We start from the raw sequence: 115343 nt of genomic DNA on the forward strand, positions 1-115343 counted from the left end.
CACTTGGAAAACGCTGGCTCCACCAGCTGTAGCGGTGAGGCTCAGGATGAAATTCACGGAAAGTATCGATCCACCCACTGCCGAGGAACTTCGTCATCCATTCTCTTTCTTCGGGTAAAAATCCACTTGATTTTTTATTCCCTTTCGGATCATGTATATCAATTTCATTATGGGCAATATTATAATCGCCGCAAAGAATCAGCTTTGGATGTTTCTTTTTTTAACTGGTTCAGCCATTTAAAATATTCATCCAGCCATTTGTATTTAAAAGTCTGGCGCTCATCACCACTGGTGCCGCTTGGGAAATAAGTATTGATTAAACGGAGATCTCCAAAGTCCAGTTGAATAACCCTTCCTTCATCATCGCTTGGGCCATGACCATTGCCGTATTCAACATTGTCGGGTTTTATTTTGGTAAACACCGCCACGCCACTGTATCCTTTCTTTTGTGCACTGAACCAGTAGTTGTAATAACCAAGCGCATGAAACGCTTCATGATCAACATCTTCTTTGGTTGCTTTTGTTTCCTGTACACAGATGATATCAGCAGGATCAGTTTTCAACCAATCGATAAAACCTTTTTTATTGCAGCACGGATACCGTTGACATTATAAGAGATGATACGCATAGTTGGTATTTGAGGGCTTAAAAATACAGAAGAATAGAGTTTCAATTGCAGAAGAAGTAAAAAAGCGCTGATAAAAAAATCAGCGCTTTTCAGCATTATTTTTTCTTTTCGTAAAACGTCTGTTCAATTTTTTTATGAACAGGTTTTACTGTTTGCAGAAATTTATAGATAGCGGCTATTTCCAGGTCACTCATTCTGCTGAAGGGTCCCCAGGCCATTGCACTGTGTTTGATGAGTTTTCCCTGGCGGATGCGGTTACGGAACATTTCCTGGGTCCAGCCAAAAATGCGGCCTGTTTCTTTATCGGGGGTAAGGTTGGGGCTTTCGCACATATAATTTTCCGGATCGATAATAGATTCCATTTTAAAACCACCGGCAAATGGTTCGCCGATGAATGCGCCTGTCATCAGATCCCGATCGGTATGGCAACCGTTGCAATTGGCTACACTCATTGCAAGGTAGCGTCCGTATTCAACGGTTGAATCAGGTTTAACTGATTTAGCAGGTGTACCTGTTGGACCAACAGGTTTCAACATAAATGCTTTGATAACTTTGCCCAGCATATTCATTTTATTATCGGGCACTTTGTTACTGACAGGTTTTAAAGTGCGGATGTAAGAAACAACTGCAGTAAGATCTTCATCGCTCATATCATGAAACGGCATAAAGTCGAATAAGGCTCTCCCATCATGTCCTACACCATAACGCAGCGACCGGGCAATGGTTTCATCCGGAATATTGCCGATCCCGGTTTCTTTATCAGGTGTAATATTTCTTGAATATACATGACCGATTGGTAATACAAAATCCCTTCCTCCGGGCAGATTAACTTCTGCACCGCTGTTTACAATTTCTTCTGTTCCCTGTTTGGCATGGCAATCGGCGCAATGTGCAGGACCGTATACCAGGTATTTGCCACGTGCAATTACATTACTGTCGGTTGATGCTTTAATTGCAGGATAGGGAGCGTCGTACTTTTTGTTTTGGCGTAATAGTGTGATGATAGAAACACCAATGATCAGAAACAGGAGAATAAGCCCAGTCCATTTTAGAATTTTTTTAAACATGATGGTTGGTTTTGGTTGATTAATAGCACGGGGAACGAACCAAATATGGCAGTGAATTTTACAGGCTTTCTATCTGTGGAGGAGAATAAGCAAACAGAAAAATAAAACTAATTTCAGAAAAACGCAAACTGTTTTTGGTTTGCTGATAAGCTGAATTTCTTTCACTGTTGAACTTAAAAAAAAGGCCGGTAATTACCGGCCTTTCGTCTTTAAAATCAAAACAGCGTTCTTACTTAGGTAATACAACGGCATCAACAACATGAATAACCCCATTGCTTTGATATACATCTTTGATGGTTACAGTGCTCATGCCACCTTTTTCGTCTTTGATCATCAGTTTATTTCCTTTCATCCAGAGCCATAATTTTCCACCCTGCACAGTTGCCACTTCTGCCTTTCCGTTTCCTTCTTTAATCAGGCGTGCAATTTCTTTTGAATCCCATTTCCCTGCTACTACATGATAAGTAAGTATAGCAGTAAGTGTGTTTTTGTTTTCAGGTTTCAGTAATGTTTCAACGGTGCCGGCAGGTAATTTTTCAAATGCTGCATTGGTAGGAGCAAATACAGTAAACGGACCAGCGCTCATTAATGTTTCAACAAGACCTGCCGCTTTTACAGCAGCAACCAATGTGGTATGATCTTTTGAGTTCACGGCATTTTCAACAATGTTTTTAGAAGGATACATTGCTGCACCGCCCACTTCCACTGTTTTTTCGTTCATCTTTTTAGGAGCCATTGTTTGTGCGCTGATTGTGTTGGCACATACGATTGCTGCGATGGCCAGTGCCATCATTTTTACTTTTTTCATTTTGTTTAATTTTATTGAGTGATGATTGATGTACGAAGCGGAATAAACTTCGGTTTCCGGTCAGCAAATATTTTTTTTGAACGGGAACAGATACACTTACGGAAGCAGAAGAAGACTGGATTTAAGAGAGGGAAATATTTCTGGAAATATAAAGGCCCGTGTTTACAGAGCCTGGATTCTTTTCGGGAGCTATGTTTGTTACCGGGGCATTGCTACGGTTATACTGTTGTCTTTATGAAGCCGTATAAAAATTTTGGTATAAGATTTCACCGGCCGGCCACCCTGTTCGGACGGCGTCCATGAACAGGCAGTTTTTAATTCATCCATTATAAATTGAGCAAAGGGAGAATAGCTGCCACGCTTCAGTTCAATTCGCTTAAGACAACTGTCTTTGTTATCAACTATTATGTCAAAAAGGAGTGCAGTTTCAACAGGTCTGTTTTGTTTAAACAGGCTGTTGTTTCTGTAAGAGTTTTCAATTTTCTTTTGCAGCTCTTTAATGCCGTTTTTATATCCCCATAAGACCTCTACTTTAGTAAAAATCATTTCATCTTCATCTGTCTCTTCTTTCGTTACCGGGCAGTTAAACTCAAGCCTGCATTTAATGGAGTCAGTATCAGCAGTACATTTAATAAAATATACCTGACCGCATCTATTTAATGATGCAGCCGCAAGTTCTTTATCAGGTAAAGTGAATTTGCCATATTGTTTTTCAAAAAAGTAGCTGTCGCCTATAAAGCTGAGGTTGTAAGATTCATAGTTTTTAAAGCTTGATGCTTTTCTGAACGTCGTGTCTTCCCAAACAGTTCTTGAGTATACACTTACATACTTCGTGCTTTCAGAATAAATAGCAAACTGAACCTTTTCAATAATCGGGTTCCTGGTAAAAAAATCTTTTGAAGAGTTATTGACAAAACTTGTATCAACTATCTGCGTTTTCTGGGCTGAAGATGTCAGGGAAACAACAAATAATAAAAGAAAGTAAATGCGTTTCATGAGTTGAAGTTACTCCAAAATCGGTCTTAACCATCTTGTTGCATCTTCCATACTCATGCCTTTACGTTCAGCATAATCAGTAAGCTGGTCTTTTTCAATTTTACCAACACCGAAATATTTACTTTCAGGATGTGCAAAGTACCAGCCGCATACAGATGACGCTGGATACATGGCCAGAGATTCAGTTAAATGAATACCGGTTCCTTCTTCGCCGCCCAATAAATCAAACAGTTTGTATTTTTCTGTATGATCAGGACAGGCAGGGTAACCCGGTGCAGGACGGATGCCCATGTATTGTTCTTTGATGAGGTCTTCATTGCTGAGTGTTTCATCTTTTGCATAACCCCAGAATTCTTTTCTTGTACGCTGATGCAGTACTTCTGCAAATGCTTCGGCCAAACGATCGGCTAATGCCTGCAGCATAATTTTATTATAATCATCATGTGCTGCTTCAAAAGCTTTGATGTGTTCTTCAATTCCCCGGATGGTTACTGAAAAGGCGCCGATATAATCCTGAGTCGTGAGTTGTGAGTCGTCAGTGGCTGCAGGTTGAATAAAGTCGGCTAACGAGATGTTTGGTTGTCCTTCTGCTTTTTTTATCTGCTGACGAAGGAATTGTAAATGCACAACTTCATCTGGCCCTTCCTGCTGATTGAATACTGCAACAGCATCTTTACCGTCACTGTTAGCTGGCCAGAAACCAATGGTTCCTTTTGCGGCTAACCATTTTTCATTTACAATCTGATCAAGTAATGCATTGGCGTCGTTGTACAGTTTGGTTGCTTCAATACCGATCACTGCATCTGTTAAGATAGCAGGGAATTTTCCGTGCAGCTCCCATGCAATAAAAAATGGTTGCCAGTCAATATATGTTCTGATCTCAGAAAGATCATAGTTATCAAACTGTTTTACGCCGGTAAATGTCGGTGTAACCGGAGTGAAGTTCGTCCAGTTGATTTTTGTTTTGTTCTTCTGTGCATCAACCAGCGTCAAATACTGTTTAACTGTTTTCTTATTATTGAAATCGTCTCTTAATTTTTCATACTCGGCTTGTATGCCCCGCAGGAAAGCAGGTTTCTGTTCCTGGCTCAGTAAACTTCCTGCAACAGTTACACTACGGCTTGCATCCAGTACATGAATAACTCCTTCGTTATACTGCGGATTAATTTTCACTGCTGTGTGCATGCGTGAAGTGGTGGCACCACCAATCAGCAAAGGCTGCTTCATTCCACGACGTTTCATTTCATGTGCCACATGCACCATTTCATCGAGAGAAGGAGTGATGAGACCGCTCAGGCCAATGATGTCAACATTTTCTTTTACAGCTGTATCAAGAATTTTATCGGTTGAAACCATTACACCAAGATCAATTACATCGTAACCATTACAACCGAGTACAACGCCAACAATATTTTTACCGATATCATGCACGTCACCTTTTACTGTTGCCAGTAAAATTTTGGCAGCACCTGCACTTTCTTCATTTACTGTTCCTGCTGCCAAATGTGCATTCTTGCGATCTTCTTTTTCCTGTTCAATGTAAGGAGTAAGGATTGCCACACTTTTCTTCATCACCCTTGCACTCTTTACTACCTGCGGTAAAAACATTTTACCTGCGCCAAACAAATCACCCACTACATCCATTCCTGCCATGAGTGGCCCTTCAATTACATCAAGCGGTCTTGCATATTTTAATCTTGCTTCTTCTGTATCTGCATCAATATAATCGGTAATTCCATTTACCAATGCATGTTTTAATCTTTCTTCAACTGAATTGTTTCTCCAAGCTTCATCTTTTACTTCAACCTTACCTTTTGCTTTTACTGTTTCTGCAAAAGCAATGAGTTTTTCTGTTGCTTCGTTATTATCATTGTTACGATTGAGAATTACATCTTCACATAACTCTCTCAGTTTCGGTTCTATTTCATCATACACTACCAGTTGACCTGCATTTACAATGCCCATATCCATACCCGCTTTAATGGCGTAGTACAGGAAGATGCTGTGCATCGCTTCACGTACATGTTCATTGCCACGGAAAGAGAAAGATAAATTACTTACACCGCCGCTGATCTTTGCCAACGGCATTAATTGTTTGATTTCCTTGGTTGCTTCAATAAAATCAACACCATAATTATTATGTTCTTCCATGCCGGTGGCAATGGCGAAAATATTCGGATCGAAAATAATATCCTGCGGATCGAAGCCAACCTGTTCAGTGAGAATTTTATAAGCTCTGTGACAAATTTCTACTTTACGTTGTTTAGTATCCGCCTGTCCTTTTTCATCAAAGGCCATTACCACAACGGATGCGCCAAACATGCGGCAGATCTCAGCCTGTTCAATAAACTTGGCTTCTCCTTCTTTCATGGAGATGGAGTTCACAATACTTTTTCCCTGCACACATTTCAAGCCTGCTACAATGATGTCGAATTTCGATGAATCAATCATCACCGGAATCTTTGCAATGTCCGGTTCACTTTGCACAAGGTTGATGAACGTAGTCATGGCCTGTACACCTTCCAGTAATGCATCGTCCATGTTTACATCAATGATCTGTGCACCGCTTTCTACCTGTTGACGGGCAACACTCAAAGCCTCTTCATATTTATTATCCCTGATGAGACGTGCAAATTTCTTTGAACCGGTAACATTGGTGCGTTCGCCAACATTAATGAAGTTGGTTTCAGGACGAACGATCAGGGGCTCTAATCCGCTGAATCTTGAATATGGTTTAATGACACTCATTTGTTATTCTTTATTCTGCAGTTAATTCTAATTCTACTGTTGGTAATGCTCTTGGCTTAATTGTTTTCACATGATCTGCAATATGTTTGATATGTTCCGGTGTAGTACCGCAACACCCGCCAACGATATTTACAAAACCTTCTTTGGCCCACTCTTCTAAATAATGACCGGTATCTTCCGGATGTTCATCATACTCACCCATTGCATTGGGTAAACCTGCGTTTGGATAAGCAGATACATAACAGGAAGAAATTTGTGAAAGCTCTTCAATATGCGGACGCATTTCATGTGCACCCAACGCACAGTTCAAGCCAATACTTAATGGCTTGGCATGCATCATGGAAATATAAAAAGCTTCCAGTGTTTGTCCGCTTAATGTTCTGCCGCTTGCATCAGTAATGGTTCCGCTGATCATAATAGGAAGCTCAGCCAGTTTTGTATCATGATAAAATTTCTTAATAGCGAAGATGGCTGCTTTGGCATTGAGTGTATCGAAGATAGTTTCAATGAGCAGCAGATCAACACCACCGTCAACCAAACCTTTTACCTGTTCGTAATAAGCATTGGCTACTTCATCAAAAGTAACTGCACGGTAACCGGGATTATTTACATCGGGTGAAAGAGATAATGTTTTACTCATGGGCCCGATTGCTCCTGCAACCCATGCACCTTTCCGGTCTTTTCCTTCGGGTGAAGCAAGAAATTCAGCCACTGCTTCCTTCGCCACTTTTGCTGAAGCAACATTTAATTCATAAGCAAGGCTCTGCATTTCATAATCGGCTAATGAAACTGCCTGGCTGTTGAATGTATTGGTTTCAATAATATCAGCACCTGCTGTTAAATATTGTTTGTGTATGTCTTTGATAATGTCGGGACGTGTAATTGATAAGAGATCATTATTCCCCTTTACATCGGTAGGCCAGTCTTTAAACCGTTCGCCACGGTAATCAGCTTCAGTAAGTTTATGACGCTGAATCATGGTGCCCATTGCCCCATCAATAATGAGGACTCTTTTTTGAAGTTCCTGTTTGATATCCATAGTTGTATAATTTTAACCGCAGCTGCGAAATGACGAAGAGTAATTGATGAACAGAATTACTTTACGTACAAGTGTGCGAAGCAACGGATGTACCATTGAATTGCTATTGCCGGGACCATTAAAATAATTTGAACTATAAACGTTGTAAAAAACTGGGAGAGTTTCGTTGACGTTTATTAGTTCTGTAATGGCCGAACAATAAACAAATCCGCCTGATGTAATGCAAATGTAACTGAAAAAGCCGCACCAACAAAGAGATGCGGCCCTAATGGCTTGATTGGAAGGATATGGTTTTAAGACGGGTTAGTTTTTCACAAAAAATAATTGATCGTCCTGGGCAGGGTTATCATCTTTTAACTTAATACTTGTGGCGGTTTTTTCGGTTTTGAGCCAGTTTCCATTGATTTTGGATAATATTGGGTCTGATGCAAAATTAATTGTAAGCCTTGTGCTGGTTTCACTCCAGGTACCCGTTATCATGTTGCTGCTTGTATGCCCCATAAAAGAGCCGTCGGTATTAAACATGAAAATGTATGCGTTGTAATTGCTGGTCTGGTCTGTTTTGTCCCAGTAATAACTGATGCGCCAGGTTCCTGTTGTAATTGCAGGATCAGCCGGATTATTGTCTGTTTTCTTTGTGCAGGAAAACAAACTCACTGTTAAGAAAAGCACCGCCGCAATACTCGATTTCATAACTTATCTGTTTAATGAAGTAAAGTTGCCTGAATCATTCCTGATGGGCAAGCATACCTGTATGAGCCGGATGTTCTGTTGTTTGAACAGGGAAATTATTCACCTGCCAGCCACTTTTTAAAATCGGCAGAACGTTCTGTACTCACAATTGTTTCAAGCTTTGTAGCCGGTTTCAGTTTTATCATTACCCTCCCTTTGGTCCATGTTGCCATTTCATCAATTGAATTAATAGAAATGATAAACTGCCTGTTGATGCGGTAGAACTGTGCCGGGTTCAGCATCTGTTCCAACTGATCAAGATTAAAATCAACTACATACCGTTTTGCATCCTGCGTTACTAAAAAATTAGCCCTTGCTTCCGTATAAAAATAAGCTGCATCTTTTGTTTCAATGGTTTTAATGTGTTCACCATAACGGATCACAAAACGCTGGCGGTATTTATCAGCAGGATTTTGCGTCATCGCTACCAGCAGCTGATCAATATTCATCTGCTGTTTTGTGCTGAGGTTGGCATATTTTTTTAATGCCTGCTGCAGCTCATCTTTTTTGATGGGCTTGAGCAGGTAATCAATACTGTTAAGTTTGAATGCCTGCAAAGCATATTCATCGTAAGCTGTTGTAAAAATGATAGGGCAGCTGATGTCTGCCTGTTTAAACAGTTCAAAACTGATACCATCGGCGAGGTGAATATCTACCAGCATCAGTTGCGGATGTTTGTTGGTTGCCAGCCATTCTTTGGCAGCGCTGATACTGTCGAGTACCGCTAATACTTCCACTTCTTCCGTTGTTTCGGTTAATAGTTTCCGGAGACGTTTTGCTGCCGGTTCTTCATCTTCGAGAATCAGTACATGGATCATGATCGTTTAATTAAAGGGAGTTTAACAATAAAGCGGGAGGTTGTTGTTTCGATCTTTACTTCTTTATCTGCAATTAATAAAAACCTGTTTTTAATATTCTGCAATCCCAATCCTTCACTTTTTTCTTTTGTTGCTTTTTCATTGATATTATTCTGTACAATCAGCATTTCGTCTTCAACAAACAATTCCAAAGTCAGAGGTTTGTCTTTTGAAACGATATTGTGCTTCACCGCATTTTCTGCAAGCAGCTGTAAGGCCAGTGGCGGAATACTGTAGATCGTTTTTTGTTCTTCTGTTATTCTGTTATCAAACATCAATGCATTACCGAAACGTTTTTTTTGAATAAAGAAGTAATCGTCAATAATGCTCAGTTCATCGCCCAGTGAAATCAAATCTTTTTCACGCATGTTCACAATCCTTCGGTAAAAATCACTGAGATGTTCTACATAAGCTTCTGCTTTTTTTGGATCTTCTTCAATGATACTGAGCAGTGTATTAAAACTGTTGAACAGGAAATGCGGATTTACCTGGTTTTTCAGTGTTTCATATTGCGATTTTAATTTTTCTGTTTGCAGTTGCTGCCAGCGTTTAACGTTTTTCTCCCGCTCTTTTATGATGTAAACAAGAAAACCTGTAAAGCCCAGAATTGAAAGAATGATAAACCACCATTGTTTCCAGAATGGTTTGCTGATGGTAAATGTATAAACAGCTTCACTTGCATGATCAAAGTTTCCTGTTACAGAAGAGCGAACACGGAATGTGTAACTGGCGGGTTGCAGTTTGGGAAAATTCACTTCATCGTTCCTGCTTGCCTGCCATTCATTATTATAGCCTTCCAGTTTATACTGGTATTGTACCAGTGCCGGATCAGAAAAATAAATGCCTGAAAAAGAAAAAGAAAGATTGTTTTCGTCATGCTTAAACTGATGTTCAAGTTCCTTGTTGATTTCTTTCAGGAAAAGGGAGACAGATGTAATAGCTGTTTGCGGCTGATTCATTTGCTGATAAGAAGGAGATACATAACGGAAGATGCCGTTGCTTGTATGAAACACCACTCCAACTTTTGTATGATCTGTACTGTTGAGATCAGTATTGAATATGCCCAGCTGTTTTTCGTTGCCCGGTATAATGACAACCTGTGTTTCAGCATCAATTAAAAAATAACCTGAACGGCTGATGCAAAACAGGTTGCCTTTATTGTCTGTGTCGAGCGATGAAATATCAAGATCAGGAATACCTTTATCTGTTCCGAAGTTGGTAAATGCTTTTCCGTTAAACTGAAACAATCCTTTTTGTAATGCTGCACACCAGATAACACCTTTCTTATCTTCTGAAACAGAATAAATAACCTTGCCAGTTAACCCTTCTTTTTCACTAAAGTGTGTAAATCGGTTGTTTTGCATCATGGCTAAACCTTTGCCATCTGTTGCAAACCAAACCCTTCCTTTACTGTCTTCATAAATATGATAAATATAGTTGATGCCAATGCCTGACAGCTCTGTAAGGTTTTGAAATGCCCGTGAAGTATTGGTGGTAGTATGAAAAATTCCCTGCAGCGACGATATCCAGATATTACTGTTTCTGCCTGTAATGGATAAGATGCTCATGCTTTCGTTACCGGGTAAATTGTTGAGGTGAGTAACAGCATTTGTTTTTGTATTCAGCAGGTAAATACCATTGCCCATAGTGCCGATCCATAAATTTTGATCAGCATCCTGGTAAAGACAGGTAATGTCTGTTTTATTGTCAAGGCCCGGCAAACGGATAATTGTTTTAATGGCAGAGTTGGCTTCCTGCTTAATAATACCGCCGCTTGTTGTGTACCAGGCATTATCCTCCTCATCCTGCCACATATCATGTATTTCGTTCAGTGCCTGGTCAGAAGTTTTTACAATCAGCTGTAATTTTTCACCGGCATTTTTATATAAGCCCGTTTTGCTGATCAGCCAGCCATTTGCTTCTTCATCAACCGATAACTGTGTTGGGTTGTTAAATACCTGTGTGCTGATGAGTTTACTGTTTCTGTGCAGTTGTACAAAACTATTTTCTGTTGTTACCCATACCTGCTTATCAAGTACAAGAATATCGTTTACCTGCTTGTCTTTAATTTCAGGTGCAGGGAAAACAGTTACTTGTTTTGTAGTGAATGAAAAACGGCAAATGCCTCCCTGTTGAAATCCCAGCCAGATGATATTTTTATCGGTTCTGTCGAGGCTTACACAACGGATGATATTATCAGGTAAACCATTGTCTGTGCTGAAATTTTCAATTGTTTTCTTTGTTCCGTTAAACCTGCAAAGACTGAGACCTTTATCGGTTGATGCTGCAATGGAATTGTTGGGCAACAACTCAAGATCGTAGATATAATTATCGCCCAGCCCATCATCAGTATTAATGTTGTACAATTTTTTATTGTGCAGCACATAAATTCCTTCGCCCTGTGTGGCAAACCAGAGCCGGCCTTCTGCATCTGTCAGTATTTTACTGATGGCAGTTTTGGGTAATCCTTCTTCCGGTTGAAAAAGTGTAAGCTGTTTGTTTTGTAACTGTGCAATATTTCCATTCTGAAAACCAATCCAGAGTGTTTGCTGTTTATCTTCATACAAAGCGGTAATGTTTGCCTGCAGGATTGTATCAAAAGAAACACGTGTTGTTTTAATTCCGTTATAAAGAAAAAGACCTGATGATGTACCGATGTACATAAAATGATCTTTTGCAAACAGGATACACTGCAACCTGCCCTGGATCTTTTGCTCTGCAATTTGTGTTTGCCAAAAGTCAAAGGTCTGTTCATTTTTCACCTGTGCAGTAAGGGAAGTGTAAATTGCGAAAACAAATATGAACAGGTAAATCTTCATGCAGTGATCTTATTTTGCAAAGAGTTCAGTATTGATACTGACATGAATTTCATTGGCCAGTTTTTCTTTTACAACTCTTGGAATAGGTATGTTATGATCCGACAGCAGAACACTGAACTCACTGCTGATGCGGATGCTGTTACCGGTTACTTCAATTTCACTTTTAATGATTCTTTCCTGTTCAACACCATGCACCATCAGTTCCTTTAGCCCTGATGGTATATTTTCCCTTCACACTGTAATCAATTGTTTCAATGATTTTGCCGCTGAAGCTTGCTTCGGGAAACTGTTCGCTCTGCATATAGTTTTCATTAAAATGTTCTTTCTGCAAAGGGCTGTTAAATCCTTCAAAGGAGCGGATGCGGATGCGGAAGGCAAAATTATTTTTAGACAGATCGATGGCTCCTTTCATTTCTTTGCTGGAAGCATTGATCAGTTCAAAAGGAGCATCTGAACGGAAATTGACAACACCATTATTGGAAGTATAAATAACCGGTTGTACAAATGATGCACACAGAATCCATGCTGTTATGGCAAGCCAACTGATTTTCATCGGAATAAATTAGGACTGGTAAATTAACCAAGATGCTGTTGTTGAGCAACTCTTATTTTTTCTTTTGTTTCTTTAAGGTAAACACTCTTGAGATATTAAAGCCAAACATAATGTCGCCCTTGCTCCATTTGCCGGCTGTTTCACTGATAAAAGTGCGTTCAGTCATACCTCTTGAATTGGTAATGTGCAGCTGAAACACATGACCGCCTGTTTCAATATCAAAACCAAAAGAAAGGGAATTTTCAGTATCAGGCATTTTATAACCTGGTAACTGGTAATAGTATTCAACATTAATTGAAACACGGGGCGAAATTTTTTGTCTGCCTCCAATTCCTATGGCAATGATATCGTTTGGATCAGCGATAAATTTTACAATATTGTAATGAACCAGTGTGGGCATTATTTGAATAGAAGTGCTTTCCGAAAACTTACGGGCTACAATTATCTGGTGTGCATATTGTAAACGGGATGAAAAATAATTGGGACGGTCAGGATCGGTCCACTTCATTGTAGTTACCATTGCTGAAGTCATTACCGCAAGGCTTACCGGCATATTCCGTTTGCCTGTACTTTGCCGCAGAAGTTTATATTTTGCAAAAGCATCATATTGTTTCTGGTAAGTGCTTCTTCCAAAACCCAGCATTAAACGGGGCGTAATTCCAAAATCAAAACCCATCCGCATACTTGCATTGTCGAGCCCAAACATTTCATATGCTCCGCCATTAATTGTTCCAAAACGGTGTGAAATTTTGAAATCCATAATACCTTTCTGTGTATTTTCTATGGAATGACCATTGATAAGCCTTGTTGTTTTAAATGTGGCTTCGGTGTACTTCACCTTATCTTTTTCCTCTTTTTTCTGTTCATCTTCCAGCATCTGGTTCAAATCAACATCCTGCGCCTTGATCAACAGGACTGAACAGGTAAGAAAAACAAGAAAGAATAATTTTCTCTGCAGCATGATTTTGGGTTTAGGAATCAGGACTTTGGCTGATAAGGATCGTAACTGCAAGTAACGGTTACTTCTACTGCATCAGCAACCTTCGATGCTACAATTGCAGGAACAGAAATTTTATAGTCAGCCAGTTTGATTTTGAATTTGGAAGAAGAACTGATCCTGCCTTCTTTTAATGAAATAACTCCTGATGTTTTTAATTTATTGGTTACTCCATGCATCGTCAAATTTCCTTCAACGGTTACAGGGTAGTTTCCATCTTTCTTAAAATCAACTTTACTCAAATCAATAATTGTTCCTTTGAATTCTGATTTGGGATAATTATCCGAATCCATATAGTCTTTCCGGTTGAAGTGTTCCTGCATGGCTGTTTTCTTAAACTGAAAACTTTTGATAAGGACAACGAATTGCATAGCACCGGTTTTTGTATTGATTACACTGGATCCTTCATTATTGACGGCCCTGATATCTTCAACAGGTGTAGTGGAAAAAAAAGTAACTTGCCCGTTGCGGGTGATATACATATCCTGAGCCATGCTAACATGAAATGAAAGCAGGGTGACAAAGGTGATCAGTATGAATTGTTTCTTCATCATTTGTTTATTGTAAGATCAATTAATTAGCCAAGGCTCCGTTTCTGATCCATGTTCTGATTTCTGCAATTCGGCACTCAGATAATTGCGGAGCATCTTTAGGCATGGGTGAAAAGCCGGCAGAGTGTGTTAATGCACCAACAAGCTTTCCGTTCAACGCAAGACCTTTTACGATGTTATAATCGCTGAGCTGAATACCGCCGCCCGATGTTGCTGTTCCACCATGACAACGCAGGCAGTTGGTTGAAATGGTACTGACGATCTGCACACTGTATTTGATATTGGATGTATCGCAGGGGGCGATGCCGTAAATTTTTTCTTCTTTATCATAATAACAGGAAGAGAAAAAAGCAGTTGCAGAAAGAATGAGTAAGCAATTTTTCAGTTTCATATTTACAATATCAATTATTGGGTGCACCAACCTGTATCCATTTCCTGATCTGTGTAATCTTGCAGTCGGGTAATTTGTTTCCGCCGTTCGGCATTGGTATAAAGCCGGCCGAATGAGAAACAGCACCAAGCAGTTTTCCACTCATGGCAAGGGTATATACATTTGAATAAGTTGTAAGATCAATATTGCCTGCCGGCACGCCACCACTATGGCAACCGATACAGCTTGATTGAAGCAGAGGCAGAATAGTTAAAGAATAAGTAAAGAAAGTAGTATCGCAACCGGTATTGCAATTGGTTGTATTTAAGGCTCCCTGTACAATCCATTTATAAATAGAATCTTTTTTTGATTTATCGATTGCAGCTGCAGGAGGTGGCGGCATTCTTTTGTCGAGCTTGTCTTCCATGATCGTTTTCCATGCTTCACTGCTGGCAGGTTCATTTACCTTAATCGTTTTCATGATTTCCGCATAGCTATCATAGCGTAATCCCTTGGCATGTGTTATAACATCATGGCACCCGATCTTTGCACAGTTGCTTACAAAAACGGGAAGTACATCTGTTTCAAAACAAATGGTTGAAGCACCAACGGCAGGAGGTGTAATGCCGGGAGGAGGCGTGCCGCCGGGAATGAGTGATTCATGCTCACAGGCAGCAATAAAAACAATTAACAGGAAACCTGTGAAACGGATTTTCTTCATTACTAAATTTTATAACACCTGATCAATACAACATCGGTTAAATAGCCGGTACAAATACCTTTAATTGAAACCTGGTCGCCGGTGTTGATGTTTGCGTCTTCTTCCATTGTACAATTTACACCAAACATTAAGTCATCTGTTTTCAGCAGCACCACCGTTTTCCCTTCGCTGTTTTTTGAAACACTGCTTACCTGCCCGGTTACTTCTACAATCTTATCAATATATTTTGAGTTGGCTGTTTTTTCATTGGTATTGTATTCGGTAAAAATTGCAGTTGCCTGTACCGGAATAGCTTTCGCATCTTTTACATCCTGTTTTGGCTTGTTCCAGATGAAAAGCCAGGCATACGCACTTCCAACAATGGAAAAAATAATAATGAGAATGATAATAAGCCGGATCTTCTTCATAACATGGGAAGTATAATTACTCCAAGGTAAGTTTCAAATTGCTTGATGGGCACTGTAAGCAGCCGAACAGGTAAAATCAATGATTGAACCGGAAAAATGAAAGAGTAAACAAAAACAGGTGCAGGAGCTGTTTTACTTCATTGAAACATAGTTTGCAACCGGCTGGCGGTTTTGCAGACTTCTTGCCAGGGTGAGTTCATCGGCATATTCCAGTTCACCACCAAAGGCAATGCCTCTTGAAATGGTGGTGATTTTAACAGGCAGGTCCTTTATTTTTTTGCTGATATAAAAGAGTGTGGTGTCGCCCTGAATGTTGGGGCTCAGTGCAAAGATGAGCTCTTCCACTTCATCCGTTTTTAAACGGCTTATTAAAGGTTCAATGGTCAGTTGATCAGGACCAACTCCATCTAATGGGGAAATAATGCCACCGAGTACATGATACAATCCGTTGAATTGCTGCGTGCTTTCAATGGCTATCACATCCCTGATGTTTTCAACCACGCAAATGATTTGTTTTTTACGGGAGAAATTGCTGCAGATATTACAGATCTCCGTATCAGATACATTGCAGCACTTACTGCAGAACTTGATTTCTTTCCGCATCCGTGAAATGGTATCAGAAAAGAATTGAACATCTTCTTCCGGCTGCTTAATGAGATGCAGTACCAGCCGCAAAGCTGTTTTTTTACCAATACCTGGGAGTTTGGAAAATTCATTAACAGCATGCTCAAGTAAGGAAGAAGAAAAAGACATACGGCGAAAGTACGAAGGATGAAGGATTAAAAATTTCTGCCGGGAGGCCCTGCAGGTTTTTGATTTTTATCAACCGGCGGCTGCTGATTATTTAAATCAATCACCAGTTCATTGTCCCAGTTGTCTTTTACTGTTATGGTGTTTACAAGTTGCTGAACAATTTCCGGCTGCCGTTTGGGTTTTGCAAAAAAATCGCCTGCATCCCATACGCCATTTTGATTGGCATCATACAAAATACCTAACTGGTAGTTCCCCGGTTTAAACAACTTACGGTACCATTTAAGATCAGTTACCGGGTAGCTTGCAAAAATCTGGTCGCTTGTATAAAAGATCAGTACAGGGTGTAAAGAGGTATCGAGGTTTTTAAAAGTGATTCTCACGGAGCCGTATTCTTTTTCTGTTTTAACCCTGAATGAAATGGTGTCATTCTTTGTTGCAGATAAACCGGATGTATCGGTTGCATAATCCTTATTCAGAAAAAGTCTGTATGTTCCGCCTTCTTTCCATGCAGTGTACAGTACCAGTTGTTTATTCAGCGAATCATTTTTGATCAGCAGATCGGTTACCTGTTTGGTTGAATCAACAAAGAGAATGATTTTGCTGCTGTCGAAATGCCTGATTGGTTTCTGGTAACTGAGTTTGAAACTGTCTAAAAAATCCTGTGCTCCTGCTTCGAGGTTATTCGATGAAAGAAGCGTTTTTGCTTTATCAACTTTTGCTCCTGTTCCTGATGAGCCAGCTCTTTTCTTTTCTTTCTCCGCTGCAAATGCATAGAGTTTAATAGGCTTCGCGTTTGAATTAATCAGTATGGGAGAATCAAGAAATGCAAACTGTTCTATTGGCTGACTGTATTTTTTATCTCCATCTTCATCCTTCAGTGCATAGATATAAAATGTTCCTTCGGGCAAATTGGTAAAACGGAAATTACCTTTGCCATCAACTCTTGCAACATATTTTGGTTTTTCTTTTGCAACCGTTGAGTCCTGTTGCTTTGTATACAAAACGGCAAACATGGTGCTGTCTGTTTTACCGGTTTCTGCAAGAACTATACGGCCGGTTAATTCGCTGCTGTCAATGGTTGAACCGGTTGAAAAAGTATAGCGGAAGTTTTTCAGCGGATTGCCTTCATTCAGGTCAACAATGGCATCACCAAAATCAATACTGTAGGTTGTATTGGGCAGTAAGGAATCTTTCAATCGTATAGTTAGTGTGCGGAGTTTTGAATCAAAACCAGGATCCTTTGTAGGGTAGGGTGAGATCAATACTTTCTCATAGGCATTTTTCAGTTCAATATATTCATCAAACGTGATGGTGATTTTTTGCTCATTTGCATTCAGTGCAGAATCTTTGGGAGTTGCACGGACAGGTACAGGAGGAAGACTATCTCTCAAGCCGCCACTGGGAGGAACAATATTGGCACAGCCCGGTCCGCTGAGTATGCTGAAAAAAAGTATTCCGCTGATAAGAAGAAAAGAAATGAATTTGCCGATTGTCATAGAAGCTGCAAACTTAATCTAATTGTGTGAACCATGATTTTTAGGATAGATGGGATTAACAGGATTTGAATTGATACAAAGCTGTTAATGTCTGTATTGATAGAGCTTGCCAGAGTGGACTTGAGTTAAAATTGTATTTAGTCTTCGTTTTGTAGTTTCACATCCAACTGTTACAATGAAGTCAGATAACGTGACCTTTTCGCCTACAGCCAGAGCTGTGAATACATCTATAACAGGCTTCTGATATTCAGGGCCAATATTTTCCAAGCTAACCAAAGTGCCATCGTTTTTTAAGATTGTAATTGTAAATTTATCAACTCTACAGCTAAGGCCGTAAATTTCAGGGCTATCAACTTCTGCCCTAACCCACCATGCTTTGATTCCTTTAAATAGAATCTCGCCATCCTGAGTGGTTGTTAGAATTTTGGGATCAGGTATCTGGACTAATTTAAATCGAATACTTTTTATTAATGCTGACTTATTATACACCCTCAATTCTCCAAAAAGTGAATTTTTTTCACAGACTTTCCATATATACTTTCCTGACGCAACTTTCTTTATTTCTCCCATACTTACAGATAAAATCAAGTTCTGTTCAGGAATATTTTTTACAGAAATCGATATTGGGTTCTCAACACCAACATACAAGTTTCTGAAAAGATCATTTGAAACTACAATTTGTGCATAACTATAAGCATGTACAAAAAATAAGCAAAGCAAAAAGACAATGTTTTTCATATTGCGATTTTTTACAAATGTTTTTTTATCCTTCAAATCTCTCAAATTAAGGTTCAGGCTCTTCGTCTTCTAACTCATGCAAAGCAACCGCCATTTCATTGCTCTTAACAAAATTGCACCAGTGACAATCTTCTTTGCCGCAGCCGATGTAGAATTCACGATTCTGAATTTTATTCCATACAGATGATATCTGCTGACTCACTGTTTCAATATCAGCAGGAGTAATTACAATCTTCTCTTTATGGTATTCTTTCTTTTTATCAGGTTCTACGAAATCGAATTCAGTGCTGGTTACTTTCCAGTCTTTCTGTTCGTAATTGTCAACAAGAATTTTATAAAGACTGCCTGCCGCCAGTAATCACCACCATCGGGTTGTTTATCGCCGGGACCTTTTAATTTGTCTTTAGCTTTGTCAATATCACCTGTTTTATAATCTACCACATTCACTGACTTACCATCAAATTCCAGCTTGTCTAACTTTCCTTTAATGGGAACTCCTTTAACCATCACGTTACGGATATTGCGTTCAATGGCAACGATCTTATTAAAGCTGTTGATGTATTTATCATAATAATTGCTCAGCACTTCCTGCCCGTATTCCAGCCTGCGTTCAAATTGTTCTTTGGTAAAACTTTCACGGTGGCGGTGCATGTACCATTCAAAGTCGGCAATGAACTGATCTTTGGAATGAAAGGTATCTGCTTTGCCATCCTGCATCTTGCGGAACAACTGTTCCAGTGCATAGTGAACAGAAGAACCAAATTCGGTTGCTTCATTTTTAGGAGATGGGATGCGGATAAGATTCTTAAAATAAAATTCCAATGGACATTTGAGATAGTTGTTCAACGCCGTTACATTCATAACAAACTTTTCAAGAATAGGCTGAATGAATGCTTCTTCAATTTTATCAATCTCTGGTGCCTGTGCTTCACCAAATAAAAGTGCAGCAAATTCACTCATCACTTCAGTTGAAACGATTACGGTTTGTGTTTTGATGTCCTGCTCATCCTGGATTTCTGCAAGGAACATGGAAGGCTCCAGTTCTTTACCATCGTTCTTGAATTTGCTGTAGGAAATACTGAGATGTGTTTCTGCTCTTGTGAGGGCAACATAAAATAACCTGCGCAGCTCTTCAACATTTGTATCTTTTGAATCGGTGGAAGTTGCAAAAAGATTATCAGGTAATTTATACCCGCCTGCAGGCTTGCGTTTCTTTTCCCAGAAACTGGAATTACAGCCGGGGAAAAACACCTGTTCAAACTCCAAACCTTTTGATCCATGAACAGTGAGCAGGTTTACTCCTTTATCACTTCCGCTTACCTGTACTAATGGTAAAGTAATTTCTTCTCTCTCCATTAGTTCAATAATACTAACTAACTCTTTTAATGAAAGAAACGGATTGCGTCTGGTTTCTTCTTTTACAAAATCAAACAATCCCGTTAATACTTTCAGCAGCCAGTGTTTGTTTTCACTTTGCATGATGTATTTTAAAATACCAGCTTCACGGATAATATTTTCAAACAAATGCTGCAGCGTAATATTTGGTACATCAGCAATCAGTTTTTCAAAAACAAGCGTTGCATTTTTTAATCCATGATGAATGCCCTGTGAAAACAGATCTTTTGCAGGAGCATGTGCTTTTTCGTGCAATAACCTGCGCATGGAAGTTTTGTTTTCGCTGAACATGGCAGAAGCCACTTCAATACTCAGCTTGGCAATTTCAAGAGGAGGGATATGGAACCAGTTGAAATGCAGAATTTCAAAAAACATTTCATCGCCGCCATAAGGCTTATCGTGTTCGGCAGCCAGGTATTTCAGTATAAGAATAATTTTCTGTGCCAGCGGTATTTCAAAAATGTTGAGGTTGCGTTTGCTGTAAAAAGGAATCCCGAGATGATTGAAATAATGTGTTAACTCTTCACCATATTTATTCTCTTTATAAATAACAGCAATCTTGCCGGGAGGAGTTCCTTCAGCAATTAATTTCTGCACTTGCAGGGTAATGTCAATCATTTCCTGCCGTTGCGTTTCATATTCTTTGATTACAGGAGTATGTGTAAGATGATTGATTTTTTTATTGGAGGCAAGCAAATCCTTACTGAGTCCGTCAATTTTTTTGATCAACCGTTCTTCATTACGACTGATGACTGATTTTGAAATATCAAGTATTGGTTGTGTAGAACGGTAGTTGTTGGTTAATACAACCGTAAACAGATCATCCTTATAACCTGATGCAAACTGGATCATGTTCTCCACGTTTGCACCCTGGAAACGGAAGATGCTCTGGTCATCATCACCAACCACAAATACATTTGGTTTATCCCAATAGCTGATCAATAACTCAACAATCCGGTTTTGTGTGCCGCTTGAATCCTGGAACTCATCTACCAGCACATATTGAAATTGTTCCTGGTAATTGGCGAGTAGATTTTTATTTTCTTCAAAAGCTTTGATGACCCAGGTAATCATGTCATCAAAATCATAACGGTTTCTTTTACGCATCAGTTGCTGAAAACAATCAAACTCATTTACTGCCGCACGGAGTTTTTCCATGCGTTCCGCTTCTTCTTCGAGCTTTTCCTTTTTCAAATCACCTGCATTGAACTGTTTGTATTTGCGCTTGTACACAAACTCATCCTTTGTCGGGAGTTCTTTTAAATATGCTTCAATTTTTTCAAGGATGAATGCAGGAGTCCATCCTTCTTTTTTCATGGTGCTGAAAAGCCGGTCAAGATTGTTGATCTCGAAATACACGTCGCCACGGTAGCGTTTCAGTGGATGATTTTTTGGAAAGGAATCAATCAGTTCTTTGAAGAGTTCAATCTTTTCCAGGTCAGAAACAGGATCAAGCGCTGTTTTTTCAAACTGTGAAAGATTCTCCTGGATTACATCATTACAAAACGCATGGTAAGTATAGATATTTACTTTGTATGCATCAGGACCAATGAAGCTCAACAATCTTTTGCGCATGGCCACCACACCAGCATCTGTATAGGTTAGACATAAAATATTCTGCGGAAGCGTATCAGTTTCCAATAAAATTTTTCCAATACGGCTGGCAAGGATCTGTGTTTTACCAGTGCCCGGTCCGGCAATGACCATCACGGGCCCTTCAATGGTATCTACTGACAGCTTTTGTTTTTCGTTGAGCCTGTTGTATTCCTCAATAAATTTCTGTTCCAGTTTTTCTTTGTTGAGCGACATAACTCAAAGATAATTCTCTCAAAGGGAGCAGATAATTTTTTAATAACAGTTATCTGAGAAGAATAATTGTAGAAAAAACAAATAATAATCAGGGGGAAAGCGGGGAGATATTAATTTTAATCTTATTTTCCAGTTGTAAAACTTACAACCCGTTTTTAAAATCCATCAACAACAGCCGTACTTAATTTGACCGTCTCCCCAAAGGAGGCGGTTTTTCTTGTAATTACCTGACCGTATACCCTGTTTGTGGTATTTTTTGTATAGGTGTATGCACTTAATTTTACGGAGTCAAAGGTTTTAGCCGTTGTTTTTCCTAACACCCGCTGATCTATCAGCTTTATGAAAATAACTCCTAAGGAGCAGAAAATTTTATAGCTAACCTATAAAAAACACCATTTCTGCTCCTTTTTTTATTTTACCCCGGAAGCCGGGAAATGTATTTTTCCATTTGTTTAATCTGATCGGCCAGCTGAGCAGTACTTGGTTTCAAAGCTTTGGCTTTTTTGAAAAAGTCTTTAGCCGCCCTGAATTCCCGTTTATTCATCATAATACTGCACATCTGCAGGTTGGCAGCTGCCTGGTTTTCTTTATCAGGTAAGCCTTTGCGGAGAGCCTGGCGGATATAACTTTCAGCCTGTTTAAAGTTGTTTTTCTGCATGGCCAGCATACCCATCTGTAATAAACTTGCTCCTTCTGATCCCTGCATCATAGAAGAACCTGCACCCAGATCAATTCCTTTCTTCATCATTTTTTCTGCACCATCGAAATCCTGTTTCATCATGGCAATATTGCCTTTGAGTGTGTAATACACCGAACGGATTGGTTTGAAAAGTAAGGCAGGAAACTTAACTGAATTAAGGATATTTTCTGCACCTTCCATATCACCTGCTTCCATATATTCCTGGATGAGGCGCAGAGGACCGAAAAAGAAATGTCCGAAAATGCTTATAACGGCCACTAAGTAGATAATAAATGAAGGCCAGAAACCTGTATAATAGTTAACAGCAATGGCTGCAATTAAGAAAACAATTCCAAGGATCAGCCTGTAGCGGATGTAGATGTTCAGAAACTTCATGTATACTTATTTTCAGCTCTTTTAAATAGAATTATTCGGGCAGCAAAGGTAGGGATATGGATGAAGTTGCATTTGAAGTTTTGAAATTTACGCCGCACAAACACCTGAAATAACTATTTTTGCCGCCCTGCCGGCAAAAGGATTCCGGAATGGCAGTCTTGGTCCCGTAGTTCAATGGATAGAATAGAAGTTTCCTAAACTTTAGATACAGGTTCGATTCCTGTCGGGACTACACTCGTTTTCAACCAATCTTTCCTCACAGATCCATTTTTTGCGGCTATAATCTTCTTTTCCTTTGCTCATGTTACTCGACCAAAGCTGTTATAGTTTCATATGATTCATCAGATGATACAGCGGTAGAAATGACCTTCTTATCGTCGGGCAAGGTAATTCTTTTAAGATTTTATCTTATTTTGTTGTTTAAACCAACCTTAAATGAAGTATTCCGGACCTGTCAGATTTTTTCTTTCCATATTCATATTGATCTGTTATTCATTTTCATCTATGGCCCAGCAAAAGGGCGAAGAGTTTCAGTTAATTAAGAAGTATGCAAAGCAGTTAGAACTCCCTGCTGATGAAACTAATTATATGATCAGTAATGCATATAAAGATCAGTCAAGCGGGTTGACATATATTTATATACAGCAACAATATAAAGGGATAAAGGTATTTAACCAGATCATCACTACTGCTTTTAAAGAGAGTAAGCTGCTATACAACTCAGGTTCATTTATCAAAAACATTGAAGCTAAAGCAGGACCTTCTTTCCCTGTAGTAGATGCTTTAACAGCTGTAAATAAAACAGCAGCTCATTTGCAGTTAGCCAATCCATCCGGGTTACAGGTAGTTGGTGACATGATGAACCTGGAGAAAAAGGTTATACTCAACAGCGGAAATATTGCCCGCCAAAATATTTTTGCCAATTTATACTGGGTTCCTGTAGATGATGGGGCAACTGTTCATCTTTCCTGGAACATTAATATTGAATTGAAAGACAAAGCCGACTGGTGGAATGTTCGTATTGATGCTCTTACAGGCAATATTCTCGGCCAGGATAACTGGACAGTAAATGAAAAACTGCCCGCATCAAAAAAGAACAGCAAAGCGATTGGATCAAATAACTGGTCAATAATAACAACTCCATCTGCAAACTTTGCAACTTCAATTACAGGCGGCAGCTACACAGTAGTGCCTTTTCCTGCAGAAAGCAGGAATGTAGCCGCAGCAGCAGTTGACAATAACCCATGGCTGAAATCAGGCACAGGTAATGATGCAATCACTCACGGATGGCATCATGATGGTACTACTGACTATAGTATTACACGGGGCAATAATGTATACGCCTATCTCGATGTTGATGCTACAAATACTCCCGGAGTTTCTAATACAGCGGCTGCATCTACTTCAGCAATTCCTTCCCTGTCGTTTAATTTTTTACCTGATTTCACCCAGCAGCCTTCTATTGCAGGCAATAAGAATTTTGCCATCACAAATTTGTTTTACTGGAACAACCTGATGCATGATGTTTTTTACCAGTATGGATTTGATGAAGCAGCAGGAAATTTTCAGGCCGATAATATAGGAAGAGGCGGAGCGGGAAATGATTATGTACAGGCTGAAGCACAGGATGGTGGAGGTACAAACAATGCTAATTTCTCTACTCCGGCTGATGGAGGCAAACCAAGAATGCAGATGTATCTGTTTGATGGTGTTATAAGTTTTAAAGTAAATACACCAGCTGCAATTGCAGGGAATTATAACAGTTTGGAAAGCAGTTTCAGTACAGCTAATTTACTGGCTGATGTTGGACCTAAAACCGGGCAGGTTATTTATTTTAATGATGACGCATCTGGCACAACTCATGAAGCATGTGGAGGAGCCCCTGTTAATATTGTAGCAGGAAAAATAGCAATGATCAACAGAGGTTCCTGCAATTTTACAGTTAAAGTAAAGAATGCCCAGGATGCAGGTGCAATTGCAGTGATTGTAGTTAATAATGTTGCCGGAACCCCCATTATAATGGGAGGAACCGATAATACAATTACAATCCCTGCTGTAATGATCTCCCAAAGTGATGGGTTGATTTTAGCAGCTCAGTTAGCTAATAATTTAAATGTTACACTGTCAGCAGGTGTTGATATTGATGGTGATCTGGATAATGGAATTGTTACACATGAGTATGGTCATGGTATTTCCAATCGCTTAACGGGTGGACCTGCAAACAGCAGTTGTTTAAATAACAGTGAACAGGCGGGTGAAGGCTGGAGTGATTATATCGCCCTGAGGATGACTACCAACTGGGCAACTTCTGCTCTTACTGATGGTGAAAACCCAAGGGCCGTGGGTACTTATGCTGTTGGCGAACCAATAACAGGTGGCGGTATACGCCGTTATCCATACAGTACAAATATGGCCATCGATCCGCTTACCTATGCCAGTATGGATGGAACTGCGACTGGTGGTGAGGTACATAACATTGGTGAAATATGGTGCTCAGCTCTGTGGGATATGACATGGAATATTATTAAAGAAACCGGAACCATTACACCGGCTATTCATTCAGGAAATGGAACAGGTGGAAATGTAATTGCATTACGTTTGGTTATACAGGGAATGAAACTCCAACCCTGCAGTCCCGGATTCATTGATTCAAGAAATGCAATTTTAGCAGCTGATTCTATTTTATATAACTATGCACACAAGTGTGCCATCTGGAAAGCTTTTGCAGCAAGAGGAATGGGATATAGTGCAAAACAGGGAAGCTCCAATCTTACATCCGACCATACACCTGCATATGATTTGCCAGGTGGTGTTACGTTACAAAAATGTAACTCCCGAAAAAATTGCAACATCTTCTTCTTCTACAATTAATCTGCAGGCTACATGCGGTTGTGATGTACCGTTGAGTAATTATAAAATTACAGATACAATACCTGCCGGTTTCACATACGTCAGCAGCAGCCCCGGTGGATCAGTTAGCGGAAATGCTGTTACATTTTCCTCAATTAATTTCATTTCACCGCAGCAAGTGAAAAATTATTCCATAACAATTACTGCTTCTGGTGCAGGTTGTACAATTGATTCGCTTATCAACGATAACCGGGAAACAAGTACAGTTGGCGGATTAACTTCATCAGCTTTATTTGCAGCAAATAACTGGATCGAGAGCAGCAGCTTTGCAAACAGCGGAACTAAGGCATGGTTCGGTGCTGATGCAACTGATTCATCAGATTTTGTTTTAACTTCCAATGCATTTACCGTGCAGAATCTTTCTCTGCTTTCATTCTGGCACAAGTATGATTTTGAAACCGGATATGATGGCGGACGTATTGAGATTTCAACAGATGGCGGCACAACATGGATCAATGCTGAACTCTATATCTTCCAGAATTCTTATACTTCAACAATGAGCTCAGGTCCCTGGGGTAACGGGGAAAAAGTATTCAGCGGTTCTACCGGAGGTCAGTTTGTAAATACATTGATTAACCTTGTACCATTTAATGGCCAATCCATAAAGATCAGATTCAGGGTAAGAACAGATACAGGTAATCCCGGAATTATAGCGGGTTGGTTTATTGATGATATTCTTGCATTACGTGGTTGCGGAGGATTTTCAAAAGCAATGATATTTGATAATGCCGGAAACAAAGTAGATAGTGTGATGAAACCATTATTTATAACCTCAGTTGTAACAGCAGTAAATGATCCTGTTATTAACAGCAACAGTGTCCGGATCTATCCAAACCCTGCATCTGATAACAGCAATGTTTCATTCCATATTTTCGGCAGAGGTCAAACAACTGTTTCAGTTGTCAATCTCAATGGGCAGAAGCTGTTCAGTTATAACAAAGGAACATTGTTGCCAGGCGATTATATCCAGAGTATTCCTGTAAACAAGTTAGCGGCGGGTACTTATTTTATTACCATTGAAACAGGAAATAAGAGAGTGTATAAAAAGTTTGTAGTGGTTCATTGATGAATAAATATAAACGAATTCGAAAGCTGCGATATAAAACATCGCAGCTTTTTTATTAACCAGGATCTGTCGTCTTGCCGATCAAAAGTTCAGGATATTGCTCTTAAGTACGTTAAAAAAATCAATGTCAGGATTTCCCCGATGGTTAACCCCTATATTAGCCTATAATTTTAATGGACAATGATTGAAGAAACAACGCTTCGAGCAGAGAACACTCTAAAAAGCAGACTTGAAAAAACAGATACCGAAGAAACTTTTACAGAAAAGTCAACAGGGAAATATTTCTATTATGCTGAAGGAACGGGAGAGCCGCTTGTGCTTTTGTATGGGTTATTTGGTTCAGTAAAAAACTACAGCAAAGTAATAGCACATTTTAAAAAGTCATATACAGTTATTGTACCGCAATTACCAATTTATGATCTTGGGTTGAATGTTTCAGTTGGGGCATTGTCTGATTATGTACACCAGCTGATGCAGGCTCTGCACCTGGAAAAGATACATCTGGTTGGGAATTCACTGGGTGGTCATATCGCTTTATTATACTGTTTGCATCATCCTGAAAATGTAAAGTCATTAATATTAGTTGGGAGCTCAGGTTTGTTTGAAAATGGAATGGGCGATACATTTCCAAGACGGGGCGATTATAATTACATCAAAAAGAAAGCAGAAATAACTTTTTTCAAACCTGAAACAGCTACAAAGGAATTGGTAGATGAAATTTTTGAAACAGTGAACAACAGGGTAAAAGCTTTGAAAATTCTTTGTCTTGCCAAATCAACGATTAAGTATAATTTAAGAAAAGAACTGGCAACCATCAAATGCGATTGCTGTATTGTGTGGGGCAGACAGGATGCGGTTACTCCACCGGAAACAGCAGAAGAATTCAATAAATTAATACCGCAATCCAGTTTGTTCTGGATTGATAACTGTGGTCATGTTCCTATGCTGGAAACTCCTGAAACATTCAATCGTATTCTTTCCGAATTTCTGGAGGGCAGAAAATAATATAACCGTAATCTTTTGGTTGCAGGATTTAAAATTAACTTTTGTAACATTCAGATATGGGATGTTTCCTTACTTTTATCAGCAACGATTGCATTATGAGTTTTTCACCAGCCTTAGGTGAAGGAGATATACGGTGTTGTTGATACAAGTCGTTTGCAAACAGGAATAAGTGAAATTGTCCTTTTATTTATGCACCTCCGAATGCTGGAATTACAGAATAGCTATTTTTTTTACAGAATCCCTGATAATCAACTTCGATTTAAGTACTACATCTTTAGGCTTTGCTTTTTTGCTTTTACCCATTTGTTGCAACAGCATTTGAATAGATAGATCGCCGAAATTATCGTTCATATGCGAAATCGTTGACAGAGGAGTAAATAATAAATCCGAATATAACTGCTCATCAAAAGACACAATAGATATGTCTTCGGGTATTCTTATACCTTCCTCTTTTAAAGCTTTTAAAATGCCTAATGTAATCTGGTTTCCCAATGAGAAGATGGCCGTAATTTTAGTTTTTGCCAGGTTCTTAGATATTTTTTTAGCACAATTATAGCCATTGTTAAAACTAAAAGCATCACCTACAACCAATGAAGGGTCAAAAGGGATTTTATTTTTTTTTAATGCCTGTTTGTAGCCATTTACACGTTTGTTATTTGGTGATGTGCCCACAATGCCCTGCACACAGACAATTTTTTTGTGTCCATTATCAATTAAATATTGGTTGGCCTCTAATGCGCCTTCAAAATCATTTGATGAAATATATGGCAAATCCATTCCTTCAAAAATCCTGTCAATTAAAACAAGGGGGGTTCCATTTCTTTTTGCGTCTATCAGATGTTCAGGCTCCAGACCTATTGGGGCTATAATTATACCATCAACCATCCAGCTTTGAAGTAAAGCAATTGATTTTTTTTCTATTTTAATGTCATCATCACTATTACATAAGAAAATATTGTAATGATGCTTCCGGGCTTCTTTTTCAATGCCCATTGCCAGTTGGGCAAACCAGGTGTTTGTTATATCAGGAACAATAAGCCCGATGGTTGACGACTTTTTTAAGCGCAGCCCTTTGGCAATATTGTTGGGTTTGTAGTTTAATTTATGGGCTGTAACGGTAACTAATTCTATCGTTTTTTTGCTGATGCGGAACTGCTCGCCCAGACCATTTAAAACTCTTGAGATAGTCGTTACAGAAACACCAAGGCTTTGAGCCATTGATTGTATCGTAACGTTGTTATTTTTCATCGGGGCGGGTTTATTTGTACAGAATATAGCATTTTTTCCTTTAAAATTAAAGATTAGTAAGCGTTTATTGTTTTTTAAAAAAGGGTAATTTTTATTTTTTAATGCAAATAATGATTTAATTTGCGCAAACGATTGTTCTAATTGCACAAACGGTTGCTCAAATGAATTGATTTTTTACCAAAACAAAAAATTGCATATGAAAAAAAGTCTCCGGGATTTTTCTTTACTGTCCTGTTACTGATCCTAACGCCCCGATTCGTGACTCACGAACTGGAAAGGCATATGTAGATTTGTTTCGTGTTGCACGAACCAAGGCGAAGGAGGTTGATTTGAACACCAACCACAAAAACACAAATTTCTTAAATGAGGTTGATAATGTCTGAATTCTTTTGTTTGCAGGGTTTCAAAAATGATTTTTATCACTTTTTTTATTTCGGTAACCCCATTTCCAATACTGATAATGTATGCAACCTGTAAAGGTGAATCATTCAATGAATATGACAGAAATCAGTTTTTTTAAACAGGGTTTTCTATTTCTTGTTTTGCTGAAATTATAAGATTTGATTACTTTTAATATCGATTGCCATCATGAAAGAGTATCAGTTATATAATAATCAGATGCTGTTAGATCTGCTTGCTGAGAGTGACGAGTTTGCTTTTACTGAGTTATATAACCGTTATTGGAAAAAAATATTCGCCATTGCTTATAACAGGTTAAGCGAAGCCCAGTCAGCTGAAGATATTGTACATGATGTGTTTGCCAGCCTCTGGGTAAACAGAAAAAAAAATCAAATAGAATCGCTTGAAAATTACTTAGCCACCGCAACGAAGTATATGGTGCTGGCAAAAATTAAAGTAAAAGTCAGAGAACGGAGTTACAGTAACACATTTCAGCAAACACCCATATTCGAACTTCCTGTTGAAGCCTCACTTCATTATAAGCGATTGCTGGAAATCGTAAAAATAGAAGTAGAAAAGCTGCCTGAGAAGTGCAGGCTGATTTTTAACTACAGTCGTAACGAAGGAATGCCCATACGGCAAATTGCAGAGACATTACATCTATCTCCCAAAACGGTTGAGAATCAGTTAAACAAGGCACTGAAGCAGTTAAAGCTGGTTACCAGAATGTTTCTTAATTCCCTTCTGATTATTCTCTCCATCTCTCTTTTCTAAACAGAAAAAATATTTTTTAACAGTGCATAGGTGCTCTGCCTGTGTTTATACACTTACTTAGTATATTATGCAAATTCCAGAAAACATATTGGCGCTGATAGAAAAGTATCAAAGCGGCAGAATCACTGCAGATGAACAGAGTCTGTTAAATGATTGGTATCATTCATTTAATGATGACGAAACAGAATTTGCCGGAAATGAAACAGAACAGCAACTGGCTGACCGGATTAAAAGCCGTTTGCTCAAAACAATCCATCATGAACATGAAGGAATAAGCCGCCATCGCAGATGGCAAATACCTGCAGCTGCAGCCATTGTGCTTCTTTTGTTCTCCATCGGAACATATATGATGATTTCTTCAAAATCTGTGAAGAAAGAAATTGCAAAAAACAATATACCTAAAGCCAGATATACAGGTGAGATAAAGCCGGGAAGCAATAAAGCACTGCTTGTACTTGCAGATGGCTCAACAATTATATTAGACAGTGCCGCTAATGGAACGCTCAGCCAACAGGGAAATATTAAAGTTCAGAAGTTAGACAATGGTTTGCTGGCATACTCAGTAAATGGAAAAATGATCACTGAAAAAGATGAAGCATTTTTTAATACAATTTCAACTCCCCGTGGCGGCCAGTACCAGGTTACATTATCTGATGGAACAAAGGTTTGGTTAAACGCAGCTTCTTCCATCAGGTTCCCTGTTGTATTCACAGGAAAGGAACGAAAAGTAGAAATAATAGGGGAAGCCTACTTTGAAGTGGCAAAAAATAAAACAATGCCATTTAAAGTAAAGGCAAGTTCATCAGAAATTGAAGTACTTGGCACTCATTTTAATGTTAATTCCTATGATGATGAAACAACCATCAAAACCACTCTGCTTGAAGGCTCAGTGAAAATATCTGTTCCTGCTCTGGGTAATAATCAAACGGCTAAAATTTTAAAACCCAGTCAGCAGGCAGGTATTAATAAAGCAGGCCGGATTAATATAACAAGCGATGCAGATACAGAAGAAGCAATTGCATGGAAAAACGGCCTCTTTATTTTCAATAGTACTGATGTTAAGTCAATCATGCGGCAAATTTCCAGGTGGTATGATGTGGATGTTGAATACAGGGGAAATGTAAACCTTCATTTTACCGGTCAGGTCACCAGGAATGAAGATGTAGCTAAAGTAATTGAAAAGATAGCCTTAACCGAAGAAGTGCATTTTAAAATTGACGGCAAAAAAATAATTGTTTCACCATAAAAAGTGTAATCATGAAAATGGTCAATCTCAGCTTTTTATTTCCATTTGGAAAGGATGGATAAAAAAGAATACAGGACCAAATAAAAACCGGATTCCGTTTGCAGCGAAACCCGGCGAAGATTTGAGTCTTGTAATAAACAAAATCTGTTTCAGGAACTGCTTATTATTCAACCCAATTAATACAAATTTATGTATTTAACTGCTCTTTTTAAATCCAACTTTAGGGAAGGGGGATTTTTAACCAAAACGATTCGGATTATGAAACTTGCCACAGTTTTAATAATCGCTGCCTGTCTCCAGGTTAGTGCCAGAAGCTACTCCCAGAAAGTGAGCTTAAAAGAAAACAACATTTCACTGCAAAGAGTATTTGAAGAAATCCGGAATCAGACCGGCTATAACTTTTTGTATGCAGATGAAGTTTTATACAAAACAAAAAATGTATCTGTTAATGTAAAAAAAGCAAGCATTGAAGAAGTACTTGATCTTTGTTTTAAAGATCAACTGTTAACCTATAATATTTCAGAAAAAACAATCATTGTTAAGAGAAAGATTGCAGCGCCTGAAGTAATTATACCTCCAATACCAATTGTAACAGCCTTTGATGTAAAAGGAAGAATTACTGATGATAAAGGTGTACCTGTTATGGGTGTAAGTGTCATTAACGAACGTACAAAAAGCGGTACAGTTACAGATGCAAACGGATACTTTACCATCTCGGCAGAAAAAAATGATGTGCTTCGTTTTTCATATGTTGGGAAAGCTTCTCAGTCAGTAAAAGTTATTGAGAATAAACTGGAGTACAATATTGTACTGGTAGATACTTACCGGGAAATACAGGATGTAGTCGTTACTGCACTCGGCATAAAAAGGGAGGAAAAGGCCCTTGGTTATGCTGTTCAAAAAGTTTCCGGGGAAAGCATACAAAGAGTTTCAGGCCTTGATGTTGCTACATCCCTTACCGGTAAAGTAGCCGGTGTATTAGTTAAAAACTCACCTGATTTTGCTGCTGTACCAGATCTTACTATTAGGGGTGCAAAACCTTTGTTAGTTATAGATGGAGTTGCTTATCAAAATAAAACATTGGCCGATATCTCTTCAGAAGATATTGAGTCAATCACTTTTTTGAAAGGACCAACTGCTTCGGCTTTGTATGGTTTTCGTGGTGCAAACGGCGCTATTATGCTTACTACAAAAAATGGCAGTACGAATAAAACAGGAACAACTATTGATTTTACAACCAATACGATGTTTACTGCAGGTTTCCTGGCTATTCCTGAGAAACAGTCAGTGTATGGTCGTGGAGGCAGTGGTATTTATGCCCTCAATTCTGATGCCTCATGGGGTGCAAAAATGGACGGATCCATGCAAAATCAATGGGATCCGATTACGAAGACTTTTACAGTAAGACCCTACCTGCCCGTAGGTAAAGACAATTTCAAAAACTTCCTGGAACAGGGTTATGTAACCAACAATAATTTAAATATTGGTTACCGTAAGGACAATCTTTCACTCAGGAATTCATTTAACTGGGTGGAAAATAAAGGCCGCTATCCGAATGCCAGGCTGCAAAAATATACCTACTCCTTTGGAGCTGATCTTAACCTGGAGAAGTTTAAAATGAGTACGAATTTATCGTATGCTAAAAAAGCCTCTAAGAATATCGGTTCCAACGGTTATACCTCTTATGATCCGATGTACAGTATTTTAATCTGGTCGCCTTCTGATTGGGATCTTCGTCTCTACAAGAATAATTACTGGATTAAGCCGGGCGAAATTCAAAACAATCATTTTGGATTGGTACCTGGCGGTACAATTGATAATTATGCCGGCAATTCTGAAAACAATCCTTATTTCGACCGGTACGAAAAAACAAATGAAATTTCCAGAGACATTTTTAATGCTGATTTAACCATGAGTTATCAGTTAACAAGCTGGTTAAAAGCCACTCTTCGTTCAGGGGTTGATTTTTACAAACAAACCGGCCAGTTAAGATCATCATGGGGTTCTTATCTTTCTTCCGGTAATACAGGTGTTCCTGGTGCTGATTACAGTGGATGGAATGGCGGAAGAAAAGGCCAGTATAATATAGGAGTAAGTAATGGATTTAGTAACAATACCGATTTGTTACTTACAGGCGATCGGAAATTCAATAATTTTAAAATTGAATACCTTGCCGGAGGATCAATTTTTTTCAGCCGGGATGATAATATGAATGCCAGTACACAGGGTGGTATTTCTGTTCCCGGGTTCTTCTCCATTAAGGCATCTATTAATCCGGCACAGGTATCGCAAAGTACTTATGCTCAACAGACAAATTCTGTCTTTGGCCGTGCAGCCGTTTCCTGGAAGAATATGGCGTTTGTTGAGGCGTCCGCCCGTAATGACTGGTTTTCAACTTTGTCAAAAGCAGATCGCTCTTATCTTTATCCTTCTGTATCAGCAAGCTTCGTAGCATCAGAGTTATTACCGCAGACAAAAGGTTGGTTAGATATGTTGAGACTTAGAGGTTCCTGGTCAAATAGTCCAACTCCCCCTGGTATATATGCAATCAATAGTAGTTATTCCATCAGTGCTGCTACCTGGGGTACATTAAATGGAGCAGGCGTTCCTTCAAGCTTATATATGCCAAACTATGTTCCCGAAAAATTCGAAAACTATGAAACAGGCTTGCAAGCACTGTTTCTTAAAAATCGGGTATCGTTTGATGTTACCTATTATTCAAGAAGGTATTATGACCGTTTAAAATATGTAGGGTTAACAGCGGCCTCAGGTTATACCAGTATCTATCAAAACTGGAAAGAGGAAACAACCCGCCGAGGTTGGGAACTAATATTGAATGGTACACCTATTAAAAACAAAGACTGGCAATTGGATTTAGGTCTTAACTGGACAACTTCTGCCAGTTACTATACCAAGCTAGATCCAACCTATTCAGAAAAAAAACCATGGGTGCAAGTTGGAAAACGTACTGATCATTTTATCAGCAGAGATTTTCAGCGTGTACCTGCCGGTAAGGGTGAGCTTTCAGGAAGCCTTATACTCAATAGCAGTGGAAGGCCGATCGTTCATGGATATGATGTATTATTTGGCTATTACGATCCCAAATTTATCTGGGGTACAAATGCCAACTTAAGGTATAAGAACTTCAGTTTGTTTATCTCTTTTGATGGCGTAAATGGCGGACTTGCCAACACAAGAACAGAAAGTTATATGTGGCAGGCAGGGGTTCATCCAAACTCAGTTTCACCTGAAAGAGCATTGGACGTTGCTACACCGGGGTCCAGCAACTATCTGGGCCAGGGTGCAAAAGTGACATCCGGATCAGTAACCTTTGATGCAAATGGTAATATTTTAACTGACACCCGTGTTTTTGCAACGAATGATGTAAAAACTACTTACAAGCAATATATGGTTGATTTGCACAACAGCAGTGCATGGGGTGGTAATGGAAGTAAAGCAGATACTTATTCCAGAACTTTTTTCAAACTGCGTGAAATTTCTTTATCATACAATGTGCCAACTAAACTGTTGCATAAAGTTGCAAAAGCAGCTTCAATCAGTCTAATCGGGCAAAATGTATTGCTGAAAGCAAAGCAGTTTAAATATTCAGATCCTGACGGTGGTAATGATGATTTTGCAGATCCATCAACAAGGTATCTCGGCTTCAAAATTAATTTCACTTTCTAAAAACTGCAGCAATGAAAAAAATAAATTATATACTGCTTGCAACAATTTCTTTTACTATTGCAAGTTCATGTAAAAAGTTTGACAAATTAAATACCAACCCGGATGTACCTACTTCTGTTTCACCCGATTTGCTTGCAACATCGGTATTGAAAAGTACTTACCGGTTCTGGAATCCCAATCCTACGGATTGGGGTACGGCACAGTTATGGAGTAAGCATTGTACAAATCTTCAAAACAACCCGAATCCTTACCAGTATTATTCTTCTTATTATCCCTACGGAGGATTTGGGGGGGCTCAGAATTTAACTATTCTTAAAAGAATGGTTGAATTTGCTAAAGGAAATCCGGCACTTCCTTCCTATGAGGGCTTGGCATTATTTCTGAAAGCTTCGTATGGTTTTTCTGCAACATTAGATATGGGAGATATTCCTTATTCAGAAGCAGGAATGGCGGAAGATGGAATAACACAGCCAAAGTATGATAAACAGGCAGATGTATTTGTAGCTGTATTGAATGACCTGAAAGCAGCTGAAGCAAAATTTGCCGCAGGTGTTAATTTCACAGGTGATATAATGCTTGGTGGAAATGCAGCAAAATGGCGGAAGCTTTGTAATGCTATGCAGTTAAGAGTTTTGCAAACGATCAGTAAAAAAATTACACCTGCACAAAAAACACGCTTTGCAGAAATAGTAGCCGCAGGTAATTTAATGACTGGCAATACTGATAACTATCAATTAGCCTATCTTGATAATACAAATGCAACCTATCCTTTTTACAATGGAGAAGGCATGAGGGTTAACTTAGCAATGTCGAAACTGATGGTTGATGCATTAAAAAATGTGAATGATCGCAGGTTGTTTTATTTTGGAGAACCGGCGGCTTACAAAATTACCGGTGGTTTATTAGAAAGTGATTTTGCTGCTTATGAAGGTGCACCATCAGAATTATCTCCTAACCTGCTTGATCTTAACAGGGCAGCCGGAAAGTATTCTTTGGTAAACAAGCGTTATGCATCATCAGCATCCAGAATTGGCGATCCTTATATTTACTTTACCTATGCTGAGCAATGTTTCATTATAGCAGAAGCTATTGAAGAAGGTTGGGTAACCGGCAGTGCGCAGACCTACTACGAAAATGGTGTAAAAGCTATGCTTGATTATTATAGAACCTTACCAACTGTAATTCAGGCAAATCTTCATGGAATGGCCATTACTCAAAACTACATTGATACTTATTTTACAGGAGAAGCTGCATACAAAACAGCTGGAACGAAAACAGAACGCTTACAGCAGGTATGGATGCAAAGGTATTTTATAGATTTTTTCCAGGGCGGTGGAATGTCGTTCAGAACTTTTCAACGTACAGGATATCCTGTCTTTCCGCTTGATCCGGCTACTTCTTTAAATTCCGGGGCACCAACACAGGTTCCTAAACGCAACATGTACCCCACTGATGAGGTAACCAAAAACCCTGTAAACTACAAAAAGGCAGTTGATGAACAGTTTGGCGGTGCTGATGACGTTAATAAAACCCCATGGTGGTTACAGTAAGAATATAATCACAATTGCATTATTCGAAAACTTCTTAGAAATGCAGTGTTGAATGAAAAGTATAAAAGGAGAAGTAATTACTTCTCCTTTTATTATAAAAAAAAGAATTCGAATGCAGATCTTTCATGAAAATCTATTCTTCGTCTACTGTCGAATAACATGAGCTGAAATAATAATTATGCTGACAGTACATTAATTTCTTTCATATAGCAGTCAGTTTATACGCAAGAAAAATAGTGGATCGTATATTCTTATTTAAGTTAATACCTCCACTTTTTTAAATCTTCAAAAGGCTGACATTTTTTGTCTCTCTAAAAATTGTTATTATGAGAAGTAATCGTAAAAAAATAATACAGATGTTTGGTTTTCTCTGCATTGTATTTACACAAGCAAATGTTTTATCTCAAGCAAAGTACACCAAACTAATTTGGGCTGATGAATTTAACTACCATGGATTACCCGATAGCAGTAAATGGAACTATGATGTTGGAGGACATGGCTGGGGTAACAATGAATTACAGTATTATACATTACTGGATACCTCAAATGTAAAAGTAGAAAACGGGCATTTGAAAATTATTGTCCGGAAACAGAAAAAGGAAAACAGGGAATATACTTCTGCAAGATTGCTTTCAAAAAATAAAGCAGAGTTTAAATATGGCAGAATTGAAGCAAGGGCAAAGATCCCGGCTTCGGTAGGTACATGGCCTGCAATTTGGATGTTGGGGAACAATATTGATAAGACTGGCTGGCCCGCCTGTGGTGAAATTGACATTATGGAGCATAGGGGAATGGAGTTAAATAAAGTTTTTGGAACCTTGCATTATCCCGGTCATTCAGGCGGTAATGCAAATGGAAAAACAATGATTATTCCAACTGCTACTACTGCCTTTCACAACTACGCAGTAGAATGGAGTGCAACGGAATTGAAATTTTATATTGATGATGTATTATATCATACAGTAGTCAACAACGATAGTGTGCCATTCAATCATCCTTTTTTTATCCTGTTAAACGTTGCTATCGGCGGTGATTTTGGCGGGAAAGTAGATCCGCTTTTTTCTATGGATGCAATGGAGATTGACTATATCAGAGTTTTTTAAAACTAAATAATCAAATACGATAATGTTTAAGAAATGCTGTTTATTGCTGGTTGTTTTTTTTAGTATTTATTTTTCCCTTCAGGCAAAAGTAATTTTGCCCCGAATTTTTTCTGATAATATGGTGTTGCAGCGTAATGTTTTAATTCCTGTTTGGGGTTGGGCAGATGCCGGTGAAAAAATTGAAGTACGGTTTAATAAGCAGGTTAAATCTGTAAAGGCTGATAAAAATGGGAAGTGGATGCTAAGGCTTGATATGGAAAATGCCGGAGGTCCTTATGATCTTATTATCAAAGGAAAAAATTTGGTACAGATAAAAAATGTACTGGTTGGCGAAGTATGGCTTTGCAGTGGTCAATCTAATATGGAATGGACAGTAGGCCAGTCGATGAATGCAAAGAATGAGATAGCAATGGCAAACAATGCTTTCATCAGCCATATTAAAATTGCAAAAGAAATCGGCTCTTTACCAAACAAAGACATTAGCTCCAGGCAGTTGGGAAGTTTGTGATTCAACAACAGTGGGAGCTTTTTTCGGGCATTGGATATTTTTTTGCAAAGAACATTTATAACGAACTCAAAATTCCTGTTGGGTTAATAAATTCTTCCTGGGGAGGAACCAATATTGAAACCTGGATAAGCCGTGAAGGATTTGAAAGCAGCGAAGAATTTAAAGAAATGATTGCAGGCATGCCAAGAATTAATCTGGATTCTCTTTCTAAATTAAAAGTGAAGGCAAGTGAATTAAGAATTGAAACATTACAGGGAACAAAGTTGAAAGATATGAATACAGGTTTGTTTAACCAGGTATCTTTTGATGATTCGCAATGGCCGGTATTAATACAGCCGCAATTATGGGAACAGCAAAGTATAGGCGAACTGGATGGTGTGGTTTGGTTAAGAAAAACAATTGTATTGTCAGCTGCTGATCTTAACAAAGCTGCAAGTATAGAATTAGCAAAAATTGATGACAATGATATTACGTATGTAAACGGAGTAAAAGTAGGGAGCACTAATCAATATGATGCAAAAAGAAAATACATCATTCCTGCAGATGTATTAAAGGAAGGAAAAAATGTAATTGCTGTAAGAGTGGTTGACAATGGCGGTGGCGGTGGAATTTATGGCGATGCTGCAGATGTAAAATTAAATTTGGGCAGTACTGTTATTTCTTTAAGCGGCGAATGGAAATTTCAGGTGGAATCTATCATAAAAACAACCAATCAAAATTCACTTCCCTCTCTTTGTTATAATGCAATGATAGATCCTTTAATCCCTTTTGCTTTTCAGGGAGTATTGTGGTACCAGGGAGAATCAAATGCAGGACGCTCATATCAATACAGAAAAGCTTTTCCCTTGCTGATAAACGACTGGAGGCAAAAATGGAATAATCAAACAATGCCATTTTATTTTGTGCAACTGGCAACATTTAATAACCCCGGTAACAGTAATGAAGGCTGTGGTTGGGCAGAGTTAAGAGAAGCTCAAACAATGGCTTTATCCATCCCAAACACAGGCATGTGTGTTACTACCGATATTGGCAATCCTGTTGATGTTCATCCAACTAATAAGCAGGATGTTGGAAAACGATTATCAGCTCTTGCATTAAATAATATTTATAAAAAGGAAATGGTTTGTAATGGCCCTATGTATAAATCAATGGAAGTAAACGGCAATCAAATCATTCTTTCATTTGAAAATATCGGAGCTGGATTATATACACCCGATAAATATGGATATCTCAAAGGTTTTGAAATTGCCGGAAAAGATCAGGTGTTTTATTATGCCAAAGCTTTTATCAAAGGCAACTCGGTAGTATTATTTAATGAAAATGTCGAGAACCCGGTGGCTGTTCATTTTGGATGGATGGGCGATGCCACTGATTGTAATTTGTTTAATAAAGAAGCCCGCCCGGATGGCTCGGTCGGACGGGGATTCCCCGCTGTGCCTTTCAGAACAGATGAATGGAAAACGGTTACAAAAGATGAAAAATATACAATTGAAAAATTAAAATATTAATGATGAGAAATGGTTTTTTTATTGCATTGTTATTCTTATCTGTAAGCCTGAATGCTCAAAAGTTTGAAGGGTTGGCTAAAACACCTCCCATGGGCTGGAACAGCTGGAACAAATTCGCCTGTAATGTGGATGAAAAAATGATCCGGGAAATGGCGGATGCTATGGCATCAAACGGAATGAAGGAAGCCGGTTATGAATATATTGTAATTGATGATTGCTGGCAGGTTTCCCGAGATGAAAATGGAAATATTGTTCCCGACCCAATACGTTTTTCTTCCGGCATGAAAGCCCTTGCTGATTATGTTCACTCCAAAGGGTTAAAATTTGGTTTGTATTCCTGCGCAGGCAGCAAGACCTGTGAAGGCCGACCTGGTGGTCGTGGTCATGAATACCAGGACGCTAAAATGTATGCATCGTGGGGCATTGATTTTTTGAAATATGATTTTTGTAACACCGATGCTCAAAAAGCAGAAGGAGCTTACAAAACAATGCGTGATGCGTTGTATGCAGCCAAACGTCCAATTGTTTTCAGCATTTGCGAATGGGGAAGTACAGAGCCATGGACATGGGCAAAAAATGTAGGCCATTTATGGAGAACTACCGGCGATATCATGAATTGCTACGAATGCAAAGTAAACTGGGGAGGTTATGGCTGGACATTAATTCTTGATAAAAATGCTGAGCTGGGAAGATATGCAGGTCCTGGCGGCTGGAATGATCCTGATATACTTCAGGCAGGAAACGGAGTGCTGACAGATATTGAATCACGTTCGCATTTTACATTGTGGAGTATGATGGCAGCACCGCTGTTCACCGGCAATGATATCAGATCGATGACTCCTGCAATAAAAGAAATTTTGGCGAACAAAGAAATCATCGCCTTGAATCAGGATACTCTCGGCAAACAAGGATACAGATGGTGGACGCTTGATGGCAATATTGAGTTATGGCTCAAACCTCTTTCAAATAATGAAATTGCATTATGTTTTTTTAACCGGGGTAATGCAGTGAAAACAATCGATTTTGACTGGAAGCGATACTTCACCAATCTTAACGGCAAAACTTATGGTGTAACTGAAAAAACAATCATCCGGGATTTATGGCTTAAAAAAAATATAGGCACTACTGCAAATAATTTGAAAGCTATCATTCAGCCACATGATGTGTTAACAGTAAGGTTGAGTAAGTAATTACGAACAGGTTTTTGCATTTCAGGCTTTTTATAATTGTATAAAATTAAAGTAACCATATTAAATGAAAGAACGGATAATTTATAGTGTAGCAATATTCTTTCTTCTTTGCAGTTTTGATGGCAAAGTGAGTACACAAATTAAATCCGGAAAGAAAATGATTACCCTGCCTGCAGAAATGGTGGTAGATAAAATACGGGGTGGAATGTTGGGCATGATGATTGGGAATATGAATGGCTGGCCGTACGAATTTAAATTCTATGGGAAGTATGGGGATGTAAAAACCTATACTCCAGCTCTTCCGCAAGGTGCGCAAACCGATGATGATACCGATTTTGAATGGGTGTATATCTACAATATGCAGAAAACGAGGAATGCTTTTTTGCCTTACAACGACATTAGCACTTATTGGAAAAAAAGTATCAATGATGGAATCTGGTGTGCAAATCGCTATGCCCGTTATTTAATGGATTTGGGAATTCCGGCTCCAATGACAGGAAGTGTAGTGCTGAATCCATGGTCAGAATTTAATGTTTCGGGTCAGTTTATTAGTGAATCTTTTGGATTGGTAGCACCTGCAATGCCTCAAACAGCAGCTAAAATTGGCTTGCATTATACCAGGGTTGCTATCGACTACGAACCAGCGCAAACTACCCAGCTTTTTACCACAATGATTTCAACAGCTTTTATCGAAAGTGATATCAATAAAATTATGGATGCCGGAGTTGCCAGCCTTGACCCTAACAGTATCATAATTACGGTTATTGCTGATGTAAGAAAATGGCACAGCCAAAACCCTGATAACCCTGCAGAAACACTTCGCCTTTTGCACAATAAATATGTATTGAATGACGAATTGGTCAGAAACCAAAATGGATCAGTGCTTAATACTGGAGTTATCATTGCCTCTTTTCTATATGGCAATGGTAATTTTTCTGAAACTATCAGGCACTCTATGAATTTTGGATACGATGCTGATTGCAATGCTGCAACACTTGGAACGTTAATGGGTGCCTTGTATGGCCATCGTCGCATATTGAACGAAGGTTGGAATATTGTTGACCGGTACAAAAATACCAAACGGGATAAAATGCCGATGGACGAAACCATTATCAGTTTTGCTGACAGGGTAGTAGATGTGTTTGAAATGGTAAACCAGCAAAATGGTGGCAGTAAAACGATTGTAAACAAAACCGTTGTTTATAAAATAGTAAGCGAAAAACCAGCTTCAGTATTTCAATTGCTCACATACGATGAAGAAAAGAGGATACTGAAAAAAGATGTTGAAAAAGACATCATATCCAACCTGCTTTCTGGTGAGCAGCAGGAAATGGCTCGTGCAGCTTATCTGGCTATTGCGCTGGATTTAGCTAATGGCCTTCAAAAAAGATATCCAAAACAGTGGAAAGAAGCCTGCTATTATTTGAGTGGCTATTGGAAAGTAATAGGCAATATTTTTCACAGTGATAATTTTAAATCGCTGGTGCAATTGAAAGAAAAATTTATTGCTGCGGGTTTTATTACCATGGATGCTGCGCCTAAAACGGAAGCAATTTACAGGGATATGGAAACCTGGAAGGATCCAAAAATTTTATATAAAAATGGACTATTGCAAATCAAAAAGTGAGAATATGAAATTAATTGAAATAGTACTTTTCGTATTGATAAGTCTGAATTGTTTTTCGCAGGAAATTGCCCTGCCCAGGGAATGTAAATTTCAATTTGGCGATAATCCTGAATGGGCCAATCCTGCTTTTAACGACAACGATTGGGTAACTCAACAACTGGGAAAAAGTTTTACTAAAGATTCATCCTATGCCTGGTACAGAATAAAAATCGTTATTCCTTCGGCTATGAAAACGGCTACTGGGAAAGGGATCAAATTATACCTTGGTAAAATTGATGACGTTGATCAAACGTACTTCAATGGAAAGTTGATTGGTGAAACAGGATCATTCCCACCCGGCTATATTACTCAATGGGAAAAACAGAGAATCTATACAATACCTGAAAAAGAAGTGCAGTGGGATAAAGAAAATGTAATAGCTGTAAGGATTTATAATTTAGTTGGAGGAATGGGTATGTGGGAAGGGCCTTATAGTTTTGAACCCCTTGGCTGGATTGACGAAGTTTTAGTGAAACAGGATTTTATAGAAACCCCCAATAAAGGGTTTACAACAAGAATTGTTTTCACAAATAAAATTGACGAGGCTTTTAACGGAACCGTTAAATACTGGATAACAGATAAAGCCGGTAAGAAAATTTTATTTTCTGAAACAAAGCCTGTTCAATTGCATTCAAAATCCGGATCTGAAGTGGTTGTGGCTTTTTCCGGTTATCAGTCTGCAAGTGAAAATGTCTTTAATGTAGGTTACCAGATTAACGATAATAGCAGTTCGCTGTTTCTTAAAAAAGAGCAATTATACATTGCCACTGGTAATCTTAAAATTCCTTTCTCAGGTGAAGTTAAGCCATTGGTTAAAGATAAAATACCTAACAGTTTTAATGCTGTTGCATTCCAAAAGCAACAGTTTACCGGTTATTTAAATACACGCTTTACACAAAATTTAGAACAACGGTTACTGAAAGTTGATGAGTTTGGTTTAATGGGATCGTATTTAAATCGTCCCGGTATTCATCCATGGGCAGGTGAACATGTTGGCAAATACCTGGAAACAGCAACCAATGTTTGGAAGCTGACGCATAATGCTGCTTTAAAAAAGCAAATGGACAGGATGATGTATGAATTGATCAATACGCAAAAGGAAGATGGATACTTGGGCACTTACACCCCTGATCAATACTGGACCAGTTGGGATGTGTGGAGTCACAAATATAATTTGCACGGATTGCTTACATATTATTCTGTAACTGGCTATAAACCTGCACTGGAATCATGCAGAAAAATGGGTGATCTTCTGTGCAGAACATTTGGAAGGAAGCCGGGGCAAATGGATATTATTTTAGCCGGGACACATATAGGCATGGCCGCTACCAGTGTACTGGATGCAATGGTAGAGTTATACAAATACACCGGAGATAAAAAGTATTTAGATTTTTGTTATTATATTTTAGATGCATGGGAACAGGATAATGGACCAAAAGTTATCAGTTCAATCCTGGCAACAGGAAAAGTAAAGAAAGTTGGTAATGGTAAAGCGTATGAAATGCTTTCCAATTATGTTGGTTTGATTAAACTGTATCAAATAACCGGCGATAAAAAATTTCTGAAAGCAACTGAAATGGCCTGGCAGGATGTAGTGACGAATCAATTATACATTACAGGTACTACCAGTTCTCATGAATATTTTCAGGATGATGAATATTTGCCGGCAGGTAGCAAAGATAATATGGGCGAAGGATGTGTAACTACAACATGGATTCAGCTCAATCAGAATTTATTTGCCATTACAGGCGATATAAAATACTTCAATCAATTAGAAAAGTCTGTCTATAATCATTTGCTGGCTGCTGAAAATCCACAAACAGGTTGTGTGAGTTATTACACACCATTAATGAATAAAAAACCATACACCTGTTTTATCACCTGTTGTCAATCGAGTGTGCCGAGAGGTATTGCATTGGTGCCCAACTTTACTTTCGGAAATATCAATAATATACCAACTGTTTTATTTTATGAGCCGGGAATATATAAAGAAATAATACTGACAGCTGATAAAAAAAATATGGATGTTGCTTTTAAGTTAGAAGGAAACTTTCCTGAAAGTGGAAACCTTGTTTTATCTGTTACAGGCTCAAAGGCTGCCAGTTTCACTCTAGCATTGAGAGTGCCTGAGTGGTGTACGAATTATACTGCTAAAGCCGGAGGCAAAATTTACAAGGGCACAGCCAATGAATTTATAAGGATTACAAAAAACTGGAAGCCCGGTGAGAAAGTGATGATCAGTTTTGATATGCCGGTTACAACCATTGCTGGTGGAAAAAGTTATCCCAACCAGGTGGCCTTTCAACGTGGCCCGCAAATATTGGCTCTGGATGGAAGTTTAAATTCTTCCAATACAAATGACCTTATAACAAATTCTAAAGAAGGGATATCAATTGGAAATATAAATCTGGCAAACGAATCAAAGATATTACCAGTTAACTGGATTGGGAGGCAGGCTTATTCAATAGGCCTGTTGAATCAAAAGGAGAAGATAATTTTAGTTCCATTTGCAGAAGCCAGTCAAACCGATGGCGATATGAGAGTTTGGTTACCCGTACAAATAAAAAAATAAAGAGATGAAAAAAATTGTAGTCCTGTTTTTAATCTTAATCAGTGGAAGTATTTCTTTTGCACAAAAAAAGCAGGGAAAGAGTATAAGCTTTTTGCATACTGCCGGCCAGGATATTGTAAACGAATCTGGCAAAAAAGTATTTTTAAAAGGTGTTGGATTAGGAAACTGGTTGTTGCCAGAGGGATATATGTGGAAGTTCGGAGGCCTTGGTGACCGTCCACGCAAAATAGAAAAAGCAGTTGCTGATCTGATTGGGAAAGAAAAGGCAGAACGTTTCTGGAAAACATTCAGGCAAAACTATATTACCGAAGCTGATATTAAACGGATTGCTGAACTGGGCTTTAATTCTGTGCGGCCTGCACTAAATTCAAGATTGTTTTTAACGGAAGGTGAAAACCCGGTTTATGTAGAAGAAGGATTTCAGTTAATGGATTCCTTAGTTACCTGGTGTAAAAAGTATAACCTGTATGTGATTATTGATATGCACGGCGCACCTGGTGGACAAACAGGAGCGAATATTGATGACAGCCCGAATGATATTCCCGAACTTTTTATTGAAAAAAAATACCAGGATCAATTGGTTGATCTCTGGGTTAAACTTGCACAGAAATATAAAGACGAACCTGTTGTTGCAGCTTATGATTTATTAAATGAACCGCTGCCCACCAATACCGGATCTGCAAATAAGTACAAGCATTTACTTGAGCCGCTTTATAAACGTATTACTGCTGCTATACGCAAAGTTGATCAGAAACATATGATTACGCTGGAAGGCTTTAACTGGTCGAACGATTGGTCGCTTTTTACAAAGCCATTTGATAACAATGTGTTTTATCAGTTTCATTATTATTGCTGGGCCCGGCCTGATAATTTAAATGGCATTGATCAATATCTGAAAAAAAGGGATGAGCTCAATACACCAATATGGGTTGGCGAAACAGGTGAAAAAGGAAATAGCATTTATTGGGCAACAACGCAATTGTTCGAGTCCAAAAACATTGGATTTTCTTTCTGGCCCTGGAAAAAAATGGACACACAGAATACTCCATATTCAATTAATAAGCCCGGTAATTGGGATTTGATTTCTGAATATTCAAAGGGGGGTGCAAAGCCTGATGCTTTACTTGCTGAAAAAATCTTCAATGAATTACTGGAGAATATCAAACTATCCAACTGCAGCTACTTCGAGGATGTTTGCAATGCAATTTTAACAAGAGTCCCTGCAAAAATTGAAGCTGAAAATTATGGGCATGATGGGTTTAACCGTTCTTATTTTGTTTCAGACACAGTAAACAAGTCAAAGTTTTACAGAAAGGATGAGCCGGTAAAAATAAATCTTGACAGCAAGGTGAAAGATCAGTTTTGGTCGGAGCAGTCTATTGAACTTCAGCAGTCAGAATGGGTGGTTTATAGGTTTGAAAGTTTGACTTCCAGAAAATATAGCCTCATTCTGAGAACGTCGGCAACTGAGCCTGCACAACTGACAATTGTTATCAACAATAAATCAGTAAATATCGATGTAGCCAATACAGAGTTCAATGAAGTAAGTATTGGAGATTATAAACTGAAAAAAGGGCGAAACATAATTAAGGTAATTGCTAAATCAAAAGCTGTAAAAGTGGATTGGATAACATGTAACTGATTAAATTAAAATCAAGTGAGTACAAACAGGATAATCGTTATTGGCAGTTCCAATACAGACATGGTTGTAAAATCATCAGTGCTTCCAAAGCCGGGGGAAACAATATTGGGAGGAACTTTCCTGATGAATGCAGGTGGCAAAGGAGCAAACCAGGCTGTTGCTGCTGCAAGATTGGGTGGCAATGTTACGCTGGTTGCAAAAGTTGGCAATGATATTTTTGGAAAGCAAAGTATTGATGGATTCAAAACAGAAAAGATCAATACTGATTTTGTTTTTATTGATAAAGGAACTCCATCAGGCACAGCTTTAATTATGGTGAATGAAGAAGGGGAGAATTGCATTGTGGTTGCACCCGGTGCCAATGCTCAGCTTTTACCTGCAGATATTGAACAGGTGAAAGATATCTCTGATGCAGCAATTGTTTTAATGCAACTCGAAATTCCAATGGAAACAATTGAAGCTGTTGCAAAAAATGCAAAAGCAAATCATCAGAAGGTAATTATTAACCCTGCACCGGCACAAAAACTATCTGACGAATTATTGAATGGAATATTCCTCATCACTCCAAATGAAACAGAAGCAACATTACTGACTGGCATTAAAGTGGAAGGTGAAACAACTGCATCGCAGGCTGCTGATATTTTTTTAAGCAAAGGAGTGCAGAATGTGATTATCACTTTAGGAAAGCAAGGTGCATTCTTCCAAAATAAAGCTGTGAAATTTAAAATAGATGCTCCTGTTGTAAAAGCAATGGATACAACTGCTGCAGGTGATACTTTCAGCGGAGCATTAACTGTTGCTGTTACTGAAAAGATGAGTTGGCAACAGGCTGTTCAATTTGCAGTGGCGGCGGCTTCCATTTCTGTAACAAGAATGGGAGCACAGGCATCGGTGCCATACAGAAAAGAAATTCCCAAATAGTTTAATAAAAAATCTAAAACCTGCCATATGTTTATTGTAGAAAATTACAGCTTAGCCATTGCACTTTGTGTAGTAACTATGTTATGCTGGGGTTCATGGGCCAATACAACAAAGCTTACAACTAAAACCTGGCGTTTTGAACTATTGTATTGGGATTATGGGTTTGGCATTTTGCTAACCACTTTAATTCTTGCATTTACACTGGGAAGCAACGGAACTGAAGGCAGGGCTTTTATCGATGATATAAAACAGGCTGATAACCGCAGTTTCATATCTGCTTTTGCAGGTGGTATAATTTTTAACCTGGCAAATATATTACTGGTTGCAGCTATTGGCATTGCAGGAATGTCTGTTGCATTTCCTGTTGGTATTGGTATTGCTTTAGTTCTGGGTGTAATTGTCAATTATATTTCAGCGCCACAGGGAAATCCTGTGTTGATATTTGGAGGCGTTGCTTTAATTACTCTTGCCATTATTCTGAATGCAAGAGCATATCAAAGATTACAGACGAATACAGAAGGAGGCGTTTCTAAAAAAGGATTACTCGTGTCTGTTGTAAGCGGATGTTTAATGGGTTTGTTTTACAAATATGTTGCCGATTCAATGGTTACTGATTTCAATGTACCTGAAACAGGCAAGCTTACTCCTTACACAGCATTGGTATTTTTTGCCATTGGTGTTGTTATCAGCAGTTTTGTTTTTAATACGCTGCAAATGAAGCGACCTTTTGCAGGGGCACCGGTTTCTTTCAATACATATTTTAAAGGAAAATTGAAAGATCACCTGATTGGAATTTTAGGTGGGACTATCTGGTGTGTGGGAATGTCATTAAGTATTATAGCATCAGGAAAGGCTGGTCCTGCTGTATCTTATGGCTTAGGCCAGGGTGCTACAGTGGTTGCAGCGCTTTGGGGTATTTATGTATGGAAAGAATTTGATAAAGCACCAAAGGGTACAAAACCATTACTGAACATCATGCTGCTGTTGTATATAGCCGGGTTGGCGATGATTATACTTTCTAAATAGCTATGTTTGTTTTCATGAAGAAGAATTTATCTCTGCTGAGTTGTTTACTGTTTGCGGTATTTTATTTTGCTTTCACTCAGACGAAGGAGGCAACCTGGGATAATACAACCAATAAAAACTGGGGCAGTGAGTTTCAGCTGGTACAGATAAGATCATCTGTTGATAATGCAGTACAAAACGCATGGTATCATCAAAGCAAAAAAAATAATCCCCAACCGCTAGTAATTTCCCTGCATACATGGAGCGGAGATTATAATCAGGAAGATCCATTGGCAAAAGAAGTGTTGCTGCGTGACTGGAATTATATACATCCCGATTTCAGAGGACCTAATAATAATCCAAATGCCTGCGGAAGTCCGTTGGTAATTGCTGATCTGGAAGATGCAATACAATATGCAGTTAAGAATGGAAATGTTGACAGCAACGATGTACATATCATTGGAGTTTCCGGCGGAGGTTACGCAGCCATGCTTGCTTACATGAAAATAAAGTACCCGGTAAAAAGTTTTAATGCATGGGTGGGCATCAGCGACTTGAGCAATTGGTATTGGGAGCAGAAGGGGCGTAATGCAAAATATGCAACAGATATTGAACAGGTGGCAATGAAAGACGGAGTAATGAACTGGCAGGAATTAGACAGCCGCTCACCAATAAAACTTTCCTTTCCTGCTGAAAAAAGAAAAAACTCTATGCTGAATATTTATGCAGGCGTGCATGATGGATACACGGGCTCAGTTCCCATCAGTCATTCTATATTGTTCTATAATAAAATTGCTTCAGCATTATTTCCTGGTATAAAAGAAAATCTTATTGACGACAGTACGATCATTTCATTAATTACAAAGAGAAGAAATCCTAATGCTGACACGTCTGTTAAATTAAGTGGGCGAACCCTTCAGCTTTTGAAACAATTACCCAACCTCAGCCTCAGCATTTTTGAAGGAGGACATGAAATGCTTGTTCCACCTGCTTTGATATTAGCTCCCATTGACGAAAATAAAAATTTAAAGCTACTCAATATTCTCACTATTGGTGATTCAAATGGAGCTTTTGATTTTGGCTGGCCGCAACAAATGGCAAAACTGCTTCCGTTTTCAACGCTTATCAATAAATCTATTTCCGGTAATACAATTGGGTTTGATAATCTTGATCAGCCAAAGCTCAACACACTCACCAACATCAACCAGTATTTAAACAGTGCATACAATAAGTTGCCGGTAAATGCTGAACTTGATTACATCATCATTAACATTGGAACAAACGATACAAAGGCAGTTTTTAAAGACCGACAAAAAGAAGTGCCGGCAAACATGGATGCTCTTTTAAAAAAGATCAACAGTTATTTAAAGGAACATAACAAAAAGCTGCCGAAGATTTGTGTCATCACACCTTCGCCAATGGATGAACAGAAAATTGACAAAATAAAATATGGCGGCGGTGATGCAAGAATTCTGAAGAACAACAAACAGTTTAAGAAAATTGCTGCAGCCAATCATGTTGATTTCCTTGACAGTTATATTTTACTACGTGACGATTTTGCAACAAAAACAACAGATGGAATTCATCTCAACGAAAAAGCACAGTTTCAACTGGCTTCTGTAATTCTTACTTATATCAATGCAAAAAAGTAAACAATGAAATTTCCTGCATACTGTATTTTATTTTTATTGTTGCTCACAAATCTATCTGCTGCGGCACAATCAGCAGGCAGTAAACTGCTGAAACGAACTGTTGCTGATAGCAATATTATTTTACCACCAACCTGGGCATTTGGAATCATGTATGGTGGTTATGCCAATAAAAAAACATAACTATCCCATCGATGCTTACTGGATTGATTCCTGGTTTTGGAGTTATTCAGATAAAGGCGTTGGCCTGCACAAGTTTATTGACTTTACTGCAGATACTGTGGCTTATCCGAGTCGAAAGAAAATGTGGAAGTATATGCAGGACAATAACGTCAAAGGTGGCTTTTGGGTTTGGGATTGCATTCTTGAAACTGGTAATGAAAAAGCATTCAATGACTTTAAAGAAAAAGCATTTTTTTCAAGTACTTATCTCAATACCAATTCATGGCATAATGGAAGTAGGAGTACCGCCATGTTCCAGGATGGGAAAGAACGAAAGGGAACACAGTGCGGCAATATTGATTTTGATAACCCGGCAGCAGTTGATTACTTCAAGCAAAAGATGAAACCATTTTTTGATGAAGGTGCCGACTTTATCAAACTGGATCGTACTTCAAAAATAAGCACCTGCAAAGCCATGTTTGAAATGAGCCAGGAGTTTGGAAAAGAAACCAAAGGCCGGGGCTTTATTTTATCGCATACAGGAGGGCAGGAAACAGAAGAGTACAAACGCTATCCAACCAAATGGACAGATGATACACGCAGCGACTGGACAATTGAAAAACCTTTGATTGTATTTAACTCATGGGTACCACATGTGGCATTAAAAGAAAACATTGCCATGTACACCGATCCCAAAAACAGAACAAGTGAAATACCTTTTCTTACAAATGATCTGGGAGGTTTTGACATGGGCAAAACAAAACAGCCCGATGAAGAATTGTATATCCGCTGGCTGCAGTTTTCGATGTTTAATCCCATTACGGAAGTGTTTTCTCAACCCGAAAATCCCACCGCTAACATGGCATGGGTGTATTCTGAAAAAGCAGACAACATTTTTAGAAATTATGCACACTGGCGTATGCAATTATTTCCATACATCTATAGCTATGCACACCGCAGCCGCATAGAAGGCAAACAGATGATGGGAAAAATCCCGGGGCATTTGTATCAGTACATGTTTGGCGATGAATTACTGGCAGCACCCGTTTATGAAAAAGGAGCAACAAAGCAAAAAGTTTTTTTGCCTTCAGGTAACTGGATCAATTACTGGACTGGTGAACAATTGCAGGGGAATACTGAATATACAGTTGCAGCACCTCTTCATCAAATTCCCTTGTTTGTAAAACAGGGAGCCATTATACCCATGCGTCAATATGCATCATCCATCGAAAAAGGAAATAACAATACGCTGCTCCTGCATGTGTATCCCGGAGCTGATGGTTCTTTTAATTTACTGGAAGATGATGGAACAAGTAATGACTATTTGGATGGTATTTATGCTTCTACGATTCTTGAGCAGTGTAAAGATGTAAATAGAATGCTGCTGACGATACATCCGGTTGAAGGCTTTTACAAAGGAATGCCTTCAACAAGAAAATGGATACTGTATATTCATTGCAAGAAAGCACCGGAAAAAATTAGAATGAATGAGCAGAACCTGAAATTCAGGTATGAACCAACAAAAAAGATTGCTATCGTTGAAACGTATCAACGCTCAGTTAAACAAATTGCTGAAATTGAAGTAAATTTCCCATAAAGGCTTTGCTTAAACTGTAAGTTGATTCTTCTTTTCTGATAATTTATTCAGAAGAAAAAATTGCAGTTCCTGATACATATTTACTAAATTGAAAATTGTAACACAATCATTTTCTAATTAAGTAACAGCATGAGTATGAAACGGATGTTTGCCTGCCTTCTTTTTGTATACAGTATGTTCAGTACTGCTTTTTCACAAACCTATACAGCATCAGCAGAAAATTTGCAACAGCGAAAGGAATTTCAGGATATGAAATTCGGTCTCTTCATTCACTGGGGTGCTTCAAGTGTACTGGGAAATGGAGAATGGGTAATGAACAACCGTAATATTCATGTAAGTGATTATAACCGGCTCATCAATGTATTTAACCCAACAGCGTTTAATGCGCAGCAATGGGTGGCAACGGCTAAGGCTGCGGGAATGAAGTATATCACTTTAATTACCCGTCATCATGATGGGTTCAGCAACTGGGACACCAAACAATCTGACTGGAAAATCACCAACACTCCTTATGGAAAAGATGCAGTAAAGCAACTGGCGGATGAATGTCATAAACAGGGCATCAAATTATTCTTTTATTATTCTTTACTCGATTGGTATCGTTCAGACTATCAGTATGAAACAGGAAGAACAGGAAAAGGAACAGGTCGTACAGAAAAAGTAATTGGGAAAACTATATCCGTTTTATGAAGGCCCAGCTTACAGAACTGCTCACCAATTATGGTGAAATAGGAGGTATTTGGTTTGATGGTCATTGGGATCAGCTGGATAATGATGTTGATAAAAAACAGCAGAGTAAAGTAAACTGGCATTACGATGAAATTTATAAACTCATACACAGCTTACAGCCGAAATGTCTGATAGGTAACAATCATCACTTATCACCAATATCCGGCGAAGATTTTCAGATGTTTGAAAAAGATCTGCCCGGTCATAATACTTCTGGATTTGGCGGTGCTGATATTTCTGCCTTGCCACTTGAAACCTGCGAAACCATGAATAATTCATGGGGCTATAATATTACCGACAGGAGTTACAAATCAGTAAAGCAGTTGATTCATTACATGGTGAATGCGGCAGGACGTAATGCAAATTTTTTATTGAATGTTGGCCCGATGCCATCAGGTGTTATTCAATCAGAGTTTGCTGATACGCTGAAAGCAATAGGTAACTGGATGGCACAATATGGTGAAACAATTTATGGAACAAGAGGAGATATTATTGAGCCGCAGGAATGGGGTGTGCTCACTGCAAAGGATCAAACAGTGTATGTGCATTTGCTGAAACCAACAGGGAAAAACTATATTTTTATTCCAGGTATCACAAAGAAAATTACCGGGGCACAATCATTTTCAGGAAAACAAAAATTGAAATACAAACAACAGCAGGAAGGTGTGTTTGTTTACATGGAAGGGGTAGAGATAAATACCATTGATACGGTCATTGAATTAAAATGGCAGTAAAAAGAAAATACGAACAACCAAAATAAATGACATGAACAGAAAAGAGTTTATAACAAGCACTGGTTTAACCGCAGCATCCTTTGCAGTAATGCCTTCAATGGATTTGTTTGCAGGAAAGGCTGAACAGAAAGTGAAAATTGCCATCATCGGTGTTGGATTGCGTGGACAGAATCATCTTGAATTACTATTAACCAGAGATGATGTTGAGGTTGTTGCCATGTGTGATATAGATGACCGCATGCTCACTTATGCAAAAGAGTATGTAACAAAAAGCGGTAAGAAGATGCCGCAGGCATTTACCGGTGATCCATACGCATGGAAAAAAATGCTTGAGCTGAAGGGTTTGGATGGAGTGATCGTTGCTACACCATGGGAATGGCATAAACCCATGATCATTGGTACACTGGAAGCAGGTGTAAATAGGGATTTTCAGAAGCAAGATGGCGAACTGAACATTCTGTGCGCCGCAATGGTGATCTGTATCCTACACATGGTATCGGGCCAATTGCCAATTATATTAATATCAACCGGGGCAACCGTTTCCTCACATTAAATTCATTCTCTTCCAAAGCAAGAGGATTGCATAACCACATCGTAAAAGGTGGTGGCGAAAATCATCCGAATGCTAAAATAAATTTCAAATTAGGCGATGTTGTTACAACACATATCAATTGTGCCAATGGTGAAACCATTCTGCTTGAGCATGATACTAATCTTCCACGTCCTTATTCGCTGGGTTTCCGTGTGCAGGGTACAGAAGGTTTGTGGATGGATGTAAACAAAGGCATTTATATTGAAGGTAAATCTGCTAAGCCGCATCAATGGGATGAAGCCAAACAATGGCTTGATAAATATGATCATCCATTATGGGTGAGGTGGAGTAAAGAAACCAAAGGTGCAGGTCATGGAGGAATGGACTTTTTTGTGATTCATTCTTTTATTGAATCCATCAAACGAAAAACAGCAACGCCAATGGATGTATATGATGCAGCTGCATGGAGTGCTATTACTCCATTGAGTGAGCAATCAATTGAGCTGGGTAATGAAACAGTTGAGTTTCCTGATTTCACTGGTGGTCAATGGATGTACCGCAAGCCTGTGTTTGCTTTGAATGATGAGTATTAATTTTCGTGTAATGCAAATACCGCAAAGAGTTTTAGCTGCATATGCCTTTACTGATGAATCTGTGAAGGCTGAAATAATTGGCAGCGGCTTAATCAATCATACCTGGAAACTTACTGATAGCGGCAGGGAATATATATTACAGCGGGTAAATCAGCATGTGTTTAAACAACCGGAAGATATTGCTTACAATATTGATCTGGTTGCTTCGCATCTGAAAAAGTATTATCCCAATTATCTTTTCATTTCTCCTGTTGCTGCAATTGATGGAAGAACACTTGTTTATTTAGAAGAAGAAGGATATTTCCGGATGTTTCCATTTGTGAAAGATTCTGTTTCAATTGATACAGTTAAAACCACGAAGCAGGCGTATGAAGCGGCAGCACAGTTTGGACGTTTTACAAAACTGCTCAGTGGTTTACAAAGCAGTCAGCTGCGGATCACTATTCCTTCTTTTCATGATCTTACACTACGTTATCAGCAATTCTTATCAGCAATAGAAACAGGAAATCAGCAACGGGTTAAAGAATCAGATCAGCTGATCAAAAAACTGCTTGGTTATTCAACAATTGCAGAAGAGTATGAGCGCATTAAAACTGATCCTTCCTTTAAGCTGAGAGTTACTCATCATGATACCAAGATCAGCAACGTATTATTTGATGAACACGGAAATGGATTATGTGTGATAGATCTTGACACATTGATGCCGGGTTATTTTTTCAGTGATGTGGGTGATATGATGCGTACCTATCTTTCTCCTGTGAATGAAGAGGAAAGTGATTTCAGTAAAATAGAAGTAAGAACTGATTTTTACAAAGCAATTGCTGAAGGATATTTTACTGAAATGAAAGATGAACTTACAGATGCAGAAAAAAACTCTTTTTTTTATGCCGGGAAGTTTATGATCTATATGCAGGCCATACGCTTTCTAACAGATTATTTAAATGCTGATGTTTATTATGGTGCCAAATATCCGGGGCATAATTTCATCAGGGCAGGTAATCAGGAAGTATTACTTGAAAAATTGATGGAAAAAGAACATCTGCTGATTTGATCAACTTCTCGTTTTTCTGTTATTTTAAATTACCCTTCAGCAATTTTAAAGCCGTCAGAGCACATTACACATTCACTTCTTTCCACTTTCCTTTTTTGAAAAAATACCAGGCTGCAACAGCAATGAATGTTTCTGCAACAGGTATCGCAATGAAAGCTCCTGTTGATTTCCAGTCAAGCCCTTTTGCCAGGAAATAGGCCAATGGAATTTGAAATACCCAGAAGCCGAGAAGATTGATGATGGTTGGTGTTTTTGTATCGCCTGCACCATTCAATGCCTGTGTCATTACCATACCAATGCCATAGAAGATATATGCCGAACCAATGATCTGTAATGCTCTTGCACCGAATTTAATTACTTCTGCATCCTGTGTAAATATGCGGATGATGGGGTTTGCAAAAAACAAGAAGAGCAGCATTACAAAACTCATAAAAATGGCATTATACTTTGCTGTAAGTAACACACTCTGCTCTGCCCGCTGCAATTGTTTCGCACCGAGATTCTGCCCAACCAATGTTGCAGCTGCATTACTTAATCCCCAGGCAGGTAAAATAAAGAACACCACATTGCGTATGGCAATTTGATAACCTGCAGATGCGGTAGTGCCGCCAGTTTCAGCAACCAGCCTGGCCAGTATAATCCAGCTGCCGCTTGCAATAATAAACTGGAATGTTGCCGGCCATGCAATCGTGACAATTGATCTGATCAGTTTCCAATCGAGATGGAAATGTGCTGCCCTCATTTTTATGGCACCATCTCCTTTCAGCAAATGCCAGCATTGATAAGCAACACCGGCGCTTCTGCCAATAACGGTTGCAATAGCTGCTCCCTTTAAACCATAGAAATGAATAAAGATGGGGCAAAGGATAATGTTAAGAATACTGGCCAGCCACAAACTCTTCATGGCCATAGCTGCATCACCTGCACCACGGAAGATTCCATTGATCAGGAACAGTAACATAATAGCAACACTTCCGCCCAGCATAATACGTGTAAACACAGCACCATCTCTTACAACATCTGCATGTGCACCCATCAGCCGTAAAATATCGGAGGCAAAAATGACCCCTATAATGCTGACGATGATTGTTACAATGATTGATATAACTAATGATTGTGCACCTGCATGTGCAGCTGCTTCCGGATTTTTTTCGCCAATCCTTCTGGCAACAACCGCCGTTGCTGCAGTGCTTAAACCAATGGCAACAGAGTAAACAATGGTGATCACCGATTCTGTTAATCCAACAGTTGCAATGGCATTTTGTCCGAGTTTTCCTACAAAAAACATATCTACAACCGCAAACACGCTTTCAAGACTCAGTTCAAGAATCATGGGAATGGCCAGCAGGAAAACAGCTTTGCGGATGCTGCCCTGGGTATAATCCATTTGCTCGCCTTTGAGCGCCTGTTTTAGTGTTTGAATATAATAAGATAGCCTGGTTGGGTTATTGGTATTCGTCGTCATGTAATTTTTTTAAACGTATAAGAAACTGAAATAAAGAGTAAAGCAGCGAATGCTTCACTTGTACCGGGAGGTTTGTCTGTAAGACGACTTAGAGCTTCATATGCCTGAAAATAAGATGCCGCAAAACTAAAGAAATTATTTTTGCTTTGAAAATGTGGTTCATGACGGGCGGAAACTATCAGTGGAAAGCGGTATTTTTAGCCTGTAACATGAATTTAGATTGATTAATGGAAAACAAGTTTGTATTTTTATAATGAATACGAAACACATGAAAAAGATAATCTTCGCCCTTACTCTGATTTCATTGATGACGGCAGGCTATTCACAGGCCCGGATTCCGGTCAATGAACCTAACACAGGCGGTAATACCAATACAAAACCAAACAACCCGCCCCCCACCACCAACCCAACAACCACTACCAGCAGTGAGCTGAAAAAATACAGTGATCCTCAGAGTCGGTTTACCATTGGTTACCCCGGCGACTGGAAATTCGAAGACAAAACAGAGAGTGCTGTGATTAAGATCACCTCACCTTCTGAAGGAAGTGAGGACAAGTTTACTCAAAACGTGAACCTGCAGATAGAAACTTTGGCGAGTGGCACAACCATAGAACAGTATGTAAAGGCAAATATGGATGGAGTAAAGGAAATTGTAAAAGGATACCGGGAAGTTTCTGCCATGTATTTTAACCGAAATGGAGCCAAGGCATACCAGATTGTTTACAAAGGAAAGTATGGAGAAATGACCTATGATATCCAGGTGAAGCAATTATTCTGCATGTCAAATGGTAAAGGTTACGTATTGACTTATGTAAGTAAAGAAGATGAGCGTGATGCATTTGAAACAACAGCAAATAAAATTTTTAATTCGTTTAAGAATTTATAATTTTTAAAATTAACTAAAAAGCCCCGACGTTTCAGTCGGGGCTTTTTAGTTAATACAGTATTGAGAAAATTATTTCCGGCTGTTCATTTTTGCCAGTAAACGCAGAATCTCGAGGTATAACCAAACCAACGTAACCAGTAAGCCAAATGCACCATACCATTCCATATACTTTGGAGCACCCATTTCACTTCCTTTTTCAATCATATCAAAATCAAGAACAAGATTAAGTGCTGCAATAGCAATAACTGCCAGTGAGAAAATTATTCCAAAAGTAGAACCTGTGGTTAAAAAGGCAAACTGAATTCCGAAGAAACCTAAGATCCAGCTAAGTAAATAAAACACAGCAATACTTGCAGTGGCTACAAAAATGATGGACCTTAATTTGTCTGTTACTTTAATAATGCGAAGTGTGTAAAGTAAGTACATACTTGCTGCTACAGCAAAAGTGATGAGAACAGCATGCGTAATAATGCCGGGATATTTTTCCTGGAAAATAAAATTGAAGTAAGCAGAGATTGCACCTACAAATAAACCTTCAAGGATAGCATAAGCAGGAGCAAGATATCCGCTCCATTCTTTTTTGAAAGTGATCACCAGTGCAACAACCAATCCACCCAATGCGCCGCCCAGCATTAATGGCATTGGATTTTTACCTGCATCAAACCATTGCCAGGCAAAAGCTGCACCTGCCATAACCATCAGCATTAAAAAACCAAACTTGTTCATGGTGCCACGAACGGTCATGGTTTCACCTGTTCCGGATGTGAGAGTTTTTTCAAATTGTTTTTCACTGAGGGTAGGGTTACCCGATTGAAATAAAGCCATGTTTTGTTATTTTAATGAATAAAAATAAGATTCTTTCAACTATTTGATTGTGTATTATCCGGCTGATCCTTTTTCTTCAGCACATCTTTTAACATATCTTCTGCTTCATCTTTTAGTTTACCGGCTTTAGCTTTCAGGTCGGCCTTGAGTTTTTCCTTTTCTTCAGGTGATAAACTGTTGTATTTAAAGAAGCCATAACCGGCTGCTGCTCCCAGCAGAAAAGTTGCCACTTGTTTAAGGTTGAACATAATTATTATTTTAGGATGATTCATCAAGTTTCAATCCATATCTAATTTACTGTCAATTCTTCATTTTTTCATTGTTCAGCAATGATTCCTATCAGTGTTTAAACTGCTATTTGGCAGAAAACCGGCTGAAATAAAATTTTCTAAGTGTTGTGAGACTGAAAAGATTGTAAGAATATTTATAAGATTGAATTTTTTCATAGATTGAACCCGCCTAATTTTGCATTGCTATGATAAGAAAACAAGAAGTCTTAAATGACGTAGTGATTAAGTTTGCCGGCGACAGTGGTGATGGGATGCAGCTCACCGGCAGCCAGTTTACAAACAATACAGCTATGATGGGGATCGACCTTGCCACCTTCCCCCGATTTTCCCGCCGAAATCCGTGCACCACAGGGAACTTTAGCAGGTGTTAGCGGTTACCAGTTACGTTTCAGCAGCGACAGTGTGTTTACACCCGGTGATGAATGCGATGTGTTGGTTGCCATGAATGCGGCTGCATTAAAAGCAAACCTCAGCGCCTTAAAGAAAGGCGGAAAGATCATTGCCAATACCGATGGCTTTGATGCAAAGAATCTCCGTCTTGCAAATTATCCTGAAGGAGTAAACCCGCTGGAAAATGAAAGTCTTGGTAATTACGAGGTCATCAAAGTTGATGTAACCAAAATGACCAGGGAAGCATTGGCATCGTTCACTATGGGGATGAAGGAAAAGGACCGTGCAAAGAATATGTTTGTGCTGGGCTTTTTGTACTGGATGTACAGCCGTGATATGGATAATACCCTCCGCTTCATTAAAGAGAAGTTTGGTAAAAAACCCGATATCATGGACAGCAATATCCGTGTACTGCAGGCCGGTTTCAATTATGGTGATACAACTGAAACATTTACCACAACCTATAAAGTTGAAAAAGCAAAAATGGAGCCCGGTGTGTACCGTTCCATCATGGGTAACCAGGCGGTGAGTTATGGTTTGATTGCAGCTTCACAAAAAAGCGGCTTGCAGTTATTCCTCGGATCCTATCCTATTACTCCTGCTTCAGATATTTTACATGATCTCAGCAAGTTCAAAGCATTTGGGGTTAAAACCTTCCAGGCTGAAGATGAAATTGCGGCTATCACTTCATCTATTGGCGCAGCTTATGGCGGTTCGCTGGCTGTAACAACCAGCAGCGGTCCCGGTATTGCATTGAAAGGTGAAGCAATGGGTTTGGCAGTGATGCTCGAAATTCCTTTGCTCATTATTAATATACAGCGTGGTGGTCCTTCAACAGGTTTGCCAACCAAGACTGAACAGAGTGATTTGATGCAGGCTTATTACGGGCGCAATGGAGAATGCCCCATGCCGGTTATTTCAGCCTCAACACCAGCCGATTGTTTTGATGCGGTATACGAAGCTGCAAGAATTTCTGTGCAGCACATGACGCCTGTAATGTTCTTAAGCGACGGTTATATTGCTAACGGTGCCGAACCATGGAAATTTCCGCAGAGTGCTGATCTTCCTGAAATCAAAGTTTCGTTTAAACAGGGACTGGATGAAGGCGAAGAAAAATTACAACCGTACAAGCGTGATGAAAAATTAGTGCGTCCATGGGCAATTCCGGGAACTCCGGGTTTAGAACACCGGATTGGCGGTATTGAAAAACAGGATATTACCGGTAATATCAGTTACGATCCCGATAACCATGAACACATGGTAAAAACAAGACAGGCAAAGGTTGACATGATTGCTGATTATATTCCTTTACAGAAATTAGACAGCGGCCCTGCAAAGGGAAAAGTATTGGTGCTTGGATGGGGAAGTACTTATGGTGCTATCAAGAGTGCCTGTGCTGAATTACAGGCAAATGGCAAATCTGTAGCACATGCACACCTGCGTTATATCCGTCCTTTCCCGAAAAACCTGGGAGAGATATTGAAGAGTTATGATACGGTGCTGATTCCTGAAATCAATAATGGTCAGCTCATCAAAATTATCCGGGATGTTTATTTTGTTGACGCAAAAGGATACAATAAGATCAAAGGCGTACCAATTACAAAAGGTGAGTTGATTGAAGAGTTGACAAAATATTTGTAAGCTGAATTTTTAATAGATAAGAAAGTCCATTAGTATTTTGCTGATGGACTTTTATTTTTCAGAAACCGTTTTCTGACAGTATTTACAAATCTCCTGCAAACCACATTGGTCGCATTTTGGATTTCTTGCCAGGCAGGTATAACGGCCATGAAGTATGCGCCAATGATGTGCTTTATGAATAAGTTCTTCCGGAAAATGTTTGATCAGTCCTTTTTCAACCGCTAAGCGTTTCAAGTGATCATTATTTCTTTCAAAAAAAAGGGATGCAGTAAACAAGGTAAAAAATATCAATTTCTAAACAAATAGTAAAAAGAGAGCTAATCTCTTATAGGAATATATTTATTGAAAAACGATAAATATATTCCTATATTTGATATATGAGAAAACTCCTTGTTCACCCAATTGCCATCCTTATAACCCTAATGTTTTTAGCATATTTTGCGCTGATATTTTTTAGTTTCAGTTCTTCAGTAAGCAATGACGGAGGATACGACAGCTTTGAGTATTCACCTAATGATACTTCATTCGGTGGGTTGTTATACCAACCAGAACTCAATGATTCACTGCCCCATTTTCAATACCAGCATATAAAGGACAGTTTAACCAATTTGAATGAGCAACGTATTCAAAAAAATGAAACTTTTATTTCAAGCTGGCGTACTGGTGACATTGGAGTTGGTAAAATTGATGATCTGTTTTTAAAAGAATCGGACAAGAGTCTTTCATACTATTTAACACTTCGGGAATTTGAATTAGAACGGGACGTGAAATTTTTCATTGAGGGTAATCAATATAAACTTATGTATGTAGCATGGGATACACTTAGTAAAAAAGGAGAGCCTCTAAGAAGACTCGGAACATATAAGAGCCTGACAATACCAATACGTTATTCCGCAAAAGAAAGAGAAATTTATATCCCAATTACTAAAACTCAATATTTTGTTGCGTCAGTTACTATGTCAATCGCAGCTTTTCTTTTACTTGTTTTATCACTTTTTGTAATGTTTGGTTATCCTATTCAATTTCTTGTAAGAATTTCGAAAGGAAAAGCTTTTACTGAAAAAAACATAAATGGATTGAAAGCCATTACTGTTCTTATGTTCGTTTATCTTATATTTTCAATATTATTACCTTTTCTTATCCGCTTTATATTTTCGAAATTCATTCATCCCTTGTTCAAACCTTTAAGTGTTTATCAATTATTATCAGATAAAATAGTTATTCTATTTGTTTTAACGATCGTTTTTGCCATATATCTGGCTTTCAAAAAAGGGTATAAATTACAACAGGAACAGGAGTTAACTGTATAATATGCCCATTGTAGTAAACCTTGATGTGATGCTTGCAAAAAGAAAGATGTCGCTTACAGAATTGAGCGAGCGTGTAAATATTACAATGGCCAATCTCAGCATTTTAAAAACAGGAAAAGCAAAAGCTATCCGTTTTTCTACTTTGGAAGATATTTGCAAAGTTTTAGAATGCCAGCCAGGAGATCTGCTGGAATATATTGATGATACAGCTTATAAAAAATTAATGAGGAGTTGAAGGATTTGCTAACTAAGTATTAAATATACTTACTGCATCTTCATCACCGTAATTACTTTCTGCAAAGAACCATTTTGTAACCGCATGAAATAAGCTCCCGGCGGTAAACCATCATTATAAATATCAATATTGTAAGTGCCTGCAGCATATTCCTGGCTGGTGATTACTTTAATCACCTGTCCAAGTGCATTGATTTGCTGAATCATTGTATGGCCACCTTTGGTTGAGAACTGAATGGTTGCATTGATGGTATAAGGGCTAGGCCACATTTTAAATACCAGGTCATTTGCATTGTTATTAGTGTCATCAATATCATCAGGCACACCACATGGCCCTGTGATCAATGGAAGTGATTGATAGTTTTTCAGTAAGATATCATTCAATGCAGGCTGCTTTACACAGAACCATTGTTCAAGAACAGAGGCATACACACTCCGGTAATCATACTGAAACGGAATATTATTCACCACTTGTATATCAGCCGGTATATCAGGACTGTTACCAAGAATTCCTTTTTTTGCATTCTTGCCAAACATGATCAGTGGTGCAGCAGCTCCATGATCAGTTCCCAAACTTGCATTTGATTTAATTCGTCTTCCAAATTCTGAATAGGTCATACCCATTACACGGTCTTCAAGCTGCATCAACGGAAGATCATTCTGAAAAGCAGCGATGGCTGTTGATAAATTTTTCATCAGCTGTGCATGTGCGCCTGTAGTAGTATCGCTTGCATTTACCTGCCGCTTATGTGTATCAAATCCGCCAATGGTTACAGTGTACACTCTTGTTTTCAATCCACCTTTAATCAGTCTTGCAACAATTTTTAACTGATCGGCCAAATAATTTTCTGTGGGATAAGTTGCCATCGTTGCTGCCTTTCTGTAAGCAGTCCTGATGATGTCGGAGTAAATTTTTGTTTTTTCTGAGATCACCCGTAAGAAACGTAATTCTTTATTTGCTGGAGCAGAAGTAAGCGGATAATCATGAAATGGATTATCGAACGTATATAGTTTTTCAGGATTGGTAATGGAAAGCCCCATGGAATAAATACTTCCCTGCAGATCAAGTGTTGGCACATTACTGATTTGTATGGCTAAGGGATCGGGCATGGAATTATTGGGATAGGCATCGGGATAACCGGGAAATTCAGTTTCAAGATAACGGCCAATCCATCCTGTTTTCACACGGCTTCTTCTGTTGGTTGTTGTATCACCACTCATCCAGATATCTGTTGCATGGAAGTGAGAAAAATTTGGATTGTCGTACCCAACAGATTGTACAACGTTCATCTTTCCGTCATTGTACAAATTCTGCAGATCAGTCATGGCAGGATGAAGACCGGCTTTATCTGTTCCATCAAGCCGCAATACCTTACTCTGCGGTATGGCCACGTTGGTTCTTGCATTATAGTAGTTGGCATATACATCTAAAGGAACAACCATGTTAATGCCATCGTTGCCACCATTGAGCTGAATCAATACCAGCACATGATCGGTATCTGTTGCCTGTTGCAGCAAACCTCCAAGTGCTGTCTGGTCTGCTCCGAAAGCGGTAAAGGAAAATCCATTCAGCAGGCTCGGCATGGTGATGGCAGCTGGAATTGTATTGCGTAAGAAATTTCTTCTGTTCATAGTTAAGGTTTACGTCAAATGAATTAAGGTTCAGCACAGATGATATTCAGGAAGATTCATTAAAAATTTAAACAGTTCCTTTAGAGCAGGATCAATCACTGCAGCATTATTGCTGTTCCATGCGTTGGTCCATACAGTATTATCAGTTGTATTATTTAAAAGAAGTCTTGTTTTTACATAGGTTCTTGAATTGGCCGATAAGGGATAACGAAGGAGCAAAGCCGTTACATCACTCAGCAGCTGATCAGGATCGGAAGGATTGGATGAAAAATTAGCAAAGGCACGAACATCCAGCACATTGTCGTTAATCAGAGCATCTGTATAATCGGCACGTTTCGGCAACGAGTTACTGTTTACCCATAATTCATAATGCATTGGCTGCTGGTGATAGGATGGCCAGCCGGATACATCGGGGGTTTGAAATAACTGCATCTGCATTTCTGCAGCTTTTTCATACAGTGAATAAAACAAAGGATAGCCTGTTGTATAATTTGTATAAGCAGGAAAACTTACATTGAATTCACGCAGGGTGCCAATAATCATATCAAACGGTGTTTTGATATAGCATGCCTGGTTCAACGTATCAAAGAAGTGTTCACTTTTAAATAAAGTTGATAACACCGGTTTAATTTCGTAATTACTGCTCCTGAGAATTGCAGCTAAAGGAGCAATTACATTTGCTTCTGTTGCATCATCAATATCATAATACACAAACCACCTGTACAGTTTCCGCACAATAAATTTTGCTGCTTCAGCATTGTTAAAGATCATGTTCATGAGTGCATCCAGTTCCTGATCGGGATTGGTGCTGCCTGCAATGGTTGTATTGTTATAAAAGGAAGAAAATGTTTTTGACCCCGTATCATGTTCGCCCACACTTAAGTATGAACTTAGCGGATTATCAATGATACGCCAGCCTGTTAAAACTCTTGCTGCAGCAATTACATCATTTTCTGTATAGGAAGTGGTGGCATCAATGCCAATTGTAAACAGCTCCTGTAATTCTCTTGCAAAGTTTTCATCAGGTGCCTGCTTTGAGTTTAAATAACCATTCAAATGCACCAGCATGGCAGGATCAATGGTAACTTCTCTTGCCAGCGTTTTTACATTACCAAGCGCACTGCTGCGTAATAAATTATGATGACGGAATAAAAAAGCAGCGTTACCTATTTCTGATTCCTGTACAGCATAATGATGATGCCAGAATAAAACCATTTTTTCCTGGATACTTCTTCCCTGGCTGATCATTAAACCGGCCCACCATTTTTTTAACTGGCAACTCTTGCCCTGTTGATCGATCCACGGATGACATCTGCACTCGCAAGGTTGGGATCATTCACCCATGTTTGTCCTCTTGCAACACCAAGGTCATCATACAATACACCATCATCATCCTGCAGTAAACCATAATCTCTTAATGGGGGAGATGGAACGGTTGTATTATTCAGCAGTTCATCAACTGCTTCACTTACTGTTCTGGTCAGGAAATAATCAATATCTGTTTTTTTTGCACCAAACATGGTACGCTTCAGCAGATGGGTTACTTCATTAATTGTCCAGCTTCCATTATAAGCAGCAATGCCACTTGCCATTTTACTGCCCTGTAATTTGGCTGGTTTGTTTTTTGTTCTTGCTGCCTGCAGGAATTCTCTTCTGTCCATGATGAAAATTTTATTGATGATTTAGCGGATCAGTACAAATGAGCCTTTTTGCTGTCTTGGTTTATTCTGTATGTCTTTATATTGAATGAAATAAACAAAAGTGCCGGGTGGTTGAAGCACACCTTTATACGTTCCATCCCAGCGATTGTTGATTGATGATGATTGAAAAACAATTTGTCCAAATCGATTGAAAATCTGCATCGAAAAACTTTCCGGAACCTTTCCCAACGGACCGAACCAGTCATTTAGGCGGTCGTTGTTCGGTGTAAATGCATTGGGAGTAAATACAACTGCATCTTCCAGAACAACCAGTGTAAAGTCGTCTGAAACACTGCATCCTAACGGCGATGAATTGGTTGCTGTATAAACAGTTGTTTCGTTTGGATTGGCAATTGGATTGGCACAAGCTGTACAACTTAATGTTGAATGTGCATTCCAGTTGATTGATGCATTCAGTAATGAAGGAAGTGTAATGCTTTGTCCAACAAAAATGGTATCTCTTTTTCAACTGATCAAAAGGGCCTTTGATGATTACGGGTGTGTATGATACAAATACAGAATCATAACCGCATGCATCTCTTAATGTATCAGTAACTGGAATAAAATTCCCCGTACTGCATACCGTTGAATCTTTTGATTCAACAACGGGTTCCTTTAATTTGATGATGCCAAAATCTGCATCACCAAATCCCCACTGAAAATTAAAATCCCCATCATTTGAATCTGAATCACCTGCTAAATAGTATTCATTGAGCAAAGGCTTATTGATGATAAATCGGAGATGATCATTACCGCTTCCACCCCAGTTCTTTTTCCACACAACGTTTCCTTTGCTGTCGAGTTTTACAACCCAGTAATCACCACTTCCATTTGCGCCTGTAATATCTCCGTTTGAAGAATAAGAAATTCCTCCAACAATATAGCTGCTGTCTTTATCAGTTAAAATAACATTTGCATAGTCTGCATCTGTTCCGCCTAAAACTTTCTGCCAGTTGAGTTTTCCGCTCTGATCAATATTTAACACCCAGTAGTCCTGACTTCCTTTTGCACCACTTACATCACCATCTTTTGAAGTGGTGTAACCGGCAAGCGTTAAGGTTCCATCAGCGCCTTTCGTCATAGAGTAAGCAACATCATTTTGTGAGCCACCATATACTTTACTGAAAATTTTATTGCCATTCTGGTCAAGTGCAAGTAACCATACATCATAGTTTTTCTGGCTTGGTGGAATATCTCCATCAGTAGAATTGGCATAGCCACTTGCATATATTTTTCCATTGATGATTTCGATGTCAAGCAGTTCTTCATTCTTTGTACCGCCATAACATTTGCTCCATTGCAGAACACCTGTTGCAGAAATTTTCATTAATACACCATCTGTAAATCCGCCTGTTCCATGATTGCCGGTGATATCAGCGTTATTTGATGAAGAGGATGCAGCAATCAAATAACTTCCATCATTGTTTACCAGAATGTGATTTCCGATATCAAGCCCATTGCCGCCATACCTTTTTTGCCACTGCATATTACCGGAAGCATCCAGTTTAATCAACCAGATATCTTTCGTTCCTCCGTATCCTGCAATTACATCTCCATCCGTTGAATTGGTTTCGCCCAATACGATATATCCGCCATCTGCTGTTTGCTCAATATCTCTTGCACTTTCATAACCAGTACCACCCAATGATTTTTCCCATTGTACAGTACCGCAGGCATTTAGTTTTAATACCCACAGATCCCAGTAATCACGGGGAGAATGTGTTGCAACGGTTCCGTCTTTCGAATCAGTATACCCCGCAATAACAGTTCCTCCATCAGATGTAAACTTGATAGCGTAAGGAATATCAACAGAAGATCCGCCATAACGCTGTAACCATTGTTCAGGCGGAATTTGAGCTGATGCTTTTGCAGTAATAAAAACAAACAGCAGCAGGCTGATAAGATGGGAGGATTTCAGTTTTGGTAGTTGGCTGGTCATAGTAATGGAATGCCAACTGTAAATCAAGGATTGTGCTAAATTTTATAAATGTTAAAAATCTTTCATGTTTTTTCAATGAAAGATTACTAAGGGAAATTTCTATCACAGAAAAAAGAAGGAATTAGCAGAAATAGTTATCCACTTGCACAATAAAAAGGAGAGGGTGTTTAGTTTTTTTCTTTCATGTAGTACCGGCAAATTGATTGCAGTCCGCATTGCTCACATTTTGGATTTCTTGCAAGGCAGGTATAACGCCCGTGAAGAATTAACCAGTGATGAGCTTTATGAATCAGTTCTTCAGGAAAATGTTTGATCAATTCTTTTTCAACCGCTAAAGGAGTTGTGGCAGTTTGTTTTACCAGGCCTAAGCGTTTGCTTACACGAAACACATGTGTATCAACAGCCATGTTAGGTTGTGCATCAACAACAGAGGTAATAACGTTCGCTGTTTTTCTGCCTACGCCCGGTAGTGTAACCAATTCATCAACTGTCAATGGAACTTCGCCACCAAAATCACTCACCAGCTTTTGCGCCATGCCAATTAAATGTTTGGTTTTATTATTGGGATAGGAGATGCTTTTGATGAAAGGAAATAATTCATCAATGGTTGTTTTACTTAATGCTTCAGCTGTTGGAAATTTTTTAAAGATGGCAGGGGTGGTGAGATTGACTCTTTTATCTGTACACTGTGCACTTAGTATAACGGAAACCAGTAGTTGAAAAGGGTTATCATAAATCAATTCCGTCTCCGCATCGGGAGCATGTTCGTTAAAATAATCTATGACGGTTTGGTAACGTTCTTTAATAGTCATTCTTAAAATTGAATGACAGCGAAATTAATGAAAGAACAGGTTGCAGAATTAAAGCTTTTCAACAAGCTCTTTATTGGCGTACTTCAGCACATTCAGAACGGTTTCTGTGCGGGGAGAAAAAGTGAGTTTTGTTAATCGGAAAGCTGCTTTTTTCAGCACCTCAAATTTTTCACGGAGAGTCCAGTTTTCTGCCAGCGCTTTTTCAATTGCTGCTGTCTCTTCGGGGGTTGTTTCGTTGTAGAGATATTGTAACAAGTCTTCCGGTGTATAATTTGTTGTCATAAGCAATCCTGTTTTTTTTCTGTGGTGATTGGTTTTTCAGAGGATGCTTTGTTTAAAAACGCAGAGAGAAGAGTTGTATTGTATAAAATGCCGGAATTTATTCATCAAAGAGGAAAATATCCTCATTATCCTTCTTCATATAGTATTTTTCTCTGGCAATCCGTTCGTAGGCAGAAGGGTCTGATTTACGTTTTTCAAGCTCAGTTTTGGCGGTTTCTATTTTCTTATTGAAATAGGAAGTGTTAGTTTTCAGCTCAGATAATTTTTGATACCTGCTGAATTGGGTAATAATATCATTACGGTCAAAAAATAACATCCACACAGAAAACCCAACTATGGTAAGCAGGTACTTGTTTTTTAAAATTGCGGGGATGTGGTTGAGTAGTTTCATAATTTTTAGTGCATAAAAAAACCGATGACTGAAATAAAAGTACATTTTTTCAGTCATCGGTTCATATTTGCCGGTCAATTATTTTCCGAACTTAATTTTTCCGCCTGGATAAATGGCGTTTTCACCAAGCATTTCTTCAATGCGGATCAGCTGGTTGTATTTCGCCATACGGTCTGTACGTGAAGCAGAACCTGTTTTAATCTGTCCGCAGTTCAACGCTACTGCCAGATCAGCAATTGTGGTATCTTCTGTTTCACCACTTCTGTGGCTCATGATGGTATTGAACCCTGCATTCTGTGCCATTTGTACAGCATTGATGGTTTCAGTAACAGTACCAATCTGGTTTACTTTAATCAAAATGCTGTTGGCAATTTTGTTATCAATACCTCTTTTTAAAATTTTGGTATTGGTTACAAACAGATCATCACCTACCAGCTGACATTTGCTGCTGAGTGCATCTGTTAATTTTTTCCAGCCATCCCAATCTTCTTCTGCCATTCCATCTTCAATTGAAATGATCGGATATTTATTTACCCATTCAACCCAGTAAGCAACCATTTCATCGCTGCTGAGAAGTTTGGAAGGATTGCTCTTGTAGAATTTGTATTTTTTTGTTGCGTCATCAAACATTTCGCTTGATGCAGCATCCATTGCAATAGCTACCTGCTCACCCGGTTTGTAACCTGCGGCAGTAATTGCTTCGAGAACAGTTTCAATTGCTTCTTCGTTGCTCTGAATTTCAGGCGCAAATCCACCTTCATCACCTACGTTTGTGCTGAATCCTTTTTCTTCAATACTGATTTCAGGTTGTGAAATATTTCAACACCCCAGCGTAAACCTTCACTGAAAGTTGGAGCACCGACAGGGATCACCATGAATTCCTGGAAATCAATTTTATTATCAGCATGTGCACCGCCGTTCATGATATTCATCATGGGGATTGGTAATACAGTACTGTTTACACCACCGAGATAACGGAACAAAGGCAAACCGCTTTCTTCAGCAGCAGCTTTTGCAACAGCCATACTTACAGCCAGTGTTGCATTGGCACCGAGATTACTTTTATTTTCTGTACCATCAATTTTAATAAGAAGAGCATCAATATAAGCCTGGCGTGTAACATCAATACCGATCAGCTGATCAGCTATTACATCATTTACATTTGTTACTGCTTTTAAAACACCACGGCCGAGATATTTACTTTTGTCGCCGTCACGAAGTTCAACGGCCTCGTGTATGCCCGTTGATGCACCACTTGGCACAGCTGCACGGCCAAGGATACCATTTTCAGTTATTACGTCTACTTCAACAGTTGGATTACCACGGCTGTCGAGAATTTGTCTTGCATGGATGTCTGCGATAAAACTCATATGTTTTGTTTTTTAATGTTGATGGGAAAATCCGGAAGGGAAGTTTGAAAGATATTGCAGCTGAATTTGTTCTGTGATGCGGTCTGTTCTTACTTTCCGACCCCTTTTTTTCTTTTGTCGCTGCAAAGTAAAGGCTTTCAAACAGAGCAACAAAGTACTCATATCAGGGAATTGGTTATTTTTAGTCAGTAACAAACGCTTGTATGGATACACAAATCATCACTTCTGTTGCCATGGGAATTGCCTTAAGTGCCTGCTGCGGTTTCAGGGTTTTTGTGCCGATGCTGGGTGCAAGTCTTGCCGCTTACCTGCACTGGTATCATTTACCTGCTGATATGGAATGGATGGGTGGCCTCCCTGCATTGATTGGTTTTGGCACTGCAGCCGTACTGGAAATTGCTGCTTATTATATTCCTTTTGTAGATAACCTGCTTGATACAATTGCAACTCCTCTTGCTGTTGCAGCAGGTACGGTACTGGCTGCTTTTTTACCGATTGCTGATTTTAACCCCATGCTGAAATGGATACTGGCCATCATTGCCGGTGGCGGAGCTGCCGGAACGGTACAGGCCGGTACAGGTTTGCTTCGGTTATTCTCCAGCAAAACAACAGCGGGCATAGGTAATGCAGTGGTAGCAACAGGAGAAAATGCAGCGGCTATTGGCGGTACTGCACTGACCTTTGTAATACCCGTCGTTATAGCTGTGCTGATGGTATTGCTGATTGGATGGATTGTGATGAAAGTGTTTGGGAGAATAGTTAAAAAGAAAAACGAAAATAATTGATGAACGCGTGTTATTATTGTTTGACGATGATGTTCATCTTATTGTTATCAGGTAACTGTAATGAAAAATAGGATAAACAAAAAACAGTTATTTCTAAAGATACAATATCGCATAAGGAAGTTTACTGGAAAGATCAAATAAGTGGGAAGACTTACCTGCTACCGGATTCTATAAACAGAAAACCAATCTCCTTTTATCTCAATAATCCAGCTATCGCCCAAATTGCGAAGGATCTTTATAATAACAAATTCCGACCATCTGATAACGATTCAACTACTCTGCTGCTTTCGTATATAAATACAAAAGACAGCATAACAAGACCTTTTTATATATGGTGTCTTGATTTTACGATTAATATATCCGACGGAGCTTTGGGAGAATATCCGGGAGAACCAGCGATACAATATGCAACAAAATTTCCCAAAGAATTTTTTGAATTCATTGATCAGGATAGAACAGGAGAAAGGTATAAAAGATGGGTTGAAATAATTGCTTACAGCGGATTGATTAACTACAATGACGATTATGAAAAAATTAAGATAGATGTTACCGGTAAGTTAGACGCCAATTGTATTTCATGCGACAACAGCTTTAAGAAAAAAAATGAAAAATTTGTCGATGATATTATTGCAGCAATAAAAAAGCTGGATTAAAGGAATTAGTTATTTCCTGTCAAACTCCTGAACACATTTTCCAGACTTTTACTTCCGCTTTGCAATGAAACAATATTGAAATTATTTTCTACTGCCATAGAAAGAATTTGTTTGCGCAGGGTTTCTTCATCCTTGCTTTGCAGTTCCCAGTTATAGTTGTCGATTTTCGTAACAATAGTTGCGGCAGGTAAGTTTTTTAATCTGTCTTCATCCAACGCTTCTTTAAATGTTACATGTACTGAACTTCCGCTGGTTGCCTGTTGCAAATTGCTGAGCTGATCATCGGCTACAATATTCCCTTTATTAATAATGATTACCCGGTCGCAGATGGCTTCTACTTCCTGTAAGATGTGCGATGAAAATAAAACCGTTTTGTTTTTTCCGAGCTGTTTGATTACTTCACGTATTTCGATGATCTGGTTGGGATCAAGCCCGCTGGTGGGTTCATCAAGGATCAATACTTCGGGATCATGAATCAATGCAGCAGCTAATCCAACACGCTGCTTATATCCTTTTGACAACTGGCTGATTTTTTTTATGTGCTTCTGATGTTAAGCCCACCTGCTGAATTACTTCTGCAATCCTGTTTTTTGTGTTTTGTACTTTATGTATTTCAGCTATAAATTCTAAATATTCTTTCACATACATTTCATAATACAGTGCATTGCTCTCAGGTAAATAACCAATCTTCTGTTTTGTGCCGAGTGGATTGTCCTGCACATTTACATCACACACCATGGCATCGCCTGATGTTGGCTGCAGGTAACCGGTGATCATTTTCATGGTGGTACTTTTTCCTGCACCGTTTGGCCCGAGGAAACCTACAATCTCTCCTTTATTTACTTTAAAGGAAATCAGGTTTACTGCTTTCTGTTCACCATAAATTTTTACCAGGTTCTTTACCTCAATGGACATACTGTTGCGTTTGTGTCAAAAATAAAAGAAAAAACGGGGAAGGCAGTAATCATTAATAGATCACCAGTACAGTGCCTTTCTGGTTATAAACTTTGTTGCTGCGTTTATATTGTATCACCCAGGTATACATTCCCGGTGGAGCCTGCTGACCTTTAACTGTTCCGTCCCATCCAGTATGAAGTGAATTGGAAGAAAAGATCATTTGCCCCCACCGGTTGAAAATTTTCATGGAAAATTCATCAACTTTAAAATAAGCTTTTGCCTTCAATACATCATTCAGCCTGTCGTTGTTGGGGGTAAATGCATTGGGTACAAAAATGATGTTTGCACAATCTTCATACAAAACTTTAATATCATCGCCGGCAATGCCGCACCTGTTTTCAACCAAAACAGAATAGGTACCTGCTGTATTTACAGTAATAGCTGAATCAGTAACATTGGTACTCCATAAATAAGTATCAGCAACAGGGCTGGCAGCATTCAGTACAAGCAGTTCGTTATAACAAAGTGTTGTATCAATGCCAAGATTTACAACAGGTGTAACATTTGTTGTAATCCTGAAACTGTCTGTACGTTTACAAACACCATCACTTGTAAGAAGAGAATATACACCTGCATCTGCAACAACCCGTTGAGAAGAAGTGATGCCGTCATTCCATAAATAAGAAATTGCACCCGGCTGATCAGCATCAATAAACAACGTCATTCCATCACAGAGTAAATCATCAAAAGGAATGATCCGCTGCAGCTGATTTGCCTGTACTGCTACATTGATGAATCCAGTGCTGGTGCAGCCACCGTTTGTAACAACATCTAAACTGTATGCCCCGGCATCTGCTAAAGTTGCAGATGGAATCTGTAAGGTATTTGTTGTTGAAGGAAATGTTGTAACTGTATTTTTCCATGAATACTGCAAAGCAGTTGATATTGTGGAGATGCGGAGAGTGTCATTTTCGCAAATAGGTTCATTGGTTTGCAGTATTGGAACAAAGGGGGCATAAACATTTACAGGGATCAGTGAAGAAACGGATCGGCAGTTAGCAGAGTTAATGTTCCCATTTTCTGCAACCAGCAACCGGTATGTACCGCTATTAGCTACCTGTGCATTGGTAATTGAGTAATTTGATGTAATGGCTCCGGGAATATTCACCCATCCATTCATGCCATCATTAAACTGCCATTGATAAGTTGGGGTTGTATAAAAGCCTGGTGCAACATTACCGGCAATGGAAATATTACTGCCGGTGCATGCATCACTGCCGTTCTGGTATGTTCCTGATAGTGCCGGAGCAATAGCAGGGCCGCATAAAGTAAATTCAATATCATCGAGGCAAAGATCATTTCCCAAACCACCAACCTGATTATTAAATATGCGCAGAATTACAGAGCTTTCACCGGGGGGTAAATTGAAATTAAACCCATACTGTGTCCAGGTAAACGCACTGAAGCGTGGAATAGCAGGAGTTAAAAAGCTCGATAATACTGTGCCAGATATTGCACTGCTGATTTCGAAACGAAGTATTGGGTCAAGCGGATTGTTATTTCCCAGTGGAATGAGATTGGCTACCCAGGCAGAAAAATATAGTTTTGAGCCAATACAGAGGTTGTTGACAGTGGTTTCATAGAATTTGCCGGCAGTAAAGTCGGCATTAACCACCATCATATTGCCGTTACCCGAATGATCAGTACCAATATTCCAAACACCAAACTGCCGTTGACCGGTTGCAATATCCGCCGATGTTTTGCGGATGCCATACTCACCATCATCAACAAAGCCAAGGGAATCAAATGCATAAGTTGTTTTGCCGGGCGGTAGTCTGGTTGCAGTTAAGGGCGAACTGCTGCTACCGCCAAAATTTTCAAAAAATAATACATTGCCCGAACACTGAGCTATGCTGTTTTGATGTAAAACAGTCAGAAAAAGGGCAATTAATAAGTTAATGGCAGAGAAATTCTTCATTGGTGTTAGTAAACGGCGATAAAAGTAGTATAAATACCGTAGCAAAAAAGCCCTGGTTTAAAAACGAGGGCTTTAATAAAAAACCAACCATATGAACAGACATCTAACTAACCAATAGGGTATGGTTTGAGTTCTTTCACTTAAAAGACCACTCCTGTTCGTTTTTCGCTGCACGAAATGCTTTTTTTGGCAGAAGGAGAGAAAAACAGCAAGAGCTGAAGAGAAATGAGAATATATCTGTTTCCTCAGTTCAATTCTGTTTTTACATAGACAGTTAATCTTCTTTAATATGAATATGATGTTCTTTGTCTTCATACATGTCATACTCGCCTGTAACTGCATAATAGCCGAATACAAGTAATCCGCCCACAATGATCGGCATCAGGATGAATGCATATATAATGGCAGGAATTTTATCTTCCGGCTTACCACTTTCAAATTTTGGAATAGCCTGCGATACAATGAGGTAATAACCTGCTGCTATGCCAAGCGCTATCCACACAAATCCTAAATATTTTCTTATCTTATTCATATCGTTTCGTTTTAATATTAGTAATTGAACTGCTCTTAATCTTCAATCCTGTTATCTTCTCCATTTATATACAGTACGCCGATCACCAAACTAACGGCTGCAATAATAATAGGATACCACAAACCTTCAAGAAATGGTTTGTCATAAGGTAATGCTGTGCCGGCTTTTGTGGCAACTTCATTGGCCATGGTTGCTTTTGTTGCAAGAAAGGTTGCTATAGCAGGTAACAAACCACCAAAAATACCATTACCAATATGATAAGGAAGCGACATGGAAGTATACCTGATCCTTATCGGAAACATTTCAACAAGAAAAGCTGCAATTGGTCCATATACCATTGTTACAAAAATGACCTGAATGAAAACAAGAAAGATCAATTTCCAAAAGGAGCCCGTATCAAGGATTACTGTTTTGGCTGTAATGATATCTTTAGTGGCATCAGCTTTTGAAGCATCTGCATGAATCATTTGTTTTTGTACTTCTTTTAAAGTGGTGCCATCTTCATATACTTTTAATGTAGTGGTGGTAAGCACACTGTCACCTGTATTTTTTTCATCAGCCATTATTTTAACTTCTGTTGCAGTTTGTGCAGTTATTTCTTTTTTCATCTGTACACTTCCTGCATCATACATGGCTGAATAGATAGGACGGTAGCTGACAATAGCAATCAGCATACCAACCATCATGATCCATTTACGGCCAATTTTATCTGAAAGCCATCCGAATACTACAAAGAAAGGAGTGCCGAACAAAAGCGCCCACATAATGAGTTTACTTGCCTGTGCTACATCAATACTCAGTGTATTTTGAATAAAACTCAATGCATAGAATTGCCCGGTGTACCAAACAACGCCCTGGCCCATAGTTGCACCAAATAAAGCGAGCAATACAAATTTGAAATTCAGTTTATGCCCAAAACTTTCTTTCAGCGGATTGGTAGATGTTTTCCCTTCAGCTTTTGCTTTTGAAAATAAAGGAGATTCTTTCATCCGCATCCGAATGAGAATAGAAATACCAACCATGATGATGGAAATCCAGAACGGAACCCTCCATCCCCAATCGCCAAACGATTGTTCGTCCATTGCACCTTTCACTGCAATGATCACCAGTAAAGAAACAAACAAACCAACAGAAGCTGTTGTTTGTATCCAGGAAGTCCAGAATCCTCTCCGTTCAGCAGGGGAGTGTTCTGCTACATAAGTTGCAGCGCCACCATATTCGCCACCCAATGCAAGCCCCTGCAGTAACCGTAGCAACAATACAAGCAGCGGTGCAAAAAAACCAATCGATTCATAACTGGGGATACAGCCAATTAAAAAAGTTGATAAACCCATTATCACTAACGTTAACAGGAAAGTATATTTTCTTCCGATCAGATCGCCCAGTCGTCCAAAGAAAAGGGCACCAAATGGCCTTACAACAAAGCCTGCAGCAAAAGTTGCAAGCGTTGAAAGCAATGCTACAGTTGGATTTCCGGCAGGGAAAAATTTAGTGGAAATAATTGTGGCCAGGCTTCCGAAAATGTAAAAGTCGTACCATTCAATTAAGGTTCCTACAGAAGAAGCTGCAATAACAGACTTTAGAGAGGTTGGTTTCATCCTGACAAGATAAATACAAATTAAAATATGAGAATAAAAATTATAAAATTTAAATCTCTTTCGCTGAATCATTTTCAAAGGAGTTGTTTCTGTACTTTTATAACTTATAATTTCAGCTATGTCATATCCCTTTCAGATCAAATCATTAGAAGAATACAAATCGACGTATAAAAGAAGTGTTGAAAACCCTGAAGGCTTCTGGGCCGATGTTGCATCTAACTTTCAATGGCGCAAACCCTGGGAAAAAGTATTGGACTGGAATTTTCTTGAACCGCATGTTCGCTGGTTTATGGGCGGTAAGCTGAATATTACTGAAAACTGTATTGACCGTCACCTGGCAACAAGAGGAGAAGATCCTGCGATTATCTGGGAACCAAATAACCCGGAAGAAAGAACAAGAGTTGTTACATATAACAGGTTGCATAAACGTGTTTGCCAGTTTGCGCAGGTGTTAAAAAATAATGGAGTAAAGAAAGGCGATCGTGTTTGTATTTATATGGGAATGGTGCCTGAGCTTGCTTATGCGGTATTGGGTTGTGCAAGAGTTGGTGCCATACACAGTGTAATCTTTGGAGGTTTTTCTGCACAGAGTATTGCCGACAGATTGTATGATGCACAGGCGGAATTTATTGTTACCTGCGATGGTGCTTACCGTGGTAATAAAGATATTCCGCTGAAGAGTGTAATTGATGATGCATTGATCGGTAACAGAACAGTAAAGAAAGTAATTGTTTATACGAGAACAAGAACTCCTGTTTCCATGATTAAAGGAAGAGATGTGTGGTGGGAAGATGAAATGGAACATGCACTGGAACAGGTTGAAAAAAATGGATTGGTTTCTTTTGAAGCGGAAGAAATGGATGCAGAAGATCCCTTGTTCATTTTATATACATCGGGTTCAACAGGCAAACCAAAAGGTGTTGTACATACCATCGGCGGTTACATGGTGTACACCGGTTATTCATTTGTGAATGTATTTCAGTATCAACCTGGTAATATTCATTTCTGTACAGCCGATATAGGATGGATAACAGGGCACAGTTATATTTTATATGGTCCGTTAAGTGTAGGTGCAACCAGTGTTATGTTTGAAGGAATTCCTACATGGCCTGATGCAGGAAGGTTCTGGAACATCGTTGATAAATACAAAGTGAATGTATTATATACAGCACCAACAGCCATCAGAAGTTTAATGGGTTTTGGTCTGGATCCGTTGAAAGGAAAAGATCTTTCTTCCTTAAAAGTATTGGGAACTGTTGGCGAACCGATTAATGAAGAAGCATGGCATTGGTATGATGAACATGTAGGAAAGAAAAATGCCCGATCGTTGACACATGGTGGCAAACAGAAACAGGTGGCGTACTTATTTCCAATTTAGCCGGTGTTACTCCTGCTAAACCAACATATGCAACACTTCCTTTACCGGGTGTGCAACCGATTCTTGTTGATGAAAATGGAAAAGAAGTAGAAGGCAATGGAGTAAGTGGAAATCTCTGTATCAAGTTTCCATGGCCGGGTATGTTACGTACAACCTATGGCGATCATGAACGGTGCAGACTGAATTATTTTGCACCTTATCATAATTTATATTTTACAGGCGATGGTTGTTTGAGAGATGAAGAAGGTAATTACAGAATTACAGGAAGGGTAGATGATGTATTGAATGTAAGCGGTCACCGTATTGGCACAGCAGAAGTGGAGAACGCCATTAACATGCATGCAGGTGTTGTTGAAAGTGCAGTAGTCGGTTATCCGCATGATATTAAAGGACAGGGCATTTATGCGTTTGTGATTTATCAGGGACATCATGGTGATGATGACTTAACCCGTGCTGATATTCTGCAGACAGTTACAAGAATCATTGGACCTATTGCCAAGCCCGATAAAATTCAACTTGTAACAGGCTTGCCCAAAACAAGAAGTGGAAAAATTATGCGGAGAATTTTAAGAAAGATTGCTGAAGGTGAAACAGAAAACCTCGGAGATACATCAACGCTCTTAGATCCTGGTGTTGTGGAAGAAATAAAAAATGGAAAGCTATAAATGAAAAGCCTCCCGATTTATCGGGAGGCTTTTTCTTACACGTGGATCTTGGGTATTGATCTGATGCAAGATTTTAAATATGGTTGAACTATTATTCCAAAGGCATTTTGGCAAACCAAAGTGTTTTTCCGTTTTTATTCTCACCAAGAAATACAATGTTCCCTTTACCAATTGGCAATGATGGATATTTATTGTTCACGAAGTAATCTGTTTTGCCCTGCCCCATTTGTACAAAGTCGCCAATCTTTGCATTTGGCACATCAATCTTTGTTACGTTAGGATACATCAGGAATTTATATTTGCTTTCGCCCAGTTCTTTTTCCTGTCTCCAGCCTTTCATTTCCATAATGGTCCAGTAAACACTTTTGCCATCTGCACTTTCCATGATCAGCTGATTGTTAGGCGACATCTTTGCATCTTTATCATTTTCTTCTCTGCGTACACCATAAGAAGCTCTTAATACTCCATCGCTTCCAAAATGCATCATAATGATGTCTTCATATTCGGTGCCGCTGCTGTTGCCGCCAACAGAACCAAGATTACCAAACTTTACTACATGACCGCCGCCTTTTGATTTGGTATATTTCTGACCGGCTAATAAAATATCGCCATTGCTGATGATTTTGATATCTGCAATTTTGAACTTACGTCCTGTATATTCAGGGTTCTTTTTTTGTGAAGGAGGCGATTGAGATTTTTTATCAAAATCTTCCAGTGTATTGTTACTTACAAAGGCAACTTTTCCTTTTGATATTTTTACAACCTGGAATCCTTTTGCTTTAAATTTTTCAATTTCGGCATCACGCTGATTAGCTGGTGCTGCAAATTTTTCATTGAAGTAATCATCTGTTTTCTCATTGGTTGCACCCATGATCAACACATCATCACCAACAGTTACAAACATATTACCGTTGAAGATGCCTGTTTTTGAAGGAACTTTAATGCGTTCTTTAATGCTGCCATCAGATCCAACTCTTACATACGTATAATTGGTAGCGTCAGGATCAGCTGAGTTTTTGAAACCTTTACCACCCATTGGTGCAAACAGAAGTAATACATCACTGTCTGTATCAGCATCTTCATCCTGGTCATCAGTACTTGCGGCAACAAGTGTTTGAGGGAAATCAAATTTCAGTAAGTTATCTGCAACCTTATTTAATTCACTGTCGAAACGCAACACATGAATTTCGGTTGTCATCTTCAGCATATCGCCCATACCTTTCCCCTTATCTCCGGCAAATATTAAGATGTTACCACTTTCAGGTTGCTCTGCATGACCAACATATTGAAACTTGCCGCCATCCTCGCTTTTAGGTTTTAATTTTTCTCCAAAACTGATCTTGGTATCGTACCCTCCCCAAAACCAATTCCATTTCTTTTTATACACTTTACGTTTCAAAATAAGGGTACCCATCAAATTGGTTTCAACTGTTACAGCATCAAAACTGTATTCTTCACCTTTATCTGCTTTGTAACCTTTGATTTTTTCAAGTGGAACTTCACTTTCTTCCATTGTTTTAAAGTTGAAATCCATATCAAATTTATAGGCCTCAAACTTTGCAAACCTGCCGGTTGCTTTGGTTACGTAAGTAAGTGTGATTTCTTTTTTGCTTCATCAACCTTAGGTTCATACAAATAACCTTTGTTGGCTTTTTTGGAAATTTCATGCGTTGCTTCTTTGCTGAGCTTTTGCGCCTGTGCAAAATGAAGAAGGGTAAGAAAACTAAGAGTAAAGAAAAGTTTCGGTTTCATGTGTTTTGTTTGAAACCAAAGAAACCTTTAAAACAGGTGTTGAACTATACCCAGCGAAGGGTATTTTAATTTTACCGCAGGATGGTAACCTCTGTTCCTACTGGCAGCATATTGTATAATTCTTTGGCGTACTCTCTTTTAGTAGAGATGCAGCCTAATGTCCAGTTATAAAAATAATCCACGAATCGGTCTTCATTACGGCGGGTAGCGTGAATACCAATTCCTCCGCCCGGTTTGGCATTGTATGGAATCAATCCCTGTTGTTTTCTTGCATTGAATTTTTCAATATCGGTTTGGGTGGGATAGTCGAGAAGAAGAAAATAGCCCCATTCAGGGTGAATTTTTTTGGCGATGATTCTAAAGTGACCTTCCGGTGTACGGCGGTCACCTTCCATCATCTTATCGGTCATTTCACTGGTTCCAAACACAACAGGGTAAGTTAGGAGCCACCCGTTTTCATCAAATACTTTCAATTGATAATTACTTTTATCAATCACCACACTGTATAAAGTTGATTTCCTGACATGCAAACTCTGTTGCATCGATTTGTTCCTGTGCAGCAAACTAAAGCCCGAAAGAAAGAGCATGGCTGCCGAGCATAAAACAAGAAAAGCTGGTTGGCGTTTCATTTGACACTTTGTTTTTGGAATATTGGATTAACGGCTAAAAACTATGCCGTATTACCTGCGTTAATTTAATTAACAATCCATTGATGAGGAATAGGTGGATAACTGAATTTTAATGTGTACAAAAAAACCGCTTTGAGTATGAAGCGGTTCAAATGAAGGTTCGTAGTTCTTCTTAGTGAAACACTTTTTGTGCCAGTGTTTTCGCCTCCTCAATCATCTCTTTCAGCGACTCAATTGAAGGCACTCTGCCGCTTAATCCAAACTTTTCATTGGTTTCAACCAGTTTACCATGCAGGTTATCTGCATTGCGTGTGGCAAATTCAATAACTGTATCAACGCCGGCTGCTTCCAGTAATTCAGCAAATTGACCGGCAACACCTTTAATGCGATGCAGATCGGCATGGTTTACCCAGGTAATAATTAAATTTTCAGGAAGACCGGTTATCTCTGCAATAGATGCTCTTCCTTTTTTGTTCCGCCTTTTTCCAGCAGATCAGAAACTGTGCTAATGCCCTGTGCTTCCAGCCTGGCAGCATAGTTGGGCCCGATTCCCTCAATATCAATAATTTTGTACGGCATGGATTTGTAGTTTAGTTAAGAACAAAGTAAGTGAATTATTAAATCACTTGCGGACAGGAAGGAGTTTAATTAACAAAAGAAAACCGCCTCCCAAAAGAGAAGCGGTTTACCAGAGAATACAGCGTTAGCTGTATTACCAGCTGCTGAATCTGATTCCGAAGTTATAAGGTGTTTGTTCCAATCCGTTTTTGTGTAAGTTATTGAGAGCGTAACTGCCGTATAAGTTTACAACGCCTAAGTTTAATTCGCCAATGGCAGACAATTTCCATGGTTCCAGGTTGAAATCATTCTTCACCTTTTCTTTTCCTCTCAGTTCACTTTTCATTTTCTGGCGGGCAGCATATAAATAACCTGCGCTTACACCTGCACTGAAGCCATAAGTTCTTTTTCTTTTTGGTGCAAAGTTGAAGTTCAGCATCACTGGCAGTGTAATATAATCGGCTGCCAGTTTGTTTTTACTGAAAGAGGTAACCTGAGGATCTCTTTCGATAAAATTAATGGGATCGTAACGGTAGCGAATATTTTTTCATAACGGTAATTATTCAATTCAAGCCCCAACCCATATTTCAGGTTCAGCACATGTTCAATGAGATTCACCTTCTGCATAAAGAACCAGATATTTACATTGATTGATTTTCCATTGCGGATGCTCATTAAATCTTTTGTTCCTCCGGGGAAGAAGGCCTGTGCTGCTGCTGAACTGTAATTGGTTTGATCATTTACATTGGAAAAACCAAGATCAAAGATCATCCAGTTGGTGCTGACGTTTGATTTTTTGTACTCTTTGCGTTTTTTAATTTCAACGCTTACATCATCATCATCGTCGTCTTTGTCTTCTTTTGTTTTTTCTTCTTTCTTTTCTTTGCCATCATGTTTTTTAATAATAATCATGTTGCCGACTTTGATGGTATCAGCACTTTGTGGTTTTGTCGTATCCGACTGGGCCATTCCTGCAAAGCACAAAACAAGGCCAAGCAAGGAGAGTAATAATTGCTTCATAATAATTCTTTTAAATATTTTTTATTGAGTGTTTACTGCAAATACAGCAAAGCGTACTTCGGAGGCGTTTGACTGAATCCCGGTATTACGTTCAAACATCCGTTTTGCTTTTTTCACCATGCCTTTTAAACCGCTTCTGCGCTGACGTTCTTCTGTGAAAATGGCATTTTCATTTTCATCATTTATGTCATTGTTATACACGGTGGCTACTGTGTTTGTTACAGGTTGTACGGTTGAAGTTTCTATTTTGTTACTGGGAGTTAAAGAAATTTTTTCAGGAGCAACAGTTACAGGTAAATCAACTTTAGCAGTAGCATTGTTTCCTTCAGTTGTTTGCTGAGTAATTTTTTGAGACTGTGCAGTTGCTGAATTGTTATTTGTTAACCTGATATTTTTTGTCTTATTAACAGTAACAGTGCTGCTGTTGTGATTATCCTGAGGAATGATTGCAACTTCTTCTGCTGGTTCCTGCTCAAGTGTTTTTTTGATAATTCCTTTTACTGAATTTGGATCATCAGTATTTTTCTTCTCTGTTTGAACTGATGGATTTTGTGCAAGCGGTTTGCCATTGTCAGCCGATTTATCAATCATCAGCCACATAGCCGTTCCCAACAATACAATCACTGCTGCAGCGGCGGCCCATCTTCTTGCAGAAGTACCCATATAAAATACTCTTGCAGGCTGGGCTTCTTTATACAATAATGATTTATCAGGAAATACAATTGACTTGTCTGCTTCAAATGTGCTGCGTTTGAGCCATTGAACTTCTTTTTGTAAAAGAGGACTTTCAACAATCGCCTGCTCAACTGCTTTTTGTTCATCGGCTCTTAATTCATTATCGATGTATAAAAGAAGTTGTTCTTCACTGATGGAGCTTTCTTCCTCAACAGGTTTTAATAAAGAAGTAATAAACTTGGCATCTAATTTTTCATCAGCAGTAAATATGCTTTGCTGAATCAGGTTGAATTCTTCCTGCAGATCAGGATTAACGGCCACAAAAGCTTCCACAATTTTCCGCTGACCGGCTGACAATTCATTGTCAACATACAGCAGGAAAAATTCTTCGTAATTATGGCGATTAATATTCATTTTTCTGGATTTAGGGTTACATCACATTTTCAATACTCACTAAATAATTTTTCAATTGTAAACGGGCTCTGTGCAAATAAACCTTCACCTGGCTTTCGTTCAATCCCGTTATTTCTCCAATTTCATCGTAACTGTATCCTTCATAATCTTTCAGTAAAACCAAACTCCTGGCTGTTTCACTTAACCTGGCCAGCGCATCTTCCAGCACTTTTTTCATACTGTGCTGCGGCCTGTCCTGAATTCTTACTTCTTCTTTAAATTCATCTCTCAACGTTACCCGTTTGTGTTTACGGATATGGTCGATCATTTGGTTGTAGGCAATGGTAAAGAGGTAAGATTTGCTCCGCTCATTTTCTACATTGTCTTTATTGATCCAGAGCTTTTCAAAAGCGCTCTGCACCACATCCCGTGAATCTTCTTCATGCCCCAAATTCTTGAGGATGAAGCGGTATACGTTGTCAGCATACCTGGTCACACATTCATTATATTCTCTGGCGGTCATAATTCAGTTAGTGATCAGTAATGATAGGTTCAATCTCCAGTATTACGGACACCGGAGCTAAAAGTTACAAGTTCTTAAAAAAAGTTTAGAGATTCCCTGAAAAGGAGTCGAAAATATAGAAACCTGTTTGCGGAATGGCCTGTGGCTTGGTTTCGCAGGTTTTACTGCATTTGGGGGAAACGATCTTTTTCTTGCTTACAGGTGCGGCATAAAGGATAACCCAGGCTGTAATTGCAACCAGGAATAAAGCGCCGATGGTTAGAAATTGTTTTCTCATAATTCACCTGTTTTAGAGATTAGACGAAGGTAGAATGAAAAATGTTACAGTGCAACCACATAATTATGTGAATTTGTTAAACATGTAACCGATTACGCATTTTTCAACCCGTCAATCCCCCTATTTTTGTCAGCTAAAACTTAGTGTATGAATGAGAAAATGGTACAAAGAGTAGCTGCTGAGCTGGAGGAAATCAAGGCGAACGGGCTGTTTAAAAAAGAAAGAATCATTGAAAGTGCCCAAGGCCCGGAAATCAGGGTAAACGGGAAAAATGTACTCAACTTTTGTGCGAATAACTATCTCGGTCTGTCTTCTCACCCAAAAGTAATTGAGGCGGCTAAGAAATATATTGACCTGCGTGGATATGGCATGAGCAGTGTTCGCTTTATCTGCGGCACACAGGATATACATAAAGAGCTGGAAGCCAAAATTTCTAAATTTCTCGGAACAGAGGATACTATCCTATATGCTGCGGCTTTTGATGCCAATGGGGGTGTATTTGAACCATTGTTTGGCGAAGAAGATGCCATCATCAGCGATGCCTTGAACCATGCAAGCATTATTGACGGAGTGCGTTTGTGCAAGGCTCAGCGTTTCCGGTACGAACATAATAATATGGACGACCTGGAAGCTAAATTGATTGAATCAGCCGGAGCCAGAAGCAGGGTAATTGTAACCGACGGCAGCTTCAGTATGGATGGAACTATTGCCCAGTTGGATAAGATTGTTATGCTTGCCGAAAAATATGATGCTGCAATAATGGTGGATGAATGTCACTCAAGCGGGTTCCTTGGTAAAACCGGAAGAGGTACTCATGAGTATCGTGGAGTGATGGGTAAGATTGATATCATTACCGGTACATTAGGCAAGGCTTTGGGCGGCGCAAGCGGCGGATTTACCAGTGGCCGTAAAGAAGTGATTGAAATGCTCCGCCAACGTTCAAGACCATATTTGTTTTCAAACACATTGGCACCAAGCATAGTGGGAGCTTCCATTGCAGTGATGGATTTATTGAGTGAAACAACTGAACTGAGAGATCAGTTAGAAGTAAACACAAAATATTTCAGAAGCAAGATGACTGCAGCCGGTTTTGATATTAAGCCCGGTGAACATCCTATTGTACCGATTATGTTATATGATGCAGTTGTTGCACAAAACTTTGCTGCAAGGTTGCTGGAAGAAGGGATTTATGTAATTGGATTCTTTTTTCCGGTTGTGGCAAAAGGACAGGCAAGAATAAGGGTGCAGTTAAGTGCGGCTCATGAAAAACAGCACTTGGATAAAGCTATTGCAGCCTTTACAAAAGTTGGGAAAGAATTGGGTGTATTGAAAGTAACTGTGTAAACTGCTCATGTATCGACTTTATTTATTTCCTGGCTATTGACATTCATTCTACTTTACTTTTGTGCAAAATCTTAACTATGCGTTTTATCTCTGTTGTTGCAGTTGCGTTTTTATTCCTGTTTAACTCTTGTTCCATCAACAACTTTACGATTGACAATGACCTGAAGAAATATTTCGATCAGTATAAAGTAACCGGAACATTTGCTTTGCTTGATAACGGGCAGGGGCATTTCACTATTTATGATTCGGCTAATTACAGGAAACGTTTTTTACCTGCATCTACTTTCAAAATTGTTAACTCACTTATTGGACTGGAGACAGGAAAAATATTTGATGAAAAATGCTGATTAAATGGGATGGTGTGGAAAGATGGGTGAAAGACTGGAACCAGGATTTAACCATGGAACAGGCGTTTAAACTTTCTTCTTTACCCTATTTCCAGGAAGTAGCACGGAGAATTGGAAAAGATACCATGCAGCAATGGATCGACAGTTTGCAATATGGCAATAAAAATATCAGTGGACCGGTTGATTCTTTCTGGATCAACAATGCGCTGAAAATTTCACCCGATGAACAGTTGGGATTGGTAAAAAGGTTATACTTTGAACAGTTACCTTTTCAGAAACGCACCCAGCAGGTTGTTCGTAAAGTGATGCTGATGGAAGATAACAGCCTGTACAAACTGAGTTACAAAACAGGCTGGGGCTTTGATGAAAAAGGTGAGAATATTGGCTGGGTAGTTGGATGGATTGAAGAAAACCGCCACCCTTATTTCTTTGTGTTAATGGTTCAAACTCCTGATAAAAATTACCCCATGTTCAAAAACAGGATGGATCTGCTGAAAGCAATTCTGAAGCATTATGAGTTTATGGAGGGGAAGAAATAGTCAATCGCCAATAAGCAATTTTTAATAAGCAATAGATATTTACAGGACGTTCTTGCTTGCCTGTTATATATTGCCAATTGCTTATTGGAAAAACTGGCTTAACTTTTGTTTAAAAGCATCTGTACTCATAATCCATTATCTTGTAATCTGAAACTGTAGCCTTGTTTTCCTTCGCACATATCGAATATCTGTTATTGCTGGTATTACTCATTCCGGCAGTAATTTTCTTTGTGCTCAACCGAAGGTGGAAGAAGAAAACAAAAAAGAAAATCGGTGATGATCAACTGGTAAATATTTTAACCGCCAATCATTCAGCAAAGAAATTCTCAACGAAATTTTATTTGATTCTGGCCGCCATGGCTTTTACTGCTTTAGGGGCTGCCAATCTGCGAAGTGCAGGAAAAGCGGAAGATGTAAACCGCAAAGGAAGGGATATCGTTATTGCAATGGATGTAAGCAAGAGTATGCTGGCTGACGACATTAGACCCAACCGTCTTGAAAAATCAAAACAGTTCGTTAGTAAATTATTAGAGCAGTTGCCCGACGACAGAATTGCATTGATCTGGTTTGCAGGCAAAGCATATCTGCCCATGCCATTAACAGCCGATCAGGGTGCTGCCAACCTGTTTGTACAATCTGCCGCACCCGATGCTGTGCCAACACAGGGAACAGTAATTGGTGAAGCATTGCGACTGGCTGCAGAAAGTTTTCCGCAGCAGGGTAAACGTTATAAAGTTGTGTTGCTGATCACAGATGGGGAAGATCATGATGAATCAGCACTCACCATGGCAAAGCAATTAAAAGACAGGGGCATTTTATTAATTGCAATCGGACTGGGAACTGTTGAAGGAAGTGCAATTACAGAACCCGGAACAACTGAGTACAAGAAAGATAAAGACGGACAAACTGTTATTACAAAGCTCAACGAAACCTTATTGAAACAGATGGCTGTTACCAACGGCGGTTTATATGGTAACATGCAGAACACTGAGGCTTTATTAAAAGAAGTAACAGCGGTAATTGATCAGCTCGAAAAGAAAGGCACTGACGGTGAAGTAAGTAATACCAACTACAATAATTATTTCATCTGGTTTCTTGCACTGGCTTTATTATTGCTCATGATTGAAACATTCATCAGCGAACGGAAAACAACATGAAGATTTTTCTGACGATACTATCTCTTTTCTTTTCAGCAATTGCCTTTGCCCAAAATGGTGAAGTAGTAAAGGGCAACCGTTTTTTTAAAGACGGGAACTACGATAAAGCAGAAGAGTCTTACCTGAAAGCGATCAATAAAAAACCGAACACGATTGCACAGTTCAACCTCGGGAATACTTTATATAAAAAGGAAAAAACAGAAGATGCCATTAAATCATTTGATGAAGCATCAGCCAATGCAACAGAGCCTGAAATGAAAGCAAAGGCTTTGTATAATAAAGGGGTGTTGTATCATAAAGACAATAAACTTAATGATGCCATTACTGCTTATAAAGAAGCTTTGCGTTTAACACCGGATGATGTTGAGATCAGAAAAAACCTTCAACTCGCCTAGAGAGCCAAAAAACAACAGGAGCCTCAGCAGAATAAAAAAGATAAACCGAAGGAACAAAAGCCTAAAGAAGAAAAGAAAGAAAAGGAACAGCCACAACAGCCCAAGCCTCAGAAAAGTAAACTCACCAAAAAGCAGGCTGAACAATACCTCAAAGCCCTTGAACAGAAAGAAAAGCAACTCCAGGAGAAAATGCAGAAAAAAACCGGCGTTCCAAGTCAGCCCGAGAAAGACTGGTAAATAATTTGGAGATTCACCAATTTGAAGATTTGGAAATTAATTTCCTTATTGTAAGCTTATCTCAAACCTTAGAGCAGTTTCTTTGTTAAATTTGCCTGCGGATGAATCAGTGCGTTATGTTGTTCATTTCCAAATTGGCGAATTTTCAAATTTTCAAATCATGTTTCTTTATACTCCTTCCTTAACTGATTATAAAAGACTGCCGACAAAAGAAGTAAAAGTGGGTGACCTGCTGCTCGGAAATTTTAATCCGATCAGGGTTCAAACGATGACCACAACCGATACGATGGATACCATTGCAACAGTTGAACAGAGTATCCGTTGCATAGAAGCAGGTGCTGAACTGGTTCGTATAACAGCGCCGTCAAAAAAAGATGCGGAAAATTTACTCAATATTAAAAACGAATTACGCAAACGTGGCTATAACACACCGTTAGTTGCTGATATTCATTTTACACCTAATGCTGCTGAAGTTGCTGCAAGGATCATTGAAAAAGTGAGAGTAAACCCCGGCAACTACGTTGACAAGAAAAAATTTGAACAGATTGATTATACCGATGCAGAATATGTAGAGGAGATTGAACGTATCCGTGAACGCTTTACTCCGTTGGTGAAAATTTGCAAAGAGTATGGAACAGCGATGCGTATTGGAACTAATCATGGTTCATTAAGTGACAGGATCATGAGCCGTTATGGTGATACAGCTATTGGTATGGTGGAAAGCGCTATGGAATTTCTGCGCATTGCCCGTGCAGAAAGTTATCACAACATTGTATTGAGTATGAAGAGCAGTAACCCGCAGGTAATGGTGCAGGCTTACCGTTTGCTCATCAGTCACATGATGGATGAATTCAATGAAGCCTATCCATTGCACCTTGGAGTTACAGAAGCAGGTGATGGTGAAGACGGAAGGGTGAAAAGTGCAGCAGGTATTGGAACATTGCTTGAAGATGGTATTGGCGATACGGTTCGTGTAAGTTTAACAGAAGATCCTGAATTTGAAATCCCTGTGTGCAGGGATTTAGTGAAAAGATATCTGCCGGGAAAGGAAAAGGTAAAAGTTGAAAGTAAGATCCCTGTTATTGAGCAGCTACCTTATTCCCCATTCGAATATAAACGCAGAGAAACATTTGCAGTATCGAATATTGGTGGAAAGCAGGTTCCTGTTGTAATTGCAGATCTGAGTAAATTAAAAAACATCACGCCCAAAGAATTGGAAAGAGTTGGTTATAAATATGACGAAGCAACTGATAAGTGGACGATAGGTGACATGGCTGCTGATTATATTTTCATTGCTCATCAGAAATTGAATTTTGAATTGCCGGGAACATTGAAAGTGATCGTTTATCCTGAAGCAAGGATTGAATCAAACTCAACCGTTGCCGGTGAAGAAAAATATTTTCCCATTTTCATGGACAGCGGATATGCTGAAGCAGAATCAAAAAGTGAGGTACTGAATTTTGTAATGATCGATTGTTACAATGACGAAACACCACTCAATGATTATACTTACCTGGATGCATTGGCAAATGATCCAACAGTTGTGCTTTGTTTAAGCAGCACTAACCAAAACGCCATGCAGAGTGTACGGAGAATGTTGATTGAGCTGATGAACCGCAACATTAAAAACCCGGTTGTGTTAATGACCGACAGTAATTGGCAAACTGCTGATGAACACCTCATTCACTATTCAACTGAATGCGGGGCGTTGTTACTGGATGGTATGGGTGATGGTCTTTCACTTGGTATGAGCAGCAAAAGTTATGAGCAGCAGGCAGCAAGCAGTGCCAATGCAAGCGGCAGGAATTATTTAAGTAACCTCACACCGGAACAGTTTATCAATAATACGGCCTTTACTATTTTACAGGCAACACGTACAAGAATTTCCAAAACAGAATATATTTCCTGCCCCAGTTGCGGAAGAACATTATTTGATTTGCAGGAAACAACAGCAAAGATCCGTTCTGTTACCAATCATCTCAAAGGAGTAAAAATTGCAATTATGGGATGCATCGTTAATGGCCCCGGTGAAATGGCTGATGCTGATTTTGGTTATGTAGGAAGCGGTCCCGGTAAGATCACTTTATACAGGGGAAAAGAAATTGTAAAACGTAATGTAGACAGTGAAGTGGCGGTGAATGAACTCATCGGTTTATTAAAAGAAAGCGATGCCTGGGTTGAACCGGCATAATATATCTTTACAACACAATCATAAATTATAACCTGCTGTATTTGCACTCTAAAACTAAAACCATGCAAAAACTTTTTTTATCAATTGTCATTGCTCTTTTTTTTCTTTCCTCCTGTAACATGCATGAAGAAATCGATTTAAGTAAAGAAGGAAATGGTCACTACCAAATTAGCATTGATATGAGTCAGGCTTTGGAGATGATGAAGTCAATGGGCGGCTCAGAAAAAATTCCGGATAGTGTTGCCAGTAAGAAAATAGATACGGCCATTGCACTCAATTATATGATTGACTCAAGTGGCGGCGAATTTACTGCTGCAGAAAAAGCATATTTCTACAATGGCAAGATGAATATGAAGGCAGATATGAAAGAAAATAAAATGGATATTGTGCTCAAGTTCCCTGTAAAGAACGCCATGGACCTGAAAAACTTTTTCACTGTATATGATAAAGTAGATTCGCTGAACAAATTAAAAAAGAAAGAAAAAGAAGCTGCCGAAGCAGGTAATCCGAATGCAATGCCTAACGCAATGGACCCGTCGAAAGGAATGATGGATGCAAGCAGTCTTCCTGTTAAACGCTCACCTTATATTATTACGGATACCAGCATTGAGCGCATGGTTCAAACAAGCGCAGAAATGATGGGCGAAATGGGGGAACAGGCACAGGGTGCAGAGATGTTTATGAGCCAGATGACGATCATGACCACTATTAAATTGCCCCGCCCGGTAAAAAGACTGGATGGCAAAAATGTAAAACTGAGTGATGATAAAAAAAGCATCTTTTTCTCTGCTACCATTGCTGAAATGAAAGAGAACCCTGATGTAGGCGGGTTTAAAGTTGTTTTTTGATCATACTTATTTCCCTGATAAAGTAAACAGCAGACTGAAGTAACTCAGCCTGCTGTTTGCTTTTTATTCAATGAGTAACGAAAGCGTTTGAATTATTGACGGACACGTTTGAGTAAAGGTTCAGCACGCATTCCACTAACATCCCTGTAATCCACTAAAACCTTTACACCTGTTCCATTGAAGAGGTAGTGAATACCCGTAACACTTCCTCTTACTGAAATGGTTCCTGTGCCGGTAAATTCAAAAGTTATATCATCCCACATTTTGGGAGGTTCATTGGTTTCCTGTTTTGCAGTAACAGGTAATGACAATGATTGTCTTAATTCTTCTCTTTTACTTCCGCAGCAAGACATAGATTTTTGATTTTGAGTGAACAATTATTTTTTTGATGTGGCTTTATAGAGTACACAGGCTCCGCCACTGATGGCAAGCCAGTAAATAATTCCATTCTTCCAGCTGTCACTCATCCATATTGCAAATGGAATTGCAATCCAGATGCTGAGACAATAGAAACAATCGAGCAGGGAACCGAAGAATCCCTGCCCGAGTTGTTTACGAATACGGAAGATAATATCCCAAGGTCCGTCTTCTTCCGCCAGCAAATGGCATAACCGCCAGGTTGCCAGTACTGATATTCCAAATTGAAAAGAAGCAAATGCCATTCTGTTTATTTACGCTGTATATAAATCGAAGCACTGTTTTGATATGGCCCTTCATGTCCGCTGTTGTAACCATTGGTGCGGCGCATATATGCATTCAACCCAAACGATAATACTGCAAACTCTTCTGTTGCTCTTAACCATCCACCTTCAGTTGCTGAAGGCTGCATCTGCATGGTTACAAAGCCGGATGTAAGAAAATCGCCCAATGTTCCTGTATAACCGGGACAGCCATTGCCATCTGTATTTGAAGCACTGCTGCCACTTGCCAGTGAACTTATTTTTAAACCTGAAATGCTTAGCGGTGTTGTTACATTTACTTCAATATCCTGCGGGCATTTCGACATGGTGAGTGAATATGAATCCATAAATCCCCATGCATCATTTGCTTTAAATTCAAGAGCAAGCGGAGTATTCATTTCAGCTGCTGTCATCTTCACCAGGTTACATGGGAGGCTTTCAAGCGGCGCAGTAAAATGTACATTGCGTAAACCAAATTCAATTGGTCTGTTGTTGATGTACAACGCAACCAGGTCTCTTGCATTGGGAACTAAATTGCCAGCTGCATCATAACCTTCAATTAAAAAGAAAATTCCGCCCGGAGTTCCTGCTTCATAAATAGCAGTATTCAATTTCATGTAACGGTCAAGGTTGGAGAACTCCCAGTCAACTCCATCTAAATATGCTTCGGCCTGGATGTTTTTATATGCAGGTACAACCTGTACTGGTCCGCCATCAACTTTTAATCCTGTGTTGAACGGCCCTGTTACTTCTCCATTATAAAACAGTACATGACGTTTTGAAAATAATGGATGCCTGCACTGTTCATTTACAAATTGCCATCCTGAACCGGATTTGCGATAACGGATGGTATAATGCCTGATTACAGGATCATCTTTTTTTCGTTGTGTGTTGAACATACAACCTTTTACATCAATCACACTTTTCCATGCAGCACAATCAACAGCAAAGCCAGCCTGTGAATTATGAACAGTGATTTTGCCCGTAGCCGCAAGATGATTATTGTAACCGTTTCTGTCTAAGGCAGCAGGTAATACACTGGCTCCTGTATTTTGATTTCCTCCAATAAAAACATTACCCAAACTGCCAACAAGATTTCCATTGAAACAGAAAGAAGATGGGCGAATGATTTCAGCAGGGAAACAAAAATCCAAACGCTGCAGTTGATTTACATTAAAATGCGGGGCACTTTCAAACAAACTGATTGTTGGATGAAAACTGTCGGAGATGTTTACAATGATATCCGGTCTTGATTGAACCACACTGTTTTCACCTGATGGGACATCATTACTGATTTCATTTACCAATGCCAATTCACTGCTGCTGCGATCGTATTCAGCAAAGTTGAGTGTTAGGTTTACTCCCGGATCAGTACTGCAGAAAAGACGGATAGAGTCTTTCAGTTTACCCAACTGAATTTTATCGTATACCAGGCTTTGTTTATCAACAGCATTTGCTGACAAGCTTCTTGATGATACAAGTTGAAAATCGCTCAGCAGGTTTTGAGGGATAGCGTCTTTTGTTTTTTTTGCTTTTGTATCAGTTGTTGCAAAATTGATACGTGTATAAACATTGGCAAGCTTATCCGGTATCTGCACTTCATCTGCAAGATTGATCATAAGTGGTGTAAAGAACGGAGGAGGATCGGGCTGCGGAATAGGTGGTATACGTTCGGGGTATAATTTTTCAATTACTCCTCTCAGCATATCATTATCGAGTGCTTTCAACAGCCCTTTGTATGTATCTATCACCACCCATCTTCTGTAGCATGGATTAATTGTACAATGGCCACTGTAAAGTGTAACGTTACCATACAATAAAAAATCAGTAACCGATGCATAAGATGAACAGGTAAGTACAAGATCATTATAATCTTTGTCGCTGCCCGCATCATTACTTTCAATATCAAACACAAAACTTCCGCCACTGACGGCTGGAAATTTTATTCTTGTGTCTGATTGACGGAAGCCGCTGCCGGGATTATTTTGAATGGCCAGCAGCCATTGGTTACCTGTAACAGTAACCGCAGGAGCTCCAACAACACCGTTATAGGTTCCGTTTCCTGTGGCAGCTCCAATTACAATAAATCGCTGGGGAAAAGCAGCATCTTTCGACTTGACATTAATTGTCCAGTTTCCCTGCATGGAAATAAACATGATGATAAGGTTTAATGATGAGTGATAAAGGTTCGTAAAAAGGTAATAGTAGTAAGAATGTGCTGATAGAAAATCCTGCACTCCGCTTTCGTCATTGCATTAAAGCTGACAAACTAAAGGGAGTGCAGAATTTATATCTTCAACTGCGGTTAATCATCACCTGCAATAACAGGTGGTGGAGGGCAGCAACGGTATTCCTGCGATTTTTCCAGCAGTTCAATTTGTTTACGCAGCAAATCGTTTTCCAGCTGATTTCTTTCTTTTACCCATGGTTCGCAAACGTCACAATCATCGAGGCATCCTTTTACAATGATACCAGGAGTTGGTAAAGAAAAGATTGATTCAAACTCAATATGCTGTTTTGTTTCAGTTGATACTTTGCCTTCTTTGCTGATCAATCCTTTTGATGCAAGTTGTTCATCAACTTCTTTCAAAGCTTTTGCTCTGCTTTCTGTTTCAAGAGGCGTGCCGAAATTCTGATCGGGGATAAAAATTTTGCGGCCAATATTTGGTGTTGATGAAATGGCGGCAAATGAAATATTATCTGCAGCCATTGCAGTAAGATTTGTTGAAGCCGCCGTTCTTTTCAGTAACACTGTTGCAGGAATATCCTGCGGTACAAATGCAACGGGAATGCCTGTTGCTGCTGCCTGCAGAATACCGGCAACAGGAGCGCTTTCATCAAGCACCCTTCTTTCAATTGCAACCAGTTCAAATTTGATGCGTTGTTTTTTATTAAGCCGGTAAAACATAAAAGTGATTGCATGACAGCGGTTGGGATTTTTAAATTCCCTGCTCGATGCTTCAAAATGATCCTGGCTTTCACCTTCAATATGTGTGCGGCTGCTTACTTCTCCAATAGAAACGGAATGTGCTTTTCTTGTTGAACTTACTGCCTGCGCTGCTGCACTTTCCACATGACTTTTCTGCTGATTGAGATAATCAGAAACAGAGTGACTGTTATGATTTCCACTTGCATTTGTACTTGCACTGGCACTGAGTGAAAATGGATTCACGCTTCCTTTTGCATCGCCATGAAAATCCCAATGACTGTCGCTGCTGTTTTCAGAATGACCAGACTGCGAAGCCGATGCATCACCCATATATTTCTGAAAGGCCGTCATATAATATTGCTCTTCCGAAATCTGTTCGCTGCGGTAACTCAGTTTGGTTTCACTGTCGTAGGTAAAACGGCTTCTCCTGTCGGTGGTACTCAGCTTTACTTTTTCACCCGGAAGTAAAGTGGTGCTGTAAACAGGGTCACCTAATACAAAACCAAGTGTGCAGCGTTCTAATTTAAAATGAAGAATTACTTCAACATTTACCCGTCTTCGGTTGCTGCCTAAAACAGAAGTGGGATAAGTTAATACCCGGCTGAACCGGAATACATCACAATGATCATCTTTGATCAGTTCGGGGCAACAGGATATGCCGCCATCTTGTAGGTTGGCCATAAATGGTAAGGTTTAATGATGAACGATACTGTTAAGCAATCAAGGGAGTCAGATAAACACTGGTGTTAAAACGGGAGTTGGGGGCTGTTAGCTAATAGCGAGTATAAAAGTATAATCATTTTTAACCTTTGTCAATACCATTTTCAGGTAATCATAATTTTTTAACCTGCTTGTGACGGTATCGTTAATTTTGAGTCTCAAGAAAATCGTATGCAAACAGACATTCTCGTTATAGGTTCAGGAATTGCAGGGTTAACTTATGCAATTAAAATTGCTGAAGCATGTCCTGATAAAAAAGTACTGGTGGTAACAAAATCAAGTTCAGACGAAACCAATACAAAGTACGCCCAGGGCGGCATTGCGGTGGTTAACGATCTGGATAATGATAGTTTTGCCAAGCATATTGAAGACACAATTATTGCAGGCGACGGATTGTGTAATGAAGAAATTGTAGAGATTGTTGTGAAAGAAGGAACGCTTCGTGTAAACGAAATTATTGAATGGGGTGCAAAATTTGATAAAGATGCAGAAGGGGATTTTTCCTTAGGGAAAGAAGGGGGACATAGTGAAAACCGCATCCTTCATCACAAAGATGTAACAGGTGCAGAGATGGAAAGAGCGTTGATTGAAACCATCCGCAGAAGCAAAAATATTCAGTTTGTGAATCATTATTTTATTGTTGACATCATTACACAGCATCATTTTGGTTTCTTAATTACCAAATCAACACCCGATGTACAATGTTATGGAGTATATGCACTGAATTTACAAACGAACCAGATTGAAATCATTCAATCGAAGATTACGATGCTGGCAACAGGTGGTAATGGTCAGGTGTACCGAACCACAACAAATCCTTCTATTGCAAGTGGTGATGGTGTAGCCATGATGTACCGTGCAAAAGGACGGATTGAAAATATGGAGTTCATTCAGTTTCATCCAACAGCTTTGTACCAGGCCGGACAAAAAGGGCAGGCATTTTTAATTACTGAAGCGGTACGTGGTGATGGTGGTATTCTGCGTAATCATAAAGGCGAAGCATTTATGGAGCGGTACGATGAACGGAAAGATCTTGCTCCCCGTGATATTGTTGCAAGAGCCATTGACAGTGAAATGAAGATCAACGGTACAGAACATGTGTGGCTCGATTGCAAACATATGGATCAGGAAAAATTTATTCATCACTTCCCGAACATTTATGAAAAATGTAAAAGCCTTGGAATTGATGTTGCACAGCATATGATTCCTGTTGCGCCTGCAGCGCATTACAGTTGTGGCGGAATTAAAACAGATGAGTGGGGAAGAACATCGATTAAAAATTTATATGCAGCAGGTGAATGTGCAAGCACGGGTTTGCATGGTGCCAACCGTTTAGCAAGTAATTCATTGCTGGAAGCAATGGTATTTGCACACCGCAGTTTTATGGATGCAGTTGAGAAGATTAAATTAATGAATGTTGAGCAGCCTTCTTTGCCTGAATGGAATGCAAGGGGAACAAGTTATCCGAAAGAGATGATCCTTATTACACAAAGTTTAAAAGAACTGCAGCAGGTTATGAGCGACTATGTAGGTATTGTTCGTAACGATATCCGTTTGCAGAGAGCCATGCGCAGACTGGATTTGTTATGGGAAGAAACAGAAAATCTGTATCGCAGTACAATCATTTCACCGCAGATAATGGAACTGAGAAATATGATCACTGTTGGATATTTAATAACGAAAGGTGCCGGATTCCGTAAAGAAAGCAGGGGGCTTCATTTCAATACCGATTATCCAAATAAGAGTGAGTTGTTACAAAACATTGTATTGTAGTTATTATCTTTATCATGTATGTATTACCTGGTATTCAGAATTTTTTACCTGATTTCACTGCTGCCATTTTTTATTTTATATGGCATTGCAGATTTCTTTTTGTGCTTACCTATTATGTTGTTGGCTATCGTAAAGAAGTTGTGATGACAAACCTTCGATATGCTTTCCCTGAAAAAACGGAAGAAGACTTAAAATCCATTGCAAAGAAATTCTACCGCAACTTTATTGACAACTGGATAGAAACGATCAAACTCATTTCCATCAGCAAGCAATCATTGAACAAACGGATCAGTGGAAACTTTGAAGTATTTCATCAATTGTATAACAGCGGCAAAGCTGTACAGGTAAACCTTGGTCATTTTTTTAACTGGGAAATTATGACCCTGCATACAGGCATCAATCAGCCATATACTTTTCTTACTGTGTATCTGCCGCAGAGCAATAAGATCATGAACCGGTTGATTCTTTATGTACGCAGCCGTTGGGGTAATCCGCAGTTGCCATCAACTGACATGGCAAGGGCTATTATTCCCTGGAGGAAAAAACAATACCTGCTTGCATTGGGATCTGATCAAAGTCCTGCACCTGAAAGCGGATACTGGCTTAATTTTATGAATCGTCCGGCTCCATTTGTAAAAGGTTCAGAAAAATTTGCACGCATACAGGGCGTTCCTGTAGTAATGATGACAACAACAAAACCCAAGCGGGGCCATTATCATTTTGATTATTTTATGCTGGCAGAAGATCCCAAAGCATTACCTGATGGCGAACTGATGAGGCAGTATGTAAGACACCTCGAAGAAAATATCAGGCTGCAGCCTGAGCTTTATTTATGGAGCCACCGCCGCTGGAAACACAACTGGAAAGATGAGTACCATGCTTTGTGGGTTGATGAAGAAGCAATGCCTGCAGCAAAATAAGTTACTTCAATCAAAATTAATTCAGTGCACTTGCTTCTTTCACCACAGGAATCTTCTGTTCTTTAATTTTTTCAAATCCACCAATTACATTGCGGATATTATGAAATCCATGCCGCTTCAGCAATGAAGATGCAATTACACTTCTGTAACCTCCGGCACAATGCACATAGAGATTATCCCTTTCTTCAATATTTGCTATCAATCCAAGATCATTCATTTCATTTAATGGCAGATTCACAGCATCTTTTACATGACCATCTGCAAACTCTGTTTCTTTCCGAACATCTACAACAACTAAGTTATCATCATGCGGATAATCCATCGCCAGTTCATCCGCTTCCACATCAATGATCAGGTCAACTGTTTCACCTGCCTTCTGCCATGCTTCAAAACCACCTTTTAAATAACCCTTTACTTTATCAAAGCCCACTCTTGCCAAACGGATGATGGTTTCTTCTTCTTTGCCTTCATCGCAAACAAGTAAAATATGTTCATCAAATGGTAACAGGCCACCGGCCCATTCGGCAAATCTTCCTTCCAAACCAATACTGATTGAGCCCGGAACAAAGCCCTGTGTGAACAGATTTGCATTCCTTGTATCAAGTATCAGTGTTTTGTCCTGTTCAGCAAGTTCTTTAAATGCATCAACGCTCAATTCGGTTAATCCTGTTTTCAAAACAGCATCTAATGCACCATAACCTTCCTTATTGATTTTTGCGTTGATAGGAAAATAGGCAGGAGGTGCTTCCAACCCATCGGTAACAGCTTTAATAAAATCTTCTTTTGATTGCTGCTGCAAGGCATAATTACTTTGTTTCTGTTTGCCAATTGTACTGGATGTTTCCGGTCCCATACTTTTTCCGCAGGAGCTGCCAGGTCCATGGGCCGGGTAAACAATCACATCATCAGCAAGCGGCATGATCTTCTTTTGCAATGATTCATACATCAGGCCTGCGAGATCAGACACAGATATATCACCACCCTGTGCAAGATCCGGTCTTCCAACATCACCTACAAACAGTGTATCACCTGTAAATACAGCACTGTCTTTACCTTGTTCATCTTTCAGCAAATAGCAGGAGCTTTCAAATGTATGTCCGGGAGTATGCAATACTTCAATAGTAAGGGCACCTATTTTAAATTGTTCGCCATCCTTCGCCACATATACGGGAAAGGTGGTTTCTGTTTCAGGTCCATAAACGATGGGTGCGTTTGATTGCTTGGCAAGATCAAGATGACCACTTACAAAATCGGCATGAAAATGTGTTTCAAAAATATATTTGATGACCGCATTCCGCTCTTTAGCCAGGTTGAGATACACTTCTACATCACGCAATGGGTCGATAATAGCGCATTCTCCATTACTTTCAATATAATAAGCCGCTTCACTCAAACAGTTGGTATATAGTTGCTGTACGTACATGTGCATTGTTTCTTGGATGCAAAAATACGTTTCTGCAGCTAAATTGCTGTTTTGTTGAAGGTTGAAAGGGACACTTAGTGCAGCATATCAGCCACAAACTTGTCAATTTCTGTGAGCCGGTCGTGATTAATGCTGTAATGGATGAACTTTCCCTCCCGGGTAGTTTTTACAATTTGCGTTTTACGCAGGATTGCAAGATGTTGTGATGCAACAGATTGTTCTAACCGGAGTTTGATGTAGATCTCTGTAACAGTCATTTGACCATGTTCATTAATCAGCTGCACAATTTGCTGTCTGAGTTTGTGGTTAATCGACCGTAAGATGAGAGCAGCCTTTTTTACAGCGTGGTAATCAATCTTGAGTTCGGCAGAATCGGTTTCTTTTTTCTTTAAAATGGAAGCCATGTTCAGAGTAAATTTTGGGTTTGGGTAGGTATTATTATTTCAACTCTGATTAGCGGTTAAAAATAAAACAAAAAATTGATATTATATCAGTTGCAGAGGATATACTTTATTTCGCATTTGTATGAAAGTCCTTTCCGTAATCGGGTACGGAATAGGCAAGCGATGTAAAACTGCTGTTATTGAAGCATGTATTTGCCGGATGGATCATGTCTTTAGCATTCCATAACACATCAATGAAGCGGGCATTCGGATGCGGACAGATATTTTTCCATTTATCAGCACCATTGCCAAAAAAGTAAACAGGAGATTTTTGAAGAAGTTCAGAAAATGATTCAGGGTCAAGAATCAAAGCGGTGTTTGCGGTTGTTTCTTTGAGTTCGGATGAGTAAACAGCTGTAAATACTTCCATCCGCCGGGCATCAATCATTGGGCAAAGAAAGAAAGTGGCTGGTTTCTCTGTTAGCTGATTGATCAGTTGCAAAGCTGCTGCACTCATAACTTCAGTTGTAGAAATTGCAATCAATGGTATTTGTAATGCATAACACAATCCTTTGGCTGAAGAAAAACCAACCCGTAAACCTGTATAAGAACCCGGGCCGGAAGTAACCGCTATTGCCTTTACATCGGTCAAGTTGAGTTTGGATTCAAACATGATTTCTTTTATGGCAGGCTGCAAAAAGGATGCATGATCTTTTTGCTGTTGGTTCACTTTTATACAAAGTACTTCTTCATCTCTGACCAGGGCAACAGATGCATGAGTAGTGGATGTATCAATACAAAGAAGCAGTGCCATATCAGTGATTTGCTTTGTAAGAAAGTAAAGATTCTGCCGGTTGATAACGGTTATCCTGTTCAGCAAGTTTTTGCAATAGCTGAATGATCCGTTCTTCCCCAAGTTTATTGCACCATTCAAAAGGACCAAGCGGATAATTCGTGCCTAGTTTCATGGCAGTATTAATTTCACTGATCGTTGAAACATTTTCCTGATTGGCCATGAATGCTTCGTTCACAATCATACTTACTGTTCTTGCACTAACAAAACCGGGTACATCGGCAGTTTCATAAAAAGGAACCTGCCATTGATTGAATAAATCCTGAAACAGTTGCTGCTGTTGAGATGAAAATTCAATACAATTTCTGCTGATGAACAAAGGCCAGTGGTTGAAACGGGCAATGGAAAATTGTTCGGCCTGTAATTCTTTCAATGTATGAACTACTGATCCAATCAACACCGGGATGGAAGTTGATCTATAATGGCTGATCCGTTCTGGATATTCTTCAAATTCAAGATCTATCAAACAATCAAAGCCGGTTAAACCTGCTGCAGGAATTTCTTTTGCAAATACAGATTCTGTGCCTTCAAACGGGATTTTTTTTCCGAATAAGGAGGAAACAGGGTTGCTGCAAATGATGAGAATTTTCATGTGTTCATTTTATTACCTTTTGGCCACATAGTATATCCAAAAAAATTATCATCGCTGTTTGTATAAATTAGCTCCCTGCCTGAATTGACAGAGTCGGGCAGGGAGCTAATTTTTATGGATATTTCATGCCCCGCAAATTTACAGAGCTGAAAACCGAAACAGGATTTTTTTCTTACTTCTAAAAAACTATGTTTGCGGTATCATGGAAAAGAAAATCATTGAAACCGCTCAGGCACCTGCACCTATCGGTCCATATAATCAGGCAGTAGCTGCCGGAGGCTTTGTATTTATCTCCGGGCAAATTTGTATTAAACCGGGAAGCAGTGATCTCAATAATCCGGACATTCAGACAGAAACTCACCAGGTGATGAATAACCTGAAAGCTATTCTTACAGAAGCAGGATTAGATTTCAGCAATATTGTAAAAACAACCATCTTCCTGAGTGATATGAACCTGTTCAGTGATGTGAATGAAATCTATGGCAAGTATTTCAGTGGTGCATTTCCTGCCCGTGAAACAATTGCTGTAAAGGGATTACCCAAAAATGTTAATGTGGAAATCAGCATGATTGCGGCAATGTAAATCAATAAAAAAAGGTTGATCAATTGATCAACCTTTTTTCTTTAGAGTTTTATTTCTTCTTCATGATTATCGAAGAAATGATATTCGGTAAGATGATAAGATGTATTTGCTTTCACCTTGATCTTTTGTTTGTATTTCCAGCTCCATTTCATTCTTCTTGATGGTAATCCTTTTCTCAAATAGGCTTCCATAATCGGATGAACAGAAATGGTGAGGCCATTGTGTTTCTGCATTACCAGGTAACTGAGGTTTTTTTCTATTTCATCTTCCAGTATTAATGCTGATGAAACCTTACCTGTACCATTACAGCTTGGGCAAACTTCCTGTGTGTTGATGTTTACCTCGGGCTTCATTCGCTGCCTTGTAATCTGCATCAACCCGAACTTCGAAATCGGAAGAATAGCATGTTTCGCCCTGTCGGCACGCATGAACTCTTCAACTGCTTCAGCAAGGCGGCGTTTGTTATCGGGCAACTTCATATCAATAAAGTCGCAAACAATAATTCCACCCAGATCTCTTAAACGAAGTTGTCGTGCAATTTCTTCAGCAGCTTCCAGGTTGGTTTGCAGCGCATTCTCTTCCTGGTTGGTACTTACACTTTTGTAACCGCTGTTTACATCAATTACATGAAGTGCTTCTGTATGTTCAACTATCAGATAAGCACCACTTGCAAGATTCACTGTTTTTCCAAAAGATCCTTTCACCTGTTTGGTAACACCAAAACTGTCGAAGATGGGAGATCCATTCTGGTAAAAACTGATGATATCAGCTTTTTCGGGAGATACTTTTTGAATATAAGCCAGTGCATCATTGTAAATGTTTTTATCATTTACAACTATACGGTTGAAATCGGCATTTAATAAATCACGGAGAATGCTGGTAGTTTTATCTGTTTCGCCAAGAATTTTTGCAGGGGGAACAGCATTTTTCAGATTGTGCTGAATCTGCTGCCACATGTTGATGAGGTTGTTGAGATCTTCATGCAATTCAGCGGTATTCTTTCCCTCAGCAGCGGTTCTTACAATTACACCAAAGTTTTTTGTTTTGATGGCTTCCACAATTTTCTGCAAACGCTTTCTTTCATCGCTTGAATGAATTTTGCGGGAAACAGCTACTATATCATTGAAAGGAGTAAGTACAACAAATCGGCCGGGTAATGAAATTTCGCAGCTGAGGCGTGGGCCTTTGGCTGCAATGGGCTCCTTCAAAATCTGCACCAGTACATTGGGTTTGCCATTCAGTACTTCGCTGATCTTTCCTGTTTTGATAATTTCAGCTTCTGTTTGGAACTTACCAAAATCAGGAATGCCTTCACTTTTATCACTTACAGATTGAGCAGTAAATTTTAAGATAGAACGTACATAGGGACTTAAGTCGGTGTAATGCAGGAAGCCGTCTTTTTCAAAACCAACGTCTACAAATGCAGCATTCATACCAGGGACAAGCTTTTTTACTTTACCCAGGTACAAATCACCAACAGTAAAGCTGGCATCATGACTTTCCTGATGCAGCTCTACAAGTTTTTTGTCTTCTAACAATGCAATTTCCACCCCGGTTGGAGCAGAATTAATGATCAGTTCCTTGTTCACTTGTTACGTCTTTAGATAATTGAACCATTCTTACTTCACCTGATCAGGAAGGAATAAACCATATACAGCATGAGTATACAAGCAAGCAGACTGATTTCTGTATTGGCCATAGCGAAGCAGAGTCCCGTTATAGCGGGACTCCGTTCAATTAAGAAGATTATTTATTCTTCTTCTTATGACGGTTCTTTCTAAGACGTTTTTTACGTTTGTGCGTAGCAATTTTATGACGCTTTCTTTTCTTTCCGCAAGGCATATTAAATCAGATTTACGTTCGTTAAAAATCAGGTTTATAATATCTTAATGTGTTCTTCTATCTGCTTCATCATTTCCGGGTTACTGCGAAATTTCTTTTGTGCTTCCAGTTCTTTAACTGTTTGCGCAAACTGCAGGAACCATTTTTTTGCATTTTTCTTATCTCCATTCTGCTCGTAAGCATCTGCCAGCCGTATCATGGCTTCCAGATTTTGCGGTTCAAGTGTCAATACTTTTTCAAAACGTTCAATTGCCTTTGGCCATTGCCCGCTTACAAAAGAACCAACTCCAAGCATATAATGTGCAAATGCATTATTAGGATCTTTTTCTACTGCTTCCCGTATCAACCCAATTCCTTTCATTGGCGGCTCATTGCCGGCAGCTCCAAAGAAATAAGTACTGCCAAGGCCGATTTTGGTGGAATCGTTACCGGAATTCAGTTCTAAAGCCTTTTCAAATAACTCCTTTGCCTCTTTGGCCATCCAAACTTTTAAGGGTTGTTCCTGTACGGTTTGAAGTTCTCCTAAAAACAAATGGGCAGCAAAGGTGAGGTTTTTCTCCGAATTTTCCAACTTAGCAGATTCTGCAAGATATTTTGCGTAGGGAACAAAGGCTCCAATTGAATCCATCCAGAAGGCTGACAGCTTTTTGTAAACCTGGATCTGTTGATTTTTTACGTCGCCTCTTACCACTGAGTTTTCCCATTCTGTTACTTTTTGCAGTTGGGAAGGAGTCAGTCTCTTTTTAGCTAACCCCAGCATGGTTGTAAAGTCAAGCGTCTCTGTTTGAGCTTGTGGAGGGGTTGCCGCCGCAGGTTTATGATCGTGGTTATCTTCTTTCTTTGGAACTGTACGTCCAAAAAAGAATAAAAGAAAAACTGCTGTGATTGCAGCAGTTACATAAATAATTTGTTGCCTGTTCACTTTTCTGGAAAATTGAACTGCAAAGCTAAAGGAAGGCAGCCATTAAATGGCAGAAGTATTGTATTTAACTTCCCTTAAACTGGCTTTTCACTTCCTGTACAAATTCTTTGGCTGGTTTAAAAGCCGGAATATAATGTTCAGGAATGTGAACAGCTGTATTTCGCTTGATATTCCGTCCAATCTTGGCTGCTCTTTTTTTGGTTATGAAGCTTCCAAAACCCCTGATATAAATGTTCTGCCCGGCTGATAAAGAATCTTTTACTTCTTTAAACATGGTTTCAAGCGTAACAAGTACATCAACCTTTGGAATCCCCGTTTTTTCTGAAATTTGATTCACCAGATCTGCTTTTCTCATTCTGAAAAATTTTATGGTTCTGACTATTGTTTGTCTAAGATCATGAAATATTTTTAAAATCCGAAATTATTGGCTAAAATTATTGAAATAACTGGTTGATAATGAATAAACAACGATTCTATCTGCCGGAACTAATCATTTAATTGGCCGCCCCGCTTAAAACCTGTTTTTTTGCTGACTGATTTATGGATCCTGAAAAATACTTTCAACAGCACTTACTTAACTGGCATAAAACCATCAATACCCGCCAACTTCCCTGGAAAGGGGAGAAGGATGTGTACTATATCTGGCTCAGTGAAATTATACTTCAGCAAACGAGAGCAGGGCAGGGGTTGAAATACTATGAACGCTTTGTAAAAAAATATCCCACTATTCAAAAACTGGCCAATGCCCCACTAGAAGAAGTGTATAAATTATGGGAGGGCCTGGGTTATTACAACCGCTGCCGGAACCTGCATGCAACAGCACGGAAAATTGTATTTGATCTGAATGGGAATTTCCCTGATACTTATGAATCAATTCTTGAACTGAAAGGAGTAGGACCATATACCGCAGCTGCTATTTCTTCATTCGGTTTCGGTTTGTCCTATGCAGTTGTTGATGGAAATGTATTTCGTGTGCTGAGCCGTTTTTTTGGGATTGATCAGCCCACTGATTCAACAGCAGGTAAAAAGATATTTCAGCATCTGGCACAGAATTGTTTAAGCACAAAAGAACCTGCTGAATATAACCAGGCCATTATGGATTTTGGCGCTACTGTGTGCAAGCCTGATTTACCTGAGTGCGGCACCTGTGTTATGAAAAAGAAATGTGTTGCTTTTCAGACAAACAGCGTTGCTGATTTCCCCGTAAAAGAAAAACAGGTGAAGCAAAGAAGCAGATGGTTCCTGTTTTATATACTTGAACAGAATGGAAAATTTGCTGTACAGAAAAGAACTGCAAAAGATGTATGGGCCAACTTATATGAATTTCCCAACGCTGAATATCAAACTGAAAAACTGTGGAAACAGGCAGTAAAAAAAGATGTTGCAGGCTGGCTAAGTGAGAAAGGGATCAATCAAACATGTAAAGTTATTTCAGCCACAAAACCTGTAAAACAGCAACTGAGCCATCAAACAATTTATGCAAATGCTGTTTTGATAACAATCAACGGTAAAGGAAAGACGAAGAACAGTTGGGGATGGAAAACGGGGAAGGAGATTGAATATTTGCCATTCTCTAAAATTCTGAATGATTTTCTGAAGGCAAAGGTTCTTGAATTATTTGGATAGAATGATGCAACAGTTAAGCAAAAAACGTAATTTAGAAGGAAAGATGGCTAAGAGTTTGTGTTATTAAACTCATTCAGAAATTAAATTTATTTGTATGAGAGGAGTTAACCGTGTAATGCTGATTGGAAATCTCGGAAAAGATCCGGATGTACAGGTACTGGAAGGAAATATTGCTGTAGCAAAATTTCCACTTGCAACAACAGAAACATTTAAGGACCGTACAGGAAAATTAGTGAGTCAAACCGAATGGCATACAGTGGTGTTGTGGCGGGGTTTGGCCGAACTTGCTCAGAAATATCTGCACAAATGCAGCCTTGTTTACATTGAGGGTAGACTGAAAACCAGGAGCTGGGAAGATAAAGAAGGCGCAAAAAAATATGCAACTGAAGTGGTAGGTGATAACCTGATTATGCTTGATAAAAGGACTGATGGAACAAGCCGTCACGAAGGCCCTGAGCAAATTGGAGGATATCATGGCGAAGATCTTCCGCCAATTGGTGAACCCAGCGAAGATTTACCTTTTTAAGAAATACCCCTGCTATCCCTATTTTTGCGGGTGTAGTCAGCAATTGTTCATTAAATCCCAATGTTTTGGATTACCAACCGATCTACAGTTTATTTTTACTTTCACTGAAACCCTATTTACTGGCAATTAACAGTCAGGGGCTTACCTTAATGGTAATCCTGTTTCTTGTTTTCCTATTTCTTTCTTTTGTGGTAAGTGGCGCAGAGGTTGCTTTCTTTTATCTGAAGTATAAAGATCTTAACATGATCAAAACAAGACAGGAATCATCAGCGAAAAGAATTGTTAACCTGCTGGAAGAACCCAAAGTATTGCTGGCGAGTTTACTGGCTGCCAATATTATTTTCAATCTCTGTATTATTTTTCTCACAAATTTTTTAATTGATGAAGCACTTGCGCTTCAGCATAAACTATTCTGGGTAGAGCTTTTGTTAAAAGCTGCTGCCATAACTTCTCTGATCATTTTGTTTTGTGAAATACTGCCCAAAATATGGGTATCACAAAACAATGTATTCTTTGCTTATTTCGCCAGCTGGTGGGTGGAAACAATTGTGTATCCCATTTTTAAATCAACCGGCAGTTGGCTTGCAGGCTACAGCGACAGTATTGAAAAACGGTTAACTAAATATCAAACAGCATCGTTTAAAAATGACGAACTGGATTATGCCATTGACCTGATGAGTGAAGAAGAAGCAACCGATGAAGAAAAACAGATCCTAAAAGGCATACAGAATTTCAGCAGCATCACTGTTAAACAGATCATGCGTTCAAGATTAGATGTAAGTGGTATTGAATACAGCTCTTCTTTTACAGATGTGGTAAACCGTATACAGGAATTGCATTACAGCCGTTTACCTGTATATAAAAATAATATGGATGAAGTGGTTGGTATACTGCAAACAAAAGATTTGCTGCAGCATATCAATGATGCTGACGGGTTTCACTGGCAGCAACTGATGCGAACACCATTTTTTGTGCCGGAACAAAAACTGATTGATGATCTGCTGAAAGAGTTTCAGCAAAAGCGGATTCACTTTGCAGTGGTAGTTGATGAATTTGGCGGAACAAGCGGTATTGTTACGATGGAAGATGTATTAGAGGAAATCATTGGTGAAATAAAAGATGAGTTTGATGATGAAGAAATCATCAATAAAAAGATTGATGACCGCAATTACATCTTTGAAGGAAAAACAATGATCAATGATGTTTGCCGTACAATGAACCTTCCTTCTGATACATTTGACGGCGTAAGAGGTGAGAGTGAATCACTGGCTGGATTAATACTGGAATTGGCTGAACGTTTGCCAAGAGTTGCTGATGTAATTGAAACAGGCGATTTCCAGTTTATGATACAGGAAGTAAGCCGCAACCGTATTGAAAAAGTAAAAGTGACTATTAAACCCGGAATTGAATAAGATGAAACCATACCAGCTTCGTATTTCTTATTTCTTACTTCTCTTTGTTTTTATTGTATCCTGCAACTCTGATCCGAGGCCCAGACCAAAGGGTTATTTTCAAATTGATTTTCCGGAGAAAAAATATGTGCTGTTTGATCAGCCCGGCTATCCATATACATTTGAATATCCTGCTTATGGGAAAGTGATTAAAGACAGTACTTTCTTTGATGATCAACCTGAAAATCCATACTGGGTGAATCTTGATTTCCCAAGTTTGGGTGGAAGAATGTATCTCAGTTATAAAACAGTCGGCGGAAAAAAAGTATTCAGCAAATTAGTGGAAGATGCATTTAAGATGACGAGTAAGCATAGCCTGAAAGCAACATCCATTGATGAAATACCTGTAGAAGGCGGGTCCGGTATAAAGGGATTTGTTTTTGATGTGGGCGGCAATGCAGCTACCGGCAAACAGTTTTTTGTAAGCGACAGTACCAGGCATTTTTAAGAGGCGCTTTGTATTTTGATGCAACTCCCAATTACGATTCTATCAGACCTGTTGAACAGTTTTTGTATAAAGACATGCAGCATTTGATACAGACGCTGAAGTGGAGAAATTAAAAATAATTGCCGGAAAGACTTTGAAAAAATAGAGTATTTATCCTTGCCGTCTTCCCGGCAAGAAATATTAGTCTTTCTTCTTTTCAATCAATATCTCTTCCTTCGGTGCAGCTCTTGAAAACATTTTCATGTTTACTTTTTTCCGGAGTGTTTTCTTTTCTGTTGGAGCTTTAGCTATTTCTGTTTCCGGCTTCACAGTTTCATTTTTCAATTCAACCGAAGCAGGAATGATTTCTTCTTTCAGCTCAGCAGAAGCATAGCTTGCTGTTTTTTTCTTTTTCAGTTTTTTTGATTGTACAGGTTTTTCAGCAACGGCCACTTTGTTTTCAGGTGCAGGAGGACTAAAAGATTCAAGCTTTCCTCTTGAATAATCTTCTTCTTTAATGTCGCTCAGTTTTACATCTTTCTCCTTTGCTGCGGGAGCTTCTTTGTAGAGATCTTTAAACTCTTTTTTATTTTTTGTTTTTACATAATCAGTTACTCCGTAAACTGATGCAGCTGTTAAGAGCAGGCCGCCTGCCATGAGATACAATTTCATTTGTGTAAGATTTAAATGGTGAAGGAATTGAGATAACGTTTACTTTGTTTATAAATAAAATATTCTGCTGCGAGCATATTGCCCAGCACACTGATCCAGAGCGAGATTTCATAGTTTTCAAGGTGTCCCCAATCCAGGACAAAAAATACCAGGTGATAAATGCGGAATGTAACTGCTGTCATGGCCATAGAATATGAACGGATCATCCAGATTTTATGTGCTACTACATTTTTTTCTTTGATCGTTTTCAATCCCCACCAGGTAGTAATGAACCAATAAATTGCCATGAACAGGAATAAACCTCTTTCCCAAAAACTTCCCTTGGCAAAAAAACTCATATACAAACCGGTTGGAGCGCCAATCAGTAACACCACAAACACATAGATTTTTCCACTCCACACATGAATCTTTCTCCGCTTTTTTATAATGGCAGTGGAGAATTGTAAAAGGGCTGAACTGATACAGAACATACCTGCACCAATATGCAGGTAGAAACACCAGTAATAAATGGGTTTGGCAAACAAAAAAGCTCTTTCTTCTATGAACGAAAAGGTTTGACTGAAGGAATAATAGGGGATTGTATTTCGAACAAGTAATAGACTGAAGAATACAACGGGAATCCAGAAAAGCAGTCTGAAGATGAAGCGGCTTGCCTGCTGAAACGTCAGCATACGTGAATTAGCCATGATGGTTGGTTTGAACCTTTGGGATGAGGCAATCTTTTCTTTTCCATAAGTTCCGGCTGTTAATAGTTTGCTAAAGGAAATTGCATTTGCTGCGGGCATCCTTCCTACCTTCGCAAAAATTGAAACTGTGATTGTAATTGACAATATTTATGTGAGTGATGAGGTGGTGGAAGAGCAGTTTGTTTGCGATCTGGACAAATGCAAAGGGGGCTGTTGTATTGACGGTGATGCAGGTGCTCCGCTTACAAATGAAGAACTGAAAGAAGTGAACATAGCTTTTGAACAGGTAAAACATTTGCTGACCAGGGAAGGCTTAAGAACTATTGAAGAGGGTGGAAAATATGTTTACGACCGTGAATTCGGTTGGGTTACGCCAACCATCAGTAATGGAATGTGTGCCTATGGATTGGTTGATGAAAAAGGAATTGTGAAGTGCTCGTTTGAAGAAGTTTATAATGAAGGCAAAACAACCTGGAAGAAGCCAGTCTCCTGTCACCTGTACCCCATCAAGATCAGCAAGAGCAAGAACACAGAACAGGAGTATGTGAATTATGAACCTAGGGACCCAATGTGTAATCCGGGTTGTTCATTGGGACAAAAATTAAAAGTACCCACCTATGTATTTTTAAAAGAAGCGATCATCAGGAAGTATGGGGAGGATTTTTATGAAGTGCTTTCGCAAATCGCTGATCAATATTACGCATCGAAAAAATTAAACAAGTAATTTTAAAGCATGAGTCAATCTGCTGATAAATTTGTCGCCAAGAGTACGATCAAGTCGCAAGACCTTGAACACAGGCGCACAATCAATTTCAATATAGGCAAGTACAATTCAAAAGTACCGGAAGGGAAATTACAGTTCACACAACTGCTTACTGCACGTGAACGTGCAAAAAATGTAAAGTGGCGGGCACTGGAAACACTCGATCAGCACCTGGAAGAATTTGAACTGCAGTTCACACGCCGTGGTGGTAAAGTGATCTGGGCTGAGAATGCAAAACAGGCATGTGATGAAATTCTGAAAATATGTGAACCAAAAAATTGCAGAACAGTAGTGAAGAGCAAGAGCATGGTTACAGAAGAAATTCATCTGAATCATTTTTTAACCGAACATAAGATTGAAAGTGTTGAAACAGATCTGGGCGAATATATTCAGCAGTTGGATGAAGAACCGCCTTATCATATTGTTACACCGGCCATGCATAAAAGCAAGGAAGATGTAGCAAGGTTGTTCGCCAATAAATTAGGAACCGATCCCAAGGCAACACCTGAACAGCTCACATTAGTTGCAAGAAATATCCTCCGTGAAAAATATGTACAGGCCGAGGTGGGCGTAACCGGCGCTAATTTTATTTTAGCTGATGTTGGCGGTATTGCTGTTACAGAAAATGAAGGCAATGCAAGATTAAGTTGTGCATTTCCCAAAACACATATCGTTGTTGTTGGCATTGAAAAAATGCTGCCAAGTGTTACTGACCTGGGTTTGTTCTGGCCACTGCTTTCCACATTTGGTACTGGTCAGTTGGTAACAGTGTACAATAGCATTGTACTTGGTCCAAAGCAACCGGGTGAAGCAGATGGTCCGGAAGAAATGATTGTCATTCTCCTGGATAATGGAAGAACAAACGTGTTGAAGAATCCTGCAATGAGAGAGAGTTTGTATTGTATCCGTTGTGGCGCCTGTTTAAATGCATGTCCTGTTTATAAAAATGTCGGTGGTCACAGTTATGGTGCAACTTACAGCGGACCGATTGGCAAAGTGCTTACTCCGCAAATGAGTGGCATGGAGGAGTACAAGCATTTAAGTTATGCATCTTCGTTGTGTGGCAATTGTACACAGGTTTGCCCGATACGGATCAACCTGCATGAACTTTTACTGGAGAACAGGCATGAAGCTGTGGAGCAGGGCTTTTCTTCTTTTGGTGAACGCATGGCATGGAAAGTATGGAAGACGGCAATGCTGAACCGCAAGATGATGAATATGGGAAACCGCAAGATGAAGAACTGGATGATCAACAGTTTTGTAAAAGACTGGACGAGATATCGTGGCCCGATGGATTTTCCTGAAAAAACATTCAACCAGCTTTGGCGTGACAGGAAAGGGAAGTAACTTGAAGCATGCTTGTTTACACGCCGCATATCACTCCACGAATTGAATACATTCTGCAATACTTCAATGAGCGATTATTCATTGATGCTGAATTGACAGATGATATTGAAACCTATCGTTTATACAAAGGAGCCAAACTGAATTATTCTGCGGAGCGGATTAATGCTGTTGATTTTTATATCCAGCCAACAGGATTATTGCAGCAACATGATCTGCGCAAACAATATATTGAATGTTTTGACTGGAAAGAAGTGAAAGCTTTTTTCAAAACAGAAGATGATCTTGGTTTCGATGTATTCTCTGCTGTTTTTTATCTTATTACCCGATACGAAGAATATCTTGAACATGAACCTGATGAATACGGACGGTATGCACACTGGAATTCATTGGCATGGAAAGAAGGTTTCTTAAATATGCCGTTGATTGATATCTGGATCTTGAAATTTAAACAGGAACTTGAATCTAAGTTCACCAATCTCAAACTTCAGGACTCACAATTCACCTTTCTTCCTACTTACGATATTGATATTGCATGGAGCTACAAGAACAAAGGTTTTGTCAGGAGCGTTGCTGCATCATTAAACAGACCATCATCTATTGTAAAGCGGATAAAAGTGATTGCCGGAAAAGAAAAAGATCCATACGATTCTTATGACTGGCTGAAACAATTGCATGAAGAGAATAATCTGCAGCCCATCTACTTTTTCTTAGTTGCAGCGGAGAACAGCGAGTATGATAAAAATATTTCTCCAAAGAAGAAAGCATTGCAGCAGTTGATTCAGTCGACAGCAAAACAGGCAATCATTGCTTTGCACCCTTCAACACAGAGTAACACCAACAAAGAATTACTATCGAAGGAAAAAAATATATTGCAGCAGATAAGCGGTAAAAAGATCACAGCTACACGTCATCATTATATTTTATTTCATCTGCCGCATTCATACCGTGAATTGATTGCTGCCGGATTTACTGATGATCACAGTATGGGCTATGGAACAGTAAATGGATTCCGTGCCTCCACTTCGAGTTCTTTTTTATGGTACGACCTGGAGAAAGAAGAAACAACCTCACTCCGTATTCATCCCTATGCTTATATGGAAGCCAATTCTTTTTATGAATTACATCAATCGCCTGCAGAAGCATTGGAAGAAATGAAGCAACTGGCTGAAGAAGTGAAAAAAGTGAACGGCAGATTTATTTCCATCTTTCATAACCATATGCTGGGTACAGATGAACTGTTTAAAGGCTGGAGAGAAATGTATGAAGAGTTTGTCATGCCGACGAAGGAGACATCTGCCGGGTTGGGAAATGAAGATCAGCAGATTCCTCGTTCCCCGGAATGACAGCTATTAATTGAACATTGCCAAAGTTTTTATGGGCGATGCTCATTCTTCGATCCTTCCAGCATCTGCATTAATTCTTTCATTTCCGGGTCACTTAAGTAACGCCATTTGCCAACAGCAATATTTCCCAGTTGTATGTTCATGATTCGTACACGACGTAAACTCACAACATCATAACCAAAGGCTTCACACATTCTTCTGATCTGTCTGTTCAATCCCTGCTTCAGAGTGATAGAGAAACTTTTTCCACTCAAGGTTCGAACTTTGCAGGGCAGTGTTGTTGTATCCATGATATGAACACCCTTGCTCATCTTCGCAGCAAAATCAGGAGTTAGTTTTTTATTGACAGTCACGAGGTATTCTTTTTCATGTTCATTACCTGCACGGAGAATTTTATTAACGATATCACCATTGTTGGTCAAAAAGATCAAACCTTCTGAATCTTTATCCAATCGCCCAATCGGGAAGATGCGTTTTGGATGATTGATAAATCGGATGATATTGGTGCGGTCTTTTTCATCTGTTGTTGAAGTTATATTCAGCGGCTTGTTAAAGGCAATGATAAATTGATCCTGCTTTGCAGTTGATTTTACTTTCAGCAGTTCATCATCAATATGAATTTTGTCTGATGCAGAAACTCTTGCAGCTGCTTTTGCTTTTTTTCCATTGATGGCAACACGTCCCTGTTCAATAAGCCTGTCGGCTTCCCTGCGTGAACAATAACCTGTTGCGCTGATG

The 115343-nt window shown here is 39.2% G+C and carries 93 protein-coding genes, 1 tRNA gene and 12 pseudogenes (2 of these 106 running past the window's edge); 45 read left to right on the forward strand and 61 right to left on the reverse strand.

Annotation, left to right across the window (positions count from 1 at the left end):
• The 21 genes and pseudogenes from xth to IPK31_09675 all read right to left on the reverse strand — a co-directional run.
• Positions 1-628: pseudogene (gene xth / locus IPK31_09575) on the reverse strand (exodeoxyribonuclease III); it reaches 143 nt to the left of the window's first position.
• Between the two features lie 95 nt (positions 629-723).
• The gene (locus IPK31_09580; protein ID MBK8088169.1) at positions 724-1695 is read right to left on the reverse strand and encodes a c-type cytochrome; all 972 of its coding nucleotides are present in this window, start codon (positions 1693-1695) and stop codon (positions 724-726) included.
• Between the two features lie 229 nt (positions 1696-1924).
• A complete protein-coding gene (locus IPK31_09585) occupies positions 1925-2503 on the reverse strand; it encodes a fasciclin domain-containing protein (protein ID MBK8088170.1) in 579 nt (192 codons plus the stop codon).
• Positions 2504-2701: 198 nt separating this feature from the next.
• Positions 2702-3499: a hypothetical protein gene (locus IPK31_09590; protein ID MBK8088171.1), complete on the reverse strand. Its 798-nt coding sequence runs from the start codon at positions 3497-3499 to the stop codon at positions 2702-2704.
• A gap of 9 nt (positions 3500-3508) precedes the next feature.
• A complete protein-coding gene (gene metH, locus IPK31_09595) occupies positions 3509-6247 on the reverse strand; it encodes a methionine synthase (protein MBK8088172.1) in 2739 nt (912 codons plus the stop codon).
• A 10-nt stretch (positions 6248-6257) separates the two neighbouring features.
• Positions 6258-7286, reverse strand: coding sequence for a homocysteine S-methyltransferase family protein (locus tag IPK31_09600; protein ID MBK8088173.1), 1029 nt, complete (start codon positions 7284-7286; stop codon positions 6258-6260).
• A gap of 303 nt (positions 7287-7589) precedes the next feature.
• Positions 7590-7979 carry a hypothetical protein gene (locus tag IPK31_09605; GenBank protein MBK8088174.1) on the reverse strand — a complete coding sequence of 130 codons (390 nt, stop codon included), beginning with the start codon at positions 7977-7979 and terminating at the stop codon, positions 7590-7592.
• 95 nt (positions 7980-8074) lie between these two features.
• Positions 8075-8836, reverse strand: a complete 762-nt coding sequence (locus tag IPK31_09610) for a response regulator transcription factor (protein MBK8088175.1) — start codon at positions 8834-8836, stop codon at positions 8075-8077.
• On the reverse strand, positions 8833-11694 hold the full coding sequence (locus IPK31_09615; GenBank protein MBK8088176.1) for a histidine kinase: 2862 nt from the start codon (positions 11692-11694) through the stop codon (positions 8833-8835). Before IPK31_09615 ends, IPK31_09610 begins: the two co-directional genes overlap by 4 nt.
• Before the next feature lie 9 nt (positions 11695-11703).
• The gene (locus IPK31_09620) at positions 11704-11892 is read right to left on the reverse strand and encodes a hypothetical protein (protein ID MBK8088177.1); all 189 of its coding nucleotides are present in this window, start codon (positions 11890-11892) and stop codon (positions 11704-11706) included.
• Positions 11876-12247 carry a hypothetical protein gene (locus IPK31_09625; protein ID MBK8088178.1) on the reverse strand — a complete coding sequence of 124 codons (372 nt, stop codon included), beginning with the start codon at positions 12245-12247 and terminating at the stop codon, positions 11876-11878. Before IPK31_09625 ends, IPK31_09620 begins: the two co-directional genes overlap by 17 nt.
• Before the next feature lie 52 nt (positions 12248-12299).
• The gene (locus IPK31_09630; protein ID MBK8088179.1) at positions 12300-13208 is read right to left on the reverse strand and encodes a hypothetical protein; all 909 of its coding nucleotides are present in this window, start codon (positions 13206-13208) and stop codon (positions 12300-12302) included.
• 17 nt (positions 13209-13225) lie between these two features.
• Complete coding sequence (locus IPK31_09635; protein ID MBK8088180.1) at positions 13226-13795, reverse strand: YceI family protein; 570 nt, start codon at positions 13793-13795, stop codon at positions 13226-13228.
• Positions 13796-13817: 22 nt separating this feature from the next.
• Complete coding sequence (locus IPK31_09640; GenBank protein ID MBK8088181.1) at positions 13818-14186, reverse strand: hypothetical protein; 369 nt, start codon at positions 14184-14186, stop codon at positions 13818-13820.
• A 10-nt stretch (positions 14187-14196) separates the two neighbouring features.
• The gene (locus IPK31_09645; protein ID MBK8088182.1) at positions 14197-14886 is read right to left on the reverse strand and encodes a hypothetical protein; all 690 of its coding nucleotides are present in this window, start codon (positions 14884-14886) and stop codon (positions 14197-14199) included.
• 2 nt (positions 14887-14888) lie between these two features.
• Positions 14889-15293 (reverse strand): hypothetical protein, encoded by a 405-nt coding sequence (locus tag IPK31_09650; protein MBK8088183.1) that lies wholly within the window; start codon positions 15291-15293, stop codon positions 14889-14891.
• A gap of 132 nt (positions 15294-15425) precedes the next feature.
• Complete coding sequence (gene recR, locus IPK31_09655) at positions 15426-16046, reverse strand: recombination protein RecR (protein MBK8088184.1); 621 nt, start codon at positions 16044-16046, stop codon at positions 15426-15428.
• A gap of 26 nt (positions 16047-16072) precedes the next feature.
• Positions 16073-17542 (reverse strand): Ig-like domain-containing protein, encoded by a 1470-nt coding sequence (locus IPK31_09660; protein MBK8088185.1) that lies wholly within the window; start codon positions 17540-17542, stop codon positions 16073-16075.
• Positions 17543-17626: 84 nt separating this feature from the next.
• A complete protein-coding gene (locus IPK31_09665) occupies positions 17627-18280 on the reverse strand; it encodes a hypothetical protein (GenBank protein MBK8088186.1) in 654 nt (217 codons plus the stop codon).
• A 46-nt stretch (positions 18281-18326) separates the two neighbouring features.
• Positions 18327-21484 (reverse strand): annotated as a pseudogene (locus IPK31_09670) (ATP-dependent helicase).
• Positions 21485-21899: 415 nt separating this feature from the next.
• A complete protein-coding gene (locus IPK31_09675) occupies positions 21900-22559 on the reverse strand; it encodes a hypothetical protein (GenBank protein ID MBK8088187.1) in 660 nt (219 codons plus the stop codon).
• 160 nt (positions 22560-22719) lie between these two features.
• Here IPK31_09675 and IPK31_09680 point away from each other — a divergent pair.
• The 4 genes from IPK31_09680 to IPK31_09695 all read left to right on the forward strand — a co-directional run bounded on the left by IPK31_09680 (position 22720) and on the right by IPK31_09695 (position 27540).
• Positions 22720-22791 (forward strand) — tRNA-Arg (locus tag IPK31_09680).
• Positions 22792-23063: 272 nt separating this feature from the next.
• Complete coding sequence (locus IPK31_09685) at positions 23064-25430, forward strand: M36 family metallopeptidase (GenBank protein ID MBK8088188.1); 2367 nt, start codon at positions 23064-23066, stop codon at positions 25428-25430.
• Positions 25369-26535, forward strand: coding sequence for a T9SS type A sorting domain-containing protein (locus IPK31_09690; GenBank protein MBK8088189.1), 1167 nt, complete (start codon positions 25369-25371; stop codon positions 26533-26535). The genes IPK31_09685 and IPK31_09690 overlap by 62 nt, the downstream gene beginning before the upstream one ends.
• 180 nt (positions 26536-26715) lie before the next feature.
• Positions 26716-27540: an alpha/beta hydrolase gene (locus IPK31_09695; GenBank protein ID MBK8088190.1), complete on the forward strand. Its 825-nt coding sequence runs from the start codon at positions 26716-26718 to the stop codon at positions 27538-27540.
• A 210-nt stretch (positions 27541-27750) separates the two neighbouring features.
• Here IPK31_09695 and IPK31_09700 read toward each other — a convergent pair whose 3' ends face one another.
• A complete protein-coding gene (locus IPK31_09700) occupies positions 27751-28935 on the reverse strand; it encodes a LacI family DNA-binding transcriptional regulator (protein ID MBK8088191.1) in 1185 nt (394 codons plus the stop codon).
• A gap of 441 nt (positions 28936-29376) precedes the next feature.
• Between IPK31_09700 and IPK31_09705 the strand changes: the two genes are divergently transcribed.
• The 18 genes and pseudogenes from IPK31_09705 (at position 29377) to IPK31_09790 (ending at position 55606) form a co-directional block, all read left to right on the forward strand.
• On the forward strand, positions 29377-29961 hold the full coding sequence (locus IPK31_09705; protein MBK8088192.1) for an RNA polymerase sigma-70 factor: 585 nt from the start codon (positions 29377-29379) through the stop codon (positions 29959-29961).
• Positions 29962-30028: 67 nt separating this feature from the next.
• Positions 30029-31207, forward strand: coding sequence for a FecR domain-containing protein (locus IPK31_09710; protein ID MBK8088193.1), 1179 nt, complete (start codon positions 30029-30031; stop codon positions 31205-31207).
• 258 nt (positions 31208-31465) lie between these two features.
• Positions 31466-34894 carry a SusC/RagA family TonB-linked outer membrane protein gene (locus tag IPK31_09715; protein ID MBK8088194.1) on the forward strand — a complete coding sequence of 1143 codons (3429 nt, stop codon included), beginning with the start codon at positions 31466-31468 and terminating at the stop codon, positions 34892-34894.
• 11 nt (positions 34895-34905) lie between these two features.
• Positions 34906-36444 (forward strand): SusD/RagB family nutrient-binding outer membrane lipoprotein, encoded by a 1539-nt coding sequence (locus IPK31_09720; GenBank protein ID MBK8088195.1) that lies wholly within the window; start codon positions 34906-34908, stop codon positions 36442-36444.
• A gap of 326 nt (positions 36445-36770) precedes the next feature.
• Positions 36771-37547 carry a glycoside hydrolase family 16 protein gene (locus IPK31_09725; GenBank protein MBK8088196.1) on the forward strand — a complete coding sequence of 259 codons (777 nt, stop codon included), beginning with the start codon at positions 36771-36773 and terminating at the stop codon, positions 37545-37547.
• Positions 37548-37569: 22 nt separating this feature from the next.
• Positions 37570-39563, forward strand: a pseudogene (locus tag IPK31_09730) (hypothetical protein).
• A 2-nt stretch (positions 39564-39565) separates the two neighbouring features.
• Positions 39566-40753, forward strand: coding sequence for a glycoside hydrolase family 27 protein (locus IPK31_09735; protein MBK8088197.1), 1188 nt, complete (start codon positions 39566-39568; stop codon positions 40751-40753).
• Positions 40754-40817: 64 nt separating this feature from the next.
• The gene (locus tag IPK31_09740) at positions 40818-42380 is read left to right on the forward strand and encodes an ADP-ribosylglycohydrolase family protein (GenBank protein MBK8088198.1); all 1563 of its coding nucleotides are present in this window, start codon (positions 40818-40820) and stop codon (positions 42378-42380) included.
• 4 nt (positions 42381-42384) lie between these two features.
• Positions 42385-44991: a glycoside hydrolase family 127 protein gene (locus tag IPK31_09745; GenBank protein ID MBK8088199.1), complete on the forward strand. Its 2607-nt coding sequence runs from the start codon at positions 42385-42387 to the stop codon at positions 44989-44991.
• 4 nt (positions 44992-44995) lie between these two features.
• Positions 44996-46633, forward strand: a complete 1638-nt coding sequence (locus IPK31_09750; GenBank protein ID MBK8088200.1) for a cellulase family glycosylhydrolase — start codon at positions 44996-44998, stop codon at positions 46631-46633.
• 15 nt (positions 46634-46648) lie between these two features.
• On the forward strand, positions 46649-47554 hold the full coding sequence (rbsK, locus tag IPK31_09755) for a ribokinase (GenBank protein MBK8088201.1): 906 nt from the start codon (positions 46649-46651) through the stop codon (positions 47552-47554).
• A 27-nt stretch (positions 47555-47581) separates the two neighbouring features.
• Positions 47582-48580 carry a multidrug DMT transporter permease gene (locus tag IPK31_09760; protein MBK8088202.1) on the forward strand — a complete coding sequence of 333 codons (999 nt, stop codon included), beginning with the start codon at positions 47582-47584 and terminating at the stop codon, positions 48578-48580.
• A gap of 14 nt (positions 48581-48594) precedes the next feature.
• On the forward strand, positions 48595-50211 hold the full coding sequence (locus IPK31_09765; GenBank protein ID MBK8088203.1) for a prolyl oligopeptidase family serine peptidase: 1617 nt from the start codon (positions 48595-48597) through the stop codon (positions 50209-50211).
• Positions 50212-50214: 3 nt separating this feature from the next.
• On the forward strand, positions 50215-50391 hold the full coding sequence (locus IPK31_09770; protein MBK8088204.1) for a hypothetical protein: 177 nt from the start codon (positions 50215-50217) through the stop codon (positions 50389-50391).
• Positions 50372-51967: a glycoside hydrolase family 31 protein gene (locus IPK31_09775; GenBank protein ID MBK8088205.1), complete on the forward strand. Its 1596-nt coding sequence runs from the start codon at positions 50372-50374 to the stop codon at positions 51965-51967. Before IPK31_09770 ends, IPK31_09775 begins: the two co-directional genes overlap by 20 nt.
• Before the next feature lie 135 nt (positions 51968-52102).
• A pseudogene (locus IPK31_09780) lies at positions 52103-53430 on the forward strand (alpha-L-fucosidase).
• A gap of 31 nt (positions 53431-53461) precedes the next feature.
• Positions 53462-54555 (forward strand): annotated as a pseudogene (locus IPK31_09785) (Gfo/Idh/MocA family oxidoreductase).
• Positions 54556-54565: 10 nt separating this feature from the next.
• Positions 54566-55606, forward strand: a complete 1041-nt coding sequence (locus IPK31_09790; protein ID MBK8088206.1) for an aminoglycoside phosphotransferase family protein — start codon at positions 54566-54568, stop codon at positions 55604-55606.
• 64 nt (positions 55607-55670) lie between these two features.
• Here IPK31_09790 and IPK31_09795 read toward each other — a convergent pair whose 3' ends face one another.
• Positions 55671-57071 (reverse strand): MATE family efflux transporter, encoded by a 1401-nt coding sequence (locus tag IPK31_09795; protein ID MBK8088207.1) that lies wholly within the window; start codon positions 57069-57071, stop codon positions 55671-55673.
• A gap of 268 nt (positions 57072-57339) precedes the next feature.
• Here IPK31_09795 and IPK31_09800 point away from each other — a divergent pair, with 268 nt between their 5' ends.
• Positions 57340-57957, forward strand: a complete 618-nt coding sequence (locus IPK31_09800) for a hypothetical protein (GenBank protein MBK8088208.1) — start codon at positions 57340-57342, stop codon at positions 57955-57957.
• A gap of 69 nt (positions 57958-58026) precedes the next feature.
• Here the strand turns inward: IPK31_09800 and IPK31_09805 are convergent, their stop codons facing one another.
• Together IPK31_09805 and IPK31_09810 are read right to left on the reverse strand one after the other, a co-directional pair.
• The gene (locus tag IPK31_09805) at positions 58027-58782 is read right to left on the reverse strand and encodes a Bax inhibitor-1/YccA family protein (protein MBK8088209.1); all 756 of its coding nucleotides are present in this window, start codon (positions 58780-58782) and stop codon (positions 58027-58029) included.
• A 35-nt stretch (positions 58783-58817) separates the two neighbouring features.
• On the reverse strand, positions 58818-59030 hold the full coding sequence (locus IPK31_09810) for a YtxH domain-containing protein (GenBank protein MBK8088210.1): 213 nt from the start codon (positions 59028-59030) through the stop codon (positions 58818-58820).
• A 227-nt stretch (positions 59031-59257) separates the two neighbouring features.
• Here IPK31_09810 and IPK31_09815 point away from each other — a divergent pair.
• Positions 59258-61103: pseudogene (locus IPK31_09815) on the forward strand (2-oxoacid:acceptor oxidoreductase subunit alpha).
• A 51-nt stretch (positions 61104-61154) separates the two neighbouring features.
• Here the strand turns inward: IPK31_09815 and IPK31_09820 are convergent.
• On the reverse strand, positions 61155-61394 hold the full coding sequence (locus IPK31_09820; protein ID MBK8088211.1) for a hypothetical protein: 240 nt from the start codon (positions 61392-61394) through the stop codon (positions 61155-61157).
• Between the two features lie 86 nt (positions 61395-61480).
• Here IPK31_09820 and IPK31_09825 point away from each other — a divergent pair, with 86 nt between their 5' ends.
• Positions 61481-62413: a DUF2975 domain-containing protein gene (locus IPK31_09825; GenBank protein ID MBK8088212.1), complete on the forward strand. Its 933-nt coding sequence runs from the start codon at positions 61481-61483 to the stop codon at positions 62411-62413.
• 1 nt (position 62414) lies between these two features.
• Complete coding sequence (locus tag IPK31_09830) at positions 62415-62648, forward strand: helix-turn-helix transcriptional regulator (GenBank protein ID MBK8088213.1); 234 nt, start codon at positions 62415-62417, stop codon at positions 62646-62648.
• Positions 62649-62677: 29 nt separating this feature from the next.
• Here IPK31_09830 and IPK31_09835 read toward each other — a convergent pair whose 3' ends face one another.
• From IPK31_09835 to eno, 8 genes and pseudogenes are all read right to left on the reverse strand, one after another.
• The gene (locus IPK31_09835) at positions 62678-64279 is read right to left on the reverse strand and encodes a DUF1501 domain-containing protein (protein ID MBK8088214.1); all 1602 of its coding nucleotides are present in this window, start codon (positions 64277-64279) and stop codon (positions 62678-62680) included.
• Positions 64280-64309: 30 nt separating this feature from the next.
• Positions 64310-65527, reverse strand: coding sequence for a DUF1800 family protein (locus IPK31_09840; GenBank protein ID MBK8088215.1), 1218 nt, complete (start codon positions 65525-65527; stop codon positions 64310-64312).
• A gap of 20 nt (positions 65528-65547) precedes the next feature.
• Complete coding sequence (locus tag IPK31_09845; protein MBK8088216.1) at positions 65548-65940, reverse strand: hypothetical protein; 393 nt, start codon at positions 65938-65940, stop codon at positions 65548-65550.
• A gap of 21 nt (positions 65941-65961) precedes the next feature.
• Complete coding sequence (locus IPK31_09850) at positions 65962-66432, reverse strand: gliding motility-associated C-terminal domain-containing protein (protein ID MBK8088217.1); 471 nt, start codon at positions 66430-66432, stop codon at positions 65962-65964.
• A gap of 1653 nt (positions 66433-68085) precedes the next feature.
• Positions 68086-68730, reverse strand: a complete 645-nt coding sequence (nth, locus tag IPK31_09855; GenBank protein MBK8088218.1) for an endonuclease III — start codon at positions 68728-68730, stop codon at positions 68086-68088.
• Positions 68731-68778: 48 nt separating this feature from the next.
• Positions 68779-69012, reverse strand: a complete 234-nt coding sequence (locus tag IPK31_09860) for a hypothetical protein (GenBank protein MBK8088219.1) — start codon at positions 69010-69012, stop codon at positions 68779-68781.
• Positions 69013-69109: 97 nt separating this feature from the next.
• Positions 69110-69403, reverse strand: coding sequence for a septum formation initiator family protein (locus IPK31_09865; GenBank protein ID MBK8088220.1), 294 nt, complete (start codon positions 69401-69403; stop codon positions 69110-69112).
• A 78-nt stretch (positions 69404-69481) separates the two neighbouring features.
• Positions 69482-70773: pseudogene (gene eno / locus IPK31_09870) on the reverse strand (phosphopyruvate hydratase).
• Positions 70774-70976: 203 nt separating this feature from the next.
• Here eno and IPK31_09875 point away from each other — a divergent pair.
• Both IPK31_09875 and IPK31_09880 read left to right on the forward strand, forming a co-directional pair.
• A complete protein-coding gene (locus tag IPK31_09875) occupies positions 70977-71558 on the forward strand; it encodes a DUF4126 domain-containing protein (GenBank protein ID MBK8088221.1) in 582 nt (193 codons plus the stop codon).
• 371 nt (positions 71559-71929) lie between these two features.
• Positions 71930-72211 (forward strand): hypothetical protein, encoded by a 282-nt coding sequence (locus tag IPK31_09880; protein ID MBK8088222.1) that lies wholly within the window; start codon positions 71930-71932, stop codon positions 72209-72211.
• Positions 72212-72216: 5 nt separating this feature from the next.
• Here the strand turns inward: IPK31_09880 and gldA are convergent.
• The 4 genes and pseudogenes from gldA to IPK31_09900 form a co-directional block, all read right to left on the reverse strand.
• A pseudogene (gene gldA / locus IPK31_09885) lies at positions 72217-73126 on the reverse strand (gliding motility-associated ABC transporter ATP-binding subunit GldA).
• 52 nt (positions 73127-73178) lie between these two features.
• Positions 73179-75086, reverse strand: coding sequence for a gliding motility-associated C-terminal domain-containing protein (locus IPK31_09890; protein MBK8088223.1), 1908 nt, complete (start codon positions 75084-75086; stop codon positions 73179-73181).
• 274 nt (positions 75087-75360) lie between these two features.
• Positions 75361-75618: a hypothetical protein gene (locus IPK31_09895; GenBank protein MBK8088224.1), complete on the reverse strand. Its 258-nt coding sequence runs from the start codon at positions 75616-75618 to the stop codon at positions 75361-75363.
• A gap of 35 nt (positions 75619-75653) precedes the next feature.
• Positions 75654-77216 carry an MFS transporter gene (locus IPK31_09900; GenBank protein MBK8088225.1) on the reverse strand — a complete coding sequence of 521 codons (1563 nt, stop codon included), beginning with the start codon at positions 77214-77216 and terminating at the stop codon, positions 75654-75656.
• 118 nt (positions 77217-77334) lie between these two features.
• On the opposite strand from IPK31_09900, the pseudogene acs reads away from it, so the two are divergent.
• Positions 77335-79259 (forward strand): annotated as a pseudogene (gene acs, locus IPK31_09905) (acetate--CoA ligase).
• A gap of 91 nt (positions 79260-79350) precedes the next feature.
• On the opposite strand, the gene IPK31_09910 reads toward acs, so the two are convergent.
• The 9 genes and pseudogenes from IPK31_09910 to IPK31_09950 form a co-directional block, all read right to left on the reverse strand.
• Positions 79351-80793, reverse strand: a complete 1443-nt coding sequence (locus IPK31_09910; GenBank protein MBK8088226.1) for a hypothetical protein — start codon at positions 80791-80793, stop codon at positions 79351-79353.
• 47 nt (positions 80794-80840) lie between these two features.
• Entirely contained in the window at positions 80841-81011 is a 171-nt protein-coding gene (locus IPK31_09915; protein MBK8088227.1) for a hypothetical protein, read from the reverse strand.
• A 71-nt stretch (positions 81012-81082) separates the two neighbouring features.
• Positions 81083-81640: a L,D-transpeptidase gene (locus IPK31_09920; GenBank protein MBK8088228.1), complete on the reverse strand. Its 558-nt coding sequence runs from the start codon at positions 81638-81640 to the stop codon at positions 81083-81085.
• 172 nt (positions 81641-81812) lie between these two features.
• Positions 81813-82219, reverse strand: a pseudogene (locus tag IPK31_09925) (DUF4332 domain-containing protein).
• Between the two features lie 133 nt (positions 82220-82352).
• Positions 82353-82739: an outer membrane beta-barrel protein gene (locus IPK31_09930; protein ID MBK8088229.1), complete on the reverse strand. Its 387-nt coding sequence runs from the start codon at positions 82737-82739 to the stop codon at positions 82353-82355.
• Complete coding sequence (locus IPK31_09935) at positions 82637-83218, reverse strand: hypothetical protein (protein MBK8088230.1); 582 nt, start codon at positions 83216-83218, stop codon at positions 82637-82639. Before IPK31_09935 ends, IPK31_09930 begins: the two co-directional genes overlap by 103 nt.
• A 21-nt stretch (positions 83219-83239) precedes the next feature.
• Positions 83240-84307, reverse strand: a complete 1068-nt coding sequence (locus IPK31_09940) for a hypothetical protein (GenBank protein ID MBK8088231.1) — start codon at positions 84305-84307, stop codon at positions 83240-83242.
• Between the two features lie 16 nt (positions 84308-84323).
• The gene (locus IPK31_09945) at positions 84324-84809 is read right to left on the reverse strand and encodes an RNA polymerase sigma factor (GenBank protein MBK8088232.1); all 486 of its coding nucleotides are present in this window, start codon (positions 84807-84809) and stop codon (positions 84324-84326) included.
• A gap of 85 nt (positions 84810-84894) precedes the next feature.
• On the reverse strand, positions 84895-85086 hold the full coding sequence (locus IPK31_09950; protein MBK8088233.1) for a hypothetical protein: 192 nt from the start codon (positions 85084-85086) through the stop codon (positions 84895-84897).
• Between the two features lie 147 nt (positions 85087-85233).
• On the opposite strand from IPK31_09950, the gene kbl reads away from it, so the two are divergent.
• The 6 genes and pseudogenes from kbl to IPK31_09980 all read left to right on the forward strand — a co-directional run bounded on the left by kbl (position 85234) and on the right by IPK31_09980 (position 92144).
• Positions 85234-86430 carry a glycine C-acetyltransferase gene (gene kbl / locus IPK31_09955; GenBank protein MBK8088234.1) on the forward strand — a complete coding sequence of 399 codons (1197 nt, stop codon included), beginning with the start codon at positions 85234-85236 and terminating at the stop codon, positions 86428-86430.
• 77 nt (positions 86431-86507) lie between these two features.
• Positions 86508-87316 (forward strand): annotated as a pseudogene (gene blaOXA, locus IPK31_09960) (class D beta-lactamase).
• A gap of 161 nt (positions 87317-87477) precedes the next feature.
• Entirely contained in the window at positions 87478-88473 is a 996-nt protein-coding gene (locus IPK31_09965; GenBank protein ID MBK8088235.1) for a VWA domain-containing protein, read from the forward strand.
• Positions 88470-88868: a tetratricopeptide repeat protein gene (locus IPK31_09970; GenBank protein MBK8088236.1), complete on the forward strand. Its 399-nt coding sequence runs from the start codon at positions 88470-88472 to the stop codon at positions 88866-88868. The genes IPK31_09965 and IPK31_09970 overlap by 4 nt, the downstream gene beginning before the upstream one ends.
• Before the next feature lie 397 nt (positions 88869-89265).
• Positions 89266-91296: a (E)-4-hydroxy-3-methylbut-2-enyl-diphosphate synthase gene (gene ispG, locus IPK31_09975; protein MBK8088237.1), complete on the forward strand. Its 2031-nt coding sequence runs from the start codon at positions 89266-89268 to the stop codon at positions 91294-91296.
• Between the two features lie 62 nt (positions 91297-91358).
• On the forward strand, positions 91359-92144 hold the full coding sequence (locus tag IPK31_09980; protein MBK8088238.1) for a hypothetical protein: 786 nt from the start codon (positions 91359-91361) through the stop codon (positions 92142-92144).
• A 92-nt stretch (positions 92145-92236) separates the two neighbouring features.
• Here IPK31_09980 and IPK31_09985 read toward each other — a convergent pair whose 3' ends face one another.
• The 4 genes from IPK31_09985 to IPK31_10000 form a co-directional block, all read right to left on the reverse strand.
• The gene (locus tag IPK31_09985; protein ID MBK8088239.1) at positions 92237-92497 is read right to left on the reverse strand and encodes a hypothetical protein; all 261 of its coding nucleotides are present in this window, start codon (positions 92495-92497) and stop codon (positions 92237-92239) included.
• A 24-nt stretch (positions 92498-92521) separates the two neighbouring features.
• On the reverse strand, positions 92522-92806 hold the full coding sequence (locus tag IPK31_09990; protein MBK8088240.1) for a DUF1360 domain-containing protein: 285 nt from the start codon (positions 92804-92806) through the stop codon (positions 92522-92524).
• 5 nt (positions 92807-92811) lie between these two features.
• Positions 92812-94980 (reverse strand): hypothetical protein, encoded by a 2169-nt coding sequence (locus IPK31_09995; GenBank protein ID MBK8088241.1) that lies wholly within the window; start codon positions 94978-94980, stop codon positions 92812-92814.
• A 149-nt stretch (positions 94981-95129) separates the two neighbouring features.
• Positions 95130-96434 (reverse strand): hypothetical protein, encoded by a 1305-nt coding sequence (locus IPK31_10000; GenBank protein ID MBK8088242.1) that lies wholly within the window; start codon positions 96432-96434, stop codon positions 95130-95132.
• 210 nt (positions 96435-96644) lie between these two features.
• Here IPK31_10000 and nadB point away from each other — a divergent pair, with 210 nt between their 5' ends.
• A complete protein-coding gene (gene nadB, locus IPK31_10005; protein MBK8088243.1) occupies positions 96645-98246 on the forward strand; it encodes an L-aspartate oxidase in 1602 nt (533 codons plus the stop codon).
• A 14-nt stretch (positions 98247-98260) separates the two neighbouring features.
• Positions 98261-99166 (forward strand): lysophospholipid acyltransferase family protein, encoded by a 906-nt coding sequence (locus tag IPK31_10010; protein MBK8088244.1) that lies wholly within the window; start codon positions 98261-98263, stop codon positions 99164-99166.
• Positions 99167-99182: 16 nt separating this feature from the next.
• On the opposite strand, the gene IPK31_10015 is transcribed toward IPK31_10010, so the two are convergent.
• The 4 genes from IPK31_10015 to IPK31_10030 all read right to left on the reverse strand — a co-directional run bounded on the left by IPK31_10015 (position 99183) and on the right by IPK31_10030 (position 102417).
• Positions 99183-100589: an MBL fold metallo-hydrolase gene (locus tag IPK31_10015; GenBank protein MBK8088245.1), complete on the reverse strand. Its 1407-nt coding sequence runs from the start codon at positions 100587-100589 to the stop codon at positions 99183-99185.
• A gap of 74 nt (positions 100590-100663) precedes the next feature.
• A complete protein-coding gene (locus tag IPK31_10020) occupies positions 100664-100993 on the reverse strand; it encodes a helix-turn-helix transcriptional regulator (protein MBK8088246.1) in 330 nt (109 codons plus the stop codon).
• Positions 100994-101099: 106 nt separating this feature from the next.
• On the reverse strand, positions 101100-101786 hold the full coding sequence (gene tsaB / locus IPK31_10025) for a tRNA (adenosine(37)-N6)-threonylcarbamoyltransferase complex dimerization subunit type 1 TsaB (protein MBK8088247.1): 687 nt from the start codon (positions 101784-101786) through the stop codon (positions 101100-101102).
• A 1-nt stretch (position 101787) separates the two neighbouring features.
• Positions 101788-102417, reverse strand: coding sequence for a hypothetical protein (locus tag IPK31_10030; GenBank protein MBK8088248.1), 630 nt, complete (start codon positions 102415-102417; stop codon positions 101788-101790).
• A gap of 202 nt (positions 102418-102619) precedes the next feature.
• Here IPK31_10030 and IPK31_10035 point away from each other — a divergent pair, with 202 nt between their 5' ends.
• Positions 102620-103000, forward strand: a complete 381-nt coding sequence (locus IPK31_10035) for a RidA family protein (protein MBK8088249.1) — start codon at positions 102620-102622, stop codon at positions 102998-103000.
• A 41-nt stretch (positions 103001-103041) separates the two neighbouring features.
• On the opposite strand, the gene IPK31_10040 is transcribed toward IPK31_10035, so the two are convergent.
• From IPK31_10040 to IPK31_10050, 3 genes are all read right to left on the reverse strand, one after another.
• Entirely contained in the window at positions 103042-104589 is a 1548-nt protein-coding gene (locus tag IPK31_10040) for an Rne/Rng family ribonuclease (protein MBK8088250.1), read from the reverse strand.
• 287 nt (positions 104590-104876) lie between these two features.
• Positions 104877-105728, reverse strand: coding sequence for a tetratricopeptide repeat protein (locus tag IPK31_10045; GenBank protein MBK8088251.1), 852 nt, complete (start codon positions 105726-105728; stop codon positions 104877-104879).
• A 100-nt stretch (positions 105729-105828) separates the two neighbouring features.
• Positions 105829-106119, reverse strand: a complete 291-nt coding sequence (locus IPK31_10050) for an integration host factor subunit beta (protein MBK8088252.1) — start codon at positions 106117-106119, stop codon at positions 105829-105831.
• 185 nt (positions 106120-106304) lie between these two features.
• On the opposite strand from IPK31_10050, the gene mutY reads away from it, so the two are divergent.
• From mutY to IPK31_10070, 4 genes and pseudogenes are all read left to right on the forward strand, one after another.
• Positions 106305-107390, forward strand: coding sequence for an A/G-specific adenine glycosylase (gene mutY, locus IPK31_10055; GenBank protein ID MBK8088253.1), 1086 nt, complete (start codon positions 106305-106307; stop codon positions 107388-107390).
• 94 nt (positions 107391-107484) lie between these two features.
• Positions 107485-107916: a single-stranded DNA-binding protein gene (gene ssb, locus IPK31_10060; protein ID MBK8088254.1), complete on the forward strand. Its 432-nt coding sequence runs from the start codon at positions 107485-107487 to the stop codon at positions 107914-107916.
• A 65-nt stretch (positions 107917-107981) separates the two neighbouring features.
• Positions 107982-109328: a gliding motility-associated protein GldE gene (gene gldE, locus IPK31_10065; GenBank protein ID MBK8088255.1), complete on the forward strand. Its 1347-nt coding sequence runs from the start codon at positions 107982-107984 to the stop codon at positions 109326-109328.
• 52 nt (positions 109329-109380) lie between these two features.
• Positions 109381-109928, forward strand: a pseudogene (locus IPK31_10070) (hypothetical protein).
• Positions 109929-109995: 67 nt separating this feature from the next.
• Here IPK31_10070 and IPK31_10075 read toward each other — a convergent pair.
• The gene (locus IPK31_10075) at positions 109996-110466 is read right to left on the reverse strand and encodes a hypothetical protein (protein MBK8088256.1); all 471 of its coding nucleotides are present in this window, start codon (positions 110464-110466) and stop codon (positions 109996-109998) included.
• An 11-nt stretch (positions 110467-110477) separates the two neighbouring features.
• On the reverse strand, positions 110478-111251 hold the full coding sequence (locus IPK31_10080) for a DUF2306 domain-containing protein (protein MBK8088257.1): 774 nt from the start codon (positions 111249-111251) through the stop codon (positions 110478-110480).
• A gap of 28 nt (positions 111252-111279) precedes the next feature.
• Between IPK31_10080 and IPK31_10085 the strand changes: the two genes are divergently transcribed.
• From IPK31_10085 to IPK31_10095, 3 genes are read left to right on the forward strand one after another with little or no spacing between them, the layout of a single operon-like run.
• Positions 111280-111876, forward strand: a complete 597-nt coding sequence (locus tag IPK31_10085; protein ID MBK8088258.1) for a DUF3109 family protein — start codon at positions 111280-111282, stop codon at positions 111874-111876.
• Positions 111877-111885: 9 nt separating this feature from the next.
• Positions 111886-113262 carry an iron-sulfur cluster-binding protein gene (locus IPK31_10090; protein ID MBK8088259.1) on the forward strand — a complete coding sequence of 459 codons (1377 nt, stop codon included), beginning with the start codon at positions 111886-111888 and terminating at the stop codon, positions 113260-113262.
• An 8-nt stretch (positions 113263-113270) separates the two neighbouring features.
• Positions 113271-114605, forward strand: a complete 1335-nt coding sequence (locus IPK31_10095) for a polysaccharide deacetylase family protein (GenBank protein MBK8088260.1) — start codon at positions 113271-113273, stop codon at positions 114603-114605.
• Positions 114606-114634: 29 nt separating this feature from the next.
• Here the strand turns inward: IPK31_10095 and rluF are convergent, their stop codons facing one another.
• Positions 114635-115343, reverse strand: partial view of a 23S rRNA pseudouridine(2604) synthase RluF gene (gene rluF / locus IPK31_10100; protein MBK8088261.1) — the 3' portion only. 32 nt of this gene lie beyond the right edge of the window; the window shows 709 of its 741 coding nt (coding positions 33-741); its start codon lies off the right edge, out of view; the stop codon is at positions 114635-114637.

Source organism: Chitinophagaceae bacterium, from assembly GCA_016713085.1.
In the GTDB taxonomy this organism is placed as follows: domain Bacteria; phylum Bacteroidota; class Bacteroidia; order Chitinophagales; family Chitinophagaceae; genus Lacibacter.

What these genes read in the sequence shown, in the direction of transcription:
- IPK31_09985 (MBK8088239.1), bottom strand. Translation starts at nt 92,497, where the DNA reads ATGTCTTGCTGCGGAAGTAAAAGAGAAGAATTAAGACAATCATTGTCA.
- IPK31_09770 (MBK8088204.1), top strand. Translation starts at nt 50,215, where the DNA reads ATGAAATTTCCTGCATACTGTATTTTATTTTTATTGTTGCTCACAAAT.
- IPK31_09625 (MBK8088178.1), bottom strand. Translation starts at nt 12,247, where the DNA reads ATGAAAATCAGTTGGCTTGCCATAACAGCATGGATTCTGTGTGCATCA.
- IPK31_09860 (MBK8088219.1), bottom strand. Translation starts at nt 69,012, where the DNA reads ATGACAACAAATTATACACCGGAAGACTTGTTACAATATCTCTACAAC.
- IPK31_09645 (MBK8088182.1), bottom strand. Translation starts at nt 14,886, where the DNA reads ATGAAGAAAATCCGTTTCACAGGTTTCCTGTTAATTGTTTTTATTGCT.
- IPK31_09765 (MBK8088203.1), top strand. Translation starts at nt 48,595, where the DNA reads ATGAAGAAGAATTTATCTCTGCTGAGTTGTTTACTGTTTGCGGTATTT.
- IPK31_09585 (MBK8088170.1), bottom strand. Translation starts at nt 2,503, where the DNA reads ATGAAAAAAGTAAAAATGATGGCACTGGCCATCGCAGCAATCGTATGT.
- IPK31_10095 (MBK8088260.1), top strand. Translation starts at nt 113,271, where the DNA reads ATGCTTGTTTACACGCCGCATATCACTCCACGAATTGAATACATTCTG.
- IPK31_09600 (MBK8088173.1), bottom strand. Translation starts at nt 7,286, where the DNA reads ATGGATATCAAACAGGAACTTCAAAAAAGAGTCCTCATTATTGATGGG.
- IPK31_09725 (MBK8088196.1), top strand. Translation starts at nt 36,771, where the DNA reads ATGAGAAGTAATCGTAAAAAAATAATACAGATGTTTGGTTTTCTCTGC.
- IPK31_09830 (MBK8088213.1), top strand. Translation starts at nt 62,415, where the DNA reads ATGCCCATTGTAGTAAACCTTGATGTGATGCTTGCAAAAAGAAAGATG.
- IPK31_09750 (MBK8088200.1), top strand. Translation starts at nt 44,996, where the DNA reads ATGAAAAAAATTGTAGTCCTGTTTTTAATCTTAATCAGTGGAAGTATT.
- IPK31_09825 (MBK8088212.1), top strand. Translation starts at nt 61,481, where the DNA reads ATGAGAAAACTCCTTGTTCACCCAATTGCCATCCTTATAACCCTAATG.
- IPK31_10030 (MBK8088248.1), bottom strand. Translation starts at nt 102,417, where the DNA reads ATGAAAATTCTCATCATTTGCAGCAACCCTGTTTCCTCCTTATTCGGA.
- IPK31_09720 (MBK8088195.1), top strand. Translation starts at nt 34,906, where the DNA reads ATGAAAAAAATAAATTATATACTGCTTGCAACAATTTCTTTTACTATT.
- IPK31_09745 (MBK8088199.1), top strand. Translation starts at nt 42,385, where the DNA reads ATGAAATTAATTGAAATAGTACTTTTCGTATTGATAAGTCTGAATTGT.
- IPK31_09705 (MBK8088192.1), top strand. Translation starts at nt 29,377, where the DNA reads ATGAAAGAGTATCAGTTATATAATAATCAGATGCTGTTAGATCTGCTT.
- IPK31_09950 (MBK8088233.1), bottom strand. Translation starts at nt 85,086, where the DNA reads ATGAGAAAACAATTTCTAACCATCGGCGCTTTATTCCTGGTTGCAATT.
- IPK31_10020 (MBK8088246.1), bottom strand. Translation starts at nt 100,993, where the DNA reads ATGGCTTCCATTTTAAAGAAAAAAGAAACCGATTCTGCCGAACTCAAG.
- IPK31_10050 (MBK8088252.1), bottom strand. Translation starts at nt 106,119, where the DNA reads ATGAGAAAAGCAGATCTGGTGAATCAAATTTCAGAAAAAACGGGGATT.
- kbl (MBK8088234.1), top strand. Translation starts at nt 85,234, where the DNA reads ATGAATGAGAAAATGGTACAAAGAGTAGCTGCTGAGCTGGAGGAAATC.
- metH (MBK8088172.1), bottom strand. Translation starts at nt 6,247, where the DNA reads ATGAGTGTCATTAAACCATATTCAAGATTCAGCGGATTAGAGCCCCTG.
- IPK31_09635 (MBK8088180.1), bottom strand. Translation starts at nt 13,795, where the DNA reads ATGAAGAAACAATTCATACTGATCACCTTTGTCACCCTGCTTTCATTT.
- IPK31_10035 (MBK8088249.1), top strand. Translation starts at nt 102,620, where the DNA reads ATGGAAAAGAAAATCATTGAAACCGCTCAGGCACCTGCACCTATCGGT.
- IPK31_10075 (MBK8088256.1), bottom strand. Translation starts at nt 110,466, where the DNA reads ATGAAATTGTATCTCATGGCAGGCGGCCTGCTCTTAACAGCTGCATCA.
- IPK31_09640 (MBK8088181.1), bottom strand. Translation starts at nt 14,186, where the DNA reads ATGAAACTGAAAAATTGCTTACTCATTCTTTCTGCAACTGCTTTTTTC.
- IPK31_09660 (MBK8088185.1), bottom strand. Translation starts at nt 17,542, where the DNA reads ATGACAATCGGCAAATTCATTTCTTTTCTTCTTATCAGCGGAATACTT.
- IPK31_09810 (MBK8088210.1), bottom strand. Translation starts at nt 59,030, where the DNA reads ATGTTCAACCTTAAACAAGTGGCAACTTTTCTGCTGGGAGCAGCAGCC.
- IPK31_09695 (MBK8088190.1), top strand. Translation starts at nt 26,716, where the DNA reads ATGATTGAAGAAACAACGCTTCGAGCAGAGAACACTCTAAAAAGCAGA.
- IPK31_09845 (MBK8088216.1), bottom strand. Translation starts at nt 65,940, where the DNA reads ATGGACAGAAGAGAATTCCTGCAGGCAGCAAGAACAAAAAACAAACCA.
- IPK31_09580 (MBK8088169.1), bottom strand. Translation starts at nt 1,695, where the DNA reads ATGTTTAAAAAAATTCTAAAATGGACTGGGCTTATTCTCCTGTTTCTG.
- IPK31_09980 (MBK8088238.1), top strand. Translation starts at nt 91,359, where the DNA reads ATGCAAAAACTTTTTTTATCAATTGTCATTGCTCTTTTTTTTCTTTCC.
- IPK31_09900 (MBK8088225.1), bottom strand. Translation starts at nt 77,216, where the DNA reads ATGAAACCAACCTCTCTAAAGTCTGTTATTGCAGCTTCTTCTGTAGGA.
- IPK31_09615 (MBK8088176.1), bottom strand. Translation starts at nt 11,694, where the DNA reads ATGAAGATTTACCTGTTCATATTTGTTTTCGCAATTTACACTTCCCTT.
- IPK31_09740 (MBK8088198.1), top strand. Translation starts at nt 40,818, where the DNA reads ATGAAAGAACGGATAATTTATAGTGTAGCAATATTCTTTCTTCTTTGC.
- IPK31_09795 (MBK8088207.1), bottom strand. Translation starts at nt 57,071, where the DNA reads ATGACGACGAATACCAATAACCCAACCAGGCTATCTTATTATATTCAA.
- IPK31_09630 (MBK8088179.1), bottom strand. Translation starts at nt 13,208, where the DNA reads ATGCTGCAGAGAAAATTATTCTTTCTTGTTTTTCTTACCTGTTCAGTC.
- IPK31_09945 (MBK8088232.1), bottom strand. Translation starts at nt 84,809, where the DNA reads ATGACCGCCAGAGAATATAATGAATGTGTGACCAGGTATGCTGACAAC.
- IPK31_09865 (MBK8088220.1), bottom strand. Translation starts at nt 69,403, where the DNA reads ATGAAACTACTCAACCACATCCCCGCAATTTTAAAAAACAAGTACCTG.
- IPK31_09685 (MBK8088188.1), top strand. Translation starts at nt 23,064, where the DNA reads ATGGCCCAGCAAAAGGGCGAAGAGTTTCAGTTAATTAAGAAGTATGCA.
- IPK31_10090 (MBK8088259.1), top strand. Translation starts at nt 111,886, where the DNA reads ATGAGTCAATCTGCTGATAAATTTGTCGCCAAGAGTACGATCAAGTCG.
- IPK31_09935 (MBK8088230.1), bottom strand. Translation starts at nt 83,218, where the DNA reads ATGAAGCAATTATTACTCTCCTTGCTTGGCCTTGTTTTGTGCTTTGCA.
- IPK31_09775 (MBK8088205.1), top strand. Translation starts at nt 50,372, where the DNA reads ATGCCAATAAAAAAACATAACTATCCCATCGATGCTTACTGGATTGAT.
- IPK31_09735 (MBK8088197.1), top strand. Translation starts at nt 39,566, where the DNA reads ATGAGAAATGGTTTTTTTATTGCATTGTTATTCTTATCTGTAAGCCTG.
- ispG (MBK8088237.1), top strand. Translation starts at nt 89,266, where the DNA reads ATGTTTCTTTATACTCCTTCCTTAACTGATTATAAAAGACTGCCGACA.
- IPK31_09715 (MBK8088194.1), top strand. Translation starts at nt 31,466, where the DNA reads ATGAAACTTGCCACAGTTTTAATAATCGCTGCCTGTCTCCAGGTTAGT.
- IPK31_09995 (MBK8088241.1), bottom strand. Translation starts at nt 94,980, where the DNA reads ATGTTTATTTCCATGCAGGGAAACTGGACAATTAATGTCAAGTCGAAA.
- IPK31_09650 (MBK8088183.1), bottom strand. Translation starts at nt 15,293, where the DNA reads ATGAAGAAGATCCGGCTTATTATCATTCTCATTATTATTTTTTCCATT.
- IPK31_09590 (MBK8088171.1), bottom strand. Translation starts at nt 3,499, where the DNA reads ATGAAACGCATTTACTTTCTTTTATTATTTGTTGTTTCCCTGACATCT.
- IPK31_09835 (MBK8088214.1), bottom strand. Translation starts at nt 64,279, where the DNA reads ATGAACAGAAGAAATTTCTTACGCAATACAATTCCAGCTGCCATCACC.
- mutY (MBK8088253.1), top strand. Translation starts at nt 106,305, where the DNA reads ATGGATCCTGAAAAATACTTTCAACAGCACTTACTTAACTGGCATAAA.
- tsaB (MBK8088247.1), bottom strand. Translation starts at nt 101,786, where the DNA reads ATGGCACTGCTTCTTTGTATTGATACATCCACTACTCATGCATCTGTT.
- IPK31_09610 (MBK8088175.1), bottom strand. Translation starts at nt 8,836, where the DNA reads ATGATCCATGTACTGATTCTCGAAGATGAAGAACCGGCAGCAAAACGT.
- IPK31_10010 (MBK8088244.1), top strand. Translation starts at nt 98,261, where the DNA reads ATGTATGTATTACCTGGTATTCAGAATTTTTTACCTGATTTCACTGCT.
- IPK31_09790 (MBK8088206.1), top strand. Translation starts at nt 54,566, where the DNA reads ATGCAAATACCGCAAAGAGTTTTAGCTGCATATGCCTTTACTGATGAA.
- IPK31_09840 (MBK8088215.1), bottom strand. Translation starts at nt 65,527, where the DNA reads ATGATCAGCCAGGGAAGAAGTATCCAGGAAAAAATGGTTTTATTCTGG.
- IPK31_10015 (MBK8088245.1), bottom strand. Translation starts at nt 100,589, where the DNA reads ATGTACGTACAGCAACTATATACCAACTGTTTGAGTGAAGCGGCTTAT.
- IPK31_09990 (MBK8088240.1), bottom strand. Translation starts at nt 92,806, where the DNA reads ATGGCATTTGCTTCTTTTCAATTTGGAATATCAGTACTGGCAACCTGG.
- nadB (MBK8088243.1), top strand. Translation starts at nt 96,645, where the DNA reads ATGCAAACAGACATTCTCGTTATAGGTTCAGGAATTGCAGGGTTAACT.
- IPK31_09940 (MBK8088231.1), bottom strand. Translation starts at nt 84,307, where the DNA reads ATGAATATTAATCGCCATAATTACGAAGAATTTTTCCTGCTGTATGTT.
- IPK31_09665 (MBK8088186.1), bottom strand. Translation starts at nt 18,280, where the DNA reads ATGAAAAACATTGTCTTTTTGCTTTGCTTATTTTTTGTACATGCTTAT.
- IPK31_09760 (MBK8088202.1), top strand. Translation starts at nt 47,582, where the DNA reads ATGTTTATTGTAGAAAATTACAGCTTAGCCATTGCACTTTGTGTAGTA.
- ssb (MBK8088254.1), top strand. Translation starts at nt 107,485, where the DNA reads ATGAGAGGAGTTAACCGTGTAATGCTGATTGGAAATCTCGGAAAAGAT.
- IPK31_09605 (MBK8088174.1), bottom strand. Translation starts at nt 7,979, where the DNA reads ATGAAATCGAGTATTGCGGCGGTGCTTTTCTTAACAGTGAGTTTGTTT.
- IPK31_09915 (MBK8088227.1), bottom strand. Translation starts at nt 81,011, where the DNA reads ATGAAACCGAAACTTTTCTTTACTCTTAGTTTTCTTACCCTTCTTCAT.
- IPK31_09805 (MBK8088209.1), bottom strand. Translation starts at nt 58,782, where the DNA reads ATGGCTTTATTTCAATCGGGTAACCCTACCCTCAGTGAAAAACAATTT.
- recR (MBK8088184.1), bottom strand. Translation starts at nt 16,046, where the DNA reads ATGTCTTTTTCTTCTTCCTTACTTGAGCATGCTGTTAATGAATTTTCC.
- IPK31_09875 (MBK8088221.1), top strand. Translation starts at nt 70,977, where the DNA reads ATGGATACACAAATCATCACTTCTGTTGCCATGGGAATTGCCTTAAGT.
- IPK31_10080 (MBK8088257.1), bottom strand. Translation starts at nt 111,251, where the DNA reads ATGCCCGCAGCAAATGCAATTTCCTTTAGCAAACTATTAACAGCCGGA.
- IPK31_09620 (MBK8088177.1), bottom strand. Translation starts at nt 11,892, where the DNA reads ATGGTGCATGGTGTTGAACAGGAAAGAATCATTAAAAGTGAAATTGAA.
- IPK31_09675 (MBK8088187.1), bottom strand. Translation starts at nt 22,559, where the DNA reads ATGAAGTTTCTGAACATCTACATCCGCTACAGGCTGATCCTTGGAATT.
- IPK31_09920 (MBK8088228.1), bottom strand. Translation starts at nt 81,640, where the DNA reads ATGAAACGCCAACCAGCTTTTCTTGTTTTATGCTCGGCAGCCATGCTC.
- nth (MBK8088218.1), bottom strand. Translation starts at nt 68,730, where the DNA reads ATGACTATTAAAGAACGTTACCAAACCGTCATAGATTATTTTAACGAA.
- IPK31_09970 (MBK8088236.1), top strand. Translation starts at nt 88,470, where the DNA reads ATGAAGATTTTTCTGACGATACTATCTCTTTTCTTTTCAGCAATTGCC.
- IPK31_09800 (MBK8088208.1), top strand. Translation starts at nt 57,340, where the DNA reads ATGAAAAAGATAATCTTCGCCCTTACTCTGATTTCATTGATGACGGCA.
- IPK31_10000 (MBK8088242.1), bottom strand. Translation starts at nt 96,434, where the DNA reads ATGGCCAACCTACAAGATGGCGGCATATCCTGTTGCCCCGAACTGATC.
- IPK31_09910 (MBK8088226.1), bottom strand. Translation starts at nt 80,793, where the DNA reads ATGGATTTCAACTTTAAAACAATGGAAGAAAGTGAAGTTCCACTTGAA.
- IPK31_09890 (MBK8088223.1), bottom strand. Translation starts at nt 75,086, where the DNA reads ATGAAGAATTTCTCTGCCATTAACTTATTAATTGCCCTTTTTCTGACT.
- IPK31_09895 (MBK8088224.1), bottom strand. Translation starts at nt 75,618, where the DNA reads ATGAATAAGATAAGAAAATATTTAGGATTTGTGTGGATAGCGCTTGGC.
- IPK31_09710 (MBK8088193.1), top strand. Translation starts at nt 30,029, where the DNA reads ATGCAAATTCCAGAAAACATATTGGCGCTGATAGAAAAGTATCAAAGC.